Source organism: uncultured Succiniclasticum sp. (genome assembly GCF_902793885.1).
In the GTDB taxonomy this organism is placed as follows: Bacteria; Bacillota; Negativicutes; order Acidaminococcales; family Acidaminococcaceae; genus Succiniclasticum.
This window is the reverse complement of record NZ_CADBFF010000002.1, coordinates 1-115,343: the sequence shown is the minus strand read 5'-3', so window position 1 is coordinate 115,343 and position 115,343 is coordinate 1. Positions and strand designations below refer to the sequence as shown.

General features: G+C 47.9%; 109 protein-coding genes, 9 tRNA genes and 1 pseudogene (1 of these 119 running past the window's edge). 28 read left to right on the top strand and 91 right to left on the bottom strand.

The features are described from left to right. From QZV31_RS01645 to QZV31_RS01605, 9 genes are all read right to left on the bottom strand, one after another. Positions 1-925, bottom strand: the 5' portion of a protein-coding gene (locus QZV31_RS01645; protein ID WP_295357201.1) for a V-type ATPase subunit. It extends 68 nt beyond the left edge of the window; the window shows 925 of its 993 coding nt (coding positions 1-925); it begins with the start codon at positions 923-925; its stop codon lies beyond the left edge, outside the window. 1 nt (position 926) lies between these two features. Further along, positions 927-1,535, bottom strand: coding sequence for a V-type ATP synthase subunit E (locus QZV31_RS01640; RefSeq protein WP_093728863.1), 609 nt, complete (start codon positions 1,533-1,535; stop codon positions 927-929). A gap of 13 nt (positions 1,536-1,548) precedes the next feature. After that, on the bottom strand, positions 1,549-2,025 hold the full coding sequence (locus QZV31_RS01635) for a V-type ATP synthase subunit K (RefSeq protein WP_093728862.1): 477 nt from the start codon (positions 2,023-2,025) through the stop codon (positions 1,549-1,551). 177 nt (positions 2,026-2,202) lie between these two features. Continuing rightward, positions 2,203-4,062 (bottom strand): V-type ATP synthase subunit I, encoded by a 1,860-nt coding sequence (locus QZV31_RS01630; RefSeq protein ID WP_093728861.1) that lies wholly within the window; start codon positions 4,060-4,062, stop codon positions 2,203-2,205. Between the two features lies 1 nt (position 4,063). Further along, a complete protein-coding gene (locus tag QZV31_RS01625) occupies positions 4,064-4,369 on the bottom strand; it encodes a hypothetical protein (RefSeq protein ID WP_093728860.1) in 306 nt (101 codons plus the stop codon). Positions 4,370-4,606: 237 nt separating this feature from the next. Further along, entirely contained in the window at positions 4,607-5,401 is a 795-nt protein-coding gene (murI, locus tag QZV31_RS01620; RefSeq protein ID WP_295357193.1) for a glutamate racemase, read from the bottom strand. Between the two features lie 28 nt (positions 5,402-5,429). After that, on the bottom strand, positions 5,430-6,473 hold the full coding sequence (locus tag QZV31_RS01615) for an SDR family oxidoreductase (protein ID WP_295357191.1): 1,044 nt from the start codon (positions 6,471-6,473) through the stop codon (positions 5,430-5,432). A gap of 142 nt (positions 6,474-6,615) precedes the next feature. Next, complete coding sequence (locus QZV31_RS01610) at positions 6,616-8,373, bottom strand: HAMP domain-containing sensor histidine kinase (RefSeq protein WP_295357188.1); 1,758 nt, start codon at positions 8,371-8,373, stop codon at positions 6,616-6,618. An 83-nt stretch (positions 8,374-8,456) separates the two neighbouring features. Then, positions 8,457-9,152 carry a response regulator transcription factor gene (locus tag QZV31_RS01605; protein WP_093728857.1) on the bottom strand — a complete coding sequence of 232 codons (696 nt, stop codon included), beginning with the start codon at positions 9,150-9,152 and terminating at the stop codon, positions 8,457-8,459. A 442-nt stretch (positions 9,153-9,594) separates the two neighbouring features. On the opposite strand from QZV31_RS01605, the gene QZV31_RS01600 reads away from it, so the two are divergent. After that, the gene (locus QZV31_RS01600; RefSeq protein ID WP_295357184.1) at positions 9,595-10,422 is read left to right on the top strand and encodes a hypothetical protein; all 828 of its coding nucleotides are present in this window, start codon (positions 9,595-9,597) and stop codon (positions 10,420-10,422) included. Between the two features lie 175 nt (positions 10,423-10,597). Beyond that, the gene (locus tag QZV31_RS01595; RefSeq protein ID WP_295357181.1) at positions 10,598-11,458 is read left to right on the top strand and encodes a hypothetical protein; all 861 of its coding nucleotides are present in this window, start codon (positions 10,598-10,600) and stop codon (positions 11,456-11,458) included. A gap of 6 nt (positions 11,459-11,464) precedes the next feature. On the opposite strand, the gene QZV31_RS01590 is transcribed toward QZV31_RS01595, so the two are convergent. The 8 genes from QZV31_RS01590 to QZV31_RS01555 all read right to left on the bottom strand — a co-directional run bounded on the left by QZV31_RS01590 (position 11,465) and on the right by QZV31_RS01555 (position 22,273). Further along, on the bottom strand, positions 11,465-12,295 hold the full coding sequence (locus QZV31_RS01590; protein WP_295357178.1) for a bifunctional 5,10-methylenetetrahydrofolate dehydrogenase/5,10-methenyltetrahydrofolate cyclohydrolase: 831 nt from the start codon (positions 12,293-12,295) through the stop codon (positions 11,465-11,467). Between the two features lie 130 nt (positions 12,296-12,425). Beyond that, entirely contained in the window at positions 12,426-14,096 is a 1,671-nt protein-coding gene (locus tag QZV31_RS01585; protein ID WP_093728853.1) for a formate--tetrahydrofolate ligase, read from the bottom strand. 124 nt (positions 14,097-14,220) lie between these two features. Then, positions 14,221-16,245: a penicillin-binding transpeptidase domain-containing protein gene (locus QZV31_RS01580; RefSeq protein WP_295357173.1), complete on the bottom strand. Its 2,025-nt coding sequence runs from the start codon at positions 16,243-16,245 to the stop codon at positions 14,221-14,223. Next, positions 16,242-17,444 carry a putative peptidoglycan glycosyltransferase FtsW gene (locus QZV31_RS01575; protein ID WP_295357171.1) on the bottom strand — a complete coding sequence of 401 codons (1,203 nt, stop codon included), beginning with the start codon at positions 17,442-17,444 and terminating at the stop codon, positions 16,242-16,244. The genes QZV31_RS01580 and QZV31_RS01575 overlap by 4 nt, the downstream gene beginning before the upstream one ends. A 37-nt stretch (positions 17,445-17,481) precedes the next feature. Beyond that, a complete protein-coding gene (gene trmB, locus QZV31_RS01570; RefSeq protein ID WP_295357168.1) occupies positions 17,482-18,189 on the bottom strand; it encodes a tRNA (guanosine(46)-N7)-methyltransferase TrmB in 708 nt (235 codons plus the stop codon). 14 nt (positions 18,190-18,203) lie between these two features. Further along, the gene (locus QZV31_RS01565) at positions 18,204-20,096 is read right to left on the bottom strand and encodes a sigma 54-interacting transcriptional regulator (RefSeq protein ID WP_295357166.1); all 1,893 of its coding nucleotides are present in this window, start codon (positions 20,094-20,096) and stop codon (positions 18,204-18,206) included. 33 nt (positions 20,097-20,129) lie between these two features. Continuing rightward, positions 20,130-21,302 (bottom strand): NlpC/P60 family protein, encoded by a 1,173-nt coding sequence (locus QZV31_RS01560; RefSeq protein ID WP_295357164.1) that lies wholly within the window; start codon positions 21,300-21,302, stop codon positions 20,130-20,132. Positions 21,303-21,373: 71 nt separating this feature from the next. Next, entirely contained in the window at positions 21,374-22,273 is a 900-nt protein-coding gene (locus QZV31_RS01555) for a radical SAM protein (protein WP_295357162.1), read from the bottom strand. A gap of 259 nt (positions 22,274-22,532) precedes the next feature. Between QZV31_RS01555 and QZV31_RS01550 the strand changes: the two genes are divergently transcribed. After that, positions 22,533-23,453: an HlyD family efflux transporter periplasmic adaptor subunit gene (locus QZV31_RS01550; RefSeq protein ID WP_295357160.1), complete on the top strand. Its 921-nt coding sequence runs from the start codon at positions 22,533-22,535 to the stop codon at positions 23,451-23,453. Between the two features lie 52 nt (positions 23,454-23,505). Here the strand turns inward: QZV31_RS01550 and QZV31_RS01545 are convergent. The 5 genes from QZV31_RS01545 to QZV31_RS01525 form a co-directional block, all read right to left on the bottom strand. After that, positions 23,506-23,579, bottom strand: a tRNA-Gly gene (locus tag QZV31_RS01545). A gap of 93 nt (positions 23,580-23,672) precedes the next feature. Next, a complete protein-coding gene (locus QZV31_RS01540) occupies positions 23,673-24,617 on the bottom strand; it encodes an AEC family transporter (RefSeq protein ID WP_295357157.1) in 945 nt (314 codons plus the stop codon). Positions 24,618-24,743: 126 nt separating this feature from the next. Continuing rightward, complete coding sequence (locus tag QZV31_RS01535; RefSeq protein ID WP_295357154.1) at positions 24,744-25,538, bottom strand: ABC transporter ATP-binding protein; 795 nt, start codon at positions 25,536-25,538, stop codon at positions 24,744-24,746. After that, positions 25,538-26,422 (bottom strand): ABC transporter permease, encoded by an 885-nt coding sequence (locus QZV31_RS01530; protein WP_093728844.1) that lies wholly within the window; start codon positions 26,420-26,422, stop codon positions 25,538-25,540. The genes QZV31_RS01535 and QZV31_RS01530 overlap by 1 nt, the downstream gene beginning before the upstream one ends. Positions 26,423-26,627: 205 nt before the next feature. Then, the gene (locus QZV31_RS01525; RefSeq protein WP_366508673.1) at positions 26,628-27,569 is read right to left on the bottom strand and encodes an ABC transporter substrate-binding protein; all 942 of its coding nucleotides are present in this window, start codon (positions 27,567-27,569) and stop codon (positions 26,628-26,630) included. Between the two features lie 497 nt (positions 27,570-28,066). Between QZV31_RS01525 and QZV31_RS01520 the strand changes: the two genes are divergently transcribed. Both QZV31_RS01520 and QZV31_RS01515 read left to right on the top strand, forming a co-directional pair. Then, positions 28,067-28,642, top strand: a complete 576-nt coding sequence (locus QZV31_RS01520; RefSeq protein WP_295357148.1) for a hypothetical protein — start codon at positions 28,067-28,069, stop codon at positions 28,640-28,642. Positions 28,643-28,667: 25 nt separating this feature from the next. Beyond that, positions 28,668-29,741, top strand: coding sequence for a calcium/sodium antiporter (locus QZV31_RS01515; RefSeq protein WP_295357145.1), 1,074 nt, complete (start codon positions 28,668-28,670; stop codon positions 29,739-29,741). A gap of 260 nt (positions 29,742-30,001) precedes the next feature. Here QZV31_RS01515 and QZV31_RS01510 read toward each other — a convergent pair. The 6 genes from QZV31_RS01510 to QZV31_RS01485 form a co-directional block, all read right to left on the bottom strand. Then, positions 30,002-30,075 (bottom strand) — tRNA-His (locus QZV31_RS01510). 97 nt (positions 30,076-30,172) lie between these two features. After that, positions 30,173-31,060: a hypothetical protein gene (locus tag QZV31_RS01505; protein ID WP_295357143.1), complete on the bottom strand. Its 888-nt coding sequence runs from the start codon at positions 31,058-31,060 to the stop codon at positions 30,173-30,175. A gap of 112 nt (positions 31,061-31,172) precedes the next feature. After that, a complete protein-coding gene (locus QZV31_RS01500; protein WP_295354242.1) occupies positions 31,173-31,988 on the bottom strand; it encodes a helix-turn-helix domain-containing protein in 816 nt (271 codons plus the stop codon). After that, positions 31,963-32,787, bottom strand: a complete 825-nt coding sequence (locus QZV31_RS01495) for a hypothetical protein (protein WP_295354239.1) — start codon at positions 32,785-32,787, stop codon at positions 31,963-31,965. Before QZV31_RS01495 ends, QZV31_RS01500 begins: the two co-directional genes overlap by 26 nt. A gap of 95 nt (positions 32,788-32,882) precedes the next feature. Next, positions 32,883-33,032: a hypothetical protein gene (locus tag QZV31_RS01490; protein WP_295354237.1), complete on the bottom strand. Its 150-nt coding sequence runs from the start codon at positions 33,030-33,032 to the stop codon at positions 32,883-32,885. A gap of 237 nt (positions 33,033-33,269) precedes the next feature. After that, complete coding sequence (locus tag QZV31_RS01485) at positions 33,270-33,587, bottom strand: JAB domain-containing protein (RefSeq protein WP_295357140.1); 318 nt, start codon at positions 33,585-33,587, stop codon at positions 33,270-33,272. Positions 33,588-34,216: 629 nt separating this feature from the next. Here QZV31_RS01485 and bioD point away from each other — a divergent pair. From bioD to bioF, 4 genes are read left to right on the top strand one after another with little or no spacing between them, the layout of a single operon-like run. After that, positions 34,217-34,897, top strand: a complete 681-nt coding sequence (gene bioD, locus QZV31_RS01480; protein ID WP_295354232.1) for a dethiobiotin synthase — start codon at positions 34,217-34,219, stop codon at positions 34,895-34,897. A 30-nt stretch (positions 34,898-34,927) separates the two neighbouring features. Continuing rightward, positions 34,928-36,271, top strand: a complete 1,344-nt coding sequence (gene bioA / locus QZV31_RS01475) for an adenosylmethionine--8-amino-7-oxononanoate transaminase (RefSeq protein WP_366508672.1) — start codon at positions 34,928-34,930, stop codon at positions 36,269-36,271. Positions 36,272-36,273: 2 nt separating this feature from the next. Then, positions 36,274-36,750: a hypothetical protein gene (locus QZV31_RS01470; protein ID WP_295354226.1), complete on the top strand. Its 477-nt coding sequence runs from the start codon at positions 36,274-36,276 to the stop codon at positions 36,748-36,750. A 21-nt stretch (positions 36,751-36,771) separates the two neighbouring features. Beyond that, positions 36,772-38,667, top strand: coding sequence for an 8-amino-7-oxononanoate synthase (bioF, locus tag QZV31_RS01465; RefSeq protein ID WP_295354223.1), 1,896 nt, complete (start codon positions 36,772-36,774; stop codon positions 38,665-38,667). A 316-nt stretch (positions 38,668-38,983) separates the two neighbouring features. Here the strand turns inward: bioF and QZV31_RS01460 are convergent, their stop codons facing one another. The 8 genes from QZV31_RS01460 to QZV31_RS01425 form a co-directional block, all read right to left on the bottom strand. Then, a complete protein-coding gene (locus QZV31_RS01460; RefSeq protein WP_295357135.1) occupies positions 38,984-39,322 on the bottom strand; it encodes a hypothetical protein in 339 nt (112 codons plus the stop codon). Positions 39,323-39,339: 17 nt separating this feature from the next. Beyond that, a complete protein-coding gene (locus QZV31_RS01455; protein WP_295357132.1) occupies positions 39,340-39,624 on the bottom strand; it encodes a helix-turn-helix transcriptional regulator in 285 nt (94 codons plus the stop codon). Positions 39,625-39,999: 375 nt separating this feature from the next. After that, positions 40,000-40,084, bottom strand: a tRNA-Leu gene (locus QZV31_RS01450). A 5-nt stretch (positions 40,085-40,089) separates the two neighbouring features. Beyond that, positions 40,090-40,164, bottom strand: a tRNA-Phe gene (locus tag QZV31_RS01445). Between the two features lies 1 nt (position 40,165). Continuing rightward, positions 40,166-40,251 (bottom strand) — tRNA-Leu (locus tag QZV31_RS01440). A gap of 10 nt (positions 40,252-40,261) precedes the next feature. After that, positions 40,262-40,337 (bottom strand) — tRNA-Lys (locus QZV31_RS01435). 5 nt (positions 40,338-40,342) lie between these two features. Further along, positions 40,343-40,419, bottom strand: a tRNA-Pro gene (locus QZV31_RS01430). Positions 40,420-40,422: 3 nt separating this feature from the next. After that, a tRNA-Met gene (locus QZV31_RS01425) sits at positions 40,423-40,497 on the bottom strand. A gap of 277 nt (positions 40,498-40,774) precedes the next feature. Between QZV31_RS01425 and QZV31_RS12955 the strand changes: the two genes are divergently transcribed. Together QZV31_RS12955 and QZV31_RS01420 are read left to right on the top strand one after the other, a co-directional pair. After that, positions 40,775-41,077: a recombinase family protein gene (locus QZV31_RS12955; protein ID WP_366508669.1), complete on the top strand. Its 303-nt coding sequence runs from the start codon at positions 40,775-40,777 to the stop codon at positions 41,075-41,077. Next, positions 41,010-41,819, top strand: a complete 810-nt coding sequence (locus tag QZV31_RS01420) for a site-specific integrase (RefSeq protein ID WP_295357128.1) — start codon at positions 41,010-41,012, stop codon at positions 41,817-41,819. The genes QZV31_RS12955 and QZV31_RS01420 overlap by 68 nt, the downstream gene beginning before the upstream one ends. 425 nt (positions 41,820-42,244) lie before the next feature. Here the strand turns inward: QZV31_RS01420 and QZV31_RS01415 are convergent. From QZV31_RS01415 to QZV31_RS01360, 12 genes are all read right to left on the bottom strand, one after another. Beyond that, positions 42,245-42,320, bottom strand: a tRNA-Lys gene (locus tag QZV31_RS01415). Positions 42,321-42,522: 202 nt separating this feature from the next. Then, the gene (locus QZV31_RS01410; protein ID WP_295357125.1) at positions 42,523-43,977 is read right to left on the bottom strand and encodes an AMP-binding protein; all 1,455 of its coding nucleotides are present in this window, start codon (positions 43,975-43,977) and stop codon (positions 42,523-42,525) included. A 37-nt stretch (positions 43,978-44,014) separates the two neighbouring features. Further along, entirely contained in the window at positions 44,015-45,247 is a 1,233-nt protein-coding gene (locus tag QZV31_RS01405) for a thiolase family protein (protein WP_295357123.1), read from the bottom strand. 207 nt (positions 45,248-45,454) lie between these two features. Beyond that, entirely contained in the window at positions 45,455-46,024 is a 570-nt protein-coding gene (locus QZV31_RS01400) for a biotin transporter BioY (RefSeq protein ID WP_256324707.1), read from the bottom strand. 675 nt (positions 46,025-46,699) lie between these two features. After that, entirely contained in the window at positions 46,700-47,191 is a 492-nt protein-coding gene (locus QZV31_RS01395) for a DUF3783 domain-containing protein (protein ID WP_093728839.1), read from the bottom strand. A gap of 2 nt (positions 47,192-47,193) precedes the next feature. Further along, positions 47,194-48,483 carry an adenylosuccinate synthase gene (locus QZV31_RS01390; protein ID WP_093728838.1) on the bottom strand — a complete coding sequence of 430 codons (1,290 nt, stop codon included), beginning with the start codon at positions 48,481-48,483 and terminating at the stop codon, positions 47,194-47,196. 145 nt (positions 48,484-48,628) lie between these two features. Next, on the bottom strand, positions 48,629-49,921 hold the full coding sequence (gene purB / locus QZV31_RS01385) for an adenylosuccinate lyase (protein WP_093728837.1): 1,293 nt from the start codon (positions 49,919-49,921) through the stop codon (positions 48,629-48,631). Between the two features lie 156 nt (positions 49,922-50,077). Beyond that, the gene (gene dnaB, locus QZV31_RS01380) at positions 50,078-51,457 is read right to left on the bottom strand and encodes a replicative DNA helicase (RefSeq protein ID WP_295357113.1); all 1,380 of its coding nucleotides are present in this window, start codon (positions 51,455-51,457) and stop codon (positions 50,078-50,080) included. Between the two features lie 45 nt (positions 51,458-51,502). Next, on the bottom strand, positions 51,503-51,955 hold the full coding sequence (gene rplI, locus QZV31_RS01375; protein WP_093728835.1) for a 50S ribosomal protein L9: 453 nt from the start codon (positions 51,953-51,955) through the stop codon (positions 51,503-51,505). Then, positions 51,933-54,011 carry a DHH family phosphoesterase gene (locus tag QZV31_RS01370; protein ID WP_295357108.1) on the bottom strand — a complete coding sequence of 693 codons (2,079 nt, stop codon included), beginning with the start codon at positions 54,009-54,011 and terminating at the stop codon, positions 51,933-51,935. The genes rplI and QZV31_RS01370 overlap by 23 nt, the downstream gene beginning before the upstream one ends. Before the next feature lie 54 nt (positions 54,012-54,065). Further along, positions 54,066-55,025 carry a YybS family protein gene (locus QZV31_RS01365; RefSeq protein WP_093728833.1) on the bottom strand — a complete coding sequence of 320 codons (960 nt, stop codon included), beginning with the start codon at positions 55,023-55,025 and terminating at the stop codon, positions 54,066-54,068. A gap of 350 nt (positions 55,026-55,375) precedes the next feature. Beyond that, entirely contained in the window at positions 55,376-56,734 is a 1,359-nt protein-coding gene (locus tag QZV31_RS01360; RefSeq protein WP_295357103.1) for a hypothetical protein, read from the bottom strand. A 260-nt stretch (positions 56,735-56,994) separates the two neighbouring features. Here QZV31_RS01360 and gluQRS point away from each other — a divergent pair, with 260 nt between their 5' ends. After that, on the top strand, positions 56,995-57,954 hold the full coding sequence (gene gluQRS / locus QZV31_RS01355) for a tRNA glutamyl-Q(34) synthetase GluQRS (protein ID WP_295357100.1): 960 nt from the start codon (positions 56,995-56,997) through the stop codon (positions 57,952-57,954). 72 nt (positions 57,955-58,026) lie between these two features. On the opposite strand, the gene QZV31_RS01350 is transcribed toward gluQRS, so the two are convergent. Beyond that, positions 58,027-58,356, bottom strand: coding sequence for a LysM peptidoglycan-binding domain-containing protein (locus QZV31_RS01350; RefSeq protein WP_295357097.1), 330 nt, complete (start codon positions 58,354-58,356; stop codon positions 58,027-58,029). Between the two features lie 283 nt (positions 58,357-58,639). On the opposite strand from QZV31_RS01350, the gene QZV31_RS01345 reads away from it, so the two are divergent. Next, a complete protein-coding gene (locus QZV31_RS01345) occupies positions 58,640-59,293 on the top strand; it encodes an isochorismatase family protein (protein ID WP_295357094.1) in 654 nt (217 codons plus the stop codon). A 46-nt stretch (positions 59,294-59,339) separates the two neighbouring features. Here the strand turns inward: QZV31_RS01345 and QZV31_RS01340 are convergent, their stop codons facing one another. From QZV31_RS01340 to QZV31_RS01310, 7 genes are all read right to left on the bottom strand, one after another. Continuing rightward, on the bottom strand, positions 59,340-59,837 hold the full coding sequence (locus QZV31_RS01340) for an HD domain-containing protein (protein ID WP_295357091.1): 498 nt from the start codon (positions 59,835-59,837) through the stop codon (positions 59,340-59,342). Between the two features lie 17 nt (positions 59,838-59,854). Next, positions 59,855-61,027, bottom strand: a complete 1,173-nt coding sequence (locus QZV31_RS01335; protein WP_295357088.1) for a hypothetical protein — start codon at positions 61,025-61,027, stop codon at positions 59,855-59,857. A gap of 129 nt (positions 61,028-61,156) precedes the next feature. Next, complete coding sequence (gene mnmA / locus QZV31_RS01330; protein ID WP_295357086.1) at positions 61,157-62,227, bottom strand: tRNA 2-thiouridine(34) synthase MnmA; 1,071 nt, start codon at positions 62,225-62,227, stop codon at positions 61,157-61,159. 208 nt (positions 62,228-62,435) lie between these two features. Beyond that, a complete protein-coding gene (locus QZV31_RS01325; protein ID WP_093728826.1) occupies positions 62,436-63,017 on the bottom strand; it encodes a hydrolase in 582 nt (193 codons plus the stop codon). 88 nt (positions 63,018-63,105) lie between these two features. After that, complete coding sequence (locus tag QZV31_RS01320) at positions 63,106-63,543, bottom strand: Rrf2 family transcriptional regulator (RefSeq protein WP_093728825.1); 438 nt, start codon at positions 63,541-63,543, stop codon at positions 63,106-63,108. A 331-nt stretch (positions 63,544-63,874) separates the two neighbouring features. Then, the gene (locus QZV31_RS01315) at positions 63,875-65,488 is read right to left on the bottom strand and encodes a dicarboxylate/amino acid:cation symporter (protein WP_295357079.1); all 1,614 of its coding nucleotides are present in this window, start codon (positions 65,486-65,488) and stop codon (positions 63,875-63,877) included. A 94-nt stretch (positions 65,489-65,582) separates the two neighbouring features. Next, complete coding sequence (locus QZV31_RS01310; protein WP_295357074.1) at positions 65,583-65,978, bottom strand: hypothetical protein; 396 nt, start codon at positions 65,976-65,978, stop codon at positions 65,583-65,585. 350 nt (positions 65,979-66,328) lie between these two features. On the opposite strand from QZV31_RS01310, the gene QZV31_RS01305 reads away from it, so the two are divergent. Continuing rightward, entirely contained in the window at positions 66,329-67,027 is a 699-nt protein-coding gene (locus tag QZV31_RS01305; protein WP_295357071.1) for a hypothetical protein, read from the top strand. A gap of 284 nt (positions 67,028-67,311) precedes the next feature. Here QZV31_RS01305 and QZV31_RS01300 read toward each other — a convergent pair whose 3' ends face one another. Continuing rightward, positions 67,312-68,598 carry an SH3 domain-containing protein gene (locus QZV31_RS01300; protein WP_295357068.1) on the bottom strand — a complete coding sequence of 429 codons (1,287 nt, stop codon included), beginning with the start codon at positions 68,596-68,598 and terminating at the stop codon, positions 67,312-67,314. Between the two features lie 349 nt (positions 68,599-68,947). Between QZV31_RS01300 and QZV31_RS01295 the strand changes: the two genes are divergently transcribed. The 5 genes from QZV31_RS01295 (at position 68,948) to QZV31_RS01275 (ending at position 73,115) form a co-directional block, all read left to right on the top strand. Beyond that, the gene (locus QZV31_RS01295; protein WP_295357065.1) at positions 68,948-69,481 is read left to right on the top strand and encodes a phosphatase PAP2 family protein; all 534 of its coding nucleotides are present in this window, start codon (positions 68,948-68,950) and stop codon (positions 69,479-69,481) included. Between the two features lie 67 nt (positions 69,482-69,548). Continuing rightward, the gene (locus tag QZV31_RS01290; protein WP_366508671.1) at positions 69,549-70,268 is read left to right on the top strand and encodes a M15 family metallopeptidase; all 720 of its coding nucleotides are present in this window, start codon (positions 69,549-69,551) and stop codon (positions 70,266-70,268) included. Positions 70,269-70,432: 164 nt separating this feature from the next. Further along, on the top strand, positions 70,433-71,746 hold the full coding sequence (locus tag QZV31_RS01285; RefSeq protein ID WP_295357060.1) for a macro domain-containing protein: 1,314 nt from the start codon (positions 70,433-70,435) through the stop codon (positions 71,744-71,746). A gap of 116 nt (positions 71,747-71,862) precedes the next feature. Beyond that, the gene (locus QZV31_RS01280) at positions 71,863-72,099 is read left to right on the top strand and encodes a hypothetical protein (RefSeq protein WP_093728817.1); all 237 of its coding nucleotides are present in this window, start codon (positions 71,863-71,865) and stop codon (positions 72,097-72,099) included. A 179-nt stretch (positions 72,100-72,278) separates the two neighbouring features. Next, positions 72,279-73,115, top strand: a complete 837-nt coding sequence (locus tag QZV31_RS01275; RefSeq protein WP_295357055.1) for a hypothetical protein — start codon at positions 72,279-72,281, stop codon at positions 73,113-73,115. Here QZV31_RS01275 and QZV31_RS01270 read toward each other — a convergent pair. Next, entirely contained in the window at positions 73,095-73,910 is an 816-nt protein-coding gene (locus QZV31_RS01270; RefSeq protein ID WP_295357052.1) for an HD domain-containing protein, read from the bottom strand. The genes QZV31_RS01275 and QZV31_RS01270 overlap by 21 nt on opposite strands. A 213-nt stretch (positions 73,911-74,123) precedes the next feature. On the opposite strand from QZV31_RS01270, the gene QZV31_RS01265 reads away from it, so the two are divergent. After that, a complete protein-coding gene (locus QZV31_RS01265) occupies positions 74,124-74,492 on the top strand; it encodes a hypothetical protein (protein ID WP_093728814.1) in 369 nt (122 codons plus the stop codon). A gap of 163 nt (positions 74,493-74,655) precedes the next feature. On the opposite strand, the gene QZV31_RS01260 is transcribed toward QZV31_RS01265, so the two are convergent. Next, positions 74,656-75,408 carry a hypothetical protein gene (locus QZV31_RS01260; RefSeq protein WP_295357049.1) on the bottom strand — a complete coding sequence of 251 codons (753 nt, stop codon included), beginning with the start codon at positions 75,406-75,408 and terminating at the stop codon, positions 74,656-74,658. Positions 75,409-75,461: 53 nt separating this feature from the next. Further along, the gene (locus tag QZV31_RS01255) at positions 75,462-75,818 is read right to left on the bottom strand and encodes a heat-shock protein Hsp90 (RefSeq protein WP_093728812.1); all 357 of its coding nucleotides are present in this window, start codon (positions 75,816-75,818) and stop codon (positions 75,462-75,464) included. A gap of 377 nt (positions 75,819-76,195) precedes the next feature. Between QZV31_RS01255 and QZV31_RS01250 the strand changes: the two genes are divergently transcribed. Beyond that, positions 76,196-76,843: a hypothetical protein gene (locus QZV31_RS01250; RefSeq protein WP_295357045.1), complete on the top strand. Its 648-nt coding sequence runs from the start codon at positions 76,196-76,198 to the stop codon at positions 76,841-76,843. Here QZV31_RS01250 and QZV31_RS01245 read toward each other — a convergent pair. The 3 genes from QZV31_RS01245 to QZV31_RS01235 all read right to left on the bottom strand — a co-directional run bounded on the left by QZV31_RS01245 (position 76,840) and on the right by QZV31_RS01235 (position 79,781). Further along, positions 76,840-77,493 (bottom strand): hypothetical protein, encoded by a 654-nt coding sequence (locus QZV31_RS01245; protein WP_295357042.1) that lies wholly within the window; start codon positions 77,491-77,493, stop codon positions 76,840-76,842. The genes QZV31_RS01250 and QZV31_RS01245 overlap by 4 nt on opposite strands. A 530-nt stretch (positions 77,494-78,023) precedes the next feature. Beyond that, entirely contained in the window at positions 78,024-78,536 is a 513-nt protein-coding gene (locus tag QZV31_RS01240) for a nitroreductase family protein (protein WP_093728809.1), read from the bottom strand. A gap of 159 nt (positions 78,537-78,695) precedes the next feature. After that, on the bottom strand, positions 78,696-79,781 hold the full coding sequence (locus tag QZV31_RS01235; protein ID WP_295357039.1) for an HAD family hydrolase: 1,086 nt from the start codon (positions 79,779-79,781) through the stop codon (positions 78,696-78,698). Positions 79,782-80,083: 302 nt separating this feature from the next. On the opposite strand from QZV31_RS01235, the gene QZV31_RS01230 reads away from it, so the two are divergent. After that, complete coding sequence (locus tag QZV31_RS01230) at positions 80,084-80,680, top strand: nucleoside 2-deoxyribosyltransferase (RefSeq protein ID WP_295357035.1); 597 nt, start codon at positions 80,084-80,086, stop codon at positions 80,678-80,680. 166 nt (positions 80,681-80,846) lie between these two features. Here the strand turns inward: QZV31_RS01230 and QZV31_RS01225 are convergent, their stop codons facing one another. From QZV31_RS01225 to QZV31_RS01215, 3 genes are all read right to left on the bottom strand, one after another. Then, positions 80,847-81,557, bottom strand: a complete 711-nt coding sequence (locus QZV31_RS01225) for a SagB/ThcOx family dehydrogenase (protein ID WP_295357393.1) — start codon at positions 81,555-81,557, stop codon at positions 80,847-80,849. Positions 81,558-81,615: 58 nt separating this feature from the next. After that, positions 81,616-83,028 carry an MATE family efflux transporter gene (locus tag QZV31_RS01220; protein ID WP_295357390.1) on the bottom strand — a complete coding sequence of 471 codons (1,413 nt, stop codon included), beginning with the start codon at positions 83,026-83,028 and terminating at the stop codon, positions 81,616-81,618. Positions 83,029-83,175: 147 nt separating this feature from the next. Beyond that, positions 83,176-83,748 (bottom strand): flavin reductase family protein, encoded by a 573-nt coding sequence (locus tag QZV31_RS01215; RefSeq protein WP_295357032.1) that lies wholly within the window; start codon positions 83,746-83,748, stop codon positions 83,176-83,178. A gap of 454 nt (positions 83,749-84,202) precedes the next feature. On the opposite strand from QZV31_RS01215, the gene QZV31_RS01210 reads away from it, so the two are divergent. Then, positions 84,203-85,993 (top strand): clostripain-related cysteine peptidase, encoded by a 1,791-nt coding sequence (locus QZV31_RS01210; protein WP_295357029.1) that lies wholly within the window; start codon positions 84,203-84,205, stop codon positions 85,991-85,993. Positions 85,994-86,172: 179 nt separating this feature from the next. Here QZV31_RS01210 and QZV31_RS01205 read toward each other — a convergent pair whose 3' ends face one another. The 3 genes from QZV31_RS01205 to QZV31_RS01195 form a co-directional block, all read right to left on the bottom strand. Then, positions 86,173-86,865 carry a hypothetical protein gene (locus QZV31_RS01205; RefSeq protein WP_295357026.1) on the bottom strand — a complete coding sequence of 231 codons (693 nt, stop codon included), beginning with the start codon at positions 86,863-86,865 and terminating at the stop codon, positions 86,173-86,175. A gap of 423 nt (positions 86,866-87,288) precedes the next feature. Then, positions 87,289-87,747 (bottom strand): DIP1984 family protein, encoded by a 459-nt coding sequence (locus QZV31_RS01200; RefSeq protein ID WP_093728803.1) that lies wholly within the window; start codon positions 87,745-87,747, stop codon positions 87,289-87,291. A gap of 23 nt (positions 87,748-87,770) precedes the next feature. Further along, positions 87,771-88,322, bottom strand: a complete 552-nt coding sequence (locus tag QZV31_RS01195; protein WP_295357021.1) for an NUDIX domain-containing protein — start codon at positions 88,320-88,322, stop codon at positions 87,771-87,773. Between the two features lie 322 nt (positions 88,323-88,644). Here QZV31_RS01195 and QZV31_RS01190 point away from each other — a divergent pair, with 322 nt between their 5' ends. Together QZV31_RS01190 and QZV31_RS01185 are read left to right on the top strand one after the other, a co-directional pair. Then, on the top strand, positions 88,645-88,887 hold the full coding sequence (locus QZV31_RS01190) for a DUF2442 domain-containing protein (RefSeq protein WP_295357019.1): 243 nt from the start codon (positions 88,645-88,647) through the stop codon (positions 88,885-88,887). A 416-nt stretch (positions 88,888-89,303) separates the two neighbouring features. Next, complete coding sequence (locus QZV31_RS01185; protein ID WP_295357017.1) at positions 89,304-89,789, top strand: hypothetical protein; 486 nt, start codon at positions 89,304-89,306, stop codon at positions 89,787-89,789. A 129-nt stretch (positions 89,790-89,918) separates the two neighbouring features. Here the strand turns inward: QZV31_RS01185 and QZV31_RS01180 are convergent, their stop codons facing one another. The 3 genes from QZV31_RS01180 to QZV31_RS01170 all read right to left on the bottom strand — a co-directional run bounded on the left by QZV31_RS01180 (position 89,919) and on the right by QZV31_RS01170 (position 92,490). Beyond that, the gene (locus QZV31_RS01180; RefSeq protein WP_366508670.1) at positions 89,919-90,311 is read right to left on the bottom strand and encodes a pyridoxamine 5'-phosphate oxidase family protein; all 393 of its coding nucleotides are present in this window, start codon (positions 90,309-90,311) and stop codon (positions 89,919-89,921) included. Between the two features lie 616 nt (positions 90,312-90,927). Further along, positions 90,928-91,461 (bottom strand): 3'-5' exonuclease, encoded by a 534-nt coding sequence (locus QZV31_RS01175; protein ID WP_295357011.1) that lies wholly within the window; start codon positions 91,459-91,461, stop codon positions 90,928-90,930. A 138-nt stretch (positions 91,462-91,599) separates the two neighbouring features. After that, positions 91,600-92,490 carry an ORF6N domain-containing protein gene (locus QZV31_RS01170; RefSeq protein WP_295357008.1) on the bottom strand — a complete coding sequence of 297 codons (891 nt, stop codon included), beginning with the start codon at positions 92,488-92,490 and terminating at the stop codon, positions 91,600-91,602. A gap of 375 nt (positions 92,491-92,865) precedes the next feature. On the opposite strand from QZV31_RS01170, the gene QZV31_RS01165 reads away from it, so the two are divergent. Continuing rightward, positions 92,866-93,369: a hypothetical protein gene (locus QZV31_RS01165; RefSeq protein ID WP_295357006.1), complete on the top strand. Its 504-nt coding sequence runs from the start codon at positions 92,866-92,868 to the stop codon at positions 93,367-93,369. A 43-nt stretch (positions 93,370-93,412) separates the two neighbouring features. On the opposite strand, the gene QZV31_RS01160 is transcribed toward QZV31_RS01165, so the two are convergent. Beyond that, on the bottom strand, positions 93,413-93,838 hold the full coding sequence (locus QZV31_RS01160) for a very short patch repair endonuclease (RefSeq protein WP_295357003.1): 426 nt from the start codon (positions 93,836-93,838) through the stop codon (positions 93,413-93,415). A gap of 99 nt (positions 93,839-93,937) precedes the next feature. Next, positions 93,938-95,383, bottom strand: coding sequence for a Sau3AI family type II restriction endonuclease (locus tag QZV31_RS01155; protein WP_295357000.1), 1,446 nt, complete (start codon positions 95,381-95,383; stop codon positions 93,938-93,940). Positions 95,384-95,475: 92 nt separating this feature from the next. On the opposite strand from QZV31_RS01155, the gene dcm reads away from it, so the two are divergent. Further along, positions 95,476-96,723: a DNA (cytosine-5-)-methyltransferase gene (gene dcm, locus QZV31_RS01150; RefSeq protein ID WP_295356997.1), complete on the top strand. Its 1,248-nt coding sequence runs from the start codon at positions 95,476-95,478 to the stop codon at positions 96,721-96,723. Positions 96,724-96,808: 85 nt separating this feature from the next. Here dcm and QZV31_RS01145 read toward each other — a convergent pair whose 3' ends face one another. The 17 genes and pseudogenes from QZV31_RS01145 to QZV31_RS01070 form a co-directional block, all read right to left on the bottom strand. Further along, positions 96,809-97,684, bottom strand: a complete 876-nt coding sequence (locus QZV31_RS01145; RefSeq protein WP_295356994.1) for a DNA adenine methylase — start codon at positions 97,682-97,684, stop codon at positions 96,809-96,811. Between the two features lie 58 nt (positions 97,685-97,742). Further along, positions 97,743-99,374, bottom strand: coding sequence for an AAA family ATPase (locus QZV31_RS01140; protein ID WP_295356991.1), 1,632 nt, complete (start codon positions 99,372-99,374; stop codon positions 97,743-97,745). Between the two features lie 495 nt (positions 99,375-99,869). After that, entirely contained in the window at positions 99,870-100,412 is a 543-nt protein-coding gene (locus QZV31_RS01135) for a hypothetical protein (protein WP_295356987.1), read from the bottom strand. 160 nt (positions 100,413-100,572) lie between these two features. Continuing rightward, on the bottom strand, positions 100,573-101,211 hold the full coding sequence (locus tag QZV31_RS01130; RefSeq protein ID WP_295356984.1) for a TetR family transcriptional regulator: 639 nt from the start codon (positions 101,209-101,211) through the stop codon (positions 100,573-100,575). Between the two features lie 87 nt (positions 101,212-101,298). After that, a complete protein-coding gene (locus QZV31_RS01125) occupies positions 101,299-102,090 on the bottom strand; it encodes a transporter substrate-binding domain-containing protein (protein ID WP_295356981.1) in 792 nt (263 codons plus the stop codon). 499 nt (positions 102,091-102,589) lie between these two features. After that, positions 102,590-103,999 carry an anion permease gene (locus tag QZV31_RS01120; RefSeq protein WP_295356978.1) on the bottom strand — a complete coding sequence of 470 codons (1,410 nt, stop codon included), beginning with the start codon at positions 103,997-103,999 and terminating at the stop codon, positions 102,590-102,592. Positions 104,000-104,292: 293 nt separating this feature from the next. Next, positions 104,293-104,397 (bottom strand): annotated as a pseudogene (locus QZV31_RS12950) (DUF2130 domain-containing protein); the annotation flags it as partial. Between the two features lie 30 nt (positions 104,398-104,427). After that, positions 104,428-105,099, bottom strand: coding sequence for a metallophosphoesterase (locus QZV31_RS01115; protein ID WP_295356975.1), 672 nt, complete (start codon positions 105,097-105,099; stop codon positions 104,428-104,430). Beyond that, the gene (locus QZV31_RS01110) at positions 105,089-105,634 is read right to left on the bottom strand and encodes a metallophosphoesterase (protein ID WP_295356973.1); all 546 of its coding nucleotides are present in this window, start codon (positions 105,632-105,634) and stop codon (positions 105,089-105,091) included. Before QZV31_RS01110 ends, QZV31_RS01115 begins: the two co-directional genes overlap by 11 nt. Then, on the bottom strand, positions 105,631-106,596 hold the full coding sequence (locus QZV31_RS01105) for a histidine phosphatase family protein (RefSeq protein ID WP_295356971.1): 966 nt from the start codon (positions 106,594-106,596) through the stop codon (positions 105,631-105,633). Before QZV31_RS01105 ends, QZV31_RS01110 begins: the two co-directional genes overlap by 4 nt. Before the next feature lie 12 nt (positions 106,597-106,608). Continuing rightward, the gene (locus QZV31_RS01100) at positions 106,609-107,319 is read right to left on the bottom strand and encodes a metallophosphoesterase family protein (protein WP_295356968.1); all 711 of its coding nucleotides are present in this window, start codon (positions 107,317-107,319) and stop codon (positions 106,609-106,611) included. A gap of 18 nt (positions 107,320-107,337) precedes the next feature. Next, positions 107,338-107,769 (bottom strand): hypothetical protein, encoded by a 432-nt coding sequence (locus QZV31_RS01095; RefSeq protein WP_295356965.1) that lies wholly within the window; start codon positions 107,767-107,769, stop codon positions 107,338-107,340. Between the two features lie 21 nt (positions 107,770-107,790). Then, positions 107,791-108,507 (bottom strand): hypothetical protein, encoded by a 717-nt coding sequence (locus QZV31_RS01090; protein WP_295356963.1) that lies wholly within the window; start codon positions 108,505-108,507, stop codon positions 107,791-107,793. A 234-nt stretch (positions 108,508-108,741) separates the two neighbouring features. Continuing rightward, complete coding sequence (locus tag QZV31_RS01085; protein WP_295356960.1) at positions 108,742-108,927, bottom strand: hypothetical protein; 186 nt, start codon at positions 108,925-108,927, stop codon at positions 108,742-108,744. A 123-nt stretch (positions 108,928-109,050) separates the two neighbouring features. Beyond that, positions 109,051-110,310, bottom strand: a complete 1,260-nt coding sequence (locus QZV31_RS01080) for an AAA family ATPase (RefSeq protein WP_295356957.1) — start codon at positions 110,308-110,310, stop codon at positions 109,051-109,053. Between the two features lie 26 nt (positions 110,311-110,336). Beyond that, positions 110,337-110,921 carry an ATP-dependent Clp protease proteolytic subunit gene (locus QZV31_RS01075; RefSeq protein WP_295356954.1) on the bottom strand — a complete coding sequence of 195 codons (585 nt, stop codon included), beginning with the start codon at positions 110,919-110,921 and terminating at the stop codon, positions 110,337-110,339. Positions 110,922-111,074: 153 nt separating this feature from the next. Next, the gene (locus QZV31_RS01070) at positions 111,075-112,721 is read right to left on the bottom strand and encodes an AAA family ATPase (RefSeq protein ID WP_295356951.1); all 1,647 of its coding nucleotides are present in this window, start codon (positions 112,719-112,721) and stop codon (positions 111,075-111,077) included. Between the two features lie 1,136 nt (positions 112,722-113,857). Between QZV31_RS01070 and QZV31_RS01065 the strand changes: the two genes are divergently transcribed. Beyond that, positions 113,858-115,333, top strand: a complete 1,476-nt coding sequence (locus QZV31_RS01065; protein WP_295356948.1) for an ATP-dependent helicase — start codon at positions 113,858-113,860, stop codon at positions 115,331-115,333. Positions 115,334-115,343: the final 10 nt, after the last annotated feature.

Genomic DNA, 115,343 nt, shown 5'->3' with positions numbered 1-115,343 from the left:
CTTTGGCTTCCGCCTCGCGGCCCAGGAGGTATCCGATGATCGGACCCAGGGAAAACATATCCCATTTCACACTGCGCAGAACATGCATCAGCGCTGTTTCCATTTTACGTTTCAGAACAGATGCATCGCCGGTGGTAACATATTCCTCCACACTCTGGGAAATAAGCTTGCCGTTCTTGCCTCTGTTGAATTTCGCTCCCAGCTGTTCCATGGGGGTGTCCATCCCTTCCAGGAACACGTTGAAATCAATTTCCCCGCCTTCCAGGAGCATGAGACGCAGCTTGTCCACGTCCCAGTTGAGGAGCCTTGCCCTCACTACGCTGCGGGCGTTCTGGAAGTCTGCCTGCAGGGAGAAGTAGTCCCGGACGAAGCTGTGGTCGTGTTTATCATCCAGCACGTTTTTGATGTGACGGAACATGGCTCCGTCAATCTCGGCGCTGAGTTTCAGCGGGTCAACCCCCCGCGACACTTCTGCCTCGATCCGGTTCAGGGTATCCCGGTAGACTTTGGGCAGGGGTTCATAGTTGGATGTGGCCACGCACTCCTTCAGCTGTTCCAGGGGGAAGGATCCGCCGTCGATGAGCACGTCGGGTGCTTCGACGCCCAGAAGACGTGCTTTCAGCAGCGTCTTGAGGTTGTGTCCGTCCACTTCCAGCAGGAAAAGGCTGGTGAGTTCCGGCGCGGGGGTAACTTCCCACACGATCCGCCTGGAGATCTGCAGCTGCTCCCGGATGACGTAGTCAATTTCTTCCGTCGCAAGCTGTTCGGGACTCAGGTTTCCGCCGTACCCGGTTTCCAGCAGCAGCGCCAGCGCTTCCTGAAACGAACCTGCCTCGTAGATACGTCTCAGCTTGGCCGCGTCCAGCATCTTTGTGGAGAGCTGGCTGATACGGCCTACTGCGTATTCATAACTTGCCTGCGGCATGCTATTTCACCTCCGCGGCAAAGAGCATGTCCGCCACTTCCTTTTCGATCCGGGTGCGGACATCCCTCATAATCGTTGCAAAGGATCCGTCGAAATCACTTGTTTTGCCCTGCAGGAGGATGCCGCCGGAGAACTTCGCCGCCTCGTCGGACAGCGTCAGTTTTCCCTGCTTGCCTGCCTTGACCAGCGCTTCGTTCAGCCGGGCCAGGAAGCCTCCTTCATATTTCGCCCTGTCCGCTGCCGGCACGCAGATTTTTTCCGTTCCGGTTTCAGCGGATTTCACGACAATGGAAGTAATGAACTGCTCCCATTTGTAATCCGGCATGGCGTTGATGGTTTCTTCCGCTTTGGCAAACGCTTCCTCCAGCACCTGGCGCTTACTGTCCAGGGCGTTCTTCCTGGCTTCCAGTTCGGCGATCAGGGTCTGGCGGCGGGCTGCCTCGTCGGCATCGGCCGCAGCCTGGGCATTGATTTCATCTATTTTTACCTTTGCAGCAGCTTTTATTTTTTCAGTAGAGGCAGCGGCCTTTTTCTTAGCGGCATCAACAATTTCAGCCGCTTCCCGGGCGCCGTCTTCCTCTATCTTGAGAATAATCTTGTTTGCTGCCATCGGTCTTCCTCCCTTAGAGCTTTACACCGTTTACCATGATGAAGGAGATGAGCAGTGCCAATACTGCGTAGGTTTCAACCATGGCTGCCAGGATGATGCCCTTACCGGTTTCTTCCGGACGCTTTGCGCACAGGTAAATGCCGGACGCGGCTACTTTGCCCTGGTACAGACCGCTCATCAGGCCGCCGATAGCCATCGGCAGGGCCGCGCAGAACAGGGCGATGCCCTGGTCGGTAGTCAGTTCCTTCACGTTGCCGTCAATCACGCCCAGATTCAGGACGATGATGAATGCGATCAGCAGGCCGTAAATGCCCTGGGTACCCGGCAGAGCCTGGAGTACGAGCACGTTACCGAACTTGTCCGGATCTTCGGATACGACACCGGCCGCGGCCTGACCCGCAATACCTACGCCCATGGCGCTCCCTACGCCGGCTACACCGGCGGCAACTGCTGCGCCTGCAAAAGCAAGAGCTGTTCCTAAAGTAATCATAATTAACTGCCTCCTTTAAAATTTCGTTTATATAAAATTTTTTGTTACACGGATTTGTTACACGGTTTTCATTGCTTCATTGCAGAAATTTTATGCTGCAAATTTTTAAGATTTTTTTGCTGCATTGTTACGTTGCATTTTGTCTGCAATGATTTACTGAAACTTTTTTACGTTTTTCTACTTCGTCACGTTCATGTACTTGGTCCGGATGGCCAGGGGTACGAACGCCTTGCCGCCGGCTTCATAGAACTTGCCGAAGAATTCGATGTACTGCAGACGGCTGCTGTGTACGAAGGCGCCCAGTACATTGATGATGATGTTGAAGAGGTGACCGCCCAGAAGTACCAGCACGGCTACGATGGTTCCCACCGGTCCCGCTTCCAGAAGCATCTGCGCGATGGTGTTGATAACCATGGCGATAACGCCTGTGGCCAGACCCAGCGCAAAGATTCGGGAGTAGCTGAGCAGGTCGCTCATGTATCCGCTGATGTTGTAGAGACTGAGGAGGCCTCCCATCAGTTTCCCCACGATGCCTTCCTTGGCGCGCCCGCCCGTCAGTACGATGATGGCGGCGCCTGCGATAGCCAGATACTTGCCGGTGGGTCCCGGTACGACGGCCATGCAGAAGAAGCCCGCGAACATGATCAGCCAGCTGATCTCGTCACAGAAAGCCCCGAAGATATCTCCGTCCCGGATGAGCATGTAGGCTTTCAGCAGCATGCCGCAGACCAGGTGCAGGATGCCCAGCCCGAAGCAGAGGGCCAGCATCTTTAACGGTTCCTTCATGGGCACGAAGAGCAGAGGATGCAGCTCCAGGCCGAACCAGCCGCCGAAGAGGGCGCCCCAGATGACGGTGGAGATGCTGCCGAAGAGGATGACCATGCCCAGCTTGCCGGCAAAGCCCTGGGGCTTGGCCAGTTTCATGGCGATCAGCAGGCCGATGGTGAGCACCAGGCCGTACCCTGCGTCCGAAAGCATCATGCCGAAGAAGATAAAGTGGAACGGCGCCATCAGGAAGTCCGGGTCAATGCTGCCCGCCTGGGGCCGTGAATACAATTCGATAACGGATTCATAGGGCTTGACGAAGGAATTGTTTTCCATTTCCGTAGGCGGAATTTCTCCCTCCGCCGGGTCGGCGAACTCGATCTGATACGCGTCCGTCACGCTCCGTACGGCTCTTTCTACTTCCACCGTGCGGTCCTTTCTGACCCAGCCCTGCATATAAAAGGTTTTTTCTGTCTCTACGCCGCCGTTGGCCAGACGTTCTTCCTTGGCCGTCAGCTGGTCGTAATATAACTGAAGTTCCGCTTTGCTTTCGGCAATTTTGATGGCTTCTGCCTCCAGCTCGTCGGCGCGTAAGTTCTTCACCCGGGCGGCTTCCGTAAGGTCTACGACAATCTCCGAAACCAGTCCCGTACGCTTGGGAAAGACTACATCGGCAAAGTCATGCGCTTTGAGGAAATGCTTGAGCCGGGCTGCATCTTCCTTCACGCAGAAGATGAGCATGGCGCGTCCCTCCGGTGCTTCTTTCAGCACGACAGGCTCTGCCGTCAGCTCTTTGATGTCCTCCAGGAACGCTTCCTTTTCCAGTTCCGGCAGGTAGCCCGCGAAATAGACGCTGGTGTCCGTGGGAGCCAGCTGCTCCAGCGGGATGTCCAGGTCGATCCACGGCTGTAAGGCCTCCACCTGGCTGGTCATGGTCGATGCCTCGTTGCGGAGGGACATGATCTTGCCGGAGAGTACCTCTACCTGGTCTGCCAGGTCAGAACCTTCCTTCGATTCATGGAGGAAGGAATCATAGGAAACCGGAAGGCGGGATGCAAACATGGAATCTTTTTTCCCATGCAGGTCCACAAATTTCAGGGCGTCCTTGGTCTTGACGATCTGGTCGCTCACCTTGTCCGCTCCTTCGAGCGCCTGGGTCTTTTCGCCTTCCGAAATGAGCATGATGTTGCCGTCTTTCTGCAGCGCAAGTAAAATGGCGTCGCGGTCTTCCTTCAGTGCGAAGAGCGTTGCCTTTTTCATTGCAATCAGCATACTAAACCACAACCCTTTCTAAAATATAAGCTACAGCTTCGGGGAGCTTCTCCGCAGCGGCTGCCGCCTCGGCACGGTCGGTCCTGGCCCGTTCTGCTACCAGTTCCTTCGCCTTGACCCGGGCGTGGGCTTCCGCTTTGGCAACGGTATCTTTGGCAGCGGCGCGGGCCGCCGTGATCATGGCGTCGGCTTCACGATTGGCTGCCTCCTCCGCATCCCGCAGGAGATTGCGACTGGTCAGGGCAGCTTCTTTCTTAGCCTGTGCAGCTGCAGCTTCGGCCGCCTTGATTTCATCCAGTATGGACATTCACAACTCACCACCTTTATGATTTTTTATATTTTTATTTTTTCATTCTTCCATAAAATTCAGAAAGAATTATGAACTTGGAATTATGGGCATAGTTAACCCATAATATTGTTAATATTATAACACAATTTCAGGGTATTGAAAATACAAACGTAGGAAATGATGTAAAACAAAAGACAGATTTTTATTAGAACACTGGCGTAGTTCTGGAACGCGGGGGCATCCCGCCTCCCACATTTATAATTTAATCTGTTTGAAGTCACAAGTTTCTAAATTCAGCATTCGCTCAGCTAACAGTTTCCCTTTCTGCACATCGCCGGTGAAGCAGATGGTGCTGTGGCCCGGGCCTTCTGTTTGCAGCAGGTTCCGCGCTTCCAGGTCTGCTTTGGCCTGCAGGGCTGTGGCGGCCGCCGGGTCGATGACGGTCACTCCCGGTCCGAAGGCTTCTTCCAGATAACTTTTCACAAAGGGATAATGGGTACAGCCCAAAATGACTGTGTCCACCTGTTTGGCCTGCAGCGCTTCCGCATATTCATGAATGGCTTCTTTCAGTTCGGGGCTGCCAAACCGGTTGCCTTCGATCAGCGGTACAAATTTCGTACAGCCCACCCCGAAGACTTCTGCAGCCGGGTCCGCTGCCTGAATTTCTTTCCGGTGCGCTCCGGTGCCTACGGTAAAGTCCGTGGCCATCAGTCCGATGTGCTTGTTTTTTGTGGCCTGCAGCACCAGGTCCACGCCTTTGGACATGCCGATGACGGGAAAGGTATGGGCGCCCCGGATCACGTCGGTGCCCAGCACCGTGATCGTATTGCAGGCCGCCACCAGCTGCTTGATTCCTTTTTGCTCCAGCCAGTCTGTCATCTGCGCCACAAAGGCGGTGATGGTTTCCCGGCTGCGGGTGCCGTAAGGAGCCCGGGCCGTGTCCCCCAGATATAAAAAGGTTTCATGGGGCATAGTCTGCTGCAGCGCGCGCAATACGCTGAGACCGCCTACGCCGGAATCAATGACGCCAATCGGCCGGTTTGTATCCATGAGCATTCCTCCAACCTTCAGATTTACTTCACCCCATTGCGGTCAGTCCGCCGTCCACGGGGATCACGGCCCCGGTCATGAAGGAATTAGCCGGGGAAGCTACGCTGCCGATTACATGGGCCACTTCTTCGGCAGTTGCGATGCGCCCCAGGGGATAGCTCTCCCCCATCTCCGCTTTCGTATAGCTGCCGTCCGCCGCAGCCAGCTGGACTGTCAGCAGGGGCGTATCCACGTCCCCCGGGCAGATGCAGTTGACCCGGATGTCCGGCGCCAGGTCCAGGGCCAGCGCTTTGGTCAGGGACACCACCGCCCCTTTGGAGGCACAGTACACCGGGCAGCCGTAGTTGCCGCCGATGCCGGCGTCGCTGGCAATATTGATAATGCAGCGGTCCTGTGCAGTCCGGGAACGGCTGCTGCTTTCATCTGTAGTATCCGGCGCCGTCAGCTTCTGCGTTGTGCTGCCTGTTGCTTGCGTTGTGCTGTCTGTTGCGTCTGCCGCGGACCCGTTTCCGGTTTTCTGCGCCGCCCCGGTTTCCGTTTCTCCCCGGGACAGCATGTGGGGCCTACAGGCCTGGATCATGAAGAGGGTTCCCTTCACGTTCACGTCCATGACCCGGTTATATTCTGCCACCGTAACCTGTTCGATCCGTTTTTCCTGATAGATGCCGGCGCTGTTCACCAGGATGTCGATCCGGTCGGACCCGTAATACCCTGCTATGGCAGCCGCCATTCGGCAGTCCGCCGGCTTCGCCACGTCCGCACAGATATAGCGGAGCCTTGCCAGGTCTTTCGCCGTACCCGGCACGGTACTCTTCCATGACGCGCATCCTTCTTTCCTCAGTCCGTCGGCAGCGCTGAAGGTGTGCATCGCCTCCGGCCGGCCGGGAAAGACAAGGCTTTCCGGATCCTTGCAGCCGATGATCTCCGCCAGCGCCTGCATGCCCCGGGTCCGGTCCCGGCCCACGAGGAAGACGTTTGCCCCGTCCTGCCAGAATGTCCGGGCCGCTGCCAGTCCGATGCCGCTGGTTCCGCCGGTAATGAGCACAACTTTATGTTTACATCCGTACTCCATGTATGAACTCCTGCATGATTGATCTTACGTGTGTACCATAACTGATTCCTTGCGGGAAGACCTTCCGGTGATTTTTATCACTGATTCCTTCACCGGAAGTCTTCTGATGCTTTTTGAGACTGACCGGGTCAGCCTTCCCTCATTACGGTTCCATTTCCGCTTTTTCCTCCGCGGTGAGTTCTTCCGGTTTCGGAAGCTCCATCACCGCCGTGGATCCCTTGCCGTATTCGCTCTGCATCCGTAAGGCAATTACATGCCGTTCCGCAATTTCTTTGGCAATGGCCAGCCCCAGGCCGCTGCCGGATTTATTGTTTTCACCCCGGGTCTTGTAGAATCGGTCAAAAATATGCAGCAGGTCTTCACTTTTGATCCCGGGCCCGTGGTCGGTGATGGTCAGGCGCCGGCTGGCCAGTTTTACTTCGATGGAGCTGTTCTCCGGACTGAATTTCACGGCATTGTCCAGGAAGATCATCAGCATCTGGTTCAGGCGGCCATAGTCGCCGGTCATTTTATACAGAGGCGTATCCAGCTCACTGGTCACCGTGATATTTTTATCCCGCGCCAGCTGCCGGGCACTGCGGACGGCCCCCTGTATCACTTCACAGAAGTTCAGCGGTTCTTTGTCAATGGGGAAATCCACATTCTGCAACCGGGACAGGTCCAGCAGGTCGTTGATAAGCCGCTGCAGGAACAGGGTCTCATCGTACATGGTGTCGTAGTAGCGTTCCACGTCGGCCGGTTCCGTTACCACTTTGTCCCGGAGGGCTTCCAGACTGCCCCGCACCACCGTTACCGGCGTGCGCAGTTCATGGGAAATGTTGGCGATGAATTCTTTCCGGATCTTTTCCGTCTGTTTGGTTTCCTTATCGGCTTCTTCCAGCCGGACCGCCATACTGTCCAGGGTAGCGGCCAGTTCGCCGATCTCGTCGTTCTGCTTCACGTAACTCCGGGCCGTGTAGTCGCCGGCCGCCAGTTTTTCCGCCGTGTCTTTCATCTTGTTCAGGGGTTTGGTGAACTTCATGGACAGGAACCAGGCAGCGCCCAGCGCCAGGATCAGCGCCGCTACCAGACACCAGCCGAAGACTTCCAGTGCCTCATAGAAAGCATGCCGCAGACCGAACACCGGCACCCGCAGCATCAGGACGCCTTCCACGCCTCCGTTTTTGTCATAGATGGGAGCCGTGGCCAGCACCATCATCTCGTTGATCCGCTTGTCATACTCTTCCCGTACGGCGGATTCCCCTTTAAACCCCTTGCGGAACATATCCCGGTACACCTGGGGGAGTTCGTTCACGGTGGTGGTGCCTTCAAAAACAGGAGGGATGCCCCGTCCCTGGGGTCCCTTGTGATGTTCCACATGGCCCCGGACATAACTGGGCGCCTCTTTCATGTCGCCTTCCTTAATGTGGGTCCGCATGGCGATCTCACCATTCTTATTGGCCACCCACACGTCGTCTGCCGTAATAATATTCACATAGGCGATCAGCCGGCGGGAACGCAGCAGGCTGCCCGGATTGACTGCTTTGGCAGCAGATTCCGGAGTTGCCTTCCCGTTTGCGCCCTTACCGGAAAGAGAATTGTCTTGCGCAGTGCTCCCGGTCCGGTTTGCGTCCTTACCGGAAAGGGAGCTGTCTTTCGCGGTATTCCCGGTCTGGTTTCCCTCACGGGCGGCCGCGTCCCGGTTTCTCCTTTCATTTGCTTCCCGCTGACGGGAACGCTCCAGGTTGTCCCCCATAATGGCCGCCACACTGGCCGCTCTGTATTGCAGCGCCCGCTGCTGCCGCGCAATGAAGTTCTCCCGGAAAAAATGACCGAAGGAAAAGGCCATAACAAACGCGAACACTAAAATGGCCAGCGCAAAATAGGCCGCCAACTTCGCAGCTATTTTACTCTTAAACATAACTTTCCCCATTCTGCCGTATAAAAACGGCTTACACTGCAGGGTATCCTCCCTGCGCAATCTTCACCGGGTTTGCGTGTCTCTTACGGTTCCGTGATTTCAAAACGGTAGCCAACGCCCCAGATGGTTTTTACGTTCCAGCCGGGATGGTCGAAGGCGTCCAGTTTGGCCCGCAGCCGTTTGATATGGGAATCCACGGTTCGGCTGTCTCCGAAATAATCGTAGCCCCAGAGACTGTCCAGCAGGTTGTCCCGGGAAAATACTTTTTTGGAATTGGAGGCCAGCAGCCAGAGCAGTTCCTTCTCCCGTTTAGTGAGAGGCACTTCTTTGTCGTCAATGGTCACCATGTAGTTATCAATATCAATGGTCAGATTGGCAATGACCAGTTTGCGGGATTTGCTCTCTTCCTGCTGGGGGATGCGCCGCAGGATCGCCCGGGCCCGGGCCATGACCTCCGCCGCGCTGAAGGGTTTGACGATATAATCGTCGGCGCCGATATCCAGCCCCATGATTTTATCCGCGTCCTCACTCCGGGCCGTAATCATGATCACCGGTACCTGAGACACGGCCCGGATGGCTTTGCATACGGCAAACCCGTCTTTTCTCGGCATCATGACGTCCAGGAACACAATGGTGATCTCCCTGGAAAATTCCCGGAACAGCCGCAGCGCTTCTTCGCCGTTGTAGGCGACGTAGCAGCCCCAGCCTTCTTTGCTGGCGTAGTCCTTTAACACCTTTGTAATCTGTGTGTTATCATCGGCAATCAATACTTTATTCATATGCAGACCCCCTCTTGCAGACTTACAAAGACACTTATACAAAATAATTATACATCAAAACTTCCTACATTAAAACTACTTTTGCAAAAATCACGGATGCAGTTTAAAATTATAAATCAGAAAAGAGTCCCATACCGAACCGAAATAGCCGAACTGAAATAGCCGAACTGAATTGGCCGCACTGATTTGGCCGAACCGGTCATAAAAAACTTTCATGGAAAAATCTGTTTTAAAAAAACATAGTTTTGTTCTGAAAATGACATGATTTTGTCATACACAGGCAGTATTATATAGTCGAACCGGAGGCACACAGGCAGGCTGCAATGCAGACAACCGGCACGGCCGACCCCCTTCAGACAGCAGCAGGCTATCGCGTCCGCCGGTTTTGTAGACAAGACGCAGACAAAAAGACACTAAATCATAAAAAGAAGGAGAGATGAAGATGTTTAAGTACTGGAAAAAAAGCATGGTTGCCGCAGGCATATTAGCCACGTTACTGGCAGGTTCCGCATTTGCCGCTACAGAGGCGGAAGATGCTGCAACCCAGCAGAGCGGTCAGGATTACAACCAAAAAATTGAGCAGCAGGTTCCGGGCACTGAAAAAGGCCGCCCCTTCCGGTCCTATAAGGACGGTCATCATAAGCCCGGCCCGCGCCATCACAAACTCAACGGGCATCACGGCGGTCCCGGCAAGCATCATGTCGGGAGGCATCAAGCCCGCCACAGAGACGATCTGAGCAGGCCCGGCAGGCTGAGTCAGGAACAGCGCCAGCAGTTAGCCAAAGAACGGGAACAGTTCTTTGCCAACTGGAGCAGCATGTCCGACAGGGAACGGCGGGAAGCCACCGAAAAGTTCATCAGCCGCGTCAACGAAGAGCGCACGAAGAACATGACCGATGCAGAGAAGGCTCACTTTGAAAAACGCCAGGCCGCCAAGAAGGCCGAGCGTGACAAAATTGCCAAAATGACAGAAGACGAACGGCATGATTACTTCAAAAAGAAACACGACGAGATGGTGAACGCACGCATCAAGAATATGACCCCGGAAGAAAAGAAACGTTTCCTGGAGCGGGATAAACGCCAGCAGGAACGGATGGAAGCGTTCTGGAAGAAATGGAAACAGATGACTCCGGAAGAAAAAGAGCAGTGGAAGAAAGCTCATCATCGTTTCGGCCCCGGCCCCGGTCAGGGAGCACCCGGCGGCCCCAGAGGAGCACACCGGCCTCATAACGGCCAGGGTCCGAAAGCGGCAGCTCCGGCGCAAGCTTAACAATGTTTGTACAATAAACTGAAATAAAACTTCCCCCCTTTATGCAAAATCCCCTGCCACAAGGCGGGGGATTTTCACGTTTTGTATAAAGTTTTGGTTTTGCCATGCATTTGTCAAAAATTAATTTTATATTTATAATAAAACCAGAATAATACAGATGGGGAGGTCCCTTATCATGAAAAAATGGAAAGCCATGACCGCAGGGCTTGTCACACTGTCCGTTCTCACCGCAGGCCTGACCGCTTCGTCAGCTGTCAGCGCCGCCGAAATCCGGAAAGCGGATTCTTCCGTGCAAACCTATAAAGACGGCGCCGTCGTGCCTGCCTCAAAAGCCCCTGCCGTCCGTAAAGCCGCCCGTGAAAAGGCGCAGTCCGATTATTACATTACCGAGGGCAAAAAGCTGGACCAGGCAGTTGCCAGACTGTTGTACATCAACCCGGAAGAAACCGGGCTGGATCCCCAGGTAGACTACAGCTACCGCATGGACAAGACCCTCACAGGCGATTACTTTTATCATGTGAGGGCGTTCCTTCCCAACAGCACCAAAGCAGCCGGCGATTTCCTGCTGGCCAAAGACGACAGCTGCGTGTTCCGCCGCTTCCCCGGGGAGGCCCGTACGGAACTGCTGGACGGAACCACCGAAAAACTGCTGGCAAAGGTTGAGATTTATCCCGCATACAAAAAAATACCCCAGGACGGGGTCGGCAAAGTACTGATCCGGGTCCCGGGCAGCATTCCCTACAAGCTGACGCTGACCAGTCTCAATGAGAATACCCTCACCATCAAAACGGATGAGCAGGGCCAGCAGTGGGTGTATGGTGTCACCCGTGGCAAAGGCGACGTACTAGCCGAAGTTGAGATTGGCGGTTACATAACCAGCAAGACCCTCAACTTCACGGTCATGGATGAAAAAGATGTGGCCCGGGAAGAAAACCGGACTTCCGGAGGCTGGCCGATCGGGATCGGCATCGGCTTCGGCTGGGGCCACGGACGCCACCACCATGGACACGGCGGCGGAATTATAATCGGGATGTAAAAAAATTTATACGTTCCGCACCACCGCGTCCATCATCATCACGTTGCTGACCACGCCGACGCCGCCGGGCACCGGGGTAAAGGCTGAGGCATTTTCCGTCGCTTCCGGCGCCACATCGCCTACGATCCCGGTTTCCGTCACGTTAATTCCCACGTCCACAATCACCGCACCGGGTTTCACCATATCCGGGGTAACAAAACCGGCTTTGCCGATGGCCGCCACCACGATATCCGCCTGCCGGACCAATTCCGGCAGGTTTTTTGTATGGGAATGGCAGACCGTAACGGTACAGTTTTCCTGCAGCAGCAGCAATGCCACCGGTTTGCCCACCACGTTGCTGCGGCCCAGCACGACCGCATGCTTTCCGTCCAGCGGAATCTTATAAAATTTCAGCATCGCCATACAGGCCCGGGGCGTGCAGGCGGCCCAGCGGCCTTTCCCCATCAGCAGGGCGCCGCCGTTGGCCGGGTTCAGGCAGTCCATGTCCTTTTCCGGAGCCAGGGCCGCGCCAACTGCGTCCCCGTCCACCTGTTTCGGCATGGGCATCATGGGCAAAATACCGGTAACGTCCGGATCTTCGTTCAGTTTCCGGATTGCCGCAACGGTTTCTTCCGTAGTAGCCGTTTCCGGCAGTTCCACACAACGGCTTCCGATGCCCAGGCTTTCCGTAATTTTCAGCAGCCGCTTCCGGTACACAAAGGATGCAGGGTCCTGGCCTACGGTCAGGATGGCCAGCATGACTTTCTTTCCGGATTTTTGCGCCGCTTCCACTTTTTCTTTGATTTGTTCTTTATACGCATCCGCCACAGGACGGCCGCTCATTACCAATGTTTCCATATGCATTTCCTTTTCGATAGCAAGAGACCGACAGGAACATCTGTCGGTCTCGATTTAATTTAATTACTAAGGATTCCCTGATTACGGGGAATGTCTGTCAATGGGTTTGTGCACACAGCAGAAGAAGCAATCAGAACAGTCCGCTGATCTTGCCTTCATCCGTTACGTCAATACTTTCCGCAGCCGGTTTCTTGGGCAGGCCCGGCATGGTCATGATGTCGCCGGTGTAAATGACGATGAAGCCGGCGCCGGCGCTGATCTTGGCGTTCTTTACATTTACGGTAAAGCCGGAAGGCGCGCCTAACAGGGCCGGGTCATCCGACAGGGAGTACTGGGTCTTGGCCATGCAGACCGGCAGGTTGCCGTAGCCTTCTTTTTCATACTGGTCCAGGGCCTGAGCCGCTTTGGTCTGGAATTCCACCCGGTCACCGCCGTACACTTCTTTTACAACAGTAGCGACTTTTTCCCGCAGGGACATTTCCAGCGGATAAATGGGTTTGAAGCGGGCCATGCCGCTCTCCGCCAGGGCAACCACTTCTTTGGCCAGTTCCACGCCGCCTTCGCCGCCTTTGGCGAATACGTCGCTGAGGGCTACGTTGACGCCCATACCGGCGCAGAAATCGTACACAGCCTGCAGTTCTTCTTTGGTATCCTGGGCGAAGATGTTGATGGCAACCACCACAGGTACGCCGAACTTAAAGATGTTTTCAATATGTTTGCCCAGGTTCGGGAGGCCTTTCTTCACCGCTTCCACGTTGGGCTCTTTCAGATCTGCTTTGGCTACGCCGCCGTGCATCTTCAGGGCGCGGACCGTGGCTACCAGCACGCAGGCGTCCGGGGCCAGCCCCGCCTGACGGCATTTGATGTCGAAGAATTTCTCTGCGCCCAGGTCAGCGCCGAATCCGGCTTCCGTAATGGTGAAGTCCGCCAGACGCAGGGCCGTGCGGGTGGCCATGACGCTGTTGCAGCCGTGGGCGATGTTGGCAAAGGGGCCGCCGTGGATGATGGCCGGCACGTGTTCCAGTGTCTGGACCAGGTTCGGTTTTACCGCATCTTTCAGCAGAGCCGCCATGGCGCCGGCCGCATGCAGGTCTTCCGCCGTAACCGGTTTGCCGTCATAGTTGTAAGCCACAACAATTCGTTTCAGCCGTTCTTTCAAGTCATGTAAGTTGGAAGCCAGGCAGAGGATCGCCATGACCTCACTGGCCACGGTAATATCAAAGCCGTCTTCCCGGGGTACGCCGTGGGCTTTGCCGCCCAGACCGATGACAATGTTCCGCAGGGCCCGGTCGTTCATATCCACGACCCGTTTCCAGATGATCCGGCGGGGGTCGATGTTCAGCGGGTTCCCCTGCTGGATGGAGTTATCCAGCATGGCGGACAGCAGCATATGGGCGGAAGTGATGGCGTGGAAATCGCCGGTAAAGTGCAGGTTGATGTCTTCCATGGGCACCACCTGGGAATAACCGCCGCCGGCCGCACCGCCTTTGATACCGAAACAGGGCCCCAGCGAAGGCTCGCGCAGGGCAACGATAACTTTTTTCCCGATTTTCTGCAGCCCCTGGGCCAGACCTACTGTCGTGGTAGATTTCCCTTCCCCGGCCGGAGTCGGGGTAATGGCTGTCACCAGCACCAGCTTTCCCGGTTTCCGGTCTTCCACTTTGCGGATCAGATCGTAGGAAAGTTTGGCTTTATATTTTCCGTACAACTCCAGATCTTCCTGATCAATCCCCAATTTTTCCGCAATCTCCGTAACAGGCAGCATTTTTACCTGCTGGGCAATCTCGATATCAGACAACATGGCAACTCCTCCTTTTCTTCTTCCTCTCCCTGTAATTTCTTTATAACGTAACTAAATTTATATGTGCGCTTTTCGATACCGCTACCGTTTGCGTTTACCTTTCTATTATACCCTAAAATCTCATTTACCGAAACCAAATTTCTATTTTTGTTCCGGGCTGCACTTCCGTACCGCCAGAAGGTTTCTGTTTATAGGCTTTTCCGGAACCGTAAGGTTCCAGTACCAGATTTCCTTTTTGCAGTTCTCCGGTAATCGCCCGGGCGTCGAAACCGGAAAAGTCCGGCACGATCCAGTTATTTCCTTTTTGTTTCAAGGCAGGCAGCGACTTGGGCGTTTCCACTCGCTGTCCCGGTTTTACGTGGGCTTCAAAGCTGGGCAGGCCTTCGCTGTTGCTGGGCTGTATGCCCTTGGCCACCAGGATCTGCTGCAAGGTGTCGCGGAAAATAGGCGCGGATACCTGGGAGCCGTAGAATGCGCCCCGGGGTGTATCCAGCATGACCAGCATGGCATACTGGGGCTTGTCCGCCGGTACAAAGCCTACAAAGGAAGCGATGTATTTCCCCGGTGCATACCCGCCCTGTTCGGCGATCTTCTGGGCGGTACCTGTTTTTCCTGCAATCCGGTAGCCTTTGATCCGGGCTGTTTTACCGCCGCCCTCGCTGACCACTTTTTCCATCATGGTACGCATCTGGGCCGCCACTTCCGGCTTAATCACGTTCCGCACCACCTGCTTTTTGCCTTTGCGGATCACTTCGCCGTTAGGGGCCACGATGCGGTCGATGATGTAGGGCCGCAGCAGTTCCCCGCCGTTGGCAATAGCGCAGATGGCCCGCAGTTCCTGCAGCGGCGTCACCGCAATGCCCTGCCCGATAGCCAGGGTGGCAATATCCGGCTCATACATGTTCTTCGGATCGTACAGGATCCCGTCTTCCTCGCTGGGCAGCTCGATGCCGGTGGCAGTGCCGAACCCGTATCGTTTGGCCCACTCGATTTCCCGCTGGGCGCCCAGTTTCATGCCCAGCTGCACCATGCCGGTGTTGATGGAGTACTTGATGATATCTTCAAATTTGCACATCCCCATGCCCGAGCCGTCCCAGTTGCTGATGACACGGTCCGCAATGCGGATGGAGCCTGTATCGTTGATGGGCGTATCCGGCGTTACAATACCTTCCGACAGGCCCATGGTGCCAACGATAGGTTTAAAGACGGACCCCGGTTCGTAAATAATGGAGATGGCCCGGTTCAGCCAGTTGACGGCCGGGTACTTCCCAAAATGATTGGGATCGAACGTGGGCCGGCTGCCCATAGCCAGGATCGCCCCGGTATGGGGATCCATGATCAGCACCGCGGCAGCTGCCGCATTGGTCCGTTTCATGGCGTCATCCAGCGCGTCTTCGATGACAAACTGCATCTTGCTGTCGATGGTCAGATACACGGTGGCCACCTGGATCTTTTCCCGGTTCTCTTCCAGATCCGTGTCCTGGTCGGCAATAGTGCGGCCCATGGCGTCCACCATTTTTGTCTGGCGCATCTCCGCGCCTTTCAGAATGCTGTCCAGAGCCAGTTCCAGTCCGGAAAGCCCGCTGTCGTCCGTTCCCACAAAGCCCAGTACCTGGGCTGCCATGGATTTTTTCGTATAATAGCGTTTGCTTTCGGCAATAAAATGCAGGCCCGGCAGTTTATTTTCTTTAATAATCTTTACGACCTGTTCATAGTCTTTCGGTTCCAGCATACGCTTGACCCAGACAAACTGGCCTTTCAGTGTAAATTCTTCATACAAAGCGTTTTCGCTGATGTTCAGAACCGGCGCCAGTTTCTTGGCCGCGATCCGGGGGATGTCCCGGTATTCTGTCTTCTCTTTGCCGGGTTTGGCGCTCTTGTTCATCTCATCGGGATTCACATACAGGGAATGCACCATGATGCTGACCGCCAGTTCTTCCCCGTTCCGGTCCACGATCCGCCCCCGGGGCGTATGCCGTTTGATCTTGTCTGTAACCTGTATGGTAGCCCGTTTCCCCAGCTCCGTGCCGCTGACAATCTGAATCCACAGCAGCTTGATGGCCACGGCAATGAACATGAACAGAATCAGACCGCCCAGAAACAACAGACGGTTCCGGCTGTCCTGTAACGTAAACTTGATTCGTTTCATTCGAAGGGCCTCCTGTTCCGGTTCGAGGAGACCACCCGCAGCCTGTTCTCCTCCGTAGGGGGAAGGCCGGCCGCAATGCGTTCTTCCATAGTCTCCCGGGCGCTTTCATTCCGGTATACCGCTACGACAAGCCCCAGGGTAAACATATTGGCAATCAGGGATGTACCGCCGTAACTGATAAACATCAGCGGCACGCCGATAACCGGAAACAGACCGGTGACCATGGCCATGTTGGCCGCAGCCTGCCCGATCAGGAACAGGGTAGCTCCGGCTACCAGCATGTATCCTCTCCGGTCTTTCGCATTCATGGCGATGGTAACCATGGCCCAGGCCATGATCACAAAGCAGGCGATTAAAAACAGCGCGCCGATATAGCCCCATTCCTGGCAGAAAATGGCAAAGGCAAAGTCCGTATGGGCTTCCGGCAGGAAAAAGAATTTACTGGAACCCTGTCCCCAGGGCAACCCCGTCAGCCCGCCGCTGCCAATGGCCATCAGGGACTGTGTCATCTGATAGCCTCCGCCCTGGGGGTCTTGCCACGGATCCCACCAGAGAAAGATACGGGCCCGGCGGTAGGGCGCCATCATGGCCAGAGCGCAGATCAGTACGCCAAGCCCTCCCAGAGACAAAATCTGCATTTTGGGAATTCCTGCCAGTACATACATGCCCAGCATCAGCGCAAACACAATGGTAGCGGTTCCCATATCCGGCTGCAGGAAAATCAGGGCCGCAAAAACCAGGGAAATAATCAGCGCCTGATTCGACGGATACCCTAAAAGGCTGACCCGCAGGCCCCGTTGCAGCCGGTCTCCCAAAAAAGACGCCGCCATCAGGATGACCGAAACCTTGGCCAGTTCCGATGCCTGCAGAGAAAAGCCGCCGATATAGATCCAGCGCCGGGAACCGTTTACCACGGTTCCGATTCCCAGTGTCGCCGCCAGCAAAACTATGGTAATGCCGGCAACGACCATATAAAACCGTGGGCTCATCAGCCGTTTATAGTTCACCTGAAAGGCCGTGACGCAGAACACCAGTCCGCCGGCTGCCGCGTATCCCAGATACCGGACCAGGAAGTGGTAGGGATTTCCGGTCATAGCCTCCGCCCTGACGAAGCTGGCGCTGAACACATTCACACAGCCGATGACCATCAGCAGGATCATCAGCGTAATAATGGCGTCTTTGGGATTTTCCCATAACATGAATCGTTCTCGCATAATGTGTGTTAGTATCCTCGTATTATGACGGGCTTTCTTCCGGACGGATATTCCTGGGGGAACGGGTAACCACTTTTCCCGAGTTTTCCGTAAAAACGGCTTCGCAATAGTTTATGGGTGTTCCCATCCCGCTGAATTTTTTCTCGTATTCCGTCTGGACTTCATTCCGATAGCTGCTGTGATGCAGATCATAGGAAAGCCCGTGGATCTCCAGTCCGAATTCTTTAAATTCTTCCACGGAAAAATCAAACAGCTTCCGGTTATCCGTTTTAAAGAACAACCGTCCGCCGACACCCAGCAGCTTCAGGTACAGGCCCAGAAAGTTCCGGTGGGTCAGGCGGCGTTTCGCCTGCTTCGCCTTGGGCCAGGGGTCGCTGAAATTCAGGTAGAGTGTTTTGATTTCTCCCGGTGCAAACCAGTCTTCCATATACGCTGCGTCCCCATTGAGGATCACCAAGTTGTCCATCCCCGCTTCCATCGCTTTGCGGGCCGGATAATAGGAAATGTCAAACTGGGTCTCGATGCCGATAAAGGCTTTTTCCGGGTGCAGCGCAGCCATTCCCGTAATAAAGCCGCCTTTTCCGCAACCGATTTCCAGACAGATCTCTTTGCCCGGAAACCGTTCCTGCCAGCGGCCTTTAAACCGTTCTATATGTTCCCTGTACAAAAAGCCCGCCTCGATCACTTCCGGCATTGCTTTTTCGATCCAGGGTTTCTTTCGTAAGCGCATGTGTCAGAGTTCCTTTAGTTTTTCTTTTCTGCCGAACCCGGTCCCAGATTATATTTTTTCAGATACCGGTACAGGGTTACGCGGCTGACGTCCAGCATGGAGGCCAGTTTGGAAATATTGCCGCCGGCGGATTTCCATACGGAGATAAAGGCATCTTTATCATATTTCCAGGATTTTTCCATGGTTTTGTCTACCGGCATCTTGATATCTTCCGCTTCAATGAGGCTGCCGGGCACATGGAAGAAAGCCCGTTCGATCACGCCCTGCAGCTGTTTGATGTTGCCGGGCCAGCTGCAGCCGGTCAGCATCTTCAGCGCTTCCGGGCTCAGATGTTTCTGGGGCATGTTGTACTGGGCGCTCATTTCCGCCAGGATATGGTTGGCCAGCACGGAAATGTCCTTCACCCGTTCCCGCAGCGGCGGGATACGCATGACCGTATCCAGTACCATTTCAAACAGTTGGCGGCTGAACAGCCCTTTGTCTGCCAGACGTTTCAGGTTGCTGTCGCAGGCTGCGATTACACGGATATTCAGCTTTTTCCGTTCATGAGATCCCGGCACGGGCAGGCCGTTCCGCAAAACGTCCGCCAGCCGGTCCCCTAAGCTGACCGGCAGTTTTTCCACTTCATCAATAAACAGGGTTCCCCCCATGGCCAGCTCCAATTTCCCTGCTGTCGGCGGATTATCACCGTCCGGCCTGCCGAAAAATTCTTCTTCCATCGCCTTGGGGGACTCGTCCGAACATTTCACAACGATAAGGGGAGCCGCCGCCCGGGCGCTGGCCTGATGGATACCGTGAGCGAGACGCTGTTTACCGGTACCCGGCTCGCCCTGCAGCAAAATATTGTTGTCCGCCCTGGCGATCCGCGTCGCTTTGTGCTGCAGCGCCAGAAACTCCGTCGTTTCGCCTACCATGCTGTACAGGCTGTACCGGCTGCTGTAACCGGTGGCGTGGGCAATGGTGGTCTTTAAATCCTCAATGGACATGGAAAGGAGCACGGCCCCTTCCACGTTTTGACCCAGCCGGACAGGCAAAGCCGTTGTTATATCCTCATAAGTGCGATCCGCAGTGATCCACGGTATTTCACGGCGGTACGCCGGTTTCCCTGCCAAAGCCTGCCGTACCGGAATATGTTCATAGTTCAGGAACACATCCGAAAGAGAACTCTTCCCGTCTAACCGTTTCTTCCCGTTTTCGTTGCAATACTGTATCTTTTCATCCCGGTTCAGCCAGTACACGCTGACCGGAAGCTCGTTCAGGATCATCTTCTGCACGTTCCAATAGATCAGCATCTCCAGATACTTCTCCACGGAATATTTCATGGTCATCAGCAGCGACAGCAGGAGGTCGTAGGGAAGTTCACTCTGGTCTACCGAGCAGAATGACAGGATATAACGGATTTTTCCCTGCACACAGATCGGCGCGCTGCAGGCATCCCCGTTATGGCTTTCCCGGATCCACATTTCCGGTCCGAACATCAGGAACGGTACGTTATGTTCCCGGGCAACACTGATACTGGACGTTCCGATATCGCTTTCCAGTACGCGCATTCCCTGGATATCATCCATGACGCGCTGGAAAAAGGGCATGGCATAATTTTTGATTATGTAGCCCTCGCTGTCGATCAGCAGCATACTGAGGTTATGGGAGTTAAAATGCTGTTTATTCTGTTCATACAGCCCGTCCACATACTCCACGATATGCGCGTGGGTTTTCTGATGTTCCAAAACCTGTTCCCGGGTCAGACGGTTGACCCGGGGCATGGTTTCATGGGGCAGACGGAGATTCCGGCAACGCTGCCAGGATTCCGCCACCCACGGATGCACGTTGGGATCCACGATGCCGTCATCCATGAATTTATTATAATATGCCGTTAGTTTTTCTTTATTTCTTTTTTCTCGAATCATTGCAGATTCCCTCTCTCTCCCCATTCATCTGTTTCAGCGGCTGCGGTCGTTACCGGTCAGGATCCGACGGGCCGTATAGTATCGCGGTCCCCAGTAGCTGTCAGTTAAATTGCTGAGCATGATGCCTCTGGAACTGGTTGCGTTCCAGAACAGGTTATTGCCGGCATAGATCCCTACATGGGACGCGCCGGGTTCGTATGTGGTGAAGAATACAAGGTCTCCCGGTTTCAGATTCTTCTTGGAAACAAACTTGCCTTCCCGCGCCTGGGTGTCCGCCGTACGCGTCAGGCGTATCCCGTGTTTGGCAAACACATACTGTACATATCCGGAGCAGTCAAAGCCTCGCGGTGTGGTTCCGCCAAACACGTACGGCACGCCTTTGTACTGGGCCGCCGTTTTCAGGATTTTGGTGCTGGCCACATTGCCGCCGTATTCCTTGGCTTCCGCCTGCCATTTCAGTTCTTCATAGGTCGCATTATCCAGGTTTCCGGTTTCTTTCAGTTTATATTTTTTCTGGAACTTGCGCAGGGCTTTGCGTGTCGCTTTGGTAAACTGCCCGTTTGTTTCGCCGGGATCAAAGCCAAGTTTCTGCAGGTATTGCTGCGCCTGTTTGACTTTCCATCCCTTGTCCCCCACCTTATAAACCGCTTTTACCTGTTCCGGCTTTGCCGGTTTCTTCGCTTTCGTTGTCTTTGCCGGGGCAGCCGGTTTCACCGAATCAGGCTTTTTCGTTTCCAGACCGGGCGGTTTTGTCGGCAATTTGGCTGTTGCCGGTTTTACCGTTGGTTTTGGGGTCGCCGGCTTCGGTGTGGCCGGTTTCGGTGTTTCCGCTTTGGGCGCTGCCTGGGTAGGCGGCGTCGCCGGCTTCGGGGTGGCCGGTTTCGGAGCCTCCGCTTTGGGCGCTGCCTGGGTAGGCGGCGTCGCCGGCTTCGGTGTGGCCGGTTTCGGTGTTTCCACTTTCGGCGCTGCCTGGGTAGGCGGCGTCGCCGGCTTCGGTGTGGCCGGTTTTGTCTTCACCGCCACATCGTGAGGCATCTCTTTGGGTACAGGCTGACTGCCCGTGATACGCGTGCCGTCCGCCCGGTGGGGCATATTGGTAATCATCGGAGCCGCAAACAGCTGCGACCCCCAGCCCAGATACAGAGATGCCACCAGTCCGGCAGCCACCGTTTTGGCAATCCTTCTTCGTAATCCTTTATACTGCATACAATTCACGTACGATACACACTGCTGTCAGGTGTATCTTCCTCACTCTATCAGTCTTAGTACAATTCTCATCAATACCTGTCGTCGTTATAAACATCCCAGGTTTTCAGCTTATCCAGTTCTTCTGCTGCCATTTGCACTTCCACCAGCAGCCGTTCTTTATCTTTCGGCAGGTTGCCAGCAAAATTGGCATAATTGGAAACGTGATTGCTCCGGAATATCGTATGGCAGTGTTCCGGCAGCTCCACATGTTCCAGAATCCGGTGCAGCTCGTGCATCAGACCGCCCGGGGAAAGAGGATGAAATTCCCCCCGCTCAAACTGCTCTTTCAGTTCGCTGCCCCGATACAGCATCAGGCACAGGGCGCTCAGCATGGTAGGCTGTATCTGGCTGATCGCTTTCGCCGTTTCCAGTGCGTGGCGTTCGCTGCCTTCCACGCCTGCGATTCCCAGGATGATCATGATGGAAAGCTTCATGCCGGCTTCAACCACACGCCTGCCTGCCTCAATGGACTGGGGCCCGTCCACGCCTTTGTTCACGGCTTTCAATGTGACGGAGTCGCCGCTTTCCATGCCATAGTACAGGAGTTTCAGCCCGGCTTCACGCAGCTGTACCAGTTCTTCCGGCGTTTTCCGCAGAATATCCTTGGGCGCCGCATAGGAAGAGACCCGCTGCAAATGGGGGAAATACTGCTTCAGCGCATGCAGGATACGCAGCAGGCGGTCCGTGCTCAAAACCAGCGCATCGCCGTCAGCCAGAAAGACCCGGCGTACACCGTCCCGGTTGTAGGAATAAGCCAGCGCCATTTGCCGGGCGATTTCTTCATCGGTCAGCACCTGAAAGGGTACGCCCCGGTACATATTACAGTATGTGCATTTATTATGGGCACAGCCCCGGGTCACCCGCAGGATAAAACTGTTCGCCTCACTGGGAGGACGGAACACAGGGGTATCGTAATTATCAAAAAACATCAGCGTTTCCTTTTCTGTGAGAAAAAATTTACATTTTTCAAAAAACCGTTCTGTATCTTATAACATTTAAAACACTTTTCTAAAGTATTATATAACATTTTACACTTCATTGTAAACTTCTTTACATTCATTTTTATGAAGAATTTGCAAACTTCCCCCGTTCACAAAAAAGACGTTTTTTTATGATACTATGTGACAAGAACGGGAAAATGTAATACAATCTTAAGGAATCACAGATTCCTTACATCGGAGACACGCAATGAAAAAAGTATGTACGCTGTTGCTGCTGTTTTGTTTACTCGTTACTGCAGCCTGCAGCAAACCGCAGACAACCGAAAAAAGCATTCGCCTGAAAGGCAAGACGGAAGCCGTCCTGTATACAGTCAAGGCGCCGGTGGACGGAGAGGTCCGCGGCCTGATCCTGGAACCGGGGGAGCGCATCCGCAAAGGGCAGCCCCTCTTCGGCCTGGGGACTCAGGACGAGAATCCGGAAGTGGGGAAAGCCGCTGCCGAACTGGCCAAAGCCCAGGCCCGTCTGAACAACGCCACCCAGGGGAACAAGGAAGCCGGCCGCGCTTCTGCCGCTGCCGAACTGCAAAGCGCCCGGGCCGAAGTGCAAAACGCCGAACAGAATTATACTAAGATGGAACGTCTGTACAAAGTGGGTGGCATCAGCCGTGTCCGGCTGCAGCAGGCAGAGCTGAACCTGCAAAGCGCCCGGGCCACGCTTGCCGCTGCACAGGCCCGCTACGAACAGGCCAGCCGCTCGTACACCCCGGAAGAGCTGGCTGAACTGGAGCAGCAGGTGCAAAAGAACCGGACGGCCTACGACGCTGCCGTCCTGACCGTGGAAGGCAGTGAAATTGTCAGCCCCGCCACGGGTACTGTCCGGCAGATCTTAGCCAAAAACGGGGAAGCGGTAAAAAAAGAACAGCCTGTCATGCGGATCCTGTCTGCCACAGACTGTACGATCAAAATCACGACCGGACTCACAGACTCCCGGCTTGCCGAAGGAATGGAAGCCAGTGTGAGCGCCGCCGGAAGTAAAAAAGAATTTCCTGCCGTCATCCGCAAAATCGAACAGAACACCGTCACGCTCTTCTCCGGCAAAAAACCGGAAGAGCTGCCGGAAAACGCCACAGTGGAAGTCACCATTACTTTGAAAAACGCTAAACCGTAACCCCTCACCAAAACAAAAAACTCCTGCCGCTATGACAGGAGTTATTTTTTATTGGAGCGGGCAATGGGAATCGAACCCACCTCTAAAGCTTGGGAAGCTTTCATTCTACCAATGAACTATGCCCGCAGGAAGAAACTGTTTCTATTAGTTACTGTAAGATTTTAGCACGTTTTTTCCATTTTGGCAACACCGGAGCAACAACATTTACTCAGCGTCTCCTTAAAACGCGCCTGCCATTTGGAATAATAAAATCCAGCCAAACAACGTAATACCGGAAAAAGCGGAAGAAAGAACCACACTGTTTCCGGCCAGTACCGCATTGCTTCCCAGCTGCTGCGCCATGGCAAAGCTGGCCACGGCGCAGGGCGTCGCAAAAATACAGATCAGGGTCACAAAATCAACACCCCGGAAGCCCATGATGTACGCTGTGCCCAGCACTACTGCCGGTATTACCACCAGACGCCCCAGCACTACGATGACCAGGTTGCGTTTTTCTTTACTGATTTCCCCGAACCGGAACGAAGCCCCCAGAATCAGCAGCGCCACCGGAGAAGTGCAGGATGAGATCTGGCGGATCGGTTTTAAGACAGGTTCCGGCACCGTAATTCCCAAAAGCATAAATGCCGCGCCCAGAATGCCGCCGATGATCATGGGGTTTTTCAGCACGACCCGGAGAGTCTCCGGCAGGAAAAATTTTCCGTTGCCCCGGAAATGTTCCAGAAAGAAGATACTCACCGTATTATAAATCGGGGAAATGAATGCGATCATCATCGTGGGTACCGCAAGGGCTTCCGAGCCAAAAATGTTTTCCACCAGGGGGATGCCCAGCAGCACAAAATTGCTGCGGAACAGCGCCTGCAGCATGGCGCCTCTGGATCGGTTGTCTTTCTCCACCGTGCATACGACCACCGCGGAAATCAACAGCATGACGAACAAAGAGACCACCGTAAATATGATCAGCCGCGGACGCAAAGCCGTGGCAAGCGTCGTCGTATACATGTTATAAAACATCATGCAGAAAAAGAAGATCCGGAAGATCATCGAATTCACATGCTGTAATTCGGTGTCCGTCAGCATTTTCTGCCAGCGGATATAAATCCCCACTCCGATCAGGAGAAACAGGGGTATGATCGCCTTTATCGCAACAATCAGATGTTGCTCCATGATTCCACATCCTCAAATAAAACACTGCGCAAACAATCAGTCAACACACGCTGACCGGCGGTAACAAAAGCCTGAATCAGATTCTCTTTCCACTGGTTCAGGCTTTTGAAGCATTTACGTATTTTTTTATCCCAGCAGCAATTTGTCGCTGGCCATTCCGTCGCCGCTTGCCTTTTCGAACATGGCCAGCAGGTCGGCAATCTTCAGGTTTTTCTTTTCTTCGCCATCCACATCGATCAGCACCCGGCCCTCATGCATCATGATCAGACGGTTGCCGAAACGCAGGGCGTCCCGCATGTTATGGGTGATCATCAGGGTCGTCAGGTGATCCCGTTTTACGATCGTATCCGTCAGCTCCAGGACTTTTTCCGCTGTCTTCGGATCCAGCGCCGCCGTGTGCTCATCCAGCAATAATAATTTCGGTTTTTTAATGGTCGCCATCAGCAGCGTCAGCGCCTGCCGCTGGCCGCCGGACAGCAGGCCCACGTGGGCGGTCATCCGGTCTTCCAGACCCAGGTTCAGTTCTTTCAGCATTTCATAAAACCGGTCATGCTGCTCGCTGGTGCTGCTCCATCCCAGACCGGGGAACTGCCCCCGACGGGATGCGATGGCCAGGTTTTCTTCAATCATCATACCGGCCGCCGTCCCCAGCATGGGATCCTGGAACACCCGTCCGATGTACCGGGCCCGTTTATGCTCCGGCTCTTTCGTAATATCCACGCCGTCGATGACGATGCGGCCCTTGTCAATGGGCCAGACACCGGCAATGGCATTCAGCATGGTGGACTTGCCGGCCCCGTTGCTGCCGATCACCGTGGTAAAATCTCCCGGTTTCAGATGCAGGGTGGTGTCCACAAGAGCCCTTTTTTCATTAATCGTTCCGGGGAAAAATGTTTTATAAATATGTTCAACCTGTAACATCAGCGCGCCACCTTTCTGCCCTTGAACTTCGCCTTGATCAGCGGCATGGACAGTGCGACAGCCACCAGCACGGAAGTAAAGAGCTTCAGATCGTTGGGCGGCATGCCCATCTGCAGTACCACGGCAATGACGATACGGTACACAACAGACCCCAGCACTACGGAGATCATGCAGTTTTTAAAACTGCGGGTGCCGAACAGCACTTCGCCGATGATGACTGACGCCAGACCGATTACGATGGTGCCTACGCCCATGCCTACATCCGCAAATCCGTTGTTCTGTCCGACCAGCGCGCCGGAAATGGCAATCAGGGCATTGCTGATGATCAGTCCCAGAATGATGGTCATATCCGTATTCACGCCCTGGGCCCGGATCATCTGCTGGTTGAAGCCGGTCGCACGGATCGCCGCGCCGATTTCCGTCCCAAAGAACCAGTACATGCCGATGCCGATGACCAGTGTTGCCGTCAGCCCTACCGCAAAGGTGGTCTGGGCATTATTCAGGCCCATCGCCTTCTGGGTAAACGTAAACACCGTATCCACGCCTAATAAGGATAAATTGGCTTTGCCCATGATGCGCAGATTGACGGAATACAGCGCAATCATGGTAAGGATTCCCGCCAGCAGTGCAGGGATTTTCATTTTTGTCGTCAGGAAGCCCGTTACCGCGCCGGCCAGCATGCCTGCCACCGCTGCCGCCAGAATCGCAGTGCTGACGCTGTGGCCGGTCGCCATCAGCGTAGCCGCCGTAGCCGCTCCCAGCGGAAAACTGCCTTCACAGGTCAGGTCCGCCAGATCCAGTACACGAAATGTCACATACACGCCAAGGGCCATAACAGCCCACAACAAACCTTGTGCCACAGTGGACACAGCCAGGTTACTCATAAAACATTGACCTCGAATTCTTTGTAAAATTAAACTGCTAAATTAAAACTGTTACATACAAAAAGGAACGGATCCGTTTGTTACGACGGATCCGGCCCTGCCTGTCACCATCAGATTGGAGGAACTGTTTACCCGCAACACAACATGTTTGCCGGTTCAAACGGTATGCAATACAGTTTTTCAGTTCCCGATACACGCAAACAGATTACTTAATTACTTCCGCGCCTTTCAGCAGCTCTTCCGGAATCTTGATACCCAGCTGGTTCGCTTTCTTCTGGTTCACAACAGCCTTGAACTGCTTCTGGGAACGGATGGCCATATCCTGGGGTTTTGCTTTGCCGTTCAGGATTTCCGCCGCCATGGCGCCGGTCTCTTCGCCCAGCATGTAATAATCAATGCCCAGCGTGATCAGGCCGCCGGCCTTTACTTCACCGGGTTCCGCGCAGATAACGGCCAGCTTGGCTTCATCGGTCACCTTGCACAGGGTAGGCATGGCGGAAGCCATGATATTATCAGTAGGAATATACAGGGCATCAACCTTGCCGATCAGGCTGTGGGCAGCCTGCTGGATATCGTTAACGGTGGAAACGGTAGCTTCCTTAATCGTCAGGCCTTTTGCCGCCGCTTCTTTTTTCAGGATTTCAACCTGGATCTGGCTGTTTACTTCACTGGAGCAGTAAATAACGCCTACATTCTTGGCAGCGGGAACCACTTTCTGCAGCAGTTCGACCTGTTCTTTGATGGGGTTCATGTCCGTGGTGCCAGTAACGTTCGTGCCCGGTTTTGCCGGATCTTTCACCAGTTTTGCGGATTTATAATCGGTAATGGCCGTACCCACGATGGGAATCTCTTTCGTTGCGTTGGCCACAGACTGCGCGGAAGGCGTAGCAATGGCGCAGATCAGATCCACTTTATTGTTGACAAACCGGTTGGCAATGTTCTGCAGGTTAGACTGGTCTGCCTGGGCATTCTGCCGGTCAAAGGTAATATTTTTTCCTTCGGTAAAGCCCTTTTTGGCCAATCCGTCCACAAAACCTTTATTGGCAGCATCCAGCGCAGCATGCTCTACCAGCTGTACGATACCTACATTAAATTTTTTTTCCGCTTTCGGCGCCGGCTTTTTATCTCCGCCGCCGCAGCCGGCCATCCCTACAGCCAGCGTCAGCATCAGGGCTGCCGTCAATGCTTTCATTTTAGAACCGGATAATTTAAACATTTTCCCTCATTTCCTTCCCTCATTTTTTGTACAGTTGAAAGCAAAAAAAGTAATGCAATTCCATGTATGTGTTTTACTTATAACTATACATCCTATATTGTAAGCGCAAAAGCCAATAAAGTAAATAGTTTTTAAATAATTCTGTCCTCATATCTGCCATAAATCATCATTTTATATATAAAAGCTGTAAAAAAAGTAACGGTTACGACCCGATCCATCCGAAAGAACGCTTGCAAAACCTGTGTATTCATACTATATTTATTACAGGTGTAAATTGCGCCTGCCATAAATGCAATTTTTTAATGAAAAAGATATTGCAATAGAATTCCTGTAAAACCGGCGCAAGACCAGCAGCGGATAAGTTGCTTACACTCTTTTTGATTAAAATTTTTAATGAAGGAAATACTGATTAGGAAAGGATGGTACCTATGCTGAAACGGATTTTACTCTGCCTCGCTGTCTTACTGCTGTTCGCCTCCCAGGCCTTTGCGGAAAACTGGACCTATCTGGGACGTTACGCAGTTAAGAACAACCCGGTCTATGTAAATACGACGGACGCGCTGATCCTGAATCACCTGTTCCCCTGTACATCCCAGCCTGCGAATAACTATCAGCAATACGATGTCTATTACTTCCATGACCACAAGGACGATGTCCGGACCGTAAACGATTTCGTCAACCTGATTTCGGTTCCCATCAAGGCCAAGATCGTTCCCCTGAACATCTACGGGAAACCCATGCTCAGCGACGGCGTGTTCTGCGGCCAGATCTATTCCGACGTCAAGATCACCAATGCAGGTGTCTTCGAGGTCCGTCCCATTGCTTTTTCCATCAGGGATTCCGTCAGCGGGAAGACCATTTTCCGGACTGAAGGCGAAATGCAGGGACAAGTTCTCGTGGCCGACTCTGCGGCGCAGAAAATCGTAGCCGTCACCGCTCCCCATAAAGACTGGAAAACGACCATCGGCGGGATGCCCCTGTCCATGTTAATGAAAGAGAACTGAAGTGTAAAGGAATGTGTTTTAACTTATGAGCATAGAGATTATCAAACAACTGGCTATTTTAATCATCGGCTTTGCCCTGTTGGTAAAAGGGGCCGACCTGTTTGTGGACGGTGCCTCCGGCATCGCTAAAAAGTTTGGCATTTCGGAACTGATCATCGGGCTTACCATTGTCGCCATGGGCACCAGCGCACCGGAAGCGGCGGTGTCTATTGCAGCGGCAGCCAAAGGAAGCGCCGGTATCTCCATCGGTAATGTCATCGGCAGCAACATTATGAACATCTTTATCATTCTGGGTGTTGTGGCTGCCATCACCCCGTTAAAGATAGAACGTTCTACCGTCCGTTACGAGATGCCTTTTACTATCATTGTCACCGTACTCTTTGTACTCATGGGCAGAGACGGCCTCATCACCAGAGTGGACGGCGCGCTCTTATGGGCAGGCCTGCTGCTTTACATCGCCTATCTGCTTCGCCAGGCCAAACAAAAACCGGCAGAGGTTCCCGCACAGGCTGAAACAGCGGTCCAAAAAACAGAAGGAACCGGTTCGCCTGAAGCGGTTGCGGAAACCGCAGCAGATGTTCCGACTGCCGATACCGAAGCAGGCGTCACACCTGCCGCAGCTACAGAAACCGGGGAAGCAGTTCCCGCAGAATCCCCTTCCATCTGGAAGCTTATCGCCCTTACCATCGTGGGCCTTGCCGTGATCCTGGTCAGCAGCGACTACGCCGTGGACGCCGCTGTTGCCCTGGCCAAAATTTTTAACATCAGCGACCGGGTCATCGGCCTTACCATCGTAGCGCTGGGCACTTCCCTGCCGGAACTGGTGACTTCGGTCACAGCAGCGCTCCGGGGCAATGCGGATCTGGCGGTAGGCAACGTGGTGGGCAGCTGTATTTTTAACCTGCTGTTTGTATTAGGCACTTCCGCCCTGATTCTTCCCATCCCCTGCGCCCCCAATTTCCTCAGCGACGCTTATGTGGCCGTGGGCGCCACCGTACTGCTCCTGCTCTTCGGTTTCACCCAGATGAAGATTGTCCGCTGGGAGGGCGTGCTGCTGGTAGCCTGCTATGTGGCCTACGCGTATGTAGCATTGGTTTGAGAATTGCGATGCATGAGTGCATTTATAAATATCTTTTTACTGTTTCCAATGTAAGGAAACCCTGATTCATTCGTTTCTCTTTCGTCTCATAAAAAAAGCCGGACTGAAGCAATTCCATTTGTAAAACTTCAGTCCAGCTTTTTATTTTTTTAGGAGACGCTGATTAAAAAGAGTAAAAAAAATGGTGATCCATCCGCGACTCGAACGCGGGACACCCTGATTAAAAGTCGGATGCTCTACCGCTGAGCTAAATACCCGTCTGGGGAGAAGGAGAGGAATCGAACCTCCGTAACCTGAGCCACAATCAGGCGCACTACCATTGTGCTACCGACTCCATAATTCTAGGAAAATTTAACTGTTCCATCGAACATGTGTAATTCTACCACAGCCAGACGGGCGTGTCATTCTACCAGTAGTAGCAATCTATTCTGCTATCCGCAATTGTTTCTATCACAGAACGGCGCTGCGTTACAGAAGCTCTGACACTTGATGCCGTCCCAGGTTTCACGTTTAGAGCAGGCAGCAGGCATATTTCCTGTAAGGATTGCCTGCTCTATTCTTTCCTTCTTAGCCTTAAACCATAATCTCAGCCAGTGGTTACTGATTTTATTCAGCTTTACGGTATAAATCGGCCTATAGATATGTCTGTCTTCAGCTGAACGGGTACTGTAATCACGGATCAGCATCTGGATATACATGCCGTCAACTTTATAGCCAGCTTCTTCTAGCAGCATACGATAAAAGTTCTGCTGTAAGGTCCACTCCCATACGTCCCGTCTGCAGTCCTCACTCCAGACCTTGACCGTCTTATATTTAGGCTGACCCTTCTTGGCACCGACCTTATATACTTCGCCTGTATCTACCTGCTCAGTCTTATAGCCATATCCCAGTGCCTTCATGGCTTTATAGCTGGTAGTCACCTTATAATCGCAGATGACGTTCTCGTAGTCATTGAAGATATGCCCGTAGGCGTCAATCTGGCCGGTTGCTATATCGTTTTCAAGCCTGGTCTCCGTCATTATTCCCTGTGCCTTAAGCGCTGCAAGCTCCTGAGCCTTATGTACTGCCGTACCGAAGGTAGAAAATACTAAACTCATCGGATCAATAGCATAGTCATTGATTTTCATGAGATAGCTTTCACGGGCTCCACGGATAAGCTCCGTAACCGAGAACCTGTCAAGCTTTCTGTCCCTGCAGCCGGCAGCAAGGCTGTAAAGTGTAGGTCTTGCAATGCAGGCATGCCCGTAGACACATCCTGCAAGACATTGTTCTATTGTAACCTGTTCGCCGTTAGGGCATATAAAATTTTTAGCTGTCATAATTATTCCTCCTTGACATTCAAATTTCATATTATACCTTCGAAAACAAAACACGCTTTCCAGACACGATTTAGGTATTAGCTACCTATCAGTGTTTGGAAAGCGTGTGATTTTACTTCCACATTCTCTGCATAATTTCGCTTTTGAGGAAAAATTTGATTTTATCTTCAGTTTTTACAGGATGAAGTTTATCTCTTGCGACAAGATCACTTATATTTTGCCTGGTACAGTTAAGCAGTTTCGCTGCTTCAGCTGTACTGATAACCCTATTGGCTAAAAAGCTGATAAAGTCATCCATACATAACGGAATATTTATTCCGATATCATAAAGTACCGAGTCTGGTATTACTGCATTTTCTCCCCAGTATATACTATATCCTCCCGTTTGAACAGACACTCTATCAAACAATGCTTTTGAAGCTAAAACAGGCTTAAAAAATCTATCATCTTTCTTAAGGTTATTGATATCGCAACGCTTTACCTCTCCGTTTCTGAAGAAAACCAAAAGACTGTTATTGTTTAGCGGTATAACATCCTCTACCTTTTTTGCATATCGTTCACCAAATTTCTTTAGCACAACGGCTTCGTCTATGGGAACAAGATAATAACTGTCTTGTGCACATCTACCATGACCTAACATCAGCAAATCAAATTCATTATATTCTGTAAGAGCATTATCTTTTAATACCTGACCAAGATTTTGTCTGTCTGTCGGTACAATCCTTTGTTGAACCCACAGCCTGCTCCAGTATGAATTTATCGTTTTATAACCTTTTTTTGCAAAAGATGCTAAAAGGAGCGGTGTCTCCCAGGGGTCTGCATCATCTGGCAACTCAATATAGAAGCGTTTATCTGCTTCATAGTAAATCAAGTAAGCTAAATCTTTATTGCTGTATTCTTCCTCATCCCTGATTGCAAATACCTTCATAAACCTGCCACCTTTTCCATATCATAGCCCATATTTTATCACGCCATGGCTTTGGCAATATATCTTCCAGCCCTTCCATTAACAAAACCTCATCAGTTTCTTTTAAAGAGCTAAGCCTAGGACGTTTGTCTTTGGGTATAATTTTCAGGTTGCTAAGGACAGAATTGCTGCCGACACAGCACTGTACACGCAAATCTGACAGAACATCAAATTTTTGCAGTGCTTCTTCATCCATGCAACTGAAAGCCAGAGATAATCCGTGGTCAAAAAGAGGAGCCAAGCGCATGGTCTTTTTACGTCTATTCCTGAGCACTTCAATATTGGCTCCGTGTCTGTCCCTGTTTAAAATCAAATAATCTATAACCAGCATCTGATATATATATTCTTCCCAGCCCTGTCTTATACAGAACTCCAGTAGATTCTCACCGTTATTTCTTTCTGCTTGGAAGTATGCATCTAAAGCGATTTTGCTTTCTCCTGGTTCTTTGAAATCTTCGGACATACATACATAGGTATCAATGGCTTTATCGTCTAATACAATGTTGGCGTGTATGAGATTGTAAGCTAAATGCGGGATACCAAGTAAAGTTAGTAAGCGGTCAACAATAATTTCATTTATACTTTCATGTCCCACGATACCTTCTTCGATATTGTAATTAGATAGTTTATAATATTTTTTCTTCGTTCCGAAGTCATCGTAGGCTTTTAAAAACGAACCTGCGGTTCCTGAGGAATTTCTTATTTTAGTCCAGGATAAATAGGTCAAATCCTGTAAGTCTTTAATAATTTTGGCGTCCATTACTATCACCTCGCGATAATAAGTATAATAAATAACTTGACATATGTCAAGATATTTATTATACCACTTGTCATATGTCAAGTCGTGCCAAAATTCTACGCAACTTCTTTATTTTTTTCGATAAGTTTTCCGCAGTCAGGACAATATTTCGGGATTTCTCCGAAGAACTTTTTCCTGCATTCACGGCATAATTTTCTTTTAATGATTTTTCCCTCAGTAATGATAACTGTCGTTTTCTTTTCCATGATTCACCTCTTTATACATAATTCTTCTATAATTATTATGGTATTTTTATATAATTTTTCCATATAAATTATTCTAGCCATTCGTTTTCCATATCCACGTTGATTCCTACCTCACGTCTAAGTTCGAGGATACCAAGCTCAGTCGTTACTTCAAAGTCTTCGATATTTTCGCCTATCCTGATAAAGTCATAAGGATGATCTATATCGTCAAGCTCTTTAAGATAGTTCTTTAAAAACTCATACCTTTCTCAAATTATCCGTAACCCTTACGTCTTCCATGCTGGGCTTCGGGTCGCCTGACGGATGGTTATGGGCTATGATAAACGAGGTTCCGTTATGACGCATGACGCTCATCAGAATCTCACGCTGGCTTACTACGGTATTAACGGCAGAGCCTACCGAGACTACGTCCTTGCCTACTACCATGTTCTTGCAGTTAAGCGACAGGACCAGGAACATTTCTTTTTCAAGATACTGAAGCTCGGTTGCAAGATATAACGCAGTAGTAGCAGGATCGCTGAAGTGCTGCAGGTCGGGAAGCTTTCCTTTAGCCATCCGTCTGCCAAGTTCTACAGCTGCAGCCAGTCTTTCCCTGCATCTAGCAGTAAGCCCTGATGCTCTGTCCGGAATACCGTAAAGATTTGCAAGCGCTCTGTAAAGGTCAGGAGTCCTTTCAAGAAACCGCTTCACTGATTCTGTCTTGCCTATGATGAGCTCGATAAGTTCATCGTCACTAATCGATTTAATCTCTTCTCCCATGTGATAAAGAAGAAAACCATTTTACCCTGCAACCTGAAGAGATTGACAGCGTAAAATGGCTTGATTTTGACATATGCCTGGAATCCGTGAAAAATAATGCATTTCCACATTGCATAGACGTTGAAGAGCTTGAACTGCTCTATAAAAATATAATTTAACGGAGGATTTTAAAAGTAAGCTCTGCTGTTAAAGCTGAAGCTGCCAAGATTGAAATCCCTAAACCCAAAAAGACCAAAGCTAAAAAAGCCAAGAAATAATTGACAGCCTTTGGAGCCGTGAAAAAACTTAACGTTTTTTCACGGCCCCTTCTTTTTTATGCAGATTTTATCGTTAACCCTACTTGTTTACTAGGTTGACAATGAATTTGGTTAGCTTTATAATGAGTCTAAGTTAACCAATTAACGAAAGGCGGTAAACGTAAAATTATGGGAAAAGGAATATTTATTACTGCAACAGGAACAGATGTAGGTAAGACCTACGTAACTGGTTTACTCGTAAAGAAATTGCGTGAAGCTGGACTAAATGCAGGCTATTATAAGGCAGCACTCAGCGGTGCGGAAATTACTCCAGAAGGCCTGCTACCAGGAGATGCAGACTTTGTAAGACGAATGGCTGGTTTAGATGTAAAACCTCAAGAACTAGTTTCCTACATCTACGAAGAAGCTGTATCGCCCCACTTAGCAGCTCTTCGCGAAGGCAATCCTGTGGAACTAGCTAAAATTTCCGAGGATTATGCCAAAAGTCTAGAAAAATATGAATACGTAACTATGGAAGGTAGTGGTGGTATTATTTGTCCAATCCGTTGGGACGAACAACATATATTGCTAGAAGACATCATAAAAGAACTTAATTTAGGTACTCTTGTAATTTCTACTGCCGCACTGGGATCAATAAACGCATGTATCTTAACTATTTTTTATCTAAAAGAACATGACATTCCAGTACGAGGCATAATATTAAACAATTATGATGACAATGACTTTATGCAAGTTGATAACAAAAAAATGATAGAAGCAATTGGTGGAGTGCCCATCTTAGCCTGCGTTCCACCCAATGCAGATAATCTTGAAATCGACGTCGACCTGCTAACAAGCTTATATAAATAATGTTTTAAGAGGAGAATTAAAATGGATAGAATGAATGAATTAGCACAAAGAGATTTTGCTCACATTTGGCACCCCTGCTGTCAAATGAAAGATTACGAAACACTTCCTTCCATCGTTATTGATCATGGTGAAGGTGCTTACTTATACGATGTTAACGGCAATAGCTATTTAGACATTATTTCCAGCTGGTGGTGCAATCTTTTAGGACACTGTAACCCCAAAATCAATGCTGCTGTAAAAGCCCAACTGGACAAATTAGAACACGTAATTTTCGTTAACTTCTCTCACGAAACAGCAATCGATTTAGCTGATAAACTTGTAAATATTCTTCCCAAAGGACTTAACAAGTTAAATTTTGCAGATAATGGCTCTGCTGCAGTAGAAATAGCTTTAAAATTAGCATTCCAATATCAACATCAAACAGGACATTCTGAAAAAACTCGTTTCATGTGCTTATCAGAAGGCTATCATGGAGAAACTATTGGCGCCCTTTCTGTTGGTAGCATGGACTTGTTTGCACAGATTTATAAGCCAATGATGATGAACAACATCCACGTTGAAGCACCTGACTGCTATCGTTGTCCGTTTAATAAAAACAGAGAATGTTGCGAATGTGAATGTTTTAAATACGCAGAAGAAGCCTTTGCAAATTATGCCAAGGAAACCGTAGCAATTATCGTTGAACCAATTGTTCAAGGCTGTGCTGGTATGCGCATATATCCCCCTCTTTACTTAAAGAAATTACGTCAGCTCTGCAACGAATATGGTGTTCTTTTGATTGCGGATGAAATCGCAACAGGGTTTGGCCGTACAGGCAAAATGTTTGCTTGTGACCATGCTGATATTACACCTGATATCATGTGCATTAGTAAAGCACTTACCGGTGGTTATATGCCTATGTCCATTGTTTGTACTACTGATAAAATCTATGATGCATTCTATGCAGATTACAACGAAGGCAAACAATTTATGCATAGCCATACCTATGCTGGCAATCCATTAGGCTGTTCCACTGCTTTAGCTGTACTGAAAATCCTTGAAGAAGATAAAATTTTAGAAAAATGTCAACCCAAAGCTGAATATTTCAACAATCTGCTCAACGAAGCTTTTGTCAATCATAAAAACATCGGTGAAATCCGCCATATAAATTTAATCAATGCATTAGAACTTGTTACAGATAAACAAACAAAAACTGGTTTTGACGGCAAACTACGCATAGGCTACGAAATCTATAAGAAAGCACTGCCCCACGGACTGTTGCTACGCCCACTTGGTAATGTTATTTATTTTAATCCACCTCTTAACATTGAAGAAAAGGATTTAGAAAAAGCTGTACGCCTTGCAAAAATTGCTATGGATGAAGTTTTAGGTTAAAAATGAAAAACAGGTTTTCCAAAACCATAGCGCATACTGGTATTTTAGCTACAATCATTCTCTTGTCAGGAATAATTAAAATTCCCTCTGTTTTTCCAGGTGGCGAATTTCAATTATCAGCTCCTATCGCAGTTCTAATTTGCGCCCTATTTGGGTTTAAAACTTATATAACAGCTGGTGTTTTAGCAAGTGTTCTTGGGCTTATCCTTGGTTTGACCAATATATTTAATATAATCATAGCAATGACCTTCAGACTTGTTGTAGGACTAATAATAGCTGTCGGAGGTAAAAATTTCTTAACATTGATTGTCGCCGGACCCATAGGAACAATTATGGCCCGTCTAACTTTAGCACAAATAACTCAAGTAGATTGGCAGATACTCGTTATAGCCGCCGTACCAGGAATGCTTTACACTGCAATAACAATTTTAGTGGCTTATAAGCCAGCACAAATTCTTTTTAAGAGAATGAATCTTTAAATATAACAGATTGGAGAAACCATGACTTTATACAGCATAAAAATGCGTGCTTCACAAAAAGAACACCATGTTTCTGGAGCCGAACGCATTCTCGAAAAAAAACAATTAGCTAGTGCAGTTGGCACCTTGACCGAAAGAGCTTTACAGCATAGTTTAGGCACTGCAGACTTTATCAACCTAAAAATAGAAGAAATTAGTGAAGAAGCTGTTCTCAGACTACCAGCCCTCCCAGTTACAACAAAACCAAGCCAAAATATCGAAGATAGCTTTTCAGTAATGGCAAGTATGCTAAATGAACTTGGTATTACCAATCCTGATAAACTTATTACTTTGTTACGCAACGTTAAACCTATGCGTGGTGCTGTTTTGTATGATATTGCCACAAACCAAAGAATTGATCCCAATCAAGAACGTGGCATACGCGTAACATATATGGATGCAACAGATTCAGATTCTCTTTCAAGCAATAAGAATCATTTCCGCGAAGCACTTGTATTAGCAACAAAAGTTGTAAATACTCCTGGTATGGTTGCAGAGCTATGTATTTCTGATGATCCAGATTATGTAACAGGCTACCTTGCTTCAAAAATGCATGGTTATACTAGAATTATGCCGCTTAAAAATGTTGGCGACCCCCATGGAGGAAGAATATTCATCTTTGATAGTCGCCAAGCTAAGCCTGAAGAAGCAATTCATTTTCTTGAAAAAGTTCCAGTATTAGTAGATAGCCTCCCAACAGAAAAAATAACCATCGAAGCCCCTGAAATTTCCATCAATAATAAATTAGATGAACTTAAAAAGAATGCACTGTTCCGTTCCATGCGTACTATGAACAGTGAACAAAGCAAATATGCTATTGTAAATGAGAAAAAACAACTACTCATGTCTTCCAACAGTTATCTTGATTTAGCAGCTAATCCACGCGTTAAAGAGGCAGCAGCACGAGCCGTTCTATTATGGGGTGCAGGTAGCGGAGGCAGTCGTTTGACTACTGGTAATACTGCTTTAGCAGAAGAACTAGAGAAAGCATTGGCTAAATTTAAGAGAAAGGAAGCAACACTTCTGTTTAACACGGGCTATATGGCTAATGTTGGCATTATCAGCGCTTTAACTGATAAAGAAAGTGTTATTTTTAGTGATGAATTTAACCATGCTAGTATTATCGATGGCAGTCGCTTGAGCGGGGCTAAAATAATCGTGTATAAGCATAATGATATGCAAGATTTAGAAACAAAAATAGTATCCACTCAGTATCGCAAAGGTCTTATCGTTAGTGATGCAGTTTTTTCTATGGATGGAGATATTGCTAATTTGCCAGAAATAGTTAAATTAAGTCAAAAATATCACTTGCTATCTATGTTGGACGAAGCACATGCAACAGGCGTAATTGGAGCTAACGGACAGGGCATTGTAGAGTATTTCAATTATACTGCCGAACCAGACATTATTATGGGTACATTAAGCAAATCACTAGGTTCTGAAGGTGGTTTTGCGTGTGCTAGCAATGCTATAATCAATTATCTAATCAACAAAGCTCGTAGCTTTATTTTCTCTACTGCTCAATGTCCTGCAGCCTTGGGCGCAGCATTAGAAGCTCTGAAGTTAATCGAAGAAGATAATGCTCTTGTTAAACAATTACAACATAATGTTGACTACTTCTGTGCTTGCTTAAGAAGACAAGGCATAAATGCCAATTCTCCAACTCCTATTATTCCCATAATCATAGGTGACGAAGCTAAGGCAATGTCTGTAGCAAAGGAGTTAGAAAACGAAGGTGTTTTGATTCCTGCTATTCGTTATCCTACAGTGCCTAAGGGTACTGCACGCCTCAGAGTTGCACTTATGGCTACTCACACTGACGAAGAACTTGAGCATACTGCACACCTTATTTCCAAGGCAATAAAGAAATATCAATAATTTTAGTTTTCTTTTGCAAACAAAAAACAGTTCATTAAAGCACTGCGCGCGTAAAGTATGTTATTTAAAGTATAAGGGGCTGTGAAAAAACGTTAAGTTTTTTCACGGCTCCTTTTTATTTTTTGTGATGGTATTGAAATTTCAGCAATCTACGTTAGTTATTTTATAATATATTATAAATAATTATATTTAATAGATTAATATATGGTTTAGATTATTATAGGCTTAGATGTAGATAATATATAACTGGTATAAAGATATCTGTGCCTATTAAAAATAAAAGGACAGGGCATTTTTACCCTGTCCAGCAATGCGTTTAGAATAATTGTCCTGGAAGCTTCAGCTTTTCTTTAAACGGAAATGTCTTTTCATATTCTTTAAAGCCGATTGCATCTTTTTCAACGGCAAAATATCCTTCCGGCGTAGAATATTCTCCAGTAACACCATTTAAATAGCCTAGAATCAGTTCTTTGCAAAGAAAGAAGGACGCGTCTTCACCTTCAGGTAGACCATGATAGCGTATCCCGTATTTCGAGGCAAATTTAAACCCGCTTTTACCATAGAAATCAATATTACCTTCGAAACATACCGCTCCAAAACCTAGTTCCTTGGCTTTTTCAAGAGAATAGTCGAGAAGAAGCTTTCCGTATCCCATTCTCTTATATTGGTTATCTATGCAGATAGGTCCCATGGTAAGAATCTAGTAATTTCATAAGCTTCTTCCACGATAATTATACTGTCGACAGGTACATCGAATATGACGGCAAGCCTGAAAAGATTATCTACTGTAGGCAGGCTTTTCCCATAAATCCATTTGTAGACGGCATATGTTGTCTGAAATTCCAGAATCTCTTGCAGATCCCTGACGCTAAGACCTCGTGCCCGCATCAGGGATTCAATATTTCGGCCTGTTGCTTCCATATTGACAACAGGCATTTTGTATGTCATTTTAGTCATCCAACCTTTCTAAATACGTTCTTTCGGATAAAAATAAAAACTGCTTCCTATGTTTGCCGTACATGGGTAAGCAGTTATCTTAGAACCATATCAGATTATGTTGGAAATCCTACTCTTATATCTGGTGTTAATATATTTTTAGAGGAATATTCCAAGCAAAATCTTTATTGCCTATCCATTTTAAGCAAACGCAAATAAACTTCACCGGCTTATGCAAGCTAAACGGTGCAGCTGGGAATAATTTGCTATGTTTGGGTAAGTGCAATAAAGATAATAACATTTTTAGCTTTTTCCTCCTGAATTTCATATTTCTAAAAGATTTTTATATTCTATCACACAAAAAGGATTTTGTCATTATACCAATAGTATAAAATTTGGTGTCGATGGTCGGATTTGAACCGACAAGGGATATCCCAACGGATTTTAAGTCCGTCGCGTGTGCCAATTTCGCCACACCGACATATATGGTGGACCCTTCCGGAATTGAACCAGAGCCTCCTGTTCTTCAGACAGGCGCTCTACCTACTGAGCTAAAGGTCCGTGGTATCGGCAGCCGGACTTGAACCGGCAAGGGTGTAACCCAAAAGTTTTTGAGACTTCCGCGTATGCCAATTCCGCCATACCGATATTATCATTATGGTGAGTTCAGCAGGACTTGAACCTGCGACCATCCGATTAAGAGTCGGAAGCTCTACCAGCTGAGCTATGAACCCGTATATGGTCCGGATGACGCGATTTGAACACGCAACCACTCGCTCCCAAGGCGAGTGCTCTACCAAATTGAGCTACATCCGGATGTGGTCGCGGAGGCAGGACTCGAACCTGCGACACCTGGCTTATGAGGCCAGTAACCTGCCACTGGTTTACTCCGCAATAAAATGGTGGGTATTAAAGGATTTGAACCTTTGACCCTCCGATTAAAAGTCAGGTGGCTTTTTTCTGTGTGTGAAAATCCCTTGCTTTGGTATCTGCCAGTTGCAGCAAGCCCTTCGATTTTAGCTCCGACGCGCGTTACGTTTTTTCCCTGAGCTAATCGACATTTTATAATTAAATATTGCCTGTTTAGTACACATAGTTAGATAAAAAAGTATTTAACGCCATCTCCATTCTATTCAGGAGATGGCCATTTTTATTAAAGGGGTGATTTTATATGCTTTACGGCTACATTCGTTTTACTGTTGGTGACAACCAAGATAATTCTTTAGAAGCCCAAACCAATTTATTAAAAAAAAACGGTTGCAACAATATTTACGTAGAGGATTCTGCATGCACAGCCGCATACCATCCAGTGTTTGAAAGCCTAATCCTGAATATATTAGAAAAAGACGATACCCTGGTAGTATGCAAGGCCGATAGGTTCGCTCATAGCATAAAAGAATGCGTAAGTGTTATATTCTACAATCAAACGTACCAAAGCAATATTATGCTCTGTTTTCAGCAGTATCCGGGATAACGGGTTCATTGATTACGATCGGTTACCAACAGAAGGTGCAAAACTACCACCCAAAACAGCTACTAAATATATCTCAATCCCGCGCCGGGCTTTTAGCGCTGAACATTTAGAAAAAATAGTTGATGCCTCTCGGAATTTTACCTGCAACGGAAAAACCTGTAAAATCTATACTGCTGCACTGCTGATTCTCACACGAACCGGTCTGCGCCTTTCTGAGTTGTTAGGGCTGTGCCGTAAGGATATTGTTATTATAAACGATGAAGAACTGACCATATCCATAAATCGCTCTGTGCATACAATAAAGAATGCTTCAAATAACGGAAACAGCTGGATAATCGGATTAACGAAGTCTGAAAAATCTCGGCGCACGCTAATGATAAAAGATGAACGCTGTGTTACGTTGATACGTTATATTTTATCTTTAACAAACAGACCCGTATTTTATGGAGATCAGGAGTACAGCTTTCTTTTTTCAACCAGAACCGGACGTCCTATCAGCAAAAGTAATTTTACGAGGAATTTTGTTAAGATACGTAAGGTTATCGGTAGCGATATCCGGATTCACGAAATACGGCACAGCGTCGCCACACTGATGGCCAATAACCCGGCTATCAGCTATAACAACGCTGCAGCATTTATGGGTCATAGCCTAAATGTGTTTATGCAATATTATGTACATCCTGGCGATGATTACTTAAATAGCTGTAGTGACGCAATTAACAGCGCTTTTAAAAGAAAGTAACGGCATATCTGTGTTACAAATCTTTGGCAAAAATTTTGGCTTGTAAAAACGCCCTAAAATTTGATGTTTTTAACTGCTTTTTACTTAAACTGTGTTCTTTAGCAGAAGACACCGGCTAAGAATTAAACGGAAACGGTTGTTTTTTTACAAAAAAAATATCATTTTCGAAAGAGTCTTCTTTAGAAAAAAATATTTTTGTAATCTTTGTCTTTTATTCTCGATTTTTGACACATTTTGGGGTTTTGACACATTTTCTGTGGATAAAACAGTAATTATTTTGCCAACTATTGCCAAATGTTTAGTCAGCACAGATTCTCGTTTCACAATAGTCACTTAAAAAAAAATCGCCATCCGGAACCACTTCCGAATGACGCAAACCCGCATCACATCTGTGTTTATTACTTTCCAAAAAATGGGCAAAAAAATGGTGATCCATCCGCGACTCGAACGCGGGACACCCTGATTAAAAGTCAGGTGCTCTGCCAACTGAGCTAATGGACCACATGGCGTTACTTTCGTAACGTGAGTATTATAAAGTTTTATATAACGTTTGTCAAGAAGTTTTTGCAAAAACTGTTTGCCTGCTGCTTGCAGCCCTGCAAATTTCCCCAAAAACATATTTACAACAGCCCCGGTACGGGCTTACCAAACATATCATATAAGCTTACACATAGATTGAGAAGGCAGCTTCTCTTTACGCTCCTTACAGCAGCGCGAGCAAGGCCTTTTTGTCTGTCTTCCCGCGGCTGTTCAGCGGAATTCTCTTTACCAGGATAATTTTTTTCGGCATTTCCTGCTGCATCAGGGTATCCCGCAGGCGCAGCCGCAGGTCCTGTTTCGTCCGGTTCTCATTTTCACAGACCACAAACGCAGCAGCCTCCTGTCCCCGCCCCGCGTCATCATACGGCAGCACGACAGCCTGGATTACTTCCGGTAACGCACATAATGCGTTTTCAATTTTAGTGCAGCTGATCTTAAAGCCGCCTTTGTTGAGAATATCCCCTTCGCGCCCGTTAAAGATCAGATACCCTTCCCGATTAAAATATCCTGTGTCGTGAAGGGTGCAGGGCTGCTGCAGCCCTTCCACGTGATACGGCGTATCAATATAGATCAGGCCGTTTTCCACCCACACCTTTACACCGGGCACCGGTTTGCCCACGCTGTCCGGGAACCGAAGCACCTCGTCATAGCCCAGCCAGGTAATATAATCCAGCTCGCTGGCCCCGTAGTACAACAGAATATCGCTGTTCGGGAAGGAGCGTTTCAGCCGTTCCGCCGTCTTCGCCCCCAACAGCTGTGAACCCGCCAGCACCATCTGCATGGAAGGGTATTCCTGTTTCAGGTACTTTGTCAGCACCTTCAGTTTCGCCGGAACCAGATATAACACGCTTACCCGCAGGCCCCGGATCATCTCCAGCCACTGACGGCAATTGAACACATCGCTGACTGCCAGCGTACAACCTTCATAAATGACGGAAGCCCATATGCTGAGATTGCCGGTAAAGCTGAAACTCCCTTCCAGAAAGACCACCGCGTCCCCGTCTATACAGAAGCGGCGGTTCTGCTCCGGAATAAAACCGGCCCAGCTTTCATAGGTGCGGTACATTACTTTCGGAACATCCGTGGACCCGCTGCTCAGCACGCCCATGCAGGCATTCTGGTACGGAACCGGTGCCGGGACAAAACCGGAAACTGTTTCTGCCGCTTTTTGCATTTCTTCAGGACGAGGCGCCGTCTCATCCGTATCTATCTCATCCTTATCCGTCTCACCTGCTTTGGTGCCGGCAGCTCCCTCCTTCGGGGAATAACCCTGCCGAAGTGTCCACCCATTTTCTTTTTCTTCCAACACAAAACCGATTCGGTTCTGTGTTACCAGTTTTTCCTCTGCCGCTTCCGGAAGATCATAATGTCCGATGACAGGCACCTGTCCTGCATCCATTACCGCCAGAAACGCCAGTAACTGGTGATACAGGTTTTGTGTCCAGATCAGCACGCAGGTTTTATAACCAGCCGGAAACTGCTTCTTCCAGTCCGGCGTAATAAACACGCGGACATCTTCATACGCCTGGCCATAGGTAATCTTCCTGTCCCGCAGTATGAGGTAAGGCCTGTTCTCTTTTTCTATTGCATGCTTTTGTAACAGCGTAACGTAATCCATAGGTTCTCCACACAACGTAATTGAAATTTGTTATACATTATGCTTTTTTTACCAGCAACGCCGTGCCCAGCCCTCCGGCGCCGGCAATACTCAACAGGCCTAGCTTTCCTTCCGTCTGTTTCAGTTCCTGCCACAGATGCAGCAGTAAAATTGCGCCCGACGCGCCATAGGGATGACCGTACGCCAGTGCGCCGCCCCAGGGGCAGTACCGCGCAGTCAGTTCCGGATATTTCCTGGCAAACAGCGCGCTGATCACCGCAAAGGCTTCGTTATATTCAAACACATCAATCTGTTCCGGCTGTAAATCGCAGCGTTGCAGCAAATGCGCGCCGGTTTCTATCGCACCTTCCGGACTGTAGCGCGGGTCTACGCCCCAGTCGAAGCCGGCCAGCAGTTCTGCCTCCGGCCGCAGGCCGTATTGTTCCACCGCCTGCCGGGAAGCCAGAACCACAAACGCCGCACCATCATTCATCAGGCAGGCATTGGCAGCCGTCAGCAGGGGCGTCACAGGGATTTTTTGCTCCTGTAATACGTTTTGTTTGTCAACGTTTTCTTTTATCGGCAGCGAAGCGCTGTCCCCTGCCAGCAATTCTTTCACTTCTTCTTCCGTGAACAGTTTCGGCATCCTGGCGGCCAGTTTCGGACTCATGCGGTCACGGATTCCTTCATCGCCTTCACTTCCAAACACGGAAACCACAATTTCATTCAGCCGGTTTTCCTCTCTGGCTTTTTTTGCCAGCTGGTGACTGCGCACTGCAAATGCATCCAGTTCCTCCCGTGAAAAGCCGTGCTTCTGACAGGTTCGCTCCGCTCCTTCCAGCATTGCTTTTGCGCTGGTCGTATCCGGGGAAAACTGGGCTACGGTAAAGCCTTCTTCCCGATAACGGGGATCTGCTTTTGCATAAACACGGACAGGCTGCATAGACGTGGACTCAAACCCGCCGGCAATCAGAATGTCCGCCATGCCGCTGCCGATTTTTGTCATGGCCAGTTCAATGGAAGCCGCCGCAGAAGCGCACTGCATATCAATCGTCAGCGCCGGAACCGTAGCAGGTAAACCGGCCTTCAACGCCGCCAGCCGCGTAATATTTCCTCCCGTTCCCACCGCGTTGCCGCAGAGCAGACCGTCCGCCTGCAACACGCAGGAATACTTTTCCATGATTTTTTGTAAAACCGCCGCAGCCAGCTCCTCGGCAGGCACCGTCTTAAACAGGCCTCCCGTCAGCCCAATGTGGCTGCGCAGTCCCCCGATCAGATAAACCTTCTCCATACCCGTCACCATTACCCGACATCAGACATATAAAAAATTCTTTAAAAATTTATTCAAAAACTATAAACTGTGGTTCCCCGAGCTTCACACTGGTTTCTTTGCAATCCTATCGTAAACAGCTTGATCAAACACTGACAAAAGTCATACTCAAAAAATTCCCGGCCTGATTCCAGACCGGGAGCTTTATGGAAGTGTCACTGTCAACTGTTAATTTTTCAAAAACATATTGATCCGCGTTGCCAGGAACGCACCGGCCAGCACCTTCACCACATCGCCGAAGATAAAAGGAAATACAGCCGCCACCAGTGTAGCCCATACATCCATGTGGGCCACCAGATACATGGATACGCAGCCGCCCACGTAAATGATCGGCATACCAACCGCAATTCCCAGAAATACCATCCTCTTAAAGCTGTTGGAACCGTTAAGCAGCTTGCTCATGAGCCAGGCTGCTATGGCGAAACATACATAAAACCCGCCGGTGGGTCCCAGCAGGCGTCCCAGTCCGGCAGAGCCGCCGGGAAGCACCGGTACACCGATGGCGCCGATCAGCAGCCAGGCCAGTACTACCAAAAACGCGTCATTCGGTTTTAAAATGAATGCTGTCATATTTACAATAATCGTTGTCCCTACAACCATAGCCGGCGTAAAGGGCAGCGGGAACGCCAGATACGAAGAAATTGCCAGAAACGCGACACACAACGCCATCTTCGTCAGGTTGCGGGTCTTATCTGCCGCCGTTTCACGGTGCATCGGTGTTACAGAAGTCTGTTCCATGTTGATCATCTCCGGAATTAGTATTGCGCAATGTATTCATCAGCAACTGACGAATCTACATTGTTATCTTTTTTATAATAAGGGTTAACCACTTTTCTAATTATAAATACTTACGGGTGTCTTGTCAACCTGTTTTTTCGTTTCAGTTAACCAATTCGTTTTTTCCTCTTGGTTTCCTTTTGTTCCCTTTTGGTTTTGTCCTTTTTGCTTTGTTTTACCTGCCAGAATTTTTCACTTTCGTCACATTATTGTTATATTCTGTAACATCCTTAACATATAATCTTCTTGCATTTTCTGATAATTCCTGCTATTATATAAGTGAACAAAGGAAGTACCGAAAGTCCCCTCACAAGGGAAATCTTGGAAAAGGAAATGAGGATACTTCGCGAGTGAAATTGAGAAAGGAGTGGTTCCCCCGAAATAGTTAAAGCAGTATATGGAAAAATTTTAAAGGAGTGATTCCAATGCAGAGGTTAAGTCGATTCAATAGTTAAACGCCCGTGACGTTGTGGAAACAATGCACGGGCGTTTAAATTTTTTTTTTGCTTCAGGGAACTTTTTTGGTGTTCACAATCTCTGTTTCAGCAAAATCGGCGTAAACTCCGGTGTAATGAATTCCGGCCCGCAGCCGCAGAAGCGAAAGAACATAACTTTATTCTTCAAATGCATTCTTTATTACTTATGCATACTCTTTCCCTGCTGTTTCATATACACATGTTCTGCTGCAATTTCCTGCAGCAGGTGACGTCCGCTCCAATGTTGGTTAAACTTGGTGAGTGCGGCTTTCAGCTCAATTTCTTTTAACTTGCCCCGTTTCACCGCAGCAAGAAATTTATTAAGCATATTTATGTCAAAGCCGCACAGAAAAACCATTTCCTTTTGCGAAGCTTCCATCATTAACTGTATGGCTGCTTTTTTCACTACGTCCGGATCTGCTCCTGCTTTCTTCGCCGCTTCCTCCAGCGTTTCAGCAAGCTTGTCTTCCTGGTTCTCCGGCGGATTCACTGCCTTTTGCGGACAGTCTTTCACACCGGCCACAAAGCCCACGGCGTCATCAAACTGTTCCAGCGGCACGGCTTTGCAGTTTACTTTTAAGATCATGCAGACCTGCCGCAACTGCTGCAGCCGTTCCGGTTTAAAATTATAGGCTAATACAATTTTGTTCATTTTCAAATCAATTCCTTCAGTACAATGGTCTGCTCCCGGTTAGGGCCTACGGACACGATGCCCAGTTCCACGCCGGCCACTTCCGACAGGCGGCGCAGGTATTTCTTCGCCCCTTCCGGCAGGTCTTCAAACTTACGGCATTTCGTGGTATCGCACATCCAGCCGTTGAATTCTTCGTAGACCGGTTCCACCTTGCCCAGGGTTTTCAGGCTGGCGGGAATCTGTTTGATCTCCACGCCGTCAATCTTGTAGCCCACGCACATTTTGATTTTCTTCATCTGGTCCAGCACGTCCAGGCGGGTCACCGCAATAGCGTCCAGACTGTTCAGGCGCACGGAATATCGGAGCATGAAAGCATCCAGCCAGCCGCAGCGGCGGGGCCGTCCCGTCACGGTTCCGTATTCGTGGCCGGTCTCCCGGATCTGGTGGCCGGGGCCGTCCGTATCCAGCAGTTCCGTTACAAAAGGACCGGCGCCGACCCGGGTGGTATAGGCTTTCACTACGCCTACCACATGGTCGATGAACCGGGGACCGATGCCGCTGCCTACGCAGGCGTTGCCCGCCGTGGGATTGGAACTGGTCACGTAGGGATACGTACCGTGGTCAATGTCAAGGAAGGTTGCCTGGGCCCCTTCAAACAAAACTTTTTTATCCTGGGCAAAGAGTTCGTCCAGAATCACGCCGGTGTCCGTTACATAAGGACGCAGTTCTTCCGCGTATTCCAGATATTCCTTCAGCACCGTTTCGTAATCAAAAGGCTCTGCCCCATAAATTTTCGTAATGACCTCATTTTTCGCAGCCAGATTGACTTTCAGTTTTTCCGCGAACACTTCCGGGTCCATCAGGTCGCAGACGCGGATGCCCACCCGGGCTACTTTGTCCATGTAGCAGGGACCGATGCCGCCCCGGGTCGTGCCGATTTTATTCTCGCCCAGAGCTTCTTCCTGCAGCACATCCAGCTTCTGGTGATAGGGCAGCACCACGTGAGCCCTGTCGCTGATGGCGATGCGGCTGATGTCCACGCCCTTGTCGTGCATCTCTTTGATTTCCTGCAGCACCACGCCGGGGTTGATTACCACGCCGTTGCCCAGCACGCAAATCTTCCCGTGATATAAAATCCCGGAAGGAAGCAGTCGCAGTTTATAGGGCACGTCGTTAACCACTACGGTGTGTCCCGCATTGGAACCGCCGCTGTAGCGCACTACCGCGTCTGCTTTCTGTGCCAGGTAATCAACGATTTTACCTTTTCCTTCATCGCCCCACTGGGCGCCGATTACAACCACTGATGACATACTGTTTACATCTCCCCTCAAAGATTAAAACAAATTTCGAATTTATCTGTCGCAGGCTTTCCTGCTCCGCACCATCGGCACAACAGGCAGATACGCGCTGCTGAATCCGGTTTACGAATCAGTTGACACTGCCGGCAATACTGACTTACAGCCCGAACCTTGCAAAAATTCTGTCTACATGCACCAGCATGGGCTTATAATCAAAGCATTCCTTAATCTCTTCCGGCGTCAGGTACTTGCGTACATCCTCATCCTTGCAGAGATTCTCGTAGAAATCTTCTCCCTCCAGCCAGCGTTTCATGGCGTTGCGCTGTACCCAGCGGTATGCCGTGTCCCGGAAGGCGCCCTTGGCTACCAGGGCCAGCAGCACCCGGGGGCTGTAGATCAGGCCGCCGGTCATGTTCAGGTCTTCCAGCATCTTCTCCGGATACACCAGCAGCCGGTCGATCAGGTTGATGGTTTCATTCAGAATATAATCCAGCGCCGTGGTAGCGTCCGGCAACATCACCCGTTCCACAGAGGAGTGGGAGATGTCCCGCTCGTGCCACAGGGGAATATTTTCAAAAGCCGGCAGCACATAGCCCTGCACCAGCCGGGCCATACCGCAGATACGTTCGCTGCGTACCGGGTTCCGTTTGTGAGGCATGGCGGAGGAGCCTTTCTGTTTCGGGCTGAAATATTCTTCCGCTTCCCGCACTTCCGTGCGCTGCAGGTGACGCACTTCCAGCGCCATCTGGGACAACGTTCCGGCAATGACGCCTAACGTGGAGATATATTCCGCATGATGGTCCCGCTGCACTACCTGGGTTGCAACGGATTCCACTTTCAGCCCCAGTTTTTTGCAGACATATTCTTCCACATAAGGGTCAATGTCCGCATAGGTGCCGACGGCGCCGGACAGCTTGCCCACGCACATGTTTTCCGCGGCCCGTTTCATCCGCTCAATGTTCCGCAGGGTCTCGCTGTACCAGAGCAGCAGTTTCAGGCCGAAGGTGGTCGGTTCCGCATGAACGCCGTGGGTACGGCCGATGGTAGGCACATATTTGAATTCCACGGCACGGCGTTTCAGCACTTCCGCCAGTTTTTCCAGATCTTTCAGGATCACGTCCGAAGCCTGCTTCACCTGTACGTTCAGGCCAGTATCCTTCACGTCCGTGGAAGTGAGGCCCATGTGGATGTATTTGGCTTCGTCGCCCACGTATTCCGCCACGGCAGACAGAAACGCGATGATGTCGTGATTGATTTCCTTATCGATCTCATGAATACGGTCTACATCAAAATTCGCTTTGGCTTTAATGACCTCCACCGCTTCTTTGGGAATGCGCCCCAGCTCCGCATTGGCTTCGCAGGCAGCGATCTCCACATCCAGCATGGTCTGCCATTCATTCCGTTCGTTCCAGATCTTCTCCATTTCCGGACGCGTGTATCTCGGAATCATCTTGTTGTCCCCCTTTTGCATCTGCAATTAAAAACTGTTTATATTGCCTTGCTCAATCGCCGTTCGGTCTGCCGGTCTGCTGCGTTTGATTTGCACAGCAGCTCCGGCAACTTTTTCATAAACGCAAGAATCCTTGCTGCAGTATCCGTCTTATCTTCAGCCGTCGTCCCTCTTTGAAAGGCTGATGAACTTCGTGCACTCATTCCGGAAGAACAGATTGACCCGTCCCACCGGACCGTTGCGGTGCTTGGCCACGATCAGTTCTGTAATATGAGTCGGTTCCTCGTCCGCGCCTTTATAGTAATCATCCCGGTACAGGAACATAACGATATCCGCATCCTGTTCCAGAGAACCGGACTCACGCAGGTCGGACAGCATGGGTTTTTTTACCTGTCTGGCTTCCACACTCCGGCTCAGCTGGGAAAGAGCCAGTACCGGCACGTTCAGTTCACGGGCCAGCGCTTTCAGGCCCCGGGAAATTTCCGAAACCTCCTGCTGCCGGTTATCGGAATTGTTGCGGCCCACCGACCCCTGCATCAGCTGCAGGTAATCGATAACGATCAGGTCCAGGCCGCCCTCCGCCTGCAGGCGCCGCGCCTTGGAACGCATTTCCATGATAGAAAGCCCCGGCGTATCGTCAATAAAGATCTGCGCACCGGCCAGGCGGTCCGCCGCAATCCACAGATTGTTCCATATATCCGCGTTATCATTATCCTTATCTCTGTCGTATCCGCCTGCCCGCAGCCGCTGGGCGTTAACATCCGCTTCCGAGCAGAGCATACGCTGCACCAGCTGTTCCCGGCTCATTTCCAGACTGAAGAAAGCGACCCGTTTCTTCGGCTCCCCTTCCCGGGAACCCCGAATCGCTACATTTTGGGTAATATTCAGGGCCAGGGCGGTTTTACCCATAGACGGACGCGCGGCTAAAATGATAAAGTCGGACGGATGCAGACCTGCCGTCAGATTATCCAGGTCTATGAATCCGGTGGCTACGCCGGTAATGGCCTGTTTGCTGTCCAACACAATCTGGATATGGTTGATGGTTTCCGTCAGCACATCGGAGATTGCCGCAAAATCCGTTCCTCCTTTCCGGTTGGAAATCTGGAGGATGGTTTTTTCTGCCTGGTCCATGATGTCCCGCACGTCTTCCGAGCCGTCGTAGCCCATGGCGGCAATGGCTGTACCGCCTTCCACCAGCTGCCGCAGCACAGATTTTTCTTCCACGATCTGGGCGTGAAACTTGGCATTGGCAGCCGTCGGTACAATATTGGCCAGCAGGGTGACATAGGAAACGCCGCCTACGTCATCCAGCTTGTTCATTTTTTTCAGTTCATCAATCAGCGTGATCATATCGATTGGCTCATTCTTGGAATGAAGCGTCAGCATCGCGCTGTAAATGACCTGATGAGCCTGCCGGTAAAAGTCTTCCGGCATCAGCTTTTCGGTTACCACGCTCACCGCGTTTTTGTCAATGAGCATAGCCCCGATTACGGATTGTTCCGCTTCTATATTCTGCGGAGGCACTCTGTCCTGCATAGTTAACACCTGTTAAAGAAACACCGGGTATATACTGTCAAAATTTTAATTTTCATCAGTTTCCACAATCACATTGAACTTTGCGGAAATTTCCGGATGCAGTTTGGCTACTGCCGTATAGGAACCCGGCAGCTTCACCGTGTCATTCAGTTCAATCTTGCGGCGGTCCACTTCCAGTCCCGTCTGCTTGATCAGGGCTTCCGCCACATCCTTGGAGGTCACAGCGCCAAACAGCTTGCCGTTAGCGCCTACTTTCAATTTCAGTTTTACAGTAACCTTTTCCACCTGTGCTGCCAGCATCACGGCTTCATCCTTACGCTGGGCAGCCCGGTGTTCCGCCACCTTTTTATCCTGCAGTGCCTGGTTCATGTTCATGGTGTTGGCTTCTTTTGCCAGTTTACGGGGAATCAGGTAATTACGGCCATAGCCTTCTGCCGTCTCCACAATATCGCCTTTTTTACCTAAATTTTTCACATCACTCAATAAGATTACTTTCATTCTTCTCTTTCTCCTCTGCTTCGTCTAATTGTTTTTTCGTTAATTCGATGATCTGCTGTTTCACTTCATCCGCATCGGCATTCTGAAGCTGCACGCCGGCCACCGTCTGATGACCGCCGCCCCCCAGTTCTTCCATGATGACCTGAACATTGACACTGCCATCACTGCGGGCGCTTACATTCACATTTCCATCCGTGCATGCGGAAATCACCACGCCGACGGAAACACCGGTTACGTTAATCAGGGCATCTGCCGCCTGGGCTGCCAGGATAGACGTGTCACTGGAATTTTCTACGTCACGGTTGATGGAAATAGCCAGATGAGGCAACGGCGTCTCCGCTTCGGCTATAATACGGTACCGGTCCCGGAAGGATTCCAGATCGTCTTTAAACAGCTGCCGCACCAGGATGGGATCCGCCCCGGATGTACGGAGCAACGCCGCCGCTTCAAAGGTACGGGCGCCGGTCTGCACGTTGAAGTTCTTGGTGTCTACCACCAGTCCGCTGTACAGTGCTGTGGCTTCCCCTTTGGTGAATTCCAGCTTGTCGTTAAAGTAGCCTGTCAGTTCCGTCACCAGCTCACTGGCGGACGAGGAAGACGGTTCCATGTATTTCAGGATCGTATTCTGGATAATATCCTCGGCCCTCCGGTGATGGTCAATGATGATCCGTTTCTGGGGGATGGCTTCCAGCACTTTCTGACTGGCGCTTAATACGGCCCGGTGATGGTCTACCAGCATCAGCAGACTGTTGGGTGAAATTTCCTCGAGTACATCTTCTTCGTGTACAAAAAGGCCTTCGTACAGTTTATCTTCTTCCGAAATGTTTAATTCGCCGTCAAACACAACCTTCTTCAGTTTCTGCAGCGAAGTGCTCCGGCTGCTGATTACGATAAAGGTCGGCTTTTGCAGGGACAGGGACAGCTTGGCAATGCCGACGGCGCTGCCGATGGAATCATAATCTTCATTGGCGTGGCCCATGACAAATACCTTGTCAGCAAGCTCCATCTGCTCCCGGATGGTATGCGCCACGATCCGGGCCCGCACCCGGGTACTTTTGGCGCTGACCGCATTGGTACCGCCAAAATACTGCATCTGCTTGTCACACTCCACCACCACCTGGTCTCCGCCGCGCCCCAGCGCCAGGTCCAGCGCTTTAGATGCGTGCAGGCTGATTTCCTGCAGGGTTTCCCCGTCTTTGGAAATACCGATACTGATGGTAGGAGCCAGTTTGTTCTCCTGCCGGACTTCCCGCACTTTATCCAAAACGGAAAATTTGTCTTCTATAGCTTTTTGCAGATTCTTATAGTTGATGCCCACAACCAGGTTTTCTTTATTGGAACGCACCACAAACCCCTGGAGGGATTCCACCCACTTATTCAGAATCTCGCCGATTTCCCCGTTCAGATTGGCCCGGGCGCTTTCGCTGAGGCCTTTCATCACATCTTCATAGTTGTCAAAACGGACACAGGCCAGGCACATGCGTTCTTCCTCAAAGCGCTGCTTCAGTTTTTCCCACTCGGTAATATCCGTCAGGTAGACCATCAGCGTGCTGGCTGCGTCATCTTTTCTTTCCGTGTTTTTTGCCGGGTTCTGTACGCTGAAGTACTGCATCTGGTAATACCGGCCCCGCATCTGGATGACCTTACTGTCATCTTTCACGCACATCGTCTCAAAGGCATTCTCCGGTACGGGCAGCACTTCTTCCGGTTTTTTCCTTTCCAGAGACTTTAATCCGGTCCACTCCTGGAATTTTTCATTTTTCCACTGGAGCTTCCCGTCACTGGAGAATACTGCGATACCTACATCTAGATTCTTAGTGGAATAATGTACGGAACGCTCAATATTGCGGATCACGTCATCCAGATAATCGGACAGCATCTGTTTCTTTTGGGTGTAAGCCCGGCGGGCAAACCAGACCACTATAATAAGCAGCAACACTCCAGCCGGAATGAACAGCGGCTGCAGGAAACAGATTCCTACTACCAGCAGGGCAATGAGCAGCACGTAAATACAAATTTCTTTCCAGTTGGAAAACTGGCTCCTGCTTCCAAACATTTCAATCACCTCATATTGCTTCGTAACTGGTACGACAATCCTGCTGCGGAACCCTTACTTCTTTTTCTGTTCCCGTTCCGCCGCATTCTTCTTTGCCCGGAGCTTCCGGGCGTCAAACAAAATATCGTAACCGCCGATATACGTCACGATCAGTCCGAACAGGGAAATAAACATGGAAACGGGGATAATGATCCGCATCCACCACAGCGGTTTGTTATGGGTTTTAAGGTACCAGTAGATGAACACCAGCCCCTGCACCATCAGCAGCATGCTGCAGATGGCCCACACATTGGCGCAGACCGTGTAACCGATATGGGTCCGGTCATTGATAAAATACTGGATCCCAAAAAGGGCCGCCACATAAATAAGCGCCACAACCGGCGGGAAAGACCATTCGTCCACCGGGGGAAATTCCGGAAAGGTTTCCCCGGTCCTTGCCAGAATCTTACGGGCCGCCCAGTAATTGATCATCACCAGGATTGGCGCCATCAAGAGCATGGCTCCCGGCAGGATAATTTTAATCATGGAGACCATTTCCGTCATCTGGGCGGTAAAGGCTGCCGACTGTTCCGGTGTCATGCTCCCCGTGTTAAACGATGCCGCCATTTGCGGGATGGCGTCGTCCAGTGACTGGAACATCATATCCACAGGATGGATACCCATCACATACAGGGCCAGCAGCATGTTGATCCCGATGCTGGCCAGCGCCCCGATAGATGCATATAGCAACAGCTTCTGTGCCGGCAGGTGACGGTGCATGCATTCGCCCAGCACAATCCCCATGACGCCGTACACACCGATATAAAACAGCGCATGGATCGGATTCACTGTCATGGCTACCAGGACCGTGGACACTACCGCAGCCATAATGCTCCATCGCATCCCGTTCCGCATGCCGCAGACTACCAGAGGCAACGGCATGATTAAATTCAAAATAATTCCCATAAAGGGAACGTAAGCAAACAATAAGTTAAAAACGATGGCAATGGCGGCACAGATTGCACCTTCCACCATTGCGGACGTTCTCCTGCGATACGTTAACGCCACAAATTCCTCCTGCCGGAAACACAGCTTTCTTTCCCGGCTTGTCAGTTAAACAGAATCAAAGACCGGGAACCGTCATCCGGTTCCTGCTTTCTTAAAACAAAATACAAACACTTATACAGCATACCATTATATTTTACACCAAAAGCAAGATTTTGGCAAAATTGTACTGCTGCCGGAAACCACAAACAGAAAATGCTGAAGCCGGATCTTCGACAGAACGGCTTCAGCAGAGTATCTTCTTATTAAGTTAAACATATATGGCAGTGTCTGCTTGTGCGCTCCGGTTCTGTCATCGTTTCTTTCTGCGCGGATGCCGCTTACAGCTTGACGCTGGCCTTTACCTTGAGCCCTTCTTCCATCACGCTGAGGTTTGTCAGGTGCAGCACGTCCAGCACGGATTTTTTCAGGAAGCGGGTCTTTCCGATTTTGCTTTCCTGCAGCGTTTTGGTGAAATCCAGGCCGATTACGCCGTTCTCATAGGTAACTTCCACATCTTTGTTCTCAATGGTCACCTTATCAAAAACCAGATCGATGATGGCGACGATCAGTTTGTCACCGACCGTATTCACCACCAGGGACGCAAAGTCATTATTGAAAATGTCGAAACCGTCCACTTTGATATGGGCAACCGCTTCATTCTGGTCCACGAAAAAGTCCAGGATGGAAAGTTTCAGCTCCAGCGTGCCGTATGTATTATGCTGCAGATTCATCCGCAGATAATCCGGCGCCAGATAGCCGATGTCCAGCAGGGCAAAATCGCTGCCGGCCAGTGCTTTTGTCATGTAAGATTTAATCTCACTGTACGGAATCACCAGCTCGCCCCGGGACAGCTGCTGCCAGTTCTGGGCGGAAATCCAGCGGTCGCTTTTGCTCTTCAGCGGATTTACGATGCGGTCATTGAAATCTTTTATCTTCTGGGAAATAGTAGATTCGGCCTTATCCGCCGTGGTCTTTACACCGGCAAACAAGTCTTCCCCTTTCACATTCTTCATTTTTTCTTTCAGGGCGTTCAGGTCAAATTTTTTGCTTTCGTCACCCAGGGGCTCGTCCTTGCAGTCCATGTTGCTGAAAGCTTCCGCGTTTTCCGCCCCTTCCTTCCGGGCTTTTTCAAATACTTCACGGAAACTGGCTACGTCTTCCGGACGTCCCGCCTTCAGCCAGGCATTGGCAGCCTTGCCTACGCCGTAGGTAATGGACACAGCCAGCGGAATCTGAATTGCCGCAATCGGAAGCAGCGTGAAAACAGACTGTCCGATAAAGGTGGCGCCCAGCGAACCTAACAGTCCCAAAGCCGTTCCTTCGGACATTTTCACGCCCCGCAGGTCGGCCAGCCGGGTGATCATGTATACTTCATTGGCAATCAGCGCCATGGTACCCAGAACCGGAGCCACTACCAGCACGCTGGCACGGGCCGCGCCCCAGCGGCACAGCTTTTCCGCTTCCCATTCCGTGTCAATATCCTCCAGCGGCTCAAGCTCCGCTTTTTCTTCTTTTGTATCGCCGGCAGCCTCTTCGTTCGCTTCGCCGGCATTTTCTTCTGCAGAATCACCGGCGCTCTCTTCCGCGGTCTCCTTCACTGCGTCCTCAGCCTGTACGGTTTCCTCCGCAGCGGTCCTGCTTTCCTCAGAAGCCTGTTCATTTGCCCCGTTTGCCTGTTTTACTTCATCTTCTGCCATAATTTCACGTACAATCCGATCCGCAGTGCAGCATATCGGATTTATCCTTTCTCCCAGATCGGCTGGGTAATTCACCGTTTCATATAAACTGCAATAAAAGTTTAAACCTCATTACAGGATGTTTTATTCTTGTATTTTATATTATATCCTTTATGCTATAATAAAAGTTGAAATCTTTATGAACAATTATCGGATACACCGTACAACCGTCATCTAAATCGCAAAGAAAACAATTCTAATTTAATTGAAGGAACACTGCCATGAATAAAATACCTGTTTCGAAACAGAAAATAGTGGGACGTTTTGCCCCGTCTCCCAGCGGGCGGATGCACCTGGGAAATGTTTATACCGCGCTGGCAGCCTGGCTCTGTGCCAAAAGCGCAGGAGGAAAATTTCTGCTGCGCATTGAAGATCTGGATCCTGTCCGCTGCCCCCGCACCAATGCGGATCAGATCATCTCTGATCTGGAATGGCTGGGTATCACATGGGACAACAGCGATATCCCCTTCCAGAGCGAACGCACTTCCATTTATGAATCTTTTTTTCAAAAACTGCGTGACCTGCAGCTTGTGTATCCCTGCTTCTGCAGCCGGGCGCAGCTGCATGTGGCTGACGCGCCCCATGCTTCGGACGGCCGCGTGGTATACGCCGGCACCTGCCGCCGCCTCACCCCGGAAGAAGTACAGGAAAAAAGCAGAACTCGCCAGCCGGCCGCACGGCTGATTTTACCGGATGAGGACATAACCTTTTGCGACGGACAGTATGGTTTGCAACAGTTCAACTTATCCCACGACTGGGGCGACATCATCATCCGCCGCAGCGACGGGGTTTTTGCCTACCAGCTGGCCGTCACCGCAGACGATGGACTGATGGGGGTGACCCAGGTCGTCCGGGGCAGCGATTTACTGAGCTCTTCCGCGCCGCAGATTTATCTGTTCCGGATACTGGGCTTCCCTGTTCCGGAATACCTGCACCTTCCTATGCTGATCACGGAAGGCGGCGTCCGCCTGGCCAAACGGGACAAGGCAGCGGATATGGGCTTCCTACGTCAGCAGCTTACCGGTCCGGAGCCGCTGATCGGATATATCGCCTGGCTCCTGGGACAGATCCGCAAACCGGAACCATTGAAAGCAACAGACCTGCTTCCTCTGTTCGACCATAAAAAAATCCCCGGTCACGACCTTGTCGTTCCGGGAGATTATTGGGAATATTTAAAATAACGGTATTTACAGCACATAACCAGCATTCTTAGAAGAATTTTCGCAAAACCGGTTCTTCCTTCCGGTTATCGTCTACTTTGCCGCCAGTTGAGCGCGGCCGGCGTTCCGTTCATTCTGTTCGGCAATAACATCCGCCACGGTTCTGCGTACCGGAATCACCAGGCGCTGTCCCACGGAAAGGTCGCTGCCCGTCAGCTTGTTCTCTTTCTGGATCCGGAGGATCACTTCACGGATGTCTTCCTCTTTGCCGCTCCAGTCCGCCGCAATATCCCACAGGGTATCTCCGGTATGGACCGTAACGACCTGCTTCTCGTAAATTTCAGGGGAAGCAGAAACCGTCATATATGTAAAACCGCCGCTCAGCATAGCACCTAATACAAAAGCCAGTAAAAATTTCTTCATGTTTGTTCACCTCTTTAAAACGTTCGTTTGTTATAATTATAATATAACTAAACAGTTCGTTTGTCAAGAGATTTATCACGAACATTTTATTAAAATTTTTATTTTAAACATATTTTGTGTTCGTTTTATAAAACATCTGATTTTTACATTGGAAAAGACTTTACACAAGCCGTTGCATTATATATAATGCTTTTAAAACATTTTCCAGACCGGAAACCGATACAGGTTCATCCGTTGTCCAGGTTTGTAAACGACTTCAGATTTGGAAGGAGGAGGTAATACCATGTTTACGTTCCGTTTACCCGCAAAACAGTTTATTGCAGCCTTTGATATTGATGCACAGAAAACCTTTACCCCTGTCTGCCCCGACGAACTGCCGGTAACTGAGGGTGACAAAATTGTACCGGAATTGAATGCCCAGGCAGAATTTGCCGCGCTGCGTGTCGCCTCCCGGGACGCCCATTCCCCTTACGCAAAGTGGATCGCCACGCCAGAACATCCGTGTCTTTCTCCTATTAAGGGATATCCCAATCTGGATCTGTACTGGACGAAGCATGCCATCGTGGGTACAACCGGGTTCGATTTCATCGACGGACTTGACCCGGAAGCGTATGCTTTTCAGAGTTTAAAAGGCATTGAGCCGGACAAACATCCCTACGGCGCCTGCTACCACGACCTTGCCAACAAACGCAGCACCGGCGTCATCGAATTTTTGCGGCAGCACGGCATCACCACCGTCATCTGCGGCGGCCTGGCCACAGACTATTGTGTGCTGAACACGGTCCTGCAGTTAAAGGATGCCGGCTTCACCGTCATTTTAAATAAAGCCGCCTGCCGCGGTATCGCCCCCGACACCACCAAAGCCGCATTGGAAAAAATGAAAGCTGCCAGCGTCATCCTGGTGGAAAACGCGGCAGCGTTGCAAACGTTACGTTAAGGTAAGTAAAGGAAACACTGATTACGCAGCGTATCCTAAAGTCGTTTTATTCTTCATAGCCATACTGGTTATTCAGCATCGCAATGCCGCTCCCGGTTTTAAACACACGGGAGCGCATTTTTTTTATTGCTTCTTCCGGCATATTTTTTTCAAAGGAGTTCACCAGAAAATCCGCTTCCAGCAAAATCTGCCAGTCCGGCCCGTCCACTCCTTCATAGGTATGATGATGGGCAATCAGGAAGCACACCCTGTCAATCAGTTCCGGCGCATACCCTCCGACCTCTTCCAGCAATGCCCGCGCGTAAGCAGGTCCTTCCTGTTCCTGTAACTTTCCATTGCTGAAGCCGTATTTTTTCTCCGCCGGATGAATGCCAATGTCATGCAGAATAGCAGCGATTTCCACAATCTCCTGCTGTTTCGGGGGCAGGTTTTCCATGTTCCCGATCATGGCGGAAAACATATACACTTTCAGAAAATGCTGGATACGGCGTGCATCGCCTTTGTCAAACAAAATCATCCTGCGTACTACTTCAGCATGTTCCATCTGCTTCCGTCTCCTCATCACATTCCTTTTAACGTTTCGATCATATACAGAGCCTTGGGCAGATATTCATACTGCTTGCTTTCCGGGAAAACGATGGCAGTGCGGTAGGTTTTACCAGCCCGTTGCCCCGCACTGTCCACGATCAGGCAATGCTCTCCCCCAATATAGCGGCGGATATACTGTATTTTTACATCATCCCCCTGGATGTTTTTCCTTGTTTCCGTAAACACAGGCACGGCTTTTCCGTAACTCGGGAACGTATCCTGATTTTTATAGTAATAGGTATCTGCCGGATCGTCTGCCGTTACCGCCATAAATTCTTTTTGTGAGATATTTCGGAGCAGCATAGGGCCAAACGCAGGAAGTTTCTGCAACGGATCATACGGCATGGAAGCAGGCAGCGCTACCACATAACGCCCTCTGCTGTTGGTGAACCAGCGGAAATCTCCCGCAGCCAGCGGACGGAACGGTGAGGGCGCAGGCACAGGCACCTGTACCGTAATTGTCTTATATTTCGTTCTGGCAGACGCCGTGCCGCTGGGCACCGGATAACTGCCTTCCCCGGCATTTCGGTTCCCCTGACTCTGCAACTGTTGCTGCGCTTCCGCCCCGTAGGATGAAAGCCCGTTTAACTGATCTTCCGGAGCACGGGTACCAAAGGTCCCGTCAGGATTTTCCAAAAAAGTTTCTGATACATCCTGCATTGTATCCGGTGGGAAAAAAAATTTTGGAATCTTAACGTCCATGGTTCCCGGGCGGTATCCGGATCCCACAAACGCGCCGGATACCAGGCGGAAATCCGGCCGGATCTGAGTATGCTGCCGGATCATCCGTTCCCGGAGTTCTGCTTCTGTATACCCCATAGTATTGGAAGGCCTTATTGTCATTCCGGCGCTCCTGCCAGGCTGCACCTTTCTTCCGGGCGCCGGTTTCATCGATGTTTGTCCCCGGGATATCCTTTCCCCGGTATCGCCGGCCTGTTTCCCTCTGCCGGTCTGCGGCCGGACCACCCGGATTTTAACCGTTTCGTGTCTGCTTCCAATGGGAGAATTCCCAACAATCGTAGAATCCGATTGCGGATGGGTCGGCAGCGCCGCCTCGCCCTGCAACGGACATACGGCAATGCCGGCAAGCCAAAGACTCGCCGCAAGTACCCGTATCATCCTGTTTTGATTTACGTTCCTTTTCATGAGTAACTATTCCTTTTGTTGTTCTTTTACATTTCTTTTGTTGCCGGTTTTCCGGAGTTGCCAGAACTGGATTTCCAAATACCACCGTAACAACAGAAACTGACCCGAATAAAAACTATCCTTGCTTTCTTACCGTATCGTACCGCCGCCGACCACTACGTCATCCTGATAAAACACCACAGCCTGACCCGGTGTCAGCGCCCGCTGGGGTTCATCAAACGTCACTTTGATGTTTCCGTCGTCCAACGGTTCAATCACAGCCGGCACATCTTTGGCCCGGTAACGGGGCTTGGCTGTGACACGCATCGGTCCTTTCAGTTCCGGAATGGAAATCAGATTGCAGCGTTCCGCAATCAATGTGTCAGAGAACAGCGCCTCCTGCGGTCCCAGGTACACAATGTTCTTTTCCACATCTTTCCGGATCACATAGAGCGGATACTGATAGGCAATCCCCAGTCCTTTCCGCTGCCCGATGGTGTAATGCAGCTGCCCTTTATGGGCGCCCAGTACCGTACCGTCCAGATGGATAAACTTTCCCGGTTGCGGCTTACGCCTTGTCATATTCTCAATCACCCGGGCATAATCCCCGTCCGGCACAAAGCAGATATCCTGGCTGTCCGGCTTCCGGGCATTGGCCAGCCCTTCCGTTTCCGCTTTTTCCCGGATGGCCGTCTTCTGCAGATGCCCCAGCGGAAACAGAATACGGGCCAGCTGTGCTTGCGTCAGGGTGTACAGCATATAGCTCTGGTCCTTTTGCCTGTCATCTCCCCGCAGCAGCAGCCAGCGTCCGGTTTCTTCATTAAATTTTACATTAGCGTAGTGGCCCGTAGCGATGTAGTCGCATCCCAGCTCTTCCGCTTTCGGAAACAGCTGCCCCAGCTTCACATTCTTGTTGCAGTCCACACAGGGATTGGGCGTCCGCCCGCTTTCATACTCCGCAATGAAGTGGTCTATGACAAACTGACGGAAATACGGGCAGAAATCAAACACGTAATGGGGAAACCCCATCTTTTCCGCAACCTGCTTCGCGTCCCGCACGTTAGCAAAACTGCTGTCTGTTTCCCCTGTCAGCCCGATGTCTTTGTTTTCAAACATCTTCAGGGTGACACCAATTACATCATAGCCCGCTTCCTGCAGCAGCAGTGCCGCCGTACTGCTGTCCACGCCGCCGCTCATGGCCATTAAAACTTTTTGCTTCATTTTAAAACCTTTTTATGCTCTTCTGCGTGACAGGATTCCGCAAAACTGTTCACGTTTGCTATTCCATGGATTTATGCGCCTGTGGCTTCGAAACTCGGGCTGCGCCCTCAGACAGTCTCGCCACTGCGGCGCATTTCATCTCATGGAATCACGCAACCGCTCTCAATGTTTTGCTTGAATCCTGCCACGCATATAAATCTATAAAACTTTATGCTCCAAATGCAGCGCACTCTGCATTAATCTTTGCTTCATCCACGCGCATGGCTTCAATGGTTTTCGTAATCAAGTCTTCCAGCGTCCAGCCCAGCATGTCCGCACCCTGCTGGATGACTTCCCGGTGACAGCCTGCCGCAAATCTATGATCTTTGAATTTTTTCTTCACGGATTTCATTTCCATGTCCTGCACGCTTTTGGACGGACGCACCAAAGCGCAGGCGCCGATAAGTCCCGTCAGTTCGTCACAGGCAAACAGAACTTTTTCCATTTCGTGTTCCGGTTTGATGTCTACCGTAATCCCATAACCGTGGCTGGCCGTTGCATGGATCAGTCGTTCATCCAGCCCCCGTTCCCGCATGATCTCCTGGGATTTTTTGCAGTGCTGGTCCGGATACTGTTCAAAATCCAAATCGTGGAGCAAACCCACCAGGCCCCAGAAATCTTCTTCTTCCGCATATCCCAACGTGCGGGCAAAATGGCGCATGGCCCCTTCCACCGTCAGGGCATGGCGCAGGTGGAACGGGTCTTTATTAAATTCAGTTAATAATTTCCAGGCTTCTTCTCTTGTAAGCATAAGGCATCCTTCTTTCATTACTAATCAAAATATTTCAATAACGTTTTCCTGAAATCTCGCAGACCATTGATAACTGCAAACGGTTTCCTCAAATCACATAATCGGCGCCGGCTTTTTCATGATACCGTTTCACCAGATCCGCAAGAGTGATGTGGTCTACCACCTGATTCACTGCCTCTTCAATTTGCTGCCAGACCTCCAGAGTCACGCAGGTCCGCTCCATTTCGCAGACACCGCTTCCGGCTTCCAGACAGGATACCGGTGCCAGACTGCCTTCCGTAGTCCGGAGAATATCCCCCACGGTATATTCTTCCGGGGGTTTTGTCAGCTGGTACCCGCCCTGGGCGCCCCGGGCACTGCGTACCAAGCCCGCCCGGCTCAGCTGGGTAATGATCTGTTCCAGATATTTGTCGGAAATATTCTGTCGCTGGGACACTGCCTTCAGCGGAATGTATCCGCATTCGTAATGTACTGCCAGGTCCAACATCAGTCGCGTGGCATACCGTCCTTTTGTCGAAATCCGCATACTGCAATCACCTCTTTCGGAAAACTTCAGGAACACTGATGCAGCAGTGTCTCCCTAAAACTGCAACGGCTCCATAGGGAAAGGGAAAGTTAAACCTTTCACGCAATATCATTGTATTCTTACTGTAATATATGCCTATATTCTACTATGAATTAAGTGATATCGCAAGTTGTTTTTCAGAAAACAAAAACTCCTTTTCGGCCTGCAATCCGCAACTGCAAACCGAAAAGGAATATAGATTCATGGTATTTATTTTTTCTGAAAGTTCTTCTCTTTATCATAGGAAAGGCGACGACACGTAAACGATTCCGGGAACGAAACCGAAACGGAACTACTCCGCCGTATAGGTCTCTTTGTCTACCTGTTTCTCGCTGCAGGCCAGCATCATCGTAGAAGCAACGTCTGAGGTTACATTGCCCACGGTGCGGAACATTCCCGCCGGGCTGTCTATGGGAAGAAAGAGGGCGACAGCCGCCGTCGGTATCCCCACCGCCTCAAACACCGTGCTCAGTCCGATGATAGCGCTGCCGGGGCAGCCGGCCATGGTCACCGAGACCAGGAACGTGGATACGGTCAGCGTCACGAGGGTATTCAGATTCAGTCCCACGCCTAACGAACGCGCCATCAGAACCGCTATCATCGCAGTATAAAAGCTGCTGCCGTTCATATTGAACTGCAGTCCCACCGGTATGGAGAACATGGCCAGCCGGGAGTCAACGCCCAGTTTTTCCGCACAAAGCTTCAGGGTCATCGGGATACAGGCGTTGGAACTGTTCAGAGAAAACGGAATCGGCGCAAAGGTCAGGGACTTTTTCAGGAACGGAACCGGTGATAATTTTCCCGCCAGGGTTACAAACAGCCCGGACGCGAGGACAACCAGCGCCATCCCAAACGCATTCGCCGCCAGCACAATACCCAGGGACAGGAGCGCGTCCGTTCCTGTGGTCAGCATGAGCTGCACCATGGAGCAAAACACCACGAGGGGGATAAATTTCACCACTACGTTCATGACGTCCATGAAGAAGAAGTTAAAGAATTCAATCAGCTCTTTCACTACGTTGGCCCGTTCCCCCGCCCGGTTGACAATGATACCGAAAAAGCAGGCCAAGAACAGCATCTGAAGCACATTCCCGGTAGCAAACGGCTGAATCAGGTTAGCAGGAATGATGCCCGTAATCATATCCAGCAGGGATAAGCCCGGCTTAACATCCATATCCTGTTGGGGGACAGCTGCCGCCAGCCCGGACAGGCCATCGGAAAAGAAAATCAGTCCAAACACAACCCCCAATACCGTACAGACAAACAGCTTCACCAGGGACAACATGATCAGTTTCCCGCCTATGCGTCCTACATCGGTGGCGTTGGACATGTGGGTGATACCGGCGATGACCGAGATGAAAATCATAGGACCGATGGTCATGGAAAGCGCATTCATGAACATCCGCAGCGCAGATCCGGCCAGCGTGACATTGATCTGTTCCAGCGCATCCGCGCTTACGGTTTCTTTTAACAGAAGTCCGCAGACAATCCCCAGTACAATCCCGATAACCGTATTGCGGAAATCTTTGGATGCGGATTTGTGGATCCGTATGGAAACAAGATTCTTTCCGTTCTTCCTGGAATACCCCACCTCTTCCCGGTGCGCTTTCAGTATGGCAAGACCGTAGGCATCTTCCTTCTCTTCGTTTACCTCGGTCATTTCCACCAGGGGATTATACTGTTCCCCAAGGGATTCCAGGCGCATACTGATATCGCCAAAACGGCGGTGCAACGTAACCGTTACCGAAAAATCCGCCGGATCCCCGGCCCCTTTGGACAGACGGAGGAATGTTTCTTCCAGCAATAGTTGTGCCGTAAGGATTTCCTTTTGGGAAATTTTGGCTTTGGACAATTCCTGTTCCAGCCATCCCATGGTTTCTGTAAAGGTGCTGTTGCTCAATACCACAATGTTTAAGCCTCCTGTTATCACGCCGCTTTTGTCGTTAAACAGCAAGACGTACCGTGACCTTACCATTATGTCCCGTTATTCATCCGGGAAATTACTTACGGTTTTTCTTCTCCGCCTTTTTCGCTTCTTTGGCATCCTTTGCCTGTTTTTCCTTCACCTTGGCCCACAGGTCGATGACTGTCTTCATCCATTCGATCATGGCCAGTTTGCCGAACTGGTGCCAGGTTTCACACTCCGTGTTCTTCGCAATAAATGCATTCCATTTTTCCTGATTTACTTTTTCGATTTCCAGCGGGTTCGTCAGGCCGAAGTCACTTTTGAACAGCATATCATCCATGGAAGTGAATTTGCTGTTCTCTTTCATAAATTTTTCATTAAAGAGTTCCTGAAAAGTCATCTGCTGCATCAGACGTCCCAGCTCCGGATCCGATTTGTACATGTCCATATATTTTTTAAATTCAAACTCTATTTTTTTTGCGTCAACCATGTTGTCCTCCTATATTTTAAAACGTCTGCATTATTGTAACACATTTTTTCCTGTTTTTCTATAATCGTGTTTCTTGCAGGTCCGTTTTGGCAAAAGTTATTTTTTTACAGGGAATGCTATCGCTGTTTCTCATACTTAAGGAAACTCTGATTAAAAAATGCCACAAAAAAAACTTATTTAAGTCACGGTTTTGCCGCACCCCGCTGTTATGATACAGGTAACAAAACATCCGGCGGCAGCTGCCGGGTACCAACAAATAAAGAGCTGATGCCGGTGGATAAAGAGCAGACAAACTTGACATCAGTTCATTCCGGAAATAAGTACGGCAAAAGCAGAAACGGGGGATTATCATGATGATGCACAAAAAATTACAGAAAGTCCTGGCAGTCGCTCTAATGACAAGTTTCTTCAGTACCTCTTTCATAATGGGAGTTTCTGAAGCGGCGCCGGCCCGTCATGCCGGCGGACAGCGTCCCGCGCAGACACAGCAGGTCCGCCCGGTACATAAAAGCAGTTCCGGCCATCAGCCAAGACCGGCCATGCATCGAAGCAATCCCGGACATCAGGGCCCGGCAGTTCATAAGAACATTCCCAAACAGCAGGGGTCTGGCATGCACCGGAGCACACAGCATCACAAGGCGCAACCTGTGATGCACAAGAGCGGCCCTGCCCATCACGGGCCGGCTGTACATAAAGCACCACAGCACAAGGCACAGCCTATGATGCACAAAAGCGGTCCCGCTCATCACGGACCTGCTGTACACAAAGGCGGCCCTGTCCATCACGGCCCTGCAATCCATAAAGCACCCCATCATAAAGGCCAGCCTATGATGCACAGAGGCGGTACCATCCACCACCGCGGTCCTGTTGTAGTGCAGCGGCATCATCCGGCGCCGCCACCGCCGCCCCACCATCACCATAACGACCATCGCAGCATGCACAGCGGCGACTGGATCGGTGCATTACTCGTAGGCGGAATCATCGGCGCCATCATCGCCAACAACAGCCATCATAAGGCTGATACTGTGGAATATGTGTACGCAGATTGAATAAACAGCGCATACTGCAGATAAATTCGGTTGTATAAATGCTGTTACGGAATAGATAGCTAACACGTTGCATTCAGATTCACCTGAAAACTTTACAGACACCTCCCTGAGTAACTACATGACACCTCTCTCTAAAAAAGGGACTGGCAACAGGATTGATTCCTGTCCAGTCCCTTTTGCTTTGGATTGATTGTCTTTGTCAGAAGGCGCAGATTAAGGAGACGCTGATTAAATGAGTTTGTACACAGACGAATTAACCAGTGTTTCCTTAAACAAACAGCGTGTCAAATCCCGGAATCATACGGCGTATCAATCCCCTGGATGAACTGCGCGCTCACATAGCCCACCGTGCCGTCGTCCAGTCTTACCTTGGCCCATTTAAACATAAGATATTTTTCCCCGGTTTCCTTGACAAACCCCAAAACTGTCAGCGGATAGCCGTTATCTTTTTCGCCCAGGATTCCGCAGTTGGTGTTGGGCTGTTCACGGATCCGCACGCCATCCCCTTTGATGGAAGCCCGGCCCATTTCCTTAAAGAAGCGGATCCTTCCGTCATCACCCACACTCGCATGGCCCAACCGCATCACGTCGTTGTCTTCCGGCTGCAGGATTGCCATGTTATTCGTAGTAATCGCATTGGGTCCTTCGCCGCTGTAGAAATCCGTCATACGGATATACGTATCGGGATTTTCCAGCATCTCCGGAGCGTTCAGGGTAATGTGGCGATGTAAGTACAATGCGTTGGTGCTGGTCATAGCCGTTCCGGTGAAATTGCTCCAGGTAATTCCAACCCAGGAAGGCTCTGCGTTGTAATCCTTCTTCACAAACAGGAAATAATAATTATGCTGATGGTTTTCCATCACAATGTGCAGATTTTTATCCGCTGTTACGGTCCACATGTCCTGCCGGTCCGGATTGCTCACGTTCAGCACATAGTAGTCTCCGTGCCAGGGTTTCGCATCCTCTTCATCGCTCAGGGTATAAGTATTAGGCGAGGTATTACGATTGTAAAATGCATTTGCGTTTAACGTTTTTTCATATGCGTACAGCAGTGCGGATACCGGATAATATTCCGTTGCATCAGCTTTTTTCACGTACTTTCCGTTCAACGCATCGCCGCAATTGTACGCATTAGCCTCCCCTTCATTGACAAAACCAAATCCCACCTGCTGTTCAAAAGACGTACTGAAAACTTCAGGGGTAAATTTGCTGTTCCTCTTTAACGCATTCTGCATGGTTTCGCCCCGCAGACGCAGGCCCGTTTCCCCCGCGCCGGCCGTATCCGTTTTCCAAATATAGCAGGTTGCCAGTTCTTCGGTCACGTTACCGCTTCCGTCCAGCGCCTGCAGCGCGATGATGGGTGCTCCGGCGGAAGTTTTCATAGACCTTCCTTCCTGGGTTTCCGAAGCCTTTCCGTCCAGCGTGATGATAAACATCCGGGCCGTCACGTTGCCGCTTTCGTCTTTCTTTTCATAGATACCGTCTTCGGGCAACATGGCCCAGGCAGAAACCGAAATCAGCAAAAGCAACAATGTCATCATCATCGTCAAAAACATGTGTCTCCGTTTCATTCTCGCGCCTCCTTTAGTAAACACTTCTTGTCCAAAAAAATACGTTGGGCACATACTGTATTTTAATCAAAAAACTTTACGGTTCATTTTATATTTTTGCATTGCAGCGTTTTTTCAACGAATCATTATTGTTTTCTTTTATTGTAGCATAGGTTGTAAAAATTTTTAATAACAATTTTTATTTACCCACACCGGTGAAACAAGATAGCTTATTTTTTCGCAGACCTTATTCCCTTTGCGCAAGCTTTACAGATATAGTATAATATATAAGATAAGAAGAAATTATTTTTTGCAGGACCGGTTTTTAGGAGACGCGTCCTGCCAATGCAAATAAAAAGGAAGTGTTACCATGCCTGTTGCGATTCCCGACGCAGTGTTCCAAGTCGACAAAGCTATTTTGCTTTTTATACAAAACAACCTGCGCTATCCCGCGCTGACGCCGTTTTTTAAAGCAATCGCCAATTACGGTGTCATCATCCTTGGGGTCTACGTAGTCCTCATGCTGTTGTGGGAAAAACGGAGGATTTTCCCCATCGCCTCGGCCTGTGTGGTCAGCGGCCTGTTGGGGGATTTTATAAAAGGTTACCTGAAAAAAGCAGTGATGCGCCCCCGCCCCTTTTTGGAAATACCGGCTCTGGAGCCTCTCATCAAGCGTCCAAAAGGATTTTCTTTCCCATCGGGGCACACCACCCTGGCTTTTGCCGTAGCCTTTATCATCAGCCGCATTTTGCCGAAGCGTTACAGCATCCCCGCATTTTTAATGGCTGCGCTGGTTGCGTTTTCCCGCCTGTACCTGGGCGTGCATTATCCCACCGACATTTTGGGCGGCATCTGCATAGGCTACGTAGCGGGTATGATTACGGACTTTTTGTATAAGAGATAAGGAAACCTAAAAAGAGGAGGAAGAAAAAGTGAAAAAACTGTTTATGGTCCTGCTGCTCTGTGTCAGCATGTTTGGTTTTTGCGGCCAGGAAGCTCGCGCCCAGGACGACGTCAAACTGTCCAACGATGCTTCGGACTTTGTACTTTTAACGGATGTAGTGCCGGACGCCATTCTGGAAATCCGTTACTTCTCTACGTATAATTTTGTAGGAGACCGCATCGACGGATACCATCAGCCCACCGCTCTGTTGACAAAAGAAGCGGCGCGGGCTTTGAAAGCAGTCAGTGATGACGTAATGAAAAAAGGCTACCGTTTAAAAATATACGACGCCTACCGTCCCCAGATGGCGGTTTCCCATTTCGTCCGCTGGGCCAAAGATGTGAAAAATACCCGCATGAAACCCTATTTTTATCCGGAACTGACAAAAGAAGTGCTGTTCCCCCAGGGTTACATAGCGGAACACTCCGGCCACAGCCGGGGCAGCACGGTAGACCTGACCCTGTTCGACATGACCACGGAAAAAGAAGTGGACATGGGCGGCACTTTCGATTATTTCGGACAGCTTTCCCATCCGGACTACAAGAAGATTACGAAAAAGCAGTATCAGAACCGTATGATCCTGCGGGAAGCGATGCTGGCCCACGGATTTAAACCGCTGGTAGAAGAATGGTGGCATTTCACCCTGAAAGACGAGCCCTATCCGGACACCTATTTCACCTTCCCGGTCAGCGAAGCTTCCGTAAAACGGGAAACGAAAGCAGCACAGGAACTGAAACCGGCTGCGTAAGTCTTTGAACCTGTCTTTTGCACATCCTTTTGATACTTTTATTTTTCAGGAAACACTCTGACCGTTTTCTTTTTCAGTCATCATTACGGAACTGCTGCTGAATTGAATTTTCTATAGCCCTTGCTTTTTCAGCAAGGGCTGTTTGCACATAAGGAGTAACCATTATGCCTGTAACTTTTATCCGCGGCGACATCACCAAACTGAAAGTAGACGCTATCGTCAACGCAGCCAATAACCAACTGCGTGGCGGCGGCGGTGTAGACGGCGCCATCCATGCAGCGGCAGGGGCAGAGCAGCTCCACGCCTTCTGCAAAACCCTGGGCGGCTGCCCTACCGGTGAGGCAAAACTTTCTCCCGGTTTCAACCTGCCTGCAAAATTTATCATTCACACAGTAGGCCCGGTTTGGCAGGGCGGCGCATTTCATGAAAAAACGCTGCTGACCTCCTGCTATCTGCGCTCATTGGAACTGGCACAACAGAATCATTGCAAGACCGTAGCCTTTCCCCTGATTTCTGCCGGCGCTTACGGCTATCCCTATGACGACGCGCTGCAGATTGCCTACGACACCTGCCAGCGTTTTATCAACGAAACAAAAGCTGACATGGAAATTTATATCGTGCTGTACCTGCGTGGGCGCAATTACAACGCAAACGTCCGGCGGCATACGGATTATTCCCGCTTCCCTGGTACGGATATGTTCCGACAGATAGCAGAATACATCCGGGATAACTACCATTTCGACGCAGAAGAGGTAAAACAGGAGAAACAGGCAGAAGAGATTTCTGTCGTAGAGAGTCTCACCCTTCATGATGTAAACGTCTGCATGTCATGTGATAGTGACTTATTGGATTTTGAAGATAGCGAACCGCCTGTAAAGCCTAAACGCTTTGCAAAGAAAATAAAAAAGTCCGCGTCGGAAGATGCTGTAAAAAAGAAAATCAGTTTTTCGAAAGCTATATCGGAAGAAAGAACGGCCCCGGAGCCTGACGAAGCAAAAGAAGCTGCAATGGGACGCGCTTCCGCAATGGAATCCGCTCCGTCAGCTGCCGGCGGAAAACGCAGCGCTTCTTCCATGCTGCGCCACTGGCTGGAGGAAGATTACCAGCCTGCGGCAAAACTTCCGAAACCGGGAGACTTTTCTGTGGAAGAAACCTTTACGCAGCGTCTGCTACGTTTTATGAAAGAAAAGAATATGGATTCACCGGAAGTGTATACCGAAGCCTGCATAGACCGAAAACACTTTTCAAAAATTCTGAGCAACATTCATTACCAGCCTAATAAAAATACTGCGGTCCGGCTGGCTCTGGCGTTAAAACTTTCTCCGGAAGAGACAGACGCCTTCCTGAACGCGGCCGGGTTCGCCCTGTCCCGCAGCAAGATTACCGATTTGGTTATCTCTTACTGCATTTCCCATAACCAGAGGACCGTGTGGCAGGTCAACGGCATATTGGAAGATTACGGTCTGGCTTCCATTTGAGAAAATTCCTGTTTCAATTTCCGCAGATTTACTATATAATATATTTAATAAAACATAAGTTGACCTATAAGGAGGTTCAGAATCAGTATTTCACTTTTCCTAGGAGGGCCTTTATTATGAAAAATCCTGTTATTCTTCACCTTATGAGCAGGGACTATACATTCAGCGATTTGGAATATAATACGTCCGATATCGCTTATTACTATATTCTGCCCGCCCGTGAATTAAAAGAAAAAGAAATTGAGTTTAAAGAGTCTGTCGAGGACGATGAACTGATCCTGATTCTTTTCTTTAAAGATTCTTCATATAAATGCTTTTCTCTGGCAAGATTTTCCATAGACTTTTTGTATTGATGACGCAACTGTAAAAAGCACTTCCGGCCAACACCGGAAGTGCTTTTTTTGCGGGAAATGTTCTTCAGAAACACAGAGGAATCAGCGTCTCCGTCCCTTTTTTCAGATAGTATTCCTGCCATGATTCTGATATAATGATTTTACACCCATTAAAGAAACACGAGGAGGCGAACCCCATCATGAAATTCAAACATGCCAAACCCCTGGCCCTGGCCGCCGCAGCAGTTGCTATCAGTGCCGCAGGAGGGGCCGAAGCAGCCGTCAGCCCGGAGAAACAGATCTCTTTCCTTGCGGAGCAGGCCGCCGTGTGGGGCACCGACGCTTTTTACAGAGACTGGCTGCAGGACGACGGCTGGTGCGCCATCACCGACCTTGACGGAAACAAACGGCTGGAACTTTTCTTTGTCCGGGCAGTACGGAATCCCGTTCCCGGTATGAACGACAAAGGAAACAACGAAGAAAAGGGACGGGCTCTGGTAGCAACCGTTCCGATCACCATGCGGGTCCGCGGGTTTGAAGTAAGCGCGGACGGCAAAAAGCTGGAAGAACTGAAATTCAATTTCCCGGATAAAATTATTCCGCCCAATCTGACAGTGTTACGGGAAAGCTTTTATAATGCAGGCGATAAGACGCGGTTTTATCATACATACACATTAAACCGCGTGCGCGATCTTGGCTTTTGCCTGTACCGGCAGGTCATATCGCTGAAGAACGGCACCGTGGAAGTGCAGACCATTGGAACAGAATACGGTAATTACGGTCTTTTCATGGAAGCGCCCACAGCAGAGGCCATTTTCGATTATGCGGAAGACCGGCACGGAAAGAAAATGCAGGAAAAAGAACTCAGCGACTATGTGAAAGCCTATTCTGCCGGCGCCTCTCCCGCAGATTTCAATATGAGGTGGATTTATTCAGAAAAATGGAAAAAGGCGCAGAACACGCCCGGCGGTGTGCGCAACGCCTTTGCCGAAAACTGGAAGGAATTCCGCTGGCAATTAAAAAAGGACACCAGATAACCTCTTTTCCATATAGTCATGCACAACCCGGCGGATTTCCGCAAAACGCTGCCGGGTCCGCGGGTTGCGGCTGGGAAACAGCAGCACCGTTTCCAGATAGCCCTGCTCCCGCATCAGCCGCACGCTCACGGGATACACCAGTCCGAACACAAAAGAGACATGTCCCAGCATCAGGTCCGCCGGAGTCTTCATCATGTTACGGAACAGATTCTGACACTGCAGCATCGCTTCATACACTTCATCCGTGATCTCCGAATCCAGAAAAATCTCGTCCGGCACATTGTAAATCGTGCTTCTCGGCGTCTCTACATTCACACGCAAAATATCCAGCTTGTCCGCGTCACGCAAAATGGTGGCAAAGCGAAGCTCCCGCTCTGTCAGGTCATCCGGCAGCTGAAACACATTGTGCAGCCGTATGGCCTTTTCCGTCAGCAGATAGTCATCAGATTCTGCAGGATCGTCTTCCACCTTTATAAAATTTTTAATCAGACCTTCCCGGAACAAAATATCCGCACTGAGTTCTGCATGATTCACGGAAAGCGCGTCACGGAATGTATGATACCGGCGCACCTGCTCAAACCGTCCGATGTCGTGCAGCATCCCCAGCAGCCAGGCCAGGTCCTTATCGTACCCGGTCATCCCCAGACTGTCGGAAATCACATCACACAACCCCGCCACACGAAACGTGTGCTCCACTTTTAACGCAACTTTGGCATCGTCCAAATCATAGGCCGCAGTGTAGTCGTGAAAACTTTTTTCTGCCTCTGCCCGGTTAATTGCAAATGTATTATTCATGATAAAACCAACCTGTGTCATAGTATTCTATGCATTTCATGTTATAATGTATTATAAGAAAATAACCGGAAAACTGCAAGTACATCCCAACGGCAACACGGCAGACAGTAAAAGAAATACGGAGTCATTCCCATGCGCGATGACAGAGGACATCGCATAAACCCATGGAACCCGTGTCTCCAAATTCCATCACATATACAGGGAGGGAAACAAATGAATCATTCGTTAGTCGGCAAAACCGCCGCCGCCAACATGTGCGAGCGTATCAACAAACTTATCCGTAACTTTGAAAAGAGCCTGGCGCCGGACGAAGTGGCGGCCATGAGCCTGGCCTCGTTCTCCAACCGGCCCATCATCATCAAGCGCCTGGGCTACTGGAACCCGGACCTCATTGTGCTGTACGGTTTCGACCCTAACACAGGGGAAGCCCTGAAAATGATCCAGCACATCTCCCAGTTTACCCTTTGCCTGATCACATTAAAGCGTCCGCCAGACGATGAGCCGCTGCCGGAAGAAGAAGAGGATAAAAAGCAAAGCAGCCGCCGCATTGGTTTCATTATTAATGAAGAAGAACAACCATAACATAAGGAAACGCGGATGAAATCGTCTGCACGCTGACCCGTGCTTTTTGTAACTGATACTCCCCCATCACGGCATAAAAATATACAGCGCTTGTCCGCCGCACAGCAAAACGGCAAGCGCTGTATTTTGTTTTATGCAATCGGGCTTCCCTTCATGTGTTATCTCAATATTTCAGCATATATTTTTTATTGAAGAGTTCCGGTTCCTCGCGGAAGAGGATTGTGATGGGGAGCGGCCTGGAACCGGCATGGAAGTCCCCGCTCCGGAAATGAACCGTTACGCCCTCCGTGGTCATGATCCAGGGCAGGAATTCCATGTCAGAATCGTCTTTGATCCTGCTCAGGATCATCCGTCTCGGATTTTGTCCCAGGACTTTCCTGCCATATTTCTTTGTCAGCCTTGCCAACAGCGTATCGGCCAGTTCTTCCTTCGAAAGTTTGAACACGTCAAGACTGCTTAATTTTTTTCCTGTTTTTGCATCATAGTTCAGGCCTTCATAGCCCCACCGTTCTCCGGCAAGATCCAGGTGAAAGGACTGTTCCAGAAGGCTCAGCACCCTTGCGTCATCGCGTTCCAGCTTCACGAAAACGAGCCAGCGGCTGTTGCGGATGTCCCGGTGCCCTTTGGCGGCAAGCTCTTTGGATTCCCGCATGTCCTTATCGAAAAAGGAGCGGAGCTGGTCACTCTCTTTTTTGAGCGACGCGATCAGGTGCCCGTGGGAATCGTCTTTGGAAGAAAAGACCGGCCACTGGACCTTCAGTATAAGCCCGTCCTTATCCGTCACATCAATGACGCTGTCTTTCACCTGCAGCCATTTTGAAGCGCTTACATTGGAACGGAATTCCGGACCGGCAGCTGCTGCCAAACTGCAAATCATCAGAAATAACACTACAAGGATACCGGTAAGCTTTTTCATTCCATACACCTCCAGTGATTTGTAAAATCTTGTTTACTCATCGTTTCGCATTATTACAAAAGCGTTTCCTTGTGATCCAGAATTGCCTTGCCTGCCGTGCAAGCCGGACAGAAGCAGATTTTGGCCCCTGTCGCTTTAACTTTTCTCGCGGTTTCCGCCATGTTCGCCGCTGTCTCCGCGCCAAAAATCTCTTTGGCCGCATCGGAACAGAAAAACGCCAGCGTATCATCTATACTCTGCACATCTTCTTCCAGTTCCGCAATTAAAATTTTCCCGGCAGCCTTTTCGTCAGCGGTATCCAGCGCCGCCAGATATTTTTGCGCCGCGTCTTTTAATTCCGGGCAGCAGCTGGGCGCCGCCAGAACTTCTTTCACTTTCTCAACAATAAAATCGCGCTTCGCATTTGCCATAATGGTACCCTCCTCCGGCCAACAATAAAACATGAAATATGTGTATTATGTATAATCGCTTTACACAAAGGCAATCTCCTGTCCGTCACCAACGCAACGTTCGTTCTTTGCCACTTTACTTTACGCCTTTCTGCTCAACTCTATTATAAAAGAAAATCCGCAAAAATTAAATAATTTTTTTCGCAAGCATTTTTCCTCACGACACAACTATTTTTTTCGGTGAAACGTTCCACATATAGTCAAACTTTCTGTTACGGTAAATCGTTCTTTTCATTTTCCGTAATTTGCTATATAATTAAGGAGGCACTGATTAAATACAGGCATTAACTCTGCGCAACGCAGAGTCACTCATTTTATCATCCGGGAGGTTTATTATTATGAAAACTCGTCTGTTTGTACTCGTCACCCTGTTCATGATGCTGTTCACCGCTTCCGCTTTTGCCGACGTTTCCGGTGGCAGCATTACCAAACTACGCAACACCAGCGACGGTCAGAAAATCGTTATCTTCACGCAGGAAGGTTACTCAGTGGCAAGTGTTCTGGAATTTGTTGCCAACAAACCTATGCAAGCAAGCAACGTAATTGAAGCCGTCAACGCCTATCTCACACAGCCCGGCAAAGTGCGGATTTTGGATGAACACACCCACTCCGCCGACAACTACATCCAGATTGAATACACCCATCTGACAGAAGAAGCTGCCAACCGCTGGCTGTCAAACGATGGACGGTTTGGCGCAGTACAGCGTGGCAGCATTACCAAATTACGCAACACCAGCGACGGTCAAAAAATTGTTATCTACACCCAGGAAGGGTACTCTGTAGGAACCGTTCTGGAATTTGTTGCCGCTAAACCCATGGAAGCAAGCAACGTAATCGAAGCGGTTAACGGTTTCCTCACCGACGTGGGCAAAGTGCGGATTTTGGACGAGCATACCCATTCCGCCGATAACTACATCCAAATTGAAGCCGTTTACCTTTCCGAAGAAGCTGCTAACCGCTGGTTAGCGAAAGGCGGCAGCTTCTAAGCCATAGTGCATTGGAAATTCCAAAAACTGATAACAGAATTAAAAAAACAGGGCACGCTGCCGTTATAAAACGAAAGCGGCCCTGATTTTTTGTCCTTAAACATACTATTTATAACTTTAACAGCCGCATTGGCCATTTTCGCTCCCTGATGTCCGACCTTGGGAACAGTCACAAGCTTCCAGTTAAACGGTACGCCCAATTCTGCAGCCTTTATTTTTGCCGTTTTAAAAAAGTTTTTTCCCCGGGCCAGACGATTCAGCCCCTGTCTGTCAGCTTTCGGAGTCGTACGCAACTTTGCATTACGTTTGTTATCTTCTTCACCTAACAAAACAACTACAGGTTTTGCAAAAGCCGACACAAGTTTTTCTCTGCTTACAGGAACTCCACCGAGTCCATAAGGGAAAGAAACTTTTGTGTCCGGCATCGTATACCACCCGGCATTTGCAGGCATAATCAAACAGGCGTCCGTTCTTCCTCCAAAGATTGCATAGCGATGAACCATCTGCCCTCCGGCTGAATGCCCGAAAACTACAACCGGGCTTTCCTGCGCGCCTGTCCTGGTTTTAATATCATTGATAATACGGTCTATCGCCGGGAAAACCCATCTGCTTTGGGGTTGTAATATTCCATTGCCGCTCATGCGGTCCATTATGTTTCCGGTATTATAGTATCGTATCCCGGGATACTTAGCTTGCGTAAACTCCGGGCAGATAATCAGCAAATTATTATCCTCTGCAGGACCAACCCATCCGGAGCGATAATTCTTTGCGTTTCGATTCGAACCGTGAAAAACAACTACAATTACCTTTCCCGGTTTCCATCCTGCCGACCGATACGCATAAATCCGGATCGGATCACTTGTTACACCGGTTTGTTCCACAAATCCATAGCTGCTTTTGCCAACGGGCAACCCGGCCGATTCAGCCGACTTATTATGCGACGGAGACGATAACAGAAACCCTGCGCACAGGATTACAGCAGAAATCAAAAGAAACAGTTTTCTTCTCAAACTCATTATAACGTCTCCAGTCCTGTGAAACTCGAATTTACCACATTCTCTTCACTGCTACTCCACAGTTCCAGCCCTTATCGTGACTCCTCTCTGTAAAGCTGCTCCGCCGCAGCCCCCGGCCCATGCCAACGTAATTAGTTTGTCAGCAGTCTTGCATTGGTTGGCTTTTACATATAGCTTACCGTCTGTTCCATCCGTTTTCTGTTCGTATGGTTAGGCAGCGGTCCTGCGCCTTCTGCCGCATAACCCAGGTCCATCACCATCAATACTTCTTCATTTTCCGGCAGTTCAAGAGCTTCCGCTAGTTTCTCCGGATCAAAGAAATTGATCCAGCAGCTGTCCACACCTTCATCCGCAGCGGCCAGAATCATATGCGTAGCCACGATGGTAGCGTCCTCCACCCCGGAGTCCCGTTTGCCGCCGGGATACGTGAACACGTTGTTCTTATCATAGGCAACGACCAGTACAGTAGGCGCGCCGTAACGGCACGGCGTAACCGCATCAATTTTGGCTAACATCTGTTCCACCTGCACCACGTAAACATGCTGTTCCTGCAGGTTCTTTGCCGTCGGGGCCAGTCTCCCTGCTTCCAGAATCGCGGTCAGTTTTTCGTTCTCTACCTGCCTGTCGCTGAATTTTTTACAGGAATAACGATTCTTAACGACTTCTTTAAATTCCATTTTGTACGCTCCTGTCTATCCTTGTAATATTTTACGCAGACCTTCCGATATCTCGGCCCGTCATACTCGTCTCCTACTTCTTTTCCATTTTTATAATACTATTATACCAAATAAAGAGGTTGACTTTCCAACCATCTCTTTATATTTCTTCTCTCTTTCTTACCGGGAGACTGTAACCCGCTTCACGTTATCGCCATAGATCGTCTTGAAATCATCCCGCATGGAAATGACATTCCAGCCGTATTCGGCAGCAAGCTTTTTGCATTTGTCGGCCTTTTCCAAATTGCCGAGCTCCCGCTGCAAGTCGTCGCACAGCACAAAGAAAGCGGCACTCTTGTACTTATTTCCATAGATGGCATAGTTAAGCATACTGGCATCATCACGGGAATTTCCAAAAGCCAGCACAGGCTGCTTACCGATTTCCCTGGCAATAGCTGTCACCTTATTCATTTGCAGGTTTTTGCCCTGATACTTGCCACGTACCAGATAATCGTCTTTGCGATACACATACTTCAGCCCGTCGGTATTGCCCTGATGCGCTGCCAGAATCGCATTGTCCGTGCCGATAGCGTTAGCTTTCGGAATTGCCAGCATATCGCAGACCAGTATCCTCACCAGTTGCCGTTCCGAACCGGAAACAATGTACACCTGGAACTGGTTCGCCTGCAGATATTTTATCACTTCGACCATCGGAAGATAAAAGGCTTCACCCCAGGCAAGATTCCCGAGCCCTTCAACGGGTTTAGCCATAAATTTTTTTACGTAGGCAGTGTATTCCGGATCCGTCAGCCCGGAAAAGACCGAAGCAAAATGCGGAGAACTGCTGCCCGGCTTTTTGCCTGTATTCTTGTTTTTAAGCCATGCATCCAAAGCCTGTGCGAACTGCTTGTCCTCTGCCGGGGCCGTATAGCTTTTATCATGCAGGGCACGGTCCAGGATCAGCATCTGGGATAAATAGTAAGGCGCGGTCTCGCAGAGGATGGTGCCATCCATATCAAAAACTGCTATGCGGTCTTCTACCGGGATATAGCTCTTACTGTTTTTCTTTGTAATCTCCTTAACGTATTTCGTAAGCGCCTGATAGGATGCGGCATCCTTGTTCCAGCACTTGAAATTGCTTCCCCTTTTGTTCACGGTAATCTGGCCGATCTCGGCGCGAGTGGCCGCATCAACGTCACAGATTGCCCCAAAGCTTACCGCAGCAGCCAGCACAAAGGCCAGCAGTTTTTTCTTACTCAATTCCACAATTCTCACCCCGCTGTTCAAAGCAATTGTCGTTTTGGTATCTTACAGACAATCCACTATGAAAATTTCGATTATTTATAGTATTATAACATAATTACAACAAAACGGCCTTGGAAAATTGCTTTGCTCTTGCGTGGATTCCTATAACAAATTTATCGGTAAAACACCACCGGCTTCACTTATCTGTAGTAATCCCATGGCGGTTTTGATATAATAAATATGGAGGAAGCTCTGATGACTATGGCAACGTAAATACTATTTTACAAATTCGTTACTAACAAAGCAAAGGAGGCAGTCCGTTTATGAAAAAATTGTCAAATATTACAGGTACGGTAATACTGTGCGCAGCGATGCTGTTTTCATTCGCCGTCTATGCAGGCGGCAATGGTGGTGCAAACAATGTTGCCGGTAAGGACGCGTTCCAAACAAAGATCAGCAAAACCGTAGGGCATGGGAACAAAGTTTATTTTGCAAGCCCGATGTTTAACCAGGCCGAAAAGGAGTACAATTTAAAAATCACAAAATTGCTGGAAGAGTTCGGCTATCAGGTCTTTTTACCCCAGCGCGACGGAATCGAAGCGGCGAAGTTGGAAGGCAAGACAGAGGAAGAACTCATTAAGATGATTTTTGACCTGGATGCCGGACAAGTCAGAAAAGCGGATATCATCTTTATGAATATAGACGGCCGTGTCCCCGATGAAGGCGCCTGCGTGGAGCTGGGTATCGCTTACGGTATCGGCAAACGCTGCTACGGTTTCAAAACAGATTCCCATTCCGTAGAAATGGGACTTGATATGAACCCGATGATCAGCGGCTGCATGATTAAAATCTTCAAAAACTTTGACGGCGATAAAATGATAGAAGAACTGAAACAATATTTATCCAAACATAAACTGTAAGCCGGCGCGACCCAGTTCTTCTTATTATATCGGTAATTCAGATTTTTAAAACCTCATATCAGACCATATACGCCCATATCCCCGCATTACGCAAGGATATGGGCGTTATACATTGTTATATGCATTTATATGTCAATATGTTCAATACCTCTCCTATATTTGTTCCTCACGGAAGTATGCCGATGGTCTGAGAAATCAGCACCGTCTGCTCTTTGGAAAGACCCGCCGCTTTCGCAAAGGCCGCCTTATCAACGGAACCTCGCACACAGGTTCCCAGCCCTTCACTGGCCGCCACCAGCGCAACGCTTTGCAACATCGTGCCTGCCACCAGACAGTTATTCGCATGCTGCCGTTCCGGGTTCACTGGATGGGACGGATCTCTGGGCGGAACCGGATTGGACACAAAGAACAGCGTCAGCGGAGCCGTGTGGACAAAGGTCTGCTTTGCATTAATCTGCGGGCGGAAATCCACCGGGGAAACCCTGTTCAGCGCATGGGCTTCCGGATCATATTTATAAATACCGCCGGCCATCACCGCGTACACATCAATATTATAAATTCCCCTGGTAGTCGGATGCACACGTTTTCCGGACTCCGGCCGGTTGATGCCGTCGGCCGCCCACAATAATGCGGACAGCTGTTTCTCCTGCAATGCCGCGTCAGCAAAGCTGCGGGAACTTCTCCGACGGTCCAGCGCTTCCATTACCGTAAGGCCGTCTTTAGTAAACGGTGCAGACAGCGTAATGACAGCAGGCGCTTTCGTTTCCGCCGCCATCGCCTTTACCGGCAGCACCACGGCGCCGGCCAAAATGCCTAAAGCGCAAACCGCAACAGAAAGCTTTTTCAAATTTTTTCCGGTGAACATTTTCATCTTCATCAAACACCTCACTCCAAAAAAATAATTAAGAGCCACTGATTACTACTATATCATTGTTTTACTCTTCTTCCCGCATCTTTTTCCGAATGTATTGCAGGCGCAGGAGTAAAATCAGTGCAGAAAAGAAGAGCCCGATATCCAGACTCTGCCAGTACGAATAGGGACCATGGCCCAGCCTGTAATCCAGGAAAAGCCCCAACGGCATGCAGATTGCCCAATAGGCGATGAGACTGGAATAAAACGGAGCATTGACGTCCTTATATCCCCGCAGGATTCCCTGGATGGGAGCAGCCACCGCATCTCCCATAATAAACAGGCAGCTGTAGGCAATAAAGCGGACACATACCCCGATTACCTCAGGTTCTGTAACATACATGCCGGCAATGGAGTAACGCAACAGAAAGCAAAGGGACGGAAGGATCAGAGCACAGGTCCAATTGAACGCCAGTCCCACATTGGCATACTGTTCAGCATTAATCCAACGCCTGGCGCCGGCCTCGATGCCGATCAGGATTGTCATGCTCATGGAAACACTCAGCGGGAGCATATAAACAAAGCCGGCAAAGTTCATAGAAGCCTGACTGGCCGCAATGGCAGCGGTACCGAAACGCACCACCATAAATGCAACCACGCCGAAGATGCTGGTCTCCATAAAGATGGACAGCCCGATGGGTATGCCGATACGCAGATACTCCAGAATAAGATCTCTGCTGAACCGGCTGCTTTGGCTGCAGCAGGCGGAACCATCCGTCCTTGTTGCCGGATTATGTACCGGACTGTTTGCAGATTCCGTTCTGTCTCTCCCTTTACCTTTCACTTCCGGTTCACGGGAAAGTTCCGTGAATATAGGAATGTCACGGTACAAAGGATGCCAGCGGATAATCAGCGCAAACATCCCGAACAGAAACCAGCAGGTGATACCGGTGCCAATCCCGGCGCCGATACCTCCCAGCGGAGGAATTCCCAGTTTTCCGAAGATCAGGATGTAGTTCAGAATGATATTCAGAGGCAGGGTCGCCAAATAGACCTGCATGGTAAGACGGGTACCGCCCATCGTATCGATAAAAGAACGCAGCACCGTCCCCATGAAAAACGGAATGATACCGATGCCAATGCCCGCCAGATAAAACCTGGCAATATAAGCCACCTGCGGCTCCAGTCCCAGCCTTCGGATAAAAGGTTCCAGAAAACAGAAACCTGCCGCAAAACAAAGAAACGAAAAGAACAGAGCGAGCAAAAGCCCGTGCCGGACGACGCGCCCCGTTTCCGCCTTTTTCCCCGCCCCCAGCAGATGGGCCGTAAGCGGTGTGGCAGCAATTAAAATCCCGTTTATCGTCGTAAAGACAGGCATCCACAGATTGGTTCCGATGGAAGTACCTGCCAGCTGTTCCGCTCCGGCCCGTCCGCTCATAACCGTATCAAAAAAGTTCATTCCCATAATCGCCGACTGCGTAACGAGGATTGGGATCATAATACTGAAGAAGTGGCGGAACTTGTAACGGACATCCTTCCCGAAAAGTTTTTGTGCAAAAGACTTCATTATAATTCAGAATAGAATAATCTGCATGGGTTTATAGTCGTTATATGCATTTATATGGCAATATGCTCAATCTCTCTTTTAATTGCCCTTCAGCGCGGCACCTTCCTTAAACGCCTGGCCCACCTTCTCGCCGCACACATAATACCCGTGCCGGAACGTATCATAAACCAGCGCGTTCAGCTTCGTCACATCCACCTTGCTCTCAGCGTCCAGCACCCATTCGTCCGCTGCCGTGTTTACGATCTGCCCTACCACACAGAAAAAGCTTCCCTTCTTCAGCACATCGGCCAGCTCGCATTCCATAACCAGCGGAAACTCTTCAATAACAGGCGCGTTGACACGACCGCTCTTCACCGCGGTAAAACCTGAACGGGCAAACTTGTCCGGCACCTTATGGCCGGAGACTATGCCGAAGTAATCCGCCGCAGTCATATGCGCCTGGTCCGCTATCGCCACCGTAAAGGCCTTTGTCTTTAAAATGTTTTGCGCGGTCTTGTGGCCTTCATCCAAAAAGAGCGCGATCTGCTTAAAATCGCAGACCTGCCCCCAGGCCGCAGTCATCACGTTCACCGTCCCGTCCTCATTGTACGTCGCAATCATCAGCACCGGCATCGGGAACACAGCTTCCAAAACGCCCAAATCTTTTTTCATCTTGTTTTCCATCCTTTCATCGCAGTTCTTTATTCTTCTGTTTAATCAAAACGCAAGTAGTTCATAACGTTTACGGTCATCTTTTGCGTTTACGCTGCAGCATTTTCAGTGCCGCATGCCTGTTATAGATAGCATACAACAAAACAGTTGATTTGAAAAGGCTGCGTTTCGTTTACAAATATGCAATTATCAAATGATAAACAAGCGCTTCGGTTTACAAACTGACATCTCGGTTAACAAGTGGGTTTGTCTTTTTTTTATTCTTTTCTTTTTAGATAATTGCAATATTTTTTGTGATATTTTCTGATATAATTATTATATAGAAACAGTAATCCAGTAATAACGGTAATCAAATTATGGAGGAATGAACATGAAACCTGATTGGGAAATACGAAGGAGGTACAGTACATTTTTGCGGTTTCTATTTGCTGTTTTTCTGACAGCGGGTCTGCTTATGGGCAGCGTCGCGCAGGCGGCGGAACCGGAGACCTGGGCCGTCTACTGGTACATTTGCGGTTCGGATCTGGAGAGCGGCCTGAAACGCGCCTCGGAAAACATCAGAGAACTTTGCTCTGTACAGCTGCCGGAGAATGTTAAAGTAATTATCCAGACAGGCGGCGCGAAACAGTGGCACTTTGAAGGAATCCCTTCGGATGCGCTGGGACGCTATATTTACGACAGTACCGGCTTTCACGAAATTGAACGGCTGCCGGACGCCAGCATGGGAAACGGAGAAACGCTGCTGGATTTTCTCCGTTTTGCCACGGAAAAGTACCCCGCCGACCATCGCGTACTGGTGCTTTGGGATCACGGCATCGGCAGTCTCGGCGGCGTCTGCTTAGATGAACGGTACAAGGAAATCATCGGGCTGAACGCCCTGCAAAATGCCCTGGCCGGTTCGCTGAAACAAGACGCGGTGCATCCTCCTCTGGATCTTGTCTGCTTTGACGCCTGCGTGATGGCGACCCTCGAAACCGCCAATTCCCTCTATGGCTTTACCCGGTATATGGCGGCGTCACAGGATAGCGTGCCCGGCCACGGTTTCGATTATGCCGGATGGGTGGAAGCGCTGGCGAAGAATCCCTCCATGGACGGCGGTGAACTGGGGAAGATGATTGGCGATACCTATTTTGCCCAGTGCGCGGCAAAGGATACCCTGGACACGGCGACATTTTCCGTGCTGGATGTTTCGGCGCTCCCCAGGCTGAACGCTGCGTACGAACGGATGGGCAAAGAGGCGCTGCAAAAATCCAAGGCCGATTCCAGGTATTTCTTCACGGCGCTGGACCGGGTGGCAAACGATGTGGAACACTATGGCAACTATGAAATGGTGGATCTGGGTTCGCTGGCAGAGAGAATAGAAGGCGTCAAATCTGCCGATGCCGTAGCCAGAGCGGTTGACCGCGCCGTCATTTACAGATTGGGAGGAAAGTACCGCCGTTACGGAAAAGGACTTTCCGCCTATTACGTCCTGTCGGGACGTAAGGAAACCTGTGAAGCATACAGCAATCTCGCCGTCGCCAACGATACCATCGCTTCGCTTTACAGTACAATGCTGGCAGGCGGAACGGACGGCAAACCCTGGTCTGCTTTTGACGTGTCAAAGGTTCCGGAAATTCCCGTGTCTCTTGATGCGGAAAACATAGCAACAGCGACGCTTCCGCGCGATGTGCTGAACGCAGTCAGCAAGGGTTCTTTTGCGATTTACCTTCCCGCCGGCGACAAGTTACTGTTCCTGGGCAGCGACGACAAAATCGCGGTGGACTGGAAGAAAGGCGTGTTCCGGGACGGGTACGACGGGAAATGGCCTGCGCTGAACGGGCATCTGCTTCCGATGCAGCTTCATGAGCAGCATCCAGATTACAATCTTTACATTACCCTCATCAAGCTGAACGGAGAAAAACACCTTCTCTGGCTGGCTTTCGACATAGAGAAAAACACTTTTGAAATCCCCGGCGCGCGCCGCATACTGCAGGACAAGACCTTGGACAGGGATCTCGTGAAACTGCATACCGGCGACACGGTAACTCCGATCTTTGTAAGCGCCGATGGCAAAACGCAAGTTGACGGCGATCCGTTCACGCTGGATAAAGAGCCGGTTCTGCAGGACGAGCCGCTCCCCGACGGCGAGTACGTCTTCATGTTCCGCTTCGAGACGCTGCATAACGAGTATTTCGGATCGAAGCCAGTGAAGTTCACCCTGAAAAACGGAGAGCTGAAAATGGAAACCTTAAGTGCACAATAAGGAAATACGCCCATATTCTTGCAATACACAAGGATATGGGCGTTACACATTTATATGCATTTATAAAGCAACATACTCAATATTTCTTTGTTTGTAAATCGTACCTGAAATTTAATCAGCGTCTCCTTAACTGTTTGGCTTCTTCCCAAAACCATCTTTCCTTTCAATTGTTACAGCAGTCACTTCACCTGCTTCGGTTTCTCCGAGAGATGATACCGGAAAACATAAAAATCATGCTTTTCCGCAACGGAGATATGAATACTTCCTTTTCCTGTCCAATAGTAATCGTGCTGCACACAACCCCCGTTAGACTCCACGTACGGTTCCTCTGCCTGAATATACGGCTTGCCATACCGTTTTTCTATATCCCAGATCATTGCATCGTAATACGGAAGGTCATCCGTAAAGAAAATTTCATATACAACAGCCTCCCTTTGGGGAGAACTGTAATTTTTCTTCACATAGGCAGTTCCTTTCACTACGTGTCCATACCAGTCGCCGGAGAAATCAATACCAGTATTACCGGAAGCCTCGGCTCCCGCCAGCTTTAACTCTTCCGGCCGGCGGCCAACCCATTCCAGCGTTTCCCAAACATTTTTAACTTTTACCACTTGGTTTTGTTCAATCCGGGTATCCACGGCAGCCCCTCCTTTTACGTCCGGCGATGACAGAGCGGTGACGGTTGACGGTTGCGTTTCCGCCGCCGCAATATGCTGCGGCATAACCAAAACCCCGAACAAAATGCCCAACGCGCAAACAGCACAGGATAATTTTTTCCATTTTGTTTTGGTCCGGCGCCTGTACAAGTATGCGTCTTTTTCAAAATCCATAGCATGAAAAACTGCCTTCTCATTCTTATTATGCATCGGCATCAACCAGTCCTCTATATTTTGTTTGAAACAAACTATTCGGCTCAATTATATTTTACCACATACCATGTAACGGAACAACTGACCCGCGTAGCGCAGAACCGGGTTCCGGTAACAACAAAAAACAGCGCCTGCCTGAAAAAAAGCAAGCGCTGCGTTTCATTTTTGCATAAATCCAAATTCCCCTACACCACCCTCGCCTCGCAGTTCATATCCGGTAATGAATCATAACCAATTACAGTGCATTCGTACGCAATCAGGGCCTAACAATTCTTTAGCACACGCCCGTTGTGTGAATAATTGGCAAATTTCTCTGCACTTGCAACTCCGGCAGTTGCCGCCTGATACGCCCCCTGCAAGACTACCAACTATTTAATTAGCGTCTCTTAATTATGATTGAACAAAAGCTTCACGGAGACCGGCAGATTATTTTTCCACCAGTTCCGTTTTCCAGTTAGTCTCTTGGAGCAGATTGTCCAACAGGCGGATCTCTTTCGCCAGCTTGTCCACCGTCTTTTGCAGTTCAGCCGCTTTAACGACGGCTTTCACTTTAATCTCCGATCCTCTTGCCCGGTATGTGTTGTTCCCTGCAGTATAAACGAGCTCTTTATACGCAGAGTACCGGATGCTTAACGCATCTTTCCTGGCAATGATTTCGGTCAGGCTCATGCCGTTGGCCTTTGTGTTGCAGTTTGTTTCATTGATGGACGCCATCAGTTTTTCCAACCGGTCCGTCGCGCTGTCCAGCTCATTCAGCAGAACTATCGGATCTTCCGCCGGTTCTTCCCCCTCCTGCACCAACAGACAGTTTTCAAGCCGGCGCTTCAATTCGCTGATTTTTTTATTAATGTCTGCACGTTCCTGCAATGCTTCTGCTAATTTCATGTCTTCTTCCTCCTGTTCCACATTTATGAATCCTTAACCGCATCCCTTACCATCAAAAGTTCTTCCATTTCAATGCAATGGAGAAATGAATTTGCCTCCACGGCCTGTATGCATTGGGCAAAATCCATCCAACGCACGCTGTCCACTTCTTCCGGTTGCAGACGGAACTCTTTCTCTTCCAAATCCTTCCACAGCACAAACACCCGCGAATACTGCCGGTCATGATACTCTTTGCCAAAGAACACATCATCCGAAACGATCTTTCTGTCACCGCAGAAAATCAGTTCTTCAGTCTTCGCGGTAACACCCAGCTCTTCTTTCAATTCCCGCAAGGCTGAGGTCACAAAGTCTTCGCCTGCCGGGATATGTCCCGCACTGGAAATGTCATAGCAACCGGGAAACGATTTCATCTCCGTCCGTTTTTGTAGCAGGATCTGCACGGTTCCGTTCTTTCTCCGTACCAACCACACATGGGACGTCCGGTGCCATATTCCATTTTCGTGAGCCGTGTCCCTGGCAACAACCTGTCCGGTAGGTTCACCCTTTGCATTTACAATATCCAAAAACTCTTTCATGGCAATCACCATAAATAGTGCATTTCCATTTCAAAAAGTGCATAAAATTCACTGAAATTCACTTAAAGGAAAACAAAACAGGCTTCCCGTGCTAATTCTTTTGCTGAAAACGTTTTGCAGCAAACCCATTTATGGCAGCTCTAAAAAAATCAGCCTTTGGTTATTCTACATTTAGAATAGAAACTCCTGCAAAAAAGAAAATAATTTATTCTTGTTTTATACGTCTTTCTCTTACTGCTTCTTCAATATAGTTATTCGTTCATACTGTAACATATAGCAAAATCAGCTTTAATTTGCTATAATGTAATTGGAGGAATAAAAAATGATTCCAAAAATCAAAATGGTAGAACCTATGCCGGATTATAAATTAAAAGTACTTTTCGATGACGGAAAGACCGTGATTTATAATGTAAAAGAAGATATAGAAACCATCGAAAGCTATAAAGACCTGGTAGCCGTACACGGTTTGTTTCAGCAGGTACAGCTCGACGAAAGCAGAACCTGCGTCTATTGGAATGACCAAATCGATTTGCCTAGCGATACCATTTATGAATATGGAATCTGACGCCTGACGTTTGTCTTCGCAAAAATCATCGCACACAGCTGCAGCTTGTTTTTGATAACAACAAAACGGGCTGCGCTTTTATTTATCCCGACGTTATTTTAAAGATTAAAGCGGCAACCATTGACAAAATGTTAAAAGTTGCCGCTTCAATGTAGATTAAACTATAGAATTTTACTTAAGGAAACACTGATTAATTCGTCTGCACGCTGACTGGCGCTTTTTGTGACTGACTGCGTCAATGTCCCTCGACGCAGCTACGGCTGCGCCTTCGGGCCATTTCCTTGTCAGTCGCAAAAAGCCCTCAGTCATCGCACAAACTCATTTAATCAGCGTCTCCTTAAACTAATTTATGCCGTGCCGACCGTTCTTGTGATATAATAAATTGAAATATAAAAAATGAGAAAGGCGGGATAAACATGAACAAAAATGTTATGAAAAAGTATTTCACTTTCCTGTTATTGGCTGCGGTGATGATGCTATTTCCAACTGTTTCACAAGCTTCCGGTTCAGAAAATCCATCTAAAAAGATTACTTCTTTTGAGATTGTCACACTCCGCCTGAGCGGTATGCGGTTTACCACCGAGTATGAAATTGTGATGAAAGGCAAAAAGGCCGAAGTCACTGAATATGAAATAATCTATGCAAAAGAGGAGAAGCGTGCGCCTGAAAGTAAAAAGGTGTGCAACGCTGACAAGGTGCTGAAGCTGCTGAACGACTGCGAGCTTCTGACCTGGGACGGCTTTGTCGGCAATCACCCGAAAGACGTCAGCGATGGGATCATGTTCTCTCTCAAAGCCACCGTCAATGGCGGCCGGAAAATTTACGCACACGGATCGGAGAATTTCCCGGAACATTTCAGGGAATTCAGGGACGGGCTGGAAGCCATACTCAGTGAAAAATAATTATAAAGATCCTGTAGCCGTGCAAGGGATATTTGCAAGTAGCATACTTTTTTTAAAAAGAAAAGCGGCAACTATTGACAAAATGTTAAAAGTTGCCGCTTCAATGTAGATTTAACTATAGAGTTTTACTTAAAACTTAATCACTTCCGGTTTTTCCGTAAACGAAGAGAACGTGGCCACCGCATTTTTAAAATACAGCACCTGGGTATTGTCATCATCCGCGCTGTACATACTTTTCAACGTGGGGAACTTCTCCAGCATGGCAACTTTCACATCACGGTTGTCATCATTCACCAGTTCACCGGCAACCCGCAGCCATTTCCCACCGTTGAACGCGCAAATCTCCACCTTCGGATTCACGGCAATCTGTTTGGAAACGTCCTTCACCTTACCGGTCTGAATATAAAGCTTTCCATCATACAGCAGCGATGTGCCAAACGGACGACACCGGGGTTGCTCCCCCTCCACCGTCGCCAGGTAATACACATGCGCTTCATCAAGGAACTGACAAACTTTTTCAATACCTTCCATTTGAAAAACCTCCTGCATTAAAAATAAGTTCCGTGTTTCTGTTTTATATAAAAAGTGCATTAAGTACAGGAAGTACATCCAAAAGTACATGCCCCCTAACACGCCCGGGCACTGGCTTTTGACATACCGGATGTACTTCATGTACTTTTTTTACTATTGAAATCATATAATAAAAAAGTGTGTATATATAACTATAACGTGCGGAAAAAAGTGCATTAAGTACATCCAATTCACACAAACCGCATTAGCACTGGGCTCAGGCCCATGTACTTTTTTCAGAAAAAGTGCATTTCCATTTCAAAAAGTGCATTTTTACTTTAAAAAGTGCATTAAATTCACTAAAGTTCACTCAAAGGAGAACAAAACAGGATTTTACGACAGGATTCCCGTGCTAATTCTTTTGCTGAAAAATTTTTGCATCAAACCCATTTATGGCAGCTCTAAAAAATCAGCCTTTGGTTATTCTACATTTATAATAGAAACTCCTGCAAGAAAGGGAAATAATTAATCTTATTTTATACGCCTTTCTCTTACTGCTTCTTCAAGAAAGCTATTCGTTCATACTGTAACATATAGCAAAATCTGCATTAATTTGCAGCTTCCGTTTTCACCACATATTATATACTCGCACAAACTTTTCCGGTTCCGCTCCCATCTCCATGTACCGAAGCAAAATCTCTGCGCAGGCCCGGCTGTCACTATCCGCATGGTGATGGTTAAGGCAGATGCCATAGTAATCACACAGGTCATTCAGCCGGTGACTGATTCCCGGACAGAGCCTGCGGCCCATGACCACAGTACACAATCCCCTGACCTGCGGTTTCCACGCAATGCCGTAATCACGCAGACATTTGCGAATCACGCCCATATCAAAACTGGCGTTATGGGCAACCAGAATGCCGCTGTTCATGACCGGCTCAATAACTTTCCACAGCTGCGGAAACGTGGGCGCATCCGCCACAAGCTCCGCACTTATGCCGGTCAGTTGCGTGTTGAACCAATCAAACCGCTGCCCCGGGTTCACAAAATAAAAATACTCTTTTATGATTTTTGCATCTTCCACCACACTGATGCCGATAGCGCTTATGCGGTTGTTGTACCGGTTAGGCGTTTCCACGTCAAAAACAATGTATCTTGTCATAATGTAATCATGAAATAAAATTATTAGATTTCTCTCCTCGTAGCTGCCTTAATTTATTCCTGCTTTCGTTCAAAGCCGCAAATTGCGACTTTAAAGAAACCAAAATATAAGTTCACTTTCAGTTTATACGTCAGTGTATTAAACACTCTTTAATTTTTCCAGCATCTCCTCTGCTGCATTTTTCATCAGCAAAACGGCAAAACTTTTTTTGCCCGCATCCTTCAGCGATGCACCGATGTGGTACACCGTCTTTCCGTCCAAAATCAGGAAACGGTCATGGAATGCATTGGAATATTTTACATCCAGTTGCGGGTACTGTGCGTTAAATACAACTATATCCTGCGCCGTCAGCTTTGTCTTTTGGAATGTATAAATGGTTACAGACACTCCGGACTGTTTCTTTGCTAATAAGTTCAGCGTACTCACATCAACGTATCCGTCTATCAGGATAATATCCTGCTCTGCTTTTTGAATCAATTCTATAAGCAGGCTGAACGCATCATAAATCTGTCCGTCAAAAAAGAGTTTTTGGTTTGTTTCTTTGTGACTGCCAATATATTCAAAAATTTGATCAAAACGCTCATCAGTGTGCTTTTGATATTCCAGTTGCTTCAGTTCCACTTTGCTGATCCGGTCAAACAGCGCGGCGTTGTTGGCGATGAAGTGGCGCATTTCCCGGAATGCTCGCATGATGAAAATGCTTTGCTGCTCTGCCAATTCACCTCTGAGAACAGTAGCCAGCATATAAATTCCTTGCTCAGTAAATGCATAAGGAAGAGTTCGGCTCTTAACATTTGCGGTGACATTTTGGCACCGCAAAATTTCCATCTCGTCCCGTGTCAATTGAAACATAAAATCTTTAGGAAATCTTCTTATGTTCCGTTTTACTTGCCGGTTCAGGTTTTTAACTTCATAACCGTAAAGCTCCGCCAAATCACTGTCCAACATCACCTGTTTCCCCCGGATGGTGTAAATACGATTACGTATTTCCGCAGCGTCCGGGGTCATAATTTCAGATTCATTTTCCAAAACAACCACCTCTTTCTATTTTATTGAACAACTGTTCGTGATTATTATAGCACATTCTTCGCCAAAAGAAAAGAGGAAATTATATCTAACAAACGACCCTCTTCCACACCCGTTTCACTCAAATTTTCTCATTTTAACAGAAATTCAGAATTCTAAATCCCCATATTAGGCCATATACGCCCATATTCCAGCATTACGCAAGGATATGGGCGTTATATATCGTTATATGCAATTTTGAGGGGGTATCTGAAATTTAACTGTTCAATTTTGATACAAGACCATGTGGAATATGTTTATTAAAACTTTACTCTTGCGATCTTCCATAATTCGATCTATACTACGATCGCCAAAGCAAAAATTATGGAGGTGCCGGACATGGAATTTGCAAAAATGAAAAAACAACTTTTGCAATTGCAGGAAAAAGATTACCAAAATTTTGTGAAAGCACTTGTTTCCATTGAAACCAAATGTGACGACGAAGAAAAACTGAAAGACATGTATGAAGATTTTATGGAAGATGATACGATGGGATTGCTGGACATTGCACCGGAAGAAAATTTTCCCGAATTAACAATTCCGGACGATGGTTACAAGAGCCTCTCTGAAGCAATTCGCCGATTCGAAGCCAACCCATTTAATGATACGCTGGGATATTATCAGACCTTACAATGGCTGAAAGAACTTCGAAAACTTCGTTCCATCCTGAACAGACCTGACAAAACATATAATCCGAATGTCATTGCATTTGAAAGTCTCGAAGATGCCATCGATTCTTTTGACGGCATCCAGTCTGTTTCCGAAATCCAGGTTCTACATTGGCTGAAGCAATTAAAAAGAGCAAGGGATGTCGCCACAAATCCTCATCGTGATGACAAATGATATTAAGGGAAACTCCTTTCCTTATAATTATTTGAGGACTTTTTTATTTTAATCTCTTTTTATTATTTATTACAACTAATATCTTTTCTACACAAGAATTCAAATCATTCCGTATTTCGCTTTCCCAAAATCTAATAACTGTCCATCCTTCGTCACGTAAACGAATTGTATATTCCAAGTCTCGCTCACGATTCCGTTTTATCTTTTCATCCCAGAATTCCTTATGCGATTTTACGCTATGATAATTATTTCCGTGCCAAAAATCGCCGTCGCAAAAAACAACCAGTCTGTATTTTTTTATTGCAATGTCCGGCGTTCCCAAAATGCTTTTAACATTTTTCCGATAACGTATGCCGCGTTTGAAAAGCGCACGCCTTAACAAAAGTTCTATGGAAGTATCTTTTTTTGTATTCCCCCGCATCGAATGCCTCCCGGCTTCATTTGTCGCCGGCGGTTCTCTTCTTTTCATAAATAATCAATCCCATCGATTTCGCAACATACACTGAACATTATTTAATATACTCTGATTAAATTTTAATATCCAAGCACTTACAAAAAACGCACAAACTCAAATACTTTTTTTGAATTCATCATTCAACTGGGAAAGAATATAAGTATTATTAAGCCAGAAACATTGCGTAGGAAATCTATCTTCATATGGCCATACAAAGGATTCGTCCGTCGAAGCAATGTTAACTTTTGTTCCTTCTGGCAACAGATTCGTCGTGCCTAACCGTGTCGCGCCATGCGGCCTGACATGTGAAACCGGATTATCCGCCTGAGCAGGTAAGTTGTTCATCATACGGTTATTACGGATAGTTACAGTCAGGCAGCCCGCGTTTAAAATATCTTTTGTACGCCCCCAAACATTTTTAACATGTTCCTCTATATCGTTGTATGGCATGTTCCAAAACTGTCCGCCCATCAGACGCAAAACGCCTTCCTTATCAAAACGATACACAATAAACAGGAACTTTGTATCTCGAAGCGTATTTGCAAATTCAGCATCTTCCCATGTTTCCGATGCTACTTCTCGAAACTTGAACGGCGCAAATGACATGCTTTCTTTGATTCTTCCATTATACTGAATTCGAATCGTTTTCACCGCAACGCCGGCATTTTCTAATTCTGCAGCCTTGTTTCCTTTAATCCCCAGAATCTTATAAGCAACCAATGCCCCCAGGTTTTTTGCGTCAGACTTCATATCAAAAATCTGCTTCAATTCTTCTACAGACTTGCCTTTATAAGCTTCCAGCTTAGATGTTACATACGATTCGAAACTTTTTCCGGCCAGTTCCGAAACACTTTTAATGATATGTTCGTCCTGCGCTTCACCGAAAACAAATTTCCTGACCAAATATGTCATGTATTTGTTTTTCAGGCAATATGCTCTTTGCTTCGCCGGAATATTTGAGAATGGTTGCTGTCTCAAACTGGTTGCAGCAGTAGCACCTTTAGTACAGGCGCCTAGATAAAAAGTATCACCTTCTGAAAGTTCATGTGCTCTTCCTGCGCGAATTTTCTCAACAATTTTCTGCCAGTCATCTTTTATTATCACCAAATCTTCGGCAGGATATTTGAATAATATTGCTTTTAAAAACATAAAATCGCCAGGGTGATGGTCGCGTTTATACTCATAAAAGAGCAACATCAATGTTTCGTTCTTGTGCCAAAACGAACTGGTATCAAAAGTAGTATAAGCTTCTTTCATATAATTGATGATATTTAACACCAACCGTTCCTTGGCTTTATATCCGTTTTTATCTTTTATAACGCCTGTAACTTTTAATTCAACCCCTGCTTCCGGAAAATCTGGTTCAGCATCTGAATTAATCTCATAACCATACAGGCTTTCTTCAATTACATGACCAATGCCACCTTTAATTCCATCAGAATCGACACGACCATACTTATCAATTTGGCGCACGGTTTTACCAATAGCTTCATTGCCACGAATCAGGATTTCTTCTTGTGTTTTATATTCTATTTTTTTATGCTCGTCTGTATTTTTCATCTTGATCAATATCCTTTTTTGTGGTAAAATGATTTAGTAGCACTCATCACTTTTACATTCTTAGTATACTACAAGCTGAAGGAAAAAGAAACATGAAGGAAATTACAGTAGCAGAGCTATTTGCAGGAGTTGGCGGTTTCCGTATTGGTCTGGAGAAAGCTTCATTAAAATACAGAACTATCTGGGCCAATCAGTGGGAACCCGGGAAAAAAATACAACATGCATTTGAATGCTATGACAAACATTTCGGTCCTTCATTAAACAACAGCAACGAAGATATTGCTGTTGCAAAAAACAATTGTCCTAAAGTCGATTTATTGGTCGGCGGCTTTCCCTGCCAAGACTATTCTGTAGCACATTCTGGTGATGCAAAAGGCATCGAAGGAAAAAAAGGCGTACTTTGGTGGTACATAAATGATATTATCAAACTACGCAAACCTAGCTATGTTTTACTGGAAAACGTCGATCGCCTTTTAAAATCTCCCTCCAAACAGCGTGGCCGCGATTTTGGTGTAATTTTAAGATGTTTATATGATTTAGGTTATTACGCCGAATGGCGTGTAATCAACGCTGCTGAATATGGTTATCCGCAACGCCGGAGACGAACTTTCATTTTTGCCGCAAGGAAAACAACCAAATGGTATTCACGCATTGCAAAAAAAATAAATGAAAATCCTAGCGAAGTATTATATAAAACAGGTTTTTTTGCAGATCAGTTCAAAGTTACAAAAGGCGAAGATTTTATTCGAGAATATAACTTAAAAGAAAAGGTAACGGGCGAAAAATATATTGACCTTGTTGATTTTTCAAATCATTTTCAGGCAAACTTTGGGAATACAGGCCTCATGCTTAACGGAAAAATTTGCACCGCAACCACAAAACCGTATAAGCACAAACAGACTACTCTCGGGGACATTCTTGAAACCGATGGAGTTGACGAAAAGTATTTTCTCGGAGAGAATCTGGAAAAGTGGAAGTACATGAAAGGTGCAAAAAAGATAGAACGTACTGCAGCCAATGGGCACAGTTACGTTTTTTCAGAAGGCCCTATTGCCTTTCCCGATCCATCAGACCGTCCCTCTCGCACCATGCTCACAAGCGAATCCGGCGCAAATCGGTCAACTCATATTGTGGAGGATCCCAAAACAAAAAAATTACGTTTCCTGACCCCTGTCGAGTGTGAGCGCCTGAACGGTTTCCCAGATGGCTGGACCGATACCGGGATGCCGGAAAAATTTAGATATTTCTGCATGGGAAATGCGCTGGTTGTTCCGTTGATTACACGGATGGGAAAACAATTGATAAAAATTTTAAAAATAACAGAAAAAAAGCTAGACTGAAAAATGGTCAAGAATACATGAACGTTCTACTAAAAATAGAAGAACGCTTTGCAATAATTTGCAGAGCGCTCTTCTATTTTTAATTTTACGATTTCAATTTTACATTTCCATAAGATTCAATTGTTGTTAACGGACTATGAAAAATTAATTCTATTTCTTTTCTTGCCTTATTCGCCGAATATTGAATTTGATATTCTTGAATTACTCTATCATTATAAATATCTTTTATTCGCTTTGCATTATCATATGTTGCAATCCAGTGATAATCATCCATCTTGCGGATTGCATCGGACAATAACACATGCTCATTATCATCATAAAAATCTTTATATAAATGTTTACCTTGTTTATAATACGGCGGATCAAAATAAACAAATAACTCGTTTGTATTTTCATGAATTAAGATATTACTAATTAATTCTTTAGCATCTAAATGATATAATCGAATCAAATTTCCCGCTTCCGAAATTTTGCGAATTTTTCGTATCAAACTATTTTTTTTAAATCTGCAATCTAACTTATAGTTAGATTGTTGATTATTCCCCCCAATCGGCCCCCCAGTTATTATACCAGAACGATTTGTCCGATTCAGAAAAAAAGTTGCAAAAGCTAGTTCAAAGCTATATTCTTGAATATTATTTTCTTGCGCATTTTCATATACTAACTTTTGTTTTTTCCATTCTGTCATGTCAATTGTTATATCTTGAACAGCTTTAATGAACCGTTCACTTTCATGGATAATAGCATACCAAAAAGAATAAATAGCTATATCAATATCATTTAATATAATTGATTTGGCTTTTTTATTTAATAAAAGAGAAATGGCAACGCCAGCCCCTCCACTAAAAGGTTCGCAATAAACAGCATTATTCAATTGATTCATTTTAATAGTATGTTCAACAAAACTATTTAATTGGGTTTTACCGCCTGGATAACGCAAAGGAGATAATGTCGTAGGCAAAATAATCCCCCCTTTTTAACTTATGATACTACAAAAACTAAAATTTGGCCACAATAAGTTATAAGGATTTAACCCATTCTAAAATTTGATTTTTCTGTTCTTCAATATTTATATCATAAGGATTTGTTTTATAGAAAATTCTAACAAAATTTTCTATAAAATTAATTACTTCATCCTTATGACTCTGAGTCCATCTTTTATATAGTTTTGCATTCATTCTTCCCCATTTCTCTTTTTGAGAAGCAAACCATTTTTTAAATTCATTTATATCCGAATTAGCGTTAAGATTTGGAAAATCTCTAAAACAAGTTTGGTAGTTATATTGTCCAAGTTCTTTGCTCCAGAACATATCGTTTTGTGGTAAGCTATTTAAGAAGAAATACATTTCTTTTTCAAGTGCCAAATTGCCCGGCAATGCTAAAATATGTCTATGCTTATTTTTATTAATAAGATTTCTTTTATCTCCATCAATAACAAAAATTATTCTTTCAAATTCTGGTATTCTTTTAGATGCTAAATGAAGTAAAACATCTGATGGCAAACTTATATCTGCACTACTTTTAGCATCATAGATTTTTATTACTTTTTTTAACTTATTATGTGTCAAATATTTAAAAAATGAAGTTGCTGTCGGATCCTCAAACAGCGTTGTAATTTGACGAACAATTCTAGTTGAACTTATAGCTTCCAATTCTGCCATTATATCTTCATACGAAGCATCATTTTTTATCAGAACATCGTTACCACGCCGATATAAGGCCACTATGGTAGCATCTCTTTTCTTACTACGACAACACTCTTCAATAATTTTTTGCGAATGTGTAGTACAGATAATTTGTAATGAAAGTTGTTTTGCAGATTCTATAAGAAAATCTAACAATTTTTCTTGAGCTAAAATATGAAAAGTTGCATCTATCTCATCGATTAGAAGTAATCCACCTTGATAATTGTTTCCTAATGAAACCTTTAGCCTTCGAAAAGATAAAACGGCTGAAATAATCTGCCCAAGATTATCTTGCCCAGCAGAATTTGTTTCAGCATCATAGTCTTGTGTTTTGCACGCCAAAAAATCTTTTGTATCCGACATAACAAATTCTGGTGCAATATTTTCATTAAGTATAGTTATTTTTTTCTGCCAGTCTGAATAGAAACTTTTCTCATCAATAGTTAAATCGTAGTCTTCCTTCATTTCAACTTTTTTACTGTTGGCAAGAGGATATAAACGGTTTAAGCCCAAATAAATTACCGGATGCGGATAATTTCCTTCTCCCTTATTTCTCGTTTTTCCCACGACAAATCTGACGTTATTCTTCTTTTGGTCAGTTCTTTTTTCAGAATTAACAATTAAACTATTTGCTACTTCATCAACTACGTAGTTTACATAATAAGTGTATTTTCTCTCATCCGGATTATCGTAAACTGGCGACATCCTAAAAACATCTGAAAAATCAGCTTCATACAATTTGCCTGCAATAGTTTTTGTTGTTTTTTTATCAAGATTATTATATGCATCAGTATATACTTTGTAATCAGACTTAAACTCAAATGGTTGACATAGCATCCCTAATAAAGTTGACTTTGAAGTTGCATTTTGCCCCACAATTAAAGTTAAATATGGTCCAATTACAATTTCCGAATTCTTCGGAAATCTTCTAAAAGATTCTATTGCCAATGATGTAACTTTAAGCATTTTTATTCCTCGCTAATTAGTTTTATTAAGAAATTAAGAAAGATATTTAACTAATTTATTATATCATAAACATTGCATTAAAATTAAAATTTGCTAAACAAAAAAGAATTTTGGGAAAAAATTCCTTTTCGTTATAATATTAATGAATTGGGGGTATGTGTTTACGAATGCATACTTGAAGAAATCAGAGTAATCTGGTCTCTTTTTTATTTTTTCTAAATTCCTTTCCCTTGCCTCTACCGCCAAAACGCGCTACAATTATTTTACGCACAAGGCGACAGACAAAGAATTAGCCGCTTTCCTGTCGTATGTTAACGGAAAAGCGGCAGAGAGTTCTTTCACAAAAAATCTGGACAACGAGGTGAAACGGATTCGGGATAGTGAGGATTGGAGGTTTCACGCTATGTATTACGAAGCAGAGACGCAGTTTCATGAATGGCTTGGAGCAACACTTCCGCAGCATCTGCCTGAAACGGGGCAGATGTTTTTTTCTGTTCACCAGCCCCGGTACAAAATCTCCGAGGGAAGCAGGAACAGATACGGAGCCGTCACCACAGCCAGCCACAACGCAGAGGTTTTGCTCTGTCCTTCCGGCAGGCCGGCGCGTTTCAGGATGCAGTGGTCAAACCGGTAAATGCAATACGCCGCCAGCAGGATCGCGACAACCACAATCAAAAACGCCGTCGCATTTTCAAAGGGGTTGAGGCCAAGGCCGTGACTGATCGCCTGCAGCGAATCCGGTTTATGGGAGCTTGTAATCATAAACGCAGCGAACAAAAACAGGCTGCCGATAAAATCGGCGGCAAAGCCTGCGGCGCAGATTTTCCAAGCATATGTATTGCAAAACGCTTTCCGTGGGACACTGCCCGGATAGTTTTTGCTCCGCTGCGCATCGGCCGGCAAACTTTTATACAAAACAAGATAATCAATGATAAAGTTCAACGGAATCAGCAACAGCCAAAGGAGCGAAGGAATCCATACCAGCATCCAGATTGGGAAAAGTATGTTGTATAATGTTACGCTCTGTTTTTTTCGCATGTAACTTCCCCTTGACTAAAAATGAATTCGCCAACTTCCACGAATATTATAGCCGCTTTCCCGTCGTACGGCAACGGAAAAGCGGCTGTAAAAGTAACGAATCTGTAGTAGCAGAAGAATAATCCTGTCATCAGTTGTAACTCTATATAATTGTTCTACTCTATTTTTCCAGTCCGTTCAGCAAAACCTTCAGAAACGTAACATGCTGGGAAACAAAATCCCGGGTTCCCCAGTCTGCGTCACGGAAAATTTCTATATGCATCCTGTTTTTGTATTCAAGACTTGCAGGATACAGTGTCAGCGCATAACTGCTCTCACATTCCACAAAAAGAGCGGCCTGTTCCGGGGAAAACTGCGGAAACAGTTCCTGTACCAGCGCCTTCAGTTTGTTGGTGGCCTGGCGCATCTCCATACGGAAACGCCGGTGCATTTCGGTAGAAGCATCTTTCAGTATAACCGTGTTCGTAATGCTGAACAGGGACAGCATCCGCTGGTGGCGCAGATTCAGCTCCGCCCAGGCAAGACAGAATGCGTCACGGTCTGTTACCGCTCCGGAAAAAGTATTTTCCGCATCTTCTACCATACACCGTATATCCTGCAGCAGAAGGGTAAGGAAGATATCTTCCTTGCAGCGAAAGTAATTGTACAGGTTCAGGCGGGAAAAACTTAACTTCCTGCCGATTTGCGAGAAGGTCACTTTATCATAGCCCACTTCCGCGTAAAGCGAAGCCGCAGCATCTACAATTTGCTGTATCCTGATTTTTTTCTGTTCTTCTCCCCGCGCCCTGATAAAGTTCATTCCGCTGCCTTCCTTCAATTTGTTTTATATTATTATATCATATCTGTTTTTTTGCTGCATTGGTTATACAGCGTTCCGAGTCTCTCCTCATGCATTCGGTTTGCCGAAGTAGGTTTTCTTCATCTGGAGATAGGAGGCCGTCTGCATGTATTCCCGCAGGCCTTCGTTCAGCCGGTCCGCCAGTTCTTTATTGCCTTTGGCGACGGCAATACCGATTCCCTTATCTTTGTCGCCCGGCAATTCTGCCATCACGGTCAGCTTGCCGTTGTAAAAATTGGTGATAAAGAAACCGGCGGTGTGATTATCCACGATGGCAAAGTCTGCTTTTTTATCCATGACCAGCTTTAACGCTTCTTCCGCGCTGCTGCATGTAATCACATTCTGAGAGTATTGTTTGGCCTGGTTCGCGTGGACGCTGCCAACTTCCGCTGCAATGCGTTTATCTTTCATGGCGTCCAGGTTGGTGGCTTTCGTATCAACGGAGCCAATCACAACGTTGGAACTGATCAGGTAGGGTTCTGTAAAATCAACGATCTTCCTGCGTTCATCCGTAATCGTCATGCAGGAGATTACCGCATCCACCTGCCCGTCCTGCAGGGAGGGCAACAGGTTGTTGAATTCCAGGTCTACGAAATTCACCTTGGCGTAACCCATTTTTCTGGCCACACCCTGAATGAGTTCCACGTCAAAGCCGAGAAATGTTTTGTTCACTTCCTGATAATACCCAAAGGGCGGATAGTCTGCATCAATGCCCACGCGCAGCACTTTTTCCGCCGCCTGCTTCTGTACAGGCGCCTCTGCGTTTTTCGTTCCGCCGCCACAACCCGCAAGGGCTAACAAACAAATAACAGTTAATACCAAGCACATAATTTTTCTCATGTTTTTTTACCTCCTTACCTTGATTTCAATCTGTACGTAACACCTTTTAAACGGTCACAAATCCTTTACTTGCGTAACCGGTACTGTAGTAATAAAAGTTTTGTAAATAACACGTTGTTATTTATCTTGAGTGAATGATATCACATCACCACTTAAATTACAACCTGTAATTTGTGAATTTTTTGTGACGGATTTTGAAATCTGAAAAGAGGTCATTGCATAAGAATGATTAAAAATAATCCAAACATTGTGGTGAGCTATATTGAAAATCCATGTGGCACAAAAACGGGGGCAGGTCGGCAATCCTTTAACAAAAATTTGGTCATCAAATAACAAATATCAGGCAACAAAAAAAACAGCTGCGGAACAATCCGCAGCTGTTGGGTTACTTGTATTATGTGCAGGAATTTTTTTCTACTGTTTTGCACCGCAGGCAGTGCAAATCTTTCACAGATTTTGTTCCTAATCACTTTGTTTCAAACTTTCTTTTACAAACTTCTTACCAGAGGCCGACCATCTTCCACCACATCGGGCCAATGCCCAGGAAGCAGATCAGGAACAGGATAGAGCAGACGAAACCAACTTTCCACCATTCCGGCTGGGTAATATAACCGGAGCCGAAGTAAATGGGAGCCGGGCCGGTTGCGTAATGGGTTAAGCAGCCCATGATACCGGTTTCAACGCCCAGGGCGATAGCGGAAAGCATCGGAGGAGCGCCTGCAGCCACTGCCACGGCCAGGAACGCAGCGTATACTGCGCTGACGTGTGCGGACAGGGACGCGAATGCGTAATGCACATACATATTGATGAGACACAGAATAAGCAAGGTGGTCATGGGGTCGATTCCCTTCAGGCTTCCGGAGATGCCCGTTGCAATCCATTTTACGAAGCCCAGTTTTGCCAGGCCGGTAGCCAGGCTCATCAGACCGCCCATCCATACCAGCGTATCCCACGCGCCTTTTTCGGTGATGATATCATTCCATTCCAACGCGCCGCGCACCAGCATGAAGCCGATGCAGACCAGAGCGATCATAGTTGCATTCAGGCCGGTGAAAGAAGTGGTAGCCCACATGGCAAGCGCTGCCAGGAACGCGATCAACACGGTGGTTTCCGCGCTGCTCATGGGACCCATCTTCTGCAGTTCGTCTTTGGCCAGCTGCGGAGCTTCCGGTGTCTGGGTCAGTTCCGGAGTAGCTAATTTATAAACCAGGTATGGAGTAATGATCAATGCAATGATGCCGGGGAGAATGGTAGCCAGTGCGTAAGTACCCCAGGTGATATCCAGCCCGGTTACATCTTTGGCCAACTTTGCTACCAGCAGGTTCGGCGCCACGGAGGTCAGGAACAGGGACGAGGTGATGCAATCGCATTCGAAAGTGGAGAGCATCAGGTAGTTACCGATTCTCTTGCGGGTGCCGTCATCCGGTTCCGACTGGAACGCAGTGCAGAGGGACCGTACGATAGGATACAGGATGCCGCCGCCGCGAGCCGTGTTGGACGGGGTCGCCGGCGAAACGATAAAGTCGGTGATAGCCAGGGAGTAACCAAGTTTCAAAGAGCTTGTGGCAATCTGTGACATGATGACATAAGCAATACGACGGCCCAGGCCGGTTTTGATGAAGCCTTTGGCAAACATGTACGCGCCAACGATCAGCCAGATCGTTGCATTACCGAAGCCGGACAGCGCTTCCGCCGGTTTCAGTACTTTCAGGAACCCGGTGAGACCTACCGCAATCAGCGCTACGCCGCCGATTGGAATGGGATGCAGGATAAAGCCGATGATGGTCGCAACAAAGATTGCGAACATATGCCAGGCAGCCGGCTTCAGGCCTTCAGGCACTGGGATGAACCAGAGTACGATACCCACCAGTATGGTGAACATACCCTTTTGAAAGTTTGTCTTCAACATGATAACTATCCCCCTTTTAATTCTTTTTACCGGAAAGGAAATGCACGGAGCGCCAATGTAAAATTTGCGCCTCTTAATCCTTTGTATCTATTATAACTGTAATCACAATATTAGCAAAGACTATTTTTCATTTATTGTACGTTTTTTGTGTTTTGCATTCATTTTTTGTATAGTTTTTACGATTTTTTGCCTGATTGCAGCAAAAGACACCTATGCAACACCGAACTGACATCACGCCGCGCATGCGGCAAAAATAAAAGCTGCCGGATGGTTTTTCCGGCAGCTTACTATATATACTGCAGAGAGTTCCGCGCTGCATTCCGCAGCAACGTGATGATGGGAATGAAAAACTGCGGCCACACCACATATATTTTTTCATATTTATGCTGCATGCGAATTGATTTACATTCTTCTTTGCAAACAATTTTTTAAGCCCCCAAAAATGCTACTATTGTTTCTATACTCACCGGCTTAAAATCGTTAGCGTCCACGCCCAAGTCATATCGACGAAGTTTTGCCTGCACTTGCTGATAGTTATATTCTTTTGAGTTATGCTGATGCCCGTGCAGATGGATGGCGCCTTTATAAAAGTCCGCCCATTCTTCAATCGGGTAATGGAACAGCACGAACTTCTGATTGTTCCATACCAGCTCATGATAGTCTTTCACCCACTGAAATACCCAGGAATACTGCTGCCAAGCTTTGTTATCCACTAACCGGTCGTGGTTGCCACGGATCAGGTATTTTATACCCTTCAATTGTGAAAGCATGGCAAAAGCTTTCCCGGGACCTTCCATGGTAACGTCTCCCAGAATATACACCTCATCGTCAGGACTTACTGTATCGTTCCAGTTTTCAATAAGGCTGTCATTCATATCATCGGACGACCAGAACGGCCTCGGGCAGTGATGGATGATATTATCATGGTAAAAATGTAAATCTGAAGTGAAGTAAATCATTTTCCCTCTGTACAGAAACCCGTATTTCTGGTTTCCTGTTCCTTTCATTATGTACATCGCCTTCAATGACGCTTTTTTACGAACCGTCACGCCCCCTATGCCATGGATATCACCCACAGCGAGAATACGTTTATACTGCATGCTGACCTTCCTCAAAAAACCTGACGATCTGCTCAAGGCTTACGGGGCGGAATCCGTTCGCATCCACGCCCACGTCATACTGACGGCGGCCGCTGGCTCTGTTCTGCAGGTTGTATTCCGCAAAGTTATGGCTGTGCCCGTGCAGATTATAAGAACCGTGTGAGTCCTTGTTCCAGCTCAGGAACGGATAGTGACACAATACGAAAGTACGCCCCTGCCAATGCAGCTCATGGTACATCTTCACCCATTCGATGCCGCAGGCCGATGAACCGAACTGCTTTTCCCGCGCGAAGTAATCGTGGTTGCCCATGAGCAGATACTTCCGGCCCTTCAGCCGGGCTATGATCTCCGTGGCCCTGTTGGGTTTCACCATGGTCACGTCTCCTAGGATATAGACCTCATCGTTTTTATGGACGGTGCTGTTCCAGTATTCAATTAACTTTTCATTCATCTCCTCCACTGTCTCAAACGGACGGTTGGTATATACAATGGCATTCTTATGCCAAAAATGTAAATCCGAAGTAACATAAATCATTTTTCCAATCCTATTCCCTCAAGCCAAACCATTTCTGCATTCGCAATTTTTCTACCTTCATGGAACATCCGCATCTTCTCGCTTAAATCAGCATTCCTGAAAACTTCGTCATGTCGTTCCATCAAAAGCGCCCGCATGCATTGTTCGTGACTAACGATAACAATATTTTTATAAGGCAAAACATCTAAAGTTTCCAATGCATAATCAATCCTCTTCATAAACTGCCTGAAGCTTTCAGCGCCATTGCCATCAATGTAATCAGGAACTGCAGCATCCCAATACGCTTCAGCCCTCTTTTTCCTCTCCGTAACAGTAGTACCTGCGCATGTATCTGGTGCAAGGTAGGTAAATTCCCGTATTGTCGGCCAGATTTCAGCCTTAACAAGAGGAAACTCACAGGAAATACGTTCAGCCGTCTGACGTGCCCGCAAATAAGAAGAGATTAGAAATCGGTCAGGCTCAAATGGCAATTGCTTTGCAACTTGATTCGCTTGTGCCTCTCCCTTTGCTGTCAACGGAATACTAACCGAATCAGACGTGACCAGTCCGGCATTAGCCGCACTCTCTCCATGTCGTATCAGCAAAATATTTTTTGTTTTATTTTCAAAGCCGAATTTAGTAACTATATTTTCATTCTTTATATTTTTTGCATATATTTCCTGGAATTTTATTGGTCCCAACACTTTTTCTATATCCCGCGCTGACGGAACATATTCTCCACTCTCAAACATGGAAAACCGATACGGATTCCCATGCCGGGCTACATTGAATATAGTCGCCAACTCTTCCGTGGTAAACCTGAATCCACGCAAGATCAGCAGCTTCACCAAATTTTGCGTTTCTATCATCTGCGGCCAATATTGATTCATTTTCCAAATCCAGGAATGTTTGACAATGTAGTAACCGCTGACAAGTTTTGTTATGCGTATCGCTTTCAATGTCGCTTTCTTACGAAAATTCATGGTATCTCCCTCTTAGGCCTGCCAAAACTTTTTACTAAGCACATCCACGCAACTCAGCTTGCCGCCCTCCATGTAAGCACCAGTATCACATAAAATTATCCTATTATTAAGAAATCGGGGAACCGGTTTCCTATAAGGAAGATAATGAGTAAGTTGCGCAGGCGTATGTCCAACAACAATAGTTTCATCTCCATTATAGTTATAAAACCATTTGCGCGAACATAATAAGTCCCTAATGCTTTGATGACAAAGAGACATCCACGGATCTAACCCGGCATGACAAAAGAAATAATCATTAACCTGATAATATATAGGCAATCCAGCCAGCCAACGAAGACGTTTTTCCAATTCACACTTTTCTAACGTCTTCAACTTACGATATGTATCCTCACCGCCGTTGTCAGACCAAGCATAAGAAAGCACTAAATCAATGCGAAAATCTGGTAAAAGTTCTCGCCCAAAGTCATACTTCTCGCATAAAATATAACCCACGCACATATATTCGTGGTTTCCCAACAGCGGTATCACCCATTCCGGGTACTGCTTGTTCAGCGCCATCACATAGTCCAGGCATTCCAGCGAATGCGGCCCCCGGTCAATATAGTCGCCCAAAAAGATCAGCAGGTCTTGTTCCGGATTGAACTTTACTTTTTCCATTAGCGCTATTAACTTGTCATACATGCCGTGGATATCACCCACGGCTAAAATCCGTTTATATTGCATCTGCAACCACTCACTCTTTTATACAGCATCAAAAAAACATTCGCCATCTTCCGTTTCTATATCAATGCAATCCGGGATGATCTGATTATGCTTGTTACCCTTGTCCAGATAATAAACATCTTCACAACATTCCGGGCTTTCATAATTATACGTATAACGAACACTGAATACCATCCAGAGACGGGACGCGTCCACTTCCACTACCACAAGGCGTGTAAGCGCATCATCAAAAAAATCTCTGCCAAGTTCATCGTCACCAATAAGCCTGGCAGAAAGATATTCATAGGAAACACTGCCGTCTTTTGCTTTTTCCACGATGAACGGCCCATCATTAGAAGCGTTCTGCTCCAACCAGTCCGCCAACAGATGTCTTTTGTCGACGTCTTCGAATTCTTTGGGACAACCTTCCGGCAGTCCATACCCATTACATTCCCCAAACTGTCTAAACAATGCAACCTTTATTTTTTCATATTACTTTCCCTCAACTACACATGAATCGCCGCCAAAACCATAAGACGCAACGGACGGCTGAACGTCCGGCCTCACCATATTATGTTCATCCCGCTGATCCAGATACCAGATTTTTTCTCTTCCATTAAGCGACTGGATCAGCCACGGCCGGGACAGGTCTACCGGCACAACCGCAACGGCGAAACAGTATTTCCGGTTGCAACCTTTTTCATAAATATAGTATTGGTACGGCGACAGCTTTTCTTTCCCGTCATACAGATACTGTTGACCGTTCTCTTCCAGCCACTGTACAAACGCATGCCGATTAACAAAATCAGCTTTAGCATATTCAGAAGGACACCCGTCCGGAACATCCTGCATCAAATCACACCTGTCAAAAATAGCAATATACATCTGCTTCAGTATTCGATACGCCCTGACAACGGATTCATCCAGCAAGGCGCGGTATTGATTCGAATCATTCCCCTTTGCTTTTTTGAGTTTCTGAACGCTATTGATGATTCCCTTACGCCGAAGCGATTGAAATGCTTCCAGCTCACCATCCCGGAAATCCCCTAGAATCAGCTCGACAATAGCTGTAATAAAAACTGCTCCTTCGTTTTCTTTATCCTTGTTAGCCTCTACCCATTGCCGGTAACGTTCATAACACCAGACAAGGCTTTCCTGTTCCAATAGGGAAAGACGGCTAATGGTCTTTTCTGTAAACGGTTTGGTCATAGTAGAAACCCTCCCATCATTTACCATCTTAAGTTCTTGGTAACCCTAAAGTTCATATAGAAACGAAAAACATTTTGAATTGCAAAAGCATCAATTAAGCACACTGTATCACTTTAATTTTACTAACTCTTGCATACAAAAACAATAATTTACGTGTACCAAAATCAAAGAGAGGTAAGGGCGGGACAGAGCCTTCCTGTTTCCCGCCCTTGTAACTAAAGTCCATCCAAGTTATTATGTTTCCTCCTCTTTTAACTCGTTGACGCGATTACGAAGAAGGTATTCTTTAATCTTCTTCGCTTCTTCATCGCTGACCCAGAATGTTTTATGTTTTCGTTTCACACGTTCCGGTTTACGTCCTGCGTTTTTCCGCCAGCCACCATGTTTTGTTTTCTGTTCTTGTTTTCGAATTTTTACCAACGGCGCACCTCCTTCACAGGCCATCATATACGACACGTTGAAATGGCTACTCAAATTCTTTCCAAAGATTCGTTCTGTCATCCTACTCTTATTTACAAATCGGAACTTTCTGAGATGAGAATATTAAAACCCGTTTTTTCCATCTATCTGGTTTCGTCGCGGCACTTCCATCCTCCGCAACACCGGCGGGCGCTTCTGCTTTATATCGCTGCCCCGCAACAGGCACTCGGTGGGTTCTGCAGTGCCAGACAATGTATACATGGCAGTAAACAGGAGGTCTGAGAAAATATTGGACAGCCCCCTGGCTCCTGTCTTTTTTTCAGTTGCCCTGCGGGCAATCTCCTGGAACGCAGCATAATCCAGAGTTAGCTTATGTCCCATGTTCTCAAAGCGCTCCTGGTACTCATGAAAGACGGACGTTTTGGATTCTTTCATGATTTTTACCAGGTTGTCAACAGAAAGCGCCTTATAGTTGATACGGATTGCAATGCGTCCGGCCAGCTCCCGCATGATGCCATAGTCAATCATGTCTTCAAGGTTTGGCGTAAGGTCGGCATCGGGCGGCAATTCGTCCTTGTCAGCATGATTATCTGCCTTGCAGCTCGTCGGCTTCAACTTTGCGGTAAAACCAATGCCTCCAGACACGGCTTCCGCTTCATGCCTTTCATGAGTTTCCTGTCCACGTTGCTCCGCCAACAGTCGGTTGCGGGTAATTCTTTCCATGCCGTCAAATGCGCCAAGAAAAACGAACATGACGCCACTGGTATTGACCTTCAGCTCATGCTGGTTCTCGTCATCTTCTTCATAATAACGATTCCCAAGTTTCACCTGCCCTGCCGGATACTCGCCACCTTCTGTCATTTTCAGAAGCGCAGCCTGGTAATCCCGACAAAAACTGTTTGTACCTGCGCCTTCTATGATGCGCAGTTTGTCGAATTCATCTAACAGGATGATTCCATTACCCGCCATGCGGCATACTTCATCAAAGTCTGCTTCCGTACGCGGCGTATGGCGCAACCTTGTGAAGAGGTCAACAGCCTCCCGGCACAGATCTGTAACGAGACAGGATAAATCCTTGCTACCTTTCCATGAATCGTTGGGCGTATAGTCCGGGGCATTACGCATGATTACCGGGATACCTAACTTTTCTTCCAGGCTTTTTAAAACGCGGAAGGTCTCGGTCTTTCCACAGCCAGTGGGGCCAGCCAGCATCATGTTGTCCTTGCGGATGCGGGAATGTTCGTTCCGCTCATATGCGGCAATACGGTAAAGATGAGAAGTTACGCCCATGGCAACGCGCTTCGCTCCTTCGTCCTGTCCAAGAACATAACCGTCAAGTTCAGCCTTCAGCACAGCTGCATTAAAGTACTTTCTTTCAGTCATTGTTTTATGCTCCTTTCAGCACACAACTAAGGTCGTTTTGTCACTACACTGTCAATGATGCCATAAGCCAGCGCTTCCTCAGCGGTCAGGTAAGTGTCGCGGTCTGTGTCGGCCACAATTTTTTCCCGCGTCTGTCCCGTGTGAAGCATAATGACCTTGTACATCTCCTCGCGGGTGCGCAGCAGATGCCTGGCATGAATCTCAATATCCGAAGCCTGACCCATCATTCCTCCCAAAGGCTGGTGAATCAGAACCTCAGAGTGGGAAAGCGCGAAGCGTTTGCCTTTGGCTCCCGCCATCAGCAAAACGGAAGCCATACTGGCCGCCATGCCGAAACAAATAGTGGCCACATCCGGTTTAATGAACTGCATCGTATCATAGATGGCCATACCAGCTGAGACACTGCCGCCAGGGCTGTTGATGTACAGACTAATATCTTTGTCCGGATCCTGAGATTCCAGGAAAAGCATCTGCGCAATCACCAAGTCTGCAGTCATGTCATTAATCTCTCCCGTCAGGAAGATAATCCTGTCTTTTAGTAATCGGGAAAAAACATCGTAAGAGCATTCCCCATTGGCACGTTCTTCAATAACATAGGGCATATAAGGCATAATTGGGTTCTCCTTTCTTAACTGAGGGCGATTATTGTTTTCTACATTTCACCTATTATTATGGAAGTGCGACTGCCGAATATTTTCGGCAGATTTAGTATCATAACGGCAGAACGTCACTTGAAAAACATTCTGCCGTTTCCATGCTACTTTTCACCGGTTTTTCTGCGGTAAAATTTCCGGCGCCTTGTCTGCCGTAAAACACTCCGGTTTCAGACGCAACGTCAGGCGTTTCCGATTTCCGGCCAGACGAAGTACAACAGGTGAAAGAACTTTGCCGAAGACAGACGCAAGGCCGCGGGCGCCCATCTTCTGTCCCATCGCTTTATCCGCAGCAGCCTCCAACGCTTCATCTGTTACCTGCAACGAAACGTTATGCATACGCAGCATTTTCCGGTAATGCTGTACAGGCGAGCGGTCCGAGTGAGCCAGGATGTTCACCAAATCGTTTCGATCCGGCTCATTTACCCGACAGACTACAGTAAGGCGCTCCAGCATTTCTGAAGGCATGCCATACTTTTTTAAGTCCGGCAGCGTTGCTTCCGATACTGCAACAACAGCATCAGCTTTACCCGCCGCTTCGGTTACTTCTTCACGGCCATCGTTTTGACGAAGAAAACCGATACTTTTCTTTTCTGCAGCCAGCCGCTTCTTTCCCGTTGTCCGTTCCAGAATGATGCTATCCAGGTTAGCGAACTCGCCGCCGATGACAAAGAGAATATTGCCTGTGTTCAGCTTGTGTTCCCCGTCGTCATCGCGAAAAGTTATATCACGCCCATCCATCAGTTGCATCAGTTCGGTCAGCAAAGCCTGCCTATAAACCGGCTGCATAGTTTCATCGGTCCCACAGCCAAAAAGCTGGTCCCATCTGTCCAGGCAGATGATGCCGCGGGATGCCTTTTCCGTATCCCCGCCGCATTGCCGCAGCAGTTCCCAAACAGGTTCTTTAACGGAATGTCCTGGATAACCCGGTGGCACCATTGTAGTGATGTCAAAGGAAACCAACGCTCTCCCAGTAGCTTCCGCCAGTTTTTCCAACAGCGCAGTTTTTCCACTGCCTTCCTTCCCATAAAGCAGAACATGCTGGCTGCGCATGGGAATAAAGTCTTTATCAAACTTGTGCAATGTATTGTGACGGGCAGCCAACTCCTGCTCGTAAACTGCCGCAACCAGTTTTTCCTTAGCGGCATCCTGTCCGACGATGGTTTTATCCAGCATCTTTTTAACCTGTTTCGGTTGACACATACCGGCCCTTGGATTGTGACTGGTATACGGAAGCGCTGCCAGGGTTCTTGCCCTGCTGTCCATGACCAGTTCCGGATCCCAATGGCATCCATAAATGATATCCAGCACATCATCAGACAGGCTTCGCCCGGTTTTCAGGTCAATTCCCAGCCGCGCCAAGATGACGGCGACCTGCATGTTGTTTTCCAGCCATAGCGGATTTGCATCTCCCTCTTCCGGATGAAAATCCAGACATGCGCCACAGACTTGTGCGGCATGTACCATTTCGGCCGCCTGCATAATGGAATACAGATTATGGTTCAGCGGTCTTTTCAAGTCGCGGTTTCTGCGCAACTCTTCATTGCTAAACAGGGATATACGTCCATCCGCATCCTTTTTCATAATGCTATGCGCCGCCACAAAGGTTTGCACCTCCGTCAGTCCCAGAACCAACGGATTATCCGCATGCTTTACGTGCAAAACCAGGAGGGACACTACTTCCCGCTCCGGTTTCGTTTCCATGGCAGTTTCATTCTCGCTTACGGGTACATTGATTACAGTTTCCATTTTTCCCATACTGTCCATCCTTTCTTTTCACTGAACCGTCAAAACGGATTTGAATTCACCTTCACATAGTATTATGGAAGTGTGACTGCCGAAAATTTTCGACATATCAATTTTATTGCAAAATTCTTCAGACATTATTATGGGAGTACCACTACCGAAAATTTTCGGAGCACAGCATTTACATTTTAAAAAGCTTTCAACAACACTGTTGCACTATCGCAAAAATGCAATAAAAAAAGAGACGAAAAAAAGGTTCCATAACGCAAACAAAAATCCTTTTGGTTGAATTATAATGAAGATAGATTTGGAATCATCCTAAATCATCTTCCTGAATTTCCAAAACACAATAATCCTGTTACGAATCGACTCCTAAAACATAAACTCAAAACATGTTTCCGGGTCTATTTTTGCAAATTCGGTTCAATCAAAAGTTTTGTTTTATGCGTACCTCTCTTCCGTCACTTTAAAAAGTCACTATGTAGTTTTCCGGCCATCATTCACAGCCGACATGGTTATTATACAAAAAAGTGCGTTTTTTGTCAATATGTTATTTCAATATTTTTATATTTTATCTAATAATCTATTTATATTTATATTATTTCTGTTTCTTTACGCAATTTCCGAGTCGTCGCATCTCAATTCATCGATTTATCTATCCCCCTCTTTTAATTAGCATGTCAAAAAATGTAATGTTTTCTGTAAATCCATTCATTATATAAGCTACTTTGTAATTTTTTATCAAAATTTATGCTGTTATTATAGACAAAGTTCTATGATTTTTGTTCTTCCAAAAGTCCATTTTAGAGCATATGCCATTTAAACGCCCGTATAGCCCCGTAGAACGATTTTCCCCTTTAGACGATGTTTGTACCGCATTGACCATTTCATAGGCTTTACAGGCAATTTTACGAATCCATAGTATTTTTATATGATTAAATTTTAATGGTTTTTATCGTTTTCCATTTCCTATTTATCATACAAAGTTTTTATATTTAAATAAAAAATCGTAATCATCTATTTTCCTTCAAGCTTTAACGAAAGATAATATTATCACGCAATAAACAGAAAATGATTTTCTTAATTTCTATACTGTAATTATTTATAAAATGTTTTATAATGGAAGAAAAATCCGGAGGCAATAAGCAATGAAACAACATAACAACAAATTTACAAAACAGCAAACGAAAGAACAACAAATCAGAGATGCAATCATTCAACACACCGAAGGCCCCATGCAGGTGATTGCCGGTCCGGGAACTGGAAAAACAAGTGTGCTGATTGACCGCACCACATACCTGATCCAGGGAAAAAATGTTTCTCCTAGCGCAATTATGCTTGTTACCTATACCCGGAAAGCAGCGCGGGAATTGTTGACACGCCTTACAGAAAAACTGCGCGGTGAACACGATTTAAGCGGTATGTATATTGGCACATTCCATCATATTTGCAGTATGCTGTTGCAAGAATACGGAGACAGGTCTTTTTTTAACGCTTCCCCAGATATAGAAAGCCGAAGCGGCTTTACCGACAATCAGGAACAACAAAGCAGTAAACGGTTCCTGGATGAATTTGAGCAGCAGTACCAAATTTATAAGAATTTATGGAGCGGGAAAAAATTAACCGAAGCCTTTCATCCTTATGATGAAGATAACAGCCTTTTTTGGCGCCCAATCTATTGGGATAGTATACAATACTTACACAATTGCTGGAAACTGGCTGGTGACGTAAAAAACTGCCTTAATCAATTAGCGCGGGAAAACCTGCTGGACGCATTGGATGACTGGCAAGAACCAGCATCTGAAAAAAGGACAGGAAACACTGTAGCAGTCCGCAAACTATCGGATGAAGAACGTCGCATAACTATGTTGCAGGCACTGACGCGAAAATATAACGAACTGAAAGAGGAAGAACAATTCAGCGATTATGAAGACCTTATCCGCAATGCCGCTCACCTTATGGATGACCAAAAGACCCGAAGAAAAATTGCCGGAACAATTCAATACATTATGGTAGACGAATACCAGGACGTAAACGCGGGCATGGAAGACTTTCTTCTTAAATTAGGAAAAGAAATCCATAACAACATTTGTATCTTTGGCGACGACGACCAATCCTTGTATGAGTTCCGGGGAGGCAATGTTCGTTTCCTTTTAAACTTTCCCAAACATTTTCCTAAAGGAATGTGCAAGGAATTCCGTTTGGATATTAATCACCGTTCCACGCCTTCTATTGTAGAATTTTGTAACGAATGGATGAAAGACGACGATTTGTCCGAAAATAAATATGGAGAAGCCCATTGGGAAGACAAGTGGCGCCTGCCCAAGATAATCAGGCCCGATATTTCACAAAATACTGTTCCTGAAGCCACTGCAGAAGGAAGTGTCTTTTTCCTTTCCGCCAACACCGAAGAAGACTGGAAAGAAAAAATAGTTTCATTTATAAGTAAATATGGAAACAGTATGGGAAAAACTGTTGGAAATCATAATCAGATTGCCTTTTTATGCAATTCTGTAAATGATCACCTGGTTCGGGTGCAAATACCGTTGCGGCGGAGCCGCCTGTCCGGAACAGTGAGAGCCACTAATCCGGACAAACGGGAGCCACTTACTTTTGAAACTTGATTATCTACTC

Excerpts from the sequence above, each read along its gene's own strand:
- QZV31_RS01265 (WP_093728814.1), top strand. The coding sequence starts at position 74,124 with ATGAATCATTCGTTAGTCGGCAAAACCGCCGCCGCCAACATGTGCGAG.
- QZV31_RS01070 (WP_295356951.1), bottom strand. The coding sequence starts at position 112,721 with ATGGGAAAAATGGAAACTGTAATCAATGTACCCGTAAGCGAGAATGAA.
- QZV31_RS01205 (WP_295357026.1), bottom strand. The coding sequence starts at position 86,865 with ATGCCGATGCATAATAAGAATGAGAAGGCAGTTTTTCATGCTATGGAT.
- QZV31_RS01105 (WP_295356971.1), bottom strand. The coding sequence starts at position 106,596 with ATGAATTTTCGTAAGAAAGCGACATTGAAAGCGATACGCATAACAAAA.
- QZV31_RS01520 (WP_295357148.1), top strand. The coding sequence starts at position 28,067 with ATGCTGAAACGGATTTTACTCTGCCTCGCTGTCTTACTGCTGTTCGCC.
- QZV31_RS01575 (WP_295357171.1), bottom strand. The coding sequence starts at position 17,444 with ATGTTATGGGAAAATCCCAAAGACGCCATTATTACGCTGATGATCCTG.
- QZV31_RS01395 (WP_093728839.1), bottom strand. The coding sequence starts at position 47,191 with ATGAACAAAATTGTATTAGCCTATAATTTTAAACCGGAACGGCTGCAG.
- trmB (WP_295357168.1), bottom strand. The coding sequence starts at position 18,189 with ATGCGCTTACGAAAGAAACCCTGGATCGAAAAAGCAATGCCGGAAGTG.
- QZV31_RS01325 (WP_093728826.1), bottom strand. The coding sequence starts at position 63,017 with ATGCTTACAAGAGAAGAAGCCTGGAAATTATTAACTGAATTTAATAAA.
- QZV31_RS01110 (WP_295356973.1), bottom strand. The coding sequence starts at position 105,634 with ATGATTTATGTTACTTCGGATTTACATTTTTGGCATAAGAATGCCATT.
- purB (WP_093728837.1), bottom strand. The coding sequence starts at position 49,921 with ATGATTCCGAGATACACGCGTCCGGAAATGGAGAAGATCTGGAACGAA.
- QZV31_RS01605 (WP_093728857.1), bottom strand. The coding sequence starts at position 9,152 with ATGAATAAAGTATTGATTGCCGATGATAACACACAGATTACAAAGGTG.
- QZV31_RS01300 (WP_295357068.1), bottom strand. The coding sequence starts at position 68,598 with ATGAAACGGAGACACATGTTTTTGACGATGATGATGACATTGTTGCTT.
- QZV31_RS01335 (WP_295357088.1), bottom strand. The coding sequence starts at position 61,027 with ATGAAAAGGAACGTAAATCAAAACAGGATGATACGGGTACTTGCGGCG.
- QZV31_RS01530 (WP_093728844.1), bottom strand. The coding sequence starts at position 26,422 with ATGAGTAACCTGGCTGTGTCCACTGTGGCACAAGGTTTGTTGTGGGCT.
- QZV31_RS01090 (WP_295356963.1), bottom strand. The coding sequence starts at position 108,507 with ATGACCAAACCGTTTACAGAAAAGACCATTAGCCGTCTTTCCCTATTG.
- QZV31_RS01140 (WP_295356991.1), bottom strand. The coding sequence starts at position 99,374 with ATGCTTAAAGTTACATCATTGGCAATAGAATCTTTTAGAAGATTTCCG.
- QZV31_RS01115 (WP_295356975.1), bottom strand. The coding sequence starts at position 105,099 with ATGCAGTATAAACGTATTCTCGCTGTGGGTGATATCCATGGCATAGGG.
- QZV31_RS01485 (WP_295357140.1), bottom strand. The coding sequence starts at position 33,587 with ATGGCTAAAGGAAAGCTTCCCGACCTGCAGCACTTCAGCGATCCTGCT.
- QZV31_RS01285 (WP_295357060.1), top strand. The coding sequence starts at position 70,433 with ATGCCTGTAACTTTTATCCGCGGCGACATCACCAAACTGAAAGTAGAC.
- QZV31_RS01580 (WP_295357173.1), bottom strand. The coding sequence starts at position 16,245 with ATGAAACGAATCAAGTTTACGTTACAGGACAGCCGGAACCGTCTGTTG.
- murI (WP_295357193.1), bottom strand. The coding sequence starts at position 5,401 with ATGGATACAAACCGGCCGATTGGCGTCATTGATTCCGGCGTAGGCGGT.
- QZV31_RS01410 (WP_295357125.1), bottom strand. The coding sequence starts at position 43,977 with ATGGATTACGTTACGCTGTTACAAAAGCATGCAATAGAAAAAGAGAAC.
- QZV31_RS01600 (WP_295357184.1), top strand. The coding sequence starts at position 9,595 with ATGTTTAAGTACTGGAAAAAAAGCATGGTTGCCGCAGGCATATTAGCC.
- QZV31_RS01210 (WP_295357029.1), top strand. The coding sequence starts at position 84,203 with ATGGGCAGCGTCGCGCAGGCGGCGGAACCGGAGACCTGGGCCGTCTAC.
- QZV31_RS01080 (WP_295356957.1), bottom strand. The coding sequence starts at position 110,310 with ATGACTGAAAGAAAGTACTTTAATGCAGCTGTGCTGAAGGCTGAACTT.
- gluQRS (WP_295357100.1), top strand. The coding sequence starts at position 56,995 with ATGAATAAAATACCTGTTTCGAAACAGAAAATAGTGGGACGTTTTGCC.
- QZV31_RS01305 (WP_295357071.1), top strand. The coding sequence starts at position 66,329 with ATGATGATGCACAAAAAATTACAGAAAGTCCTGGCAGTCGCTCTAATG.
- QZV31_RS01120 (WP_295356978.1), bottom strand. The coding sequence starts at position 103,999 with ATGTTGAAGACAAACTTTCAAAAGGGTATGTTCACCATACTGGTGGGT.
- QZV31_RS01290 (WP_366508671.1), top strand. The coding sequence starts at position 69,549 with ATGTTTGGTTTTTGCGGCCAGGAAGCTCGCGCCCAGGACGACGTCAAA.
- QZV31_RS01340 (WP_295357091.1), bottom strand. The coding sequence starts at position 59,837 with ATGGAACATGCTGAAGTAGTACGCAGGATGATTTTGTTTGACAAAGGC.
- QZV31_RS01230 (WP_295357035.1), top strand. The coding sequence starts at position 80,084 with ATGAAAAAATTGTCAAATATTACAGGTACGGTAATACTGTGCGCAGCG.
- QZV31_RS01250 (WP_295357045.1), top strand. The coding sequence starts at position 76,196 with ATGAAAACTCGTCTGTTTGTACTCGTCACCCTGTTCATGATGCTGTTC.
- QZV31_RS01280 (WP_093728817.1), top strand. The coding sequence starts at position 71,863 with ATGAAAAATCCTGTTATTCTTCACCTTATGAGCAGGGACTATACATTC.
- QZV31_RS01295 (WP_295357065.1), top strand. The coding sequence starts at position 68,948 with ATGCCTGTTGCGATTCCCGACGCAGTGTTCCAAGTCGACAAAGCTATT.
- QZV31_RS01125 (WP_295356981.1), bottom strand. The coding sequence starts at position 102,090 with ATGAGAAAAATTATGTGCTTGGTATTAACTGTTATTTGTTTGTTAGCC.
- QZV31_RS01160 (WP_295357003.1), bottom strand. The coding sequence starts at position 93,838 with ATGAAAAGAAGAGAACCGCCGGCGACAAATGAAGCCGGGAGGCATTCG.
- QZV31_RS01630 (WP_093728861.1), bottom strand. The coding sequence starts at position 4,062 with ATGCTGATTGCAATGAAAAAGGCAACGCTCTTCGCACTGAAGGAAGAC.
- QZV31_RS01540 (WP_295357157.1), bottom strand. The coding sequence starts at position 24,617 with ATGGAGCAACATCTGATTGTTGCGATAAAGGCGATCATACCCCTGTTT.
- QZV31_RS01535 (WP_295357154.1), bottom strand. The coding sequence starts at position 25,538 with ATGTTACAGGTTGAACATATTTATAAAACATTTTTCCCCGGAACGATT.
- QZV31_RS01370 (WP_295357108.1), bottom strand. The coding sequence starts at position 54,011 with ATGTTTGGAAGCAGGAGCCAGTTTTCCAACTGGAAAGAAATTTGTATT.
- QZV31_RS01130 (WP_295356984.1), bottom strand. The coding sequence starts at position 101,211 with ATGAACTTTATCAGGGCGCGGGGAGAAGAACAGAAAAAAATCAGGATA.
- QZV31_RS01550 (WP_295357160.1), top strand. The coding sequence starts at position 22,533 with ATGAAAAAAGTATGTACGCTGTTGCTGCTGTTTTGTTTACTCGTTACT.
- QZV31_RS01350 (WP_295357097.1), bottom strand. The coding sequence starts at position 58,356 with ATGAAGAAATTTTTACTGGCTTTTGTATTAGGTGCTATGCTGAGCGGC.
- QZV31_RS01260 (WP_295357049.1), bottom strand. The coding sequence starts at position 75,408 with ATGAAAAAGCTTACCGGTATCCTTGTAGTGTTATTTCTGATGATTTGC.
- QZV31_RS01320 (WP_093728825.1), bottom strand. The coding sequence starts at position 63,543 with ATGCGGATTTCGACAAAAGGACGGTATGCCACGCGACTGATGTTGGAC.
- QZV31_RS01405 (WP_295357123.1), bottom strand. The coding sequence starts at position 45,247 with ATGGAGAAGGTTTATCTGATCGGGGGACTGCGCAGCCACATTGGGCTG.
- QZV31_RS01610 (WP_295357188.1), bottom strand. The coding sequence starts at position 8,373 with ATGTTTAAGAGTAAAATAGCTGCGAAGTTGGCGGCCTATTTTGCGCTG.
- mnmA (WP_295357086.1), bottom strand. The coding sequence starts at position 62,227 with ATGAAGCAAAAAGTTTTAATGGCCATGAGCGGCGGCGTGGACAGCAGT.
- QZV31_RS01225 (WP_295357393.1), bottom strand. The coding sequence starts at position 81,557 with ATGAAGATGAAAATGTTCACCGGAAAAAATTTGAAAAAGCTTTCTGTT.
- QZV31_RS01585 (WP_093728853.1), bottom strand. The coding sequence starts at position 14,096 with ATGTTGTCTGATATCGAGATTGCCCAGCAGGTAAAAATGCTGCCTGTT.
- QZV31_RS01185 (WP_295357017.1), top strand. The coding sequence starts at position 89,304 with ATGAACAAAAATGTTATGAAAAAGTATTTCACTTTCCTGTTATTGGCT.
- QZV31_RS01275 (WP_295357055.1), top strand. The coding sequence starts at position 72,279 with ATGAAATTCAAACATGCCAAACCCCTGGCCCTGGCCGCCGCAGCAGTT.
- QZV31_RS01075 (WP_295356954.1), bottom strand. The coding sequence starts at position 110,921 with ATGCCTTATATGCCCTATGTTATTGAAGAACGTGCCAATGGGGAATGC.
- QZV31_RS01135 (WP_295356987.1), bottom strand. The coding sequence starts at position 100,412 with ATGCGAAAAAAACAGAGCGTAACATTATACAACATACTTTTCCCAATC.
- QZV31_RS01310 (WP_295357074.1), bottom strand. The coding sequence starts at position 65,978 with ATGGTTGACGCAAAAAAAATAGAGTTTGAATTTAAAAAATATATGGAC.
- QZV31_RS01555 (WP_295357162.1), bottom strand. The coding sequence starts at position 22,273 with ATGTTTTTTGATAATTACGATACCCCTGTGTTCCGTCCTCCCAGTGAG.
- QZV31_RS01195 (WP_295357021.1), bottom strand. The coding sequence starts at position 88,322 with ATGAAAGAGTTTTTGGATATTGTAAATGCAAAGGGTGAACCTACCGGA.
- QZV31_RS01525 (WP_366508673.1), bottom strand. The coding sequence starts at position 27,569 with ATGGCCGGCTGCGGCGGCGGAGATAAAAAGCCGGCGCCGAAAGCGGAA.
- QZV31_RS01640 (WP_093728863.1), bottom strand. The coding sequence starts at position 1,535 with ATGGCAGCAAACAAGATTATTCTCAAGATAGAGGAAGACGGCGCCCGG.
- QZV31_RS01500 (WP_295354242.1), bottom strand. The coding sequence starts at position 31,988 with ATGAAGGTATTTGCAATCAGGGATGAGGAAGAATACAGCAATAAAGAT.
- QZV31_RS01635 (WP_093728862.1), bottom strand. The coding sequence starts at position 2,025 with ATGATTACTTTAGGAACAGCTCTTGCTTTTGCAGGCGCAGCAGTTGCC.
- QZV31_RS01505 (WP_295357143.1), bottom strand. The coding sequence starts at position 31,060 with ATGACAGCTAAAAATTTTATATGCCCTAACGGCGAACAGGTTACAATA.
- QZV31_RS01560 (WP_295357164.1), bottom strand. The coding sequence starts at position 21,302 with ATGCAGTATAAAGGATTACGAAGAAGGATTGCCAAAACGGTGGCTGCC.
- QZV31_RS01565 (WP_295357166.1), bottom strand. The coding sequence starts at position 20,096 with ATGATTCGAGAAAAAAGAAATAAAGAAAAACTAACGGCATATTATAAT.
- QZV31_RS01590 (WP_295357178.1), bottom strand. The coding sequence starts at position 12,295 with ATGGAAACATTGGTAATGAGCGGCCGTCCTGTGGCGGATGCGTATAAA.
- QZV31_RS01455 (WP_295357132.1), bottom strand. The coding sequence starts at position 39,624 with ATGACTAAAATGACATACAAAATGCCTGTTGTCAATATGGAAGCAACA.
- QZV31_RS01625 (WP_093728860.1), bottom strand. The coding sequence starts at position 4,369 with ATGTCCATACTGGATGAAATCAAGGCGGCCGAAGCTGCAGCTGCACAG.
- QZV31_RS01490 (WP_295354237.1), bottom strand. The coding sequence starts at position 33,032 with ATGGAAAAGAAAACGACAGTTATCATTACTGAGGGAAAAATCATTAAA.
- QZV31_RS01400 (WP_256324707.1), bottom strand. The coding sequence starts at position 46,024 with ATGGAACAGACTTCTGTAACACCGATGCACCGTGAAACGGCGGCAGAT.
- QZV31_RS01345 (WP_295357094.1), top strand. The coding sequence starts at position 58,640 with ATGTTTACGTTCCGTTTACCCGCAAAACAGTTTATTGCAGCCTTTGAT.
- QZV31_RS01190 (WP_295357019.1), top strand. The coding sequence starts at position 88,645 with ATGATTCCAAAAATCAAAATGGTAGAACCTATGCCGGATTATAAATTA.
- QZV31_RS01245 (WP_295357042.1), bottom strand. The coding sequence starts at position 77,493 with ATGGACCGCATGAGCGGCAATGGAATATTACAACCCCAAAGCAGATGG.
- QZV31_RS01390 (WP_093728838.1), bottom strand. The coding sequence starts at position 48,483 with ATGTCATCAGTGGTTGTAATCGGCGCCCAGTGGGGCGATGAAGGAAAA.
- QZV31_RS01470 (WP_295354226.1), top strand. The coding sequence starts at position 36,274 with ATGAAAAACAGGTTTTCCAAAACCATAGCGCATACTGGTATTTTAGCT.
- rplI (WP_093728835.1), bottom strand. The coding sequence starts at position 51,955 with ATGAAAGTAATCTTATTGAGTGATGTGAAAAATTTAGGTAAAAAAGGC.
- QZV31_RS01215 (WP_295357032.1), bottom strand. The coding sequence starts at position 83,748 with ATGAAAAAAGATTTGGGCGTTTTGGAAGCTGTGTTCCCGATGCCGGTG.
- QZV31_RS01515 (WP_295357145.1), top strand. The coding sequence starts at position 28,668 with ATGAGCATAGAGATTATCAAACAACTGGCTATTTTAATCATCGGCTTT.
- bioF (WP_295354223.1), top strand. The coding sequence starts at position 36,772 with ATGACTTTATACAGCATAAAAATGCGTGCTTCACAAAAAGAACACCAT.
- dcm (WP_295356997.1), top strand. The coding sequence starts at position 95,476 with ATGAAGGAAATTACAGTAGCAGAGCTATTTGCAGGAGTTGGCGGTTTC.
- QZV31_RS01595 (WP_295357181.1), top strand. The coding sequence starts at position 10,598 with ATGAAAAAATGGAAAGCCATGACCGCAGGGCTTGTCACACTGTCCGTT.
- dnaB (WP_295357113.1), bottom strand. The coding sequence starts at position 51,457 with ATGCAGGACAGAGTGCCTCCGCAGAATATAGAAGCGGAACAATCCGTA.
- QZV31_RS01240 (WP_093728809.1), bottom strand. The coding sequence starts at position 78,536 with ATGGAATTTAAAGAAGTCGTTAAGAATCGTTATTCCTGTAAAAAATTC.
- bioA (WP_366508672.1), top strand. The coding sequence starts at position 34,928 with ATGAATGAATTAGCACAAAGAGATTTTGCTCACATTTGGCACCCCTGC.
- QZV31_RS01270 (WP_295357052.1), bottom strand. The coding sequence starts at position 73,910 with ATGAATAATACATTTGCAATTAACCGGGCAGAGGCAGAAAAAAGTTTT.
- QZV31_RS01220 (WP_295357390.1), bottom strand. The coding sequence starts at position 83,028 with ATGATCCCAATCCTCGTTACGCAGTCGGCGATTATGGGAATGAACTTT.
- QZV31_RS01065 (WP_295356948.1), top strand. The coding sequence starts at position 113,858 with ATGAAACAACATAACAACAAATTTACAAAACAGCAAACGAAAGAACAA.
- QZV31_RS01100 (WP_295356968.1), bottom strand. The coding sequence starts at position 107,319 with ATGCAATATAAACGGATTTTAGCCGTGGGTGATATCCACGGCATGTAT.
- QZV31_RS01360 (WP_295357103.1), bottom strand. The coding sequence starts at position 56,734 with ATGGCAGAAGATGAAGTAAAACAGGCAAACGGGGCAAATGAACAGGCT.
- QZV31_RS01255 (WP_093728812.1), bottom strand. The coding sequence starts at position 75,818 with ATGGCAAATGCGAAGCGCGATTTTATTGTTGAGAAAGTGAAAGAAGTT.
- QZV31_RS12955 (WP_366508669.1), top strand. The coding sequence starts at position 40,775 with ATGCTTTACGGCTACATTCGTTTTACTGTTGGTGACAACCAAGATAAT.
- QZV31_RS01155 (WP_295357000.1), bottom strand. The coding sequence starts at position 95,383 with ATGAAAAATACAGACGAGCATAAAAAAATAGAATATAAAACACAAGAA.
- QZV31_RS01495 (WP_295354239.1), bottom strand. The coding sequence starts at position 32,787 with ATGGACGCCAAAATTATTAAAGACTTACAGGATTTGACCTATTTATCC.
- QZV31_RS01165 (WP_295357006.1), top strand. The coding sequence starts at position 92,866 with ATGGAATTTGCAAAAATGAAAAAACAACTTTTGCAATTGCAGGAAAAA.
- QZV31_RS01615 (WP_295357191.1), bottom strand. The coding sequence starts at position 6,473 with ATGGAGTACGGATGTAAACATAAAGTTGTGCTCATTACCGGCGGAACC.
- QZV31_RS01200 (WP_093728803.1), bottom strand. The coding sequence starts at position 87,747 with ATGAAATTAGCAGAAGCATTGCAGGAACGTGCAGACATTAATAAAAAA.
- QZV31_RS01460 (WP_295357135.1), bottom strand. The coding sequence starts at position 39,322 with ATGGGATACGGAAAGCTTCTTCTCGACTATTCTCTTGAAAAAGCCAAG.
- bioD (WP_295354232.1), top strand. The coding sequence starts at position 34,217 with ATGGGAAAAGGAATATTTATTACTGCAACAGGAACAGATGTAGGTAAG.
- QZV31_RS01365 (WP_093728833.1), bottom strand. The coding sequence starts at position 55,025 with ATGGTGGAAGGTGCAATCTGTGCCGCCATTGCCATCGTTTTTAACTTA.
- QZV31_RS01175 (WP_295357011.1), bottom strand. The coding sequence starts at position 91,461 with ATGACAAGATACATTGTTTTTGACGTGGAAACGCCTAACCGGTACAAC.